We start from the raw sequence: 81,107 nt of genomic DNA, 5'->3' as shown, positions 1-81,107 counted from the left end.
CAAACCCCGCCAGATCATGGTCGTGCCCGAACTCCCCAAAACCCGCTCCGGGAAAATCATGCGCCGCCTCCTGCGCGACGTCGCCGAAAACCGCGCCATCGGCGACGTCACCACCCTCGCCGACTCATCAGTCATGGACCTCATCTCCAGCGGACTCAACTCCGGCAAGAACGAAGAGTGACAGGGAGCTCAACGATGACGACGACCGACAGCAACCGCACCACGGTCACCTCGGGCGGCACGGCCGTGCAGCCCGTCGACCCCACCAAGCACATCGCCGACCCGGGGCCGCTGGGCCTGGCCGGGTTCGCCGCCACCACCTTCGTGCTGAGCGCGGTGAACGCGGGCCTCGTGGCGAAGTCGATCGAGCCGGTCGTACTGCCGCTCGCGCTGTTCTACGGCGGGCTCGCCCAGCTGCTCGCCGGCATGTGGGAGTTCCGCAAGAACAACACGTTCGGCGCCACCGCGTTCGCCACCTACGGGTCGTTCTGGCTCGCGTTCGCCTTCTACGTCTGGCAGTTCTCCGACAAGATCCCGCCGGACCAGGCCGCCAACGCGACCGGGCTGTTCCTGCTCGTGTTCACCATTTTCACCGGGTACATGGCGATCGCGTCGCTGCGCACCAGCGCGGCACTGATCGCGGTCTTCGTGTTGCTGTTCCTGACTTTCCTGTTCCTGACGATCGGGGAGTTCTCCGGCGCCGAAGGGATCGGCAAGTTCGGCGGCTGGCTCGGCCTGATCACCGCGGTGCTGGCCTGGTACGCCTCGTTCGCGTCGGTCATCAACAGCACTTTCAAGCGCACGGTGCTGCCGGTGGTGCCGCTCGCCCGCTGAGCACGCTGGTTCCCCCCGGCCGCGCCCGTGGTGTACCGCCACGGGCGCGGCCCCTTTTTCACGCGTGCCGTTCCAGGAATGCGGCGATCTCGGCCGGATCCTCCAGCGGCAGGGGATAGACCAGCAGCCGGTCGACGCCGAGGCCCTCGTAGTCCTGTTTGCGCCCGGCCGACGGCATCGGCATGAAGGTGATCTCCAGTTTGCCCAGCCGCTCGGGACGGTCCACTTCGGACGCCGCCTTTTCCAGCCCCGCCAAGGACTTCTCCAGATCCCGTGGGGACTCGCCGTTGCCGATCCAGCCGTGCCCGCGCGAGACCGCGCGCCGGAACGCGGCCGGGCTGTGCCCGCCGACGAAGATCCGCGGCTCGCGGACCGGCCGGGGATGGGCGTCGACCCCGGCGAAGGACACGTACTTCCCGGTGAACGCCGGATATTCGTCCAGCCACAGGGAACGCATCGCGTCGAGGTATTCGTCCGTGCGCCCGCCACGTTCGGAGAGCTGGACGCCGGTCGCGTTCAGCTCGGGTTCGAGATACCCCACGCCGACGCCGAGCAGCACGCGGCCGCCCGAGAGCACGTCGAGGCTCGCGACCTGCTTGGCCAGCACCACCGGCTGGCGCTGGGGCAGGATGATGATCCCGGTGCCGAGTTCGATCCGCTCGGTCAGCGCCGCCACGTAGGACAGGTGCACGAGCGGATCGGCGAACGGGTCCGCCGGATCGGCCGGGGTGTCGGGCGTGCGCGGGCTCGGCAGCACCACGTGCTCGCCCGCCCACCACGAGCCGTACCCGAGTTCTTCCGCGAGCCGCGCGAACCGCGCCGTTTCGGCCGGCGTGTGCGTCACCTTGGCGTTGAGCCCGAAAACCCCTGTTTCCATGAGCCCGATCCTGGATCCGCGCACCCCCGGTGTCCAAGACCCGCTGAGATAACCTGTGGTTATGGACGTGCGGGTCCAGGACCTTCGCTACTTCGTCGCGGTCGCCGAGGAACTGAGCTTCACCAGGGCGGCCGCCGCGCTGTTCGTCTCGCAACCGGCGCTGAGCAAGCAGATCCGGCAGCTGGAGGCGGAACTGCGGGTGCGGCTGTTCGAACGCGACCGGCGGACCGTGACGCTGACGCCGGCGGGGGAGACGTTGCTGCCGCGCGCGCGGCGGATCATCGAGGACTGGGCCGACGCGCGCCGGGCGGTCGCGGAAAGCGCGGCGGAAGAGCTGGCCACCCTCACCGTCGGCTTCCAGACCCGCATCGGGCGCGGGCTGATCGGCTCGGTCCGGGAACGGATGCGGGAGCTGATGCCTGGTTGGCGGCTGCTGTTCCGCCAGGTGAGCTGGTCGGATCCGGCAGTAGGCCTGGCCGCGGGCACGACGGACGTGGCGATCGCCTGGCTGCCCGTGCCGCGGGAGTACGCCTCGAAGGTCGTCAGCACCGAGGAACGCTGGGTGGCGCTGCCGGCCGGGCACCGGCTCGCCGGGCGCGCCACCATTCCGTTCGCCGAGCTGGCGGACGAGCCGTTCATCGCGCTGCCCGCTTCGGCAGGCCCGGCGCGTGAGTTCTGGCTGGCCACCCGGGAGCGATCGCACCCCGCGCGTGTCGCCGCCGAGGCCGCGACGGCGGAGGAAGCGTTCGAGGCGGTGGCCGCCGGGGTGGGCGTGGTGCTGGTCGCGGCCGGCAATGCCGAGCTCTACCGGCGAGAAGACGTCGTCTGCCGCCCGGTTTCCGGGATCGGGCCCAGCAGGCTCGCCGTGGTGTGGCGCGCCGGCGACGACCGCAAGGCGGTCGGGCTGTTCGCCGAGGCGTGCGTGCGGTGCCTGTGCGGCTGATGTCCGTCCGGGCGGCAAACCGCACGGTCGGTATGCTGGGCCGATGATCCAGGACGAGGAGCCGGTGCCGCGCCGCCTGCTCGCGGCGGCGACGAAACTGTTCGCCGACAAGGGGTTCGACCGCGCGTCGGTGCAGGAGATCGTGGCCGCGGCCGGGGTCACCAAGGGCGCGATGTACCACTACTTCGGTTCCAAGGACGACCTGCTTTCCGAGATCTACGGCCGGGTGCTGCGGCTGCAGACCGAGCAGCTGGAAAGGGTCGCCGCCACCGGCGCCCCGGTCGGCGACCGGCTCCGGCAGGCCGCGACGGACGTCGTGGTGAGCACCATCGAAAACCTGGACGACACCAAGATCTTCCTGCAGTCGGTGCATCTGCTCGCCCCGGACAAGGGCCGGGCCGTGCGCGCGAGCCGACGGCACTACCACGAACGGTTCCGCGCGCTGATCGAGGAAGGCCAGCGCGAGGGCGTTTTCCGCGCCGACAAACCGGCCGACATCGTGGTGGACTTCTTCTTCGGCTCCGTCCACCACCTCGGCGCGTGGTACCGCGCCGGTGGCAAGCTGTCCGCCCGCGAAGTCGGCGCGCACTACGCCGGCCTTCTCCTGGACGCGCTCCGCCCGTGACCGCGCGCCCGGGCGGGGCACGCGGTCCGCGGCGGATCAGGCGGGCAGGTTCACCAGCTTCGCCAGGTTGGCGCGGTGCCGGCCCGGGGTGCCGAGCGCGATCTCGTCCGCCTTGGCGCGCTTGAGGTACAGGTGCGCCGGGTGCTCCCAGGTCATGCCGATCCCGCCGTGCAGCTGGATCGCCTCCTCCGCGGCGTGCACCGCGACGGTGGAGGCCTGGGCGACCGCGGTCGCCACCGCGACGTCCTCGCCGGTGGCCACCGCGTCGGCGGCGTTGCGTGCCGTGGCGCGTGCCGTCACCAGCTCCAGGTACAGGTCGGCGAGCCGGTGCTTGAGCGCCTGGAACGAGCCGACGGCGCGGCCGAACTGGAAGCGCTGCTTGACGTAGGACACCGTCTCGTCGAGACACCACTGCGCGACCCCGAGCTGTTCGGACGCCAGCAGCGCCGCACCCGCCGTCAACGCCTCCTCCAGCGCCGCCGCGGCCGTGTCCGGCCCCGCCAGCAGCTGCCCTTCGGCACCGTCGAGGGTGATGTCGGCGACGCGGCGGGTCAGGTCCAGCGAGATGGCTTCCTGCGCGGTGAAGTCGTTCACCGCGTACAGCCCCGGCCCGTCCGGACCGGTCGCCGGCACCACCAGCACGTCGGCCACCGAACCGTCGGCCACCACCGGGATCCGTCCACTGAGGACACCCCCGGAAACCGTGACCCCGGCCGGGAATTCCCCGCCGGGCCACGTGCTCAGCGGTACGGCGAGCGCGCCGATCGCCTCACCGGTCGCGAGCTTCCGCAGCAGACCGGCCACAGTGGACGAAGCGCTGTCGCAGGCCAGCAAGGCGGAAGTGGCCAGCACGGCGCTGCCGAGGAACGGCACCGGCGCGACCGAGCGGCCCAGTTCCTCCAGCACCACGGCCAGCTCGCGCGTGGACGCGCCCTGCCCGCCCAGCTCCTCGGGCACGTGCAGCCCCGCGAAGCCCAGCTCCGCGGCCAGCGTGCGCCACAGTTTCAGGTCGTACGGTTCGCCGGTTTCCACGCGGGCCAGCACCTTCGCGGAGTCCGCGCGGTCGGCGAACAGGTCGCGGACACTGGCCCGGAGGTCCTCCTGGACCTCGGAATAGAGCAGATCGGTCACCGGGGCAGATCCTTCCAGGCCACGTCCTTGTCCACTCTGGGTTCGGAGGGCAGCCCGAGCACCCGCTCGGCGATGATGTTGCGCATGACCTCGGACGTGCCGCCCTCGATCGAGTTGCCCTTCGCCCGCAGGTAGCGGTATCCGGCCTCGCGGCCGATCATGTCCACCTTCTCCGGCCGGCGCATCGTCCAGTCGTCGTAACGCAGCCCGTCCTCGCCGGCCAGCTCCACCTCCAGCCCGGAAAGCGCTTGCTGGAGCTTGGCGAACCCGAGCTTCATCGCCGAACCCTCCGGCCCCGGCGCGCCGACGGCCAGCTGCTGCCGCAACCGGGTCCCGGCCAGCCGCAAGGCTTCCGCGTCCACCCACAGCCGCAGCAGCCTGTCCTGCAGATCGGGCGTCCGCAGCTGCGGGCGTTCGCGCCAGGTGTTCGCGACGATGCCGATCAGCCCGCCCTCACGGGGCATCGCGTTGCCGCCGATGGCGACCCGCTCGTTCATCAGCGTGGTCTGCGCGACCTTCCAGCCCTCGCCGACCGCGCCGAGGCGGTTCGCGTCCGGCAGCCGCACGTTGGACAGGAACACCTCGTTGAACTCGGCCTCACCGGTGAGCTGGCGCAGCGGCCGGACCTCGACCCCGGGGTCGGTCATGTCGCACACGAAGTACGTCATGCCCTGGTGCTTGGGCACGTCGGGATTGCTGCGGGTGACCAGGATCGCGAACCGGGCGATATGCGCGACCGAGGTCCACACCTTCTGCCCGTTGATGATCCAGTCGTCCCCGTCGCGCACCGCGCGGGTGCCCAGCGCCGCCAGGTCCGAACCGGCGCCCGGCTCGGAGAACAGCTGGCACCACACCTCTTCGCCGGTCCACAGTGGACGGAGGTAGCGCTGCTTCTGTTCCTCGGTGCCGAACCGCAGGATGGTGGGCGCGGCCATGCCGAGCCCGATGCCGATCCGGCGCGGGTTGTTGTCGGGTGCGCCCGCCGCGGCGAACTCACTGTCCACAACGGACTGGAGCTCGCGTGGCGCGTCCTGCCCGCCGAGACCGGCGGGGTAGTGCACCCACGCCAGCCCGGCGTCGAAGCGGGCTCGCAGGAACTCCAGCCTCTCGGTGGTCTCCGGGTCGTGCGCGGAAAGGAACTCCGCCACCTGCCCGCGCAGATCTTCGGCCGTGGTCACTCGCCCTCCTGTGTTTCGCGGGACACCCGCACCCGATCGGTCCCTCCGGGCGAATGTTCCTTCGTCGCGCCCGCTTCGTGTGCTGCCTCGCGCCACTTCTTGAGCTCACGATGAGCCAGCGAGCGCTTGTGCACCTCGTCCGGGCCGTCGGCGAAGCGCAGCGTGCGGATCCCGGCCCACATCTCGGCGAGCGGGAAGTCCTGCGACAGCCCGCCCGCGCCGTGCGCCTGGATCGCCTTGTCCAGGATCCATTCGACGGTCAGCGGGGTGGCGATCTTGATCGACTGGATCTCGGTGTGCGCGCCGCGGTTGCCCGCGGTGTCCATCAGCCAGGCCGTCTTGAGCACCAGCAGCCGCAGCTGCTCGATGCGCACCCGCGACTCGGCGATCCAGTCCTGCACCACGCCCTGCTCGGCGATCGGCTTGCCGAACGCGGACCGGCTCAGCGTGCGGCGGCACATCATTTCCACGGCCCGCTCGGCGAGCCCGATCGAGCGCATGCAGTGGTGGATGCGGCCGGGCCCGAGCCGGGCCTGTGCGACGGCGAACCCGTCGCCCTCGCCGCCGATGAGGTTCTCCGCCGGCACCCGGACGTCCTCGAAGATCACCTCGGCGTGCCCGCCGTGCGAGCTGTCGTCGTAGCCGAAGACCTTCATCCCGCGCTTGACCGTGAGGCCCGGGGTGTCGCGGGGGACCAGGATCTGGCTCTGCTGCCGGTGCGGCTGCGCCGCCGGGTCGGACTTGCCCATCACGATGAAGATCTTGCAGGCCGGGTTCATCGCGCCGGTGATGTACCACTTGCGCCCGTTGAGCACGTAGTGGTCGCCGTCGCGCCGGATGCTGGTGGAGATGTTGCGCGCGTCGGAGGAGGCGACGTCGGGCTCGGTCATCGCGAACGCGGAGCGGATCTCCCCGTCCAGCAAGGGCTTCAGCCACTGCTTGCGCTGGGCCTCGGTGCCGAACATCGCCAGCACCTCCATGTTCCCGGTGTCCGGCGCCGCGCAGTTGAGCGCGACCGGGGCCAGGTGCGGGCTGCGGCCGGTGATCTCGGCCACCGGCGCGTACTGCAGGTTCGTCAGGCCCGCACCGTGCTCGCCGGGCAGGAAGAAGTTCCACAGCCCGCGCTCGCGCGCCGCCGCCTTGAGGTCCTCGACGACCGGCGGCGAGGACCACGGGTTCTCGCGTTCTTCCAGCTGCTGGGAGAAAACCGGCTCGGCGGGGTAGATGTGCGAGTCCATGAACTCGAGGAGTTTTTCGCGCAGCTCCTCGGTTTTCGCGTCGAAGGTGAAGTCCATCAGCCCTCCTTGAGGGTTTCGTTGCCGAGCGCCACGAGCGGGGTCACGGCCTCGCCGATCCGCTCGAATCCGGCACCGACGGTCTGACCGTGGCTGAAGCGGTAGAAAATGCCTTCCAGGATCACCGCCAGTTTGAAGAAGGCGAACCCGACGTACCAGTCGAGCGCGGACAGGTCCCGCCCGGATCGCCGGGCGTAGCGGGCGATCACCTCTTCGGTGTCCGGGTATCCCGGTGCCGCGCTGACGTTGGACACGACCTCGAGGTTCAGGCTGCCGCGTTCGGCGTAGGCGACCATGAGGGCCAGGTCGGTCAGCGGGTCGCCCAGGGTGGACATCTCCCAGTCCAGCACCGCCGTGATCCGGTCTTCGCCGTCGACGAGGACGTTGTCGAGGCGGTAGTCCCCGTGCACGATCGCGGGCGGCCCGGACCGGGGCAGCGCCCTGGCGAGCCGGTCGTGCAACCAGTCGATGCCGTCGAGGTCGCGGCTGCGGGACGCGTCCAGCTGCTTCTTCCACCGGCGCAGCTGACGCTCCAGGAACCCTTCCGGGCGCCCGAAATCCGCGAGCCCGACCGACGCGGGGCCGACCTCGTGCAGATCGCCGAGCGTGTCGATCAGCGAGTCCGCGATCGCCTTTGTCCGCTGCGGGCCCAGCTCTTCGAGCTCGGCCGCGGCGCGGTAGGGCTTGCCCTCCACGAACTCCATCACGTAGAACGGCGCGCCGAGCACCTTGGTGTCCTGGCACAGCGTGATCGTCTCCGGCACCGGGACCTTCGTCGGCCGCAGCGCGGTGATCACCTTGTGCTCGCGGGCCATGTCGTGCGCGGTGGGCAGCACGTGCCCGAGCGGCGGGCGGCGCACCACCCAGCGCGACGTCCCGTCGCCGACGATGTAGGTGAGATTGGACCGGCCGCCCTCCACCACCCGCGCGGACAGCGGGCCGGCGACCAGGCCGGGGGACTGCTCGTCGAGATGGGCGCGCAGCCGGGACAGGTCCAGGCCCGGCGGGTCTGCTGGGCTCATCGAGGCCTCCTTGACTCGGTACCGACCAGTCGGTATGTCGGGTGACGGGTGGAACGCCCCCGCGGGGGCGTTCCGGAGTTCAGACGAGCATCCGTACCACGAATTCGGCTATGCAGGCCGGTTTCGGCTCGCCGTCGATCTCGACGGTCCACTTCACGACGGCCTGCTTGCCGCCCGGCACGTCGCTGACCTCGGCCAGTTCCGCGGTCGCGCGGACCTTCGCGCCGACCCTGACCGGCTGCGGGAAGCGCACCTTGTTCAGGCCGTAGTTGATGCCCATCTTGAGGCCCTCGACCTGGTAGGTGCTCTTGCCGAGCACCGGCAGCAGCGACAGCGTGAGGAACCCGTGCGCGATCGGGCCGCCGAAGGGCCCCTTGTTGGCCTTCTCGACGTCCACGTGGATCCATTGGTGATCCCCGGTCGCTTCGGCGAAGGTGTTGACCTGCTCCTGGGTGACGGTGTGCCACTCACTCGTGCCGAGCCGCTCGCCCGCCGCGGCCGAGAACTCGTCGAGACTGGAGAAAACGCGCATGATCAGTCCTTCGGCCCGCCGGCGACGTAGATGACCTGCCCGGACACGAACCCGGCGCCCTCGCTGACCAGGAACGACACCGTGTGCGCGATGTCCTCGGGCTGGCCGACGCGCGCGACCGGGATCTGCTGCGCCGCCCCGGCCTTGAAGTCCTCCCAGGACACCCCGACCCGGTCGGCGGTCGCCTTGGTCATCTCGGTGGCGATGAAGCCCGGCGCGATCGCGTTCGCCGTGACGCCGAACTTGCCCAGTTCGATGGCGAGTGTCTTGGTGAAGCCCTGCATACCGGCCTTGGCCGCGGAGTAGTTGACCTGGCCCCGGTTACCCAGCGCGGACGTGGACGACAGGTTGACGATCCGGCCCCACTTCTGGGCGGTCATGTGCTTCTGCACCGCGCGGGTCATCAGGAAGGAGCCGCGCAGGTGCACGCCGAGCACCGAATCCCAGTCCTGCTCGGTCATCTTGAAGATCAGGTTGTCGCGGGTGATCCCGGCGTTGTTGACCAGCACCGTCGGCGGGCCGAGTTCGTCGGCGACCTTCTGCACGGCGGCCTCGACCTGCTCGGCGTTCGAGACGTCCAGTGCCACCCCGACGGCCTTGCCACCGCCGGCGGCGATGTCCTCGGCACCCTGTTTGACGGCGGCCTCGTCCAGATCCAGCAGGCCGACGGCGAACCCGTCGGCGGCCAGCCGCTGGGCGACGGCCGCGCCGATGCCCCGGCCTGCGCCGGTGACGATCGCGACGCGGGAGTGCGGTTCGGTCACGTGCTTCCTCCTCAACGTTGAGCGCGCAAGACTAAGCGAGCGCTTAGCAAGTTACCGTGCACCTTACCGCGTGGGCCGTGATGTGGGCCATGTTACTGATCCGGCCAGCGGCGGGCGGGCACGGTCGGCAGCCGGCATGCTGGTAGAAACCCATTTCCGCCGTGGCTGTGGTCGGCTTGGCGACGAATGGCTCAGTATCCTGGCGAGCGTAGTAGCGGAGCCGCCAGCGTCGCGATCGCGAGCAGTTCGGTCAGCGCCATCAGTCGTTCCACCAGGCCCAGCGGGATCACCTCCCACCAGTGCCCGCCCACGGCCGCCGTCACCACCACGGCCGCGAGGATCACCCCGAACCAGCCGAGCGACACGGCGGCGAGCACCCGGGCCGCCCGCCGCCAGCGCGGTGCCGGGAAGGTGGTGCGGGCGGCGAGCAGCAGTCCGAGCGGCAGGCAGACGAACCCGATCACGCTCGCCACCCGGTGCAGGGTGCCGCCCGCGCTCGGGCCCACGGCCCAGTTCGTCTTCGGGAAGGCGACGATCACCAGCAGGCTGACCGTCCACAATGCTCCGGCCACCAGTGCCGCCGCGGGCAGCGCGCGGCGCAGGAAATGCAGCGCGAACAGCAACGCCGACCCGGCGGCCACGAGCACGACCGCGATGTCGAACAGCCACTTGTTCCCCGTCAGCGCGTACTCGCTGATCGTGCGGCGCAGGGGGCTGATTTCGTTGGTGGGTGGGAGAAACTGCAGCAGGAAGACGAGCACCGCGCCCGCCGCGAGCGCGAGCACCCCGGACGCGGCGAGTGCGGCGGGTGCCCGGGCCGGGGGTGCGGTCATGATCGCGATGTTACCGACGGCCAGGTGAGGCGGGCGTTCTCCTCACGGCCGCTCGGTGGCCTCGATGACGCGGCCGAGCGCGGCGTGCAACGCCTCCAGTTCGGGCAGGTCCATCCCGAGTTCCTCGACGACGCGATACGGGATCTTCTCGGCTTCCTTGCGGAACCCGCGGCCCGCGTCGGTCAGGTCCACCGACAGCGACCGCTCGTCCGCGCGGTTGCGATCGCGCGAGACGTAGCCGAGCGCTTCCAGCCGTTTCAGCAGCGGCGACAGCGTGGCCGGCTCGTGGCGCAACGTCTCGCACAGGTCCTTCACCGTGCGGGGCGCCGAATCCCACAACGCGAGCAGCACCAGGTATTGCGGGTGGGTCAGTCCGAACGGCTTGAGCAGTGGCCGGTAGATCGCGATGACACTGCGCGAAGCCACCGACAGCGCGAAGCACACCTGCCTGTCCAGCGCCAGCGGGTCCTCGCCCAGATCGATCATGCTCGGCTCCTTTGATTAGTGTGCTAACTATTAGTGTACTATGAACCTCGTGAAGACACGTCCGAATCCAGTGCAATGGCTCTGGTACGCGCTCGGCGGGCGGCTGCCCGACCGGTGCCGGGAATGGGTCCTGCACGACACCACCTCCCGTAGCTGGATCTGGCGCCACGCGGCGCGCAGCACGGTGCTCATGGCTCCGCTGATGGCAGTGTGGCTGCTGCTGCCCGCGCCCATTCTGTTGCGCCTGGCGCTGGTCCTGATGGCGGGGCTGGTCGGCTACTTCTACTCGTTCGTCTACATGGAAGAGGCCGCGGAGAACCGGCTCGCCAAGCACGGATATCCGCGCGGCACCGGTAAACGCGTCCGCGCTGAGGCCCACCGCGACGAGGACGAAGCGGCACTGGCGCGCTACATCGCCCAATACCGCCGGCCGGAGCAGAACGAGTCCTGATCCCCGGCCCGTCGCCCCCGCAACGCCAGAACTACCCGAAAAGCTGACTCCCCTCCATTGGCCCGGCACCGCCCGCAGCCCGGCCGTAGCATCCCCGGCTGTAGGCAGGTCAGTGAAGGGATTCCAGGGTGGGCAAGGCCGCGGAGATCCTGGCGGTGTTCACGAAACAGGTCGCGGCGAGCGGCTACGACGGGGCGAACTTCGGTGACATCGCGGAGCGGCTGGGCATCTCCAAGGGCACGATCGTGCACCACTACGGCACGAAGGACCGGTTGCTCGCCGCGCTGCACGAGTCCTACCTGCGGCGGCGCCTGCGGGAGGCCGAGCTGATCATGGCCCGGCTGCACACTCCCGCGCAGCGCCTCGCCGGGTTGTTGTTCGCGTGCATCCTCTACCAGGAGCATGATCGCGACGCGACGGTCGCCTTCCAGCGCGAGGTGATCCGGCTGGCGCGCGAGGAGTCCGGGGTCAAACTCCGGGCCCAGTACGTGGATCTGGTGCGCGGCGTGATCAGTGACGGCGTGGCCAGCGGCCAGTTCCGGCCGGTGGACGTCCCGGTGCAGAGCCTGCTGATCTTCGGCGCCGCGCAGTGGGCCTACACGTGGTACGACCCGGCGGGCAGGCGGAACGTCGCCGAGGTCGGTGCGGCGCTGGTGGATCTGGTGCTGGGCAGCCTGCTCACACGCCGTTCGGCGGTGGCGCGGCTGGCCGATCCGGGCGGTCTGGTGCTGCGCACGGTCCGCCGCTGCCTGGCCGAAGCCGCGTGACGATCACCGATGTTCCTTCTGTGGCAACGGTTGCCGTGGCTCGGTGCGCAGCCCGGGGCACCAGCCGTCCCGGGTGACGCTGCGGCGGCGGCCCCGGGGCGGGACGAGGTGGCCGTGCAGCTCTCCGGTGCGGGACCAGTGCAGCAGCTCCTCTTCCCACGGCCGGTTGAGCAGCTCCTGGCGTTGCGCCAGTTCCGCCTGGGTGGCCAGGAATTCGCGGAAGCGGGTCATGAAGTTTCCGGACATGTCCTGAGGATGCGCCGCGGGCCCCCGTCAGACGAGTGGCAGTTCTGCACTTGATCGGCAAATTACTGCCAATGGGTGAGATTCATGGATGCCGGGACCGGCCCTGGCCGAGCTTCCGGGTGCGGGTGTGTTCCTGGCTCAGAAGTCGTCGCGGCCGGTGATCTGCTCCTCCAGTAGTTCCGCGGCGCCCGTGACCAGTTCCAGCGGGTCGGTGAACTCGTTGATGTCGAGGTTGACCAGTGGCAGGGAATGCCGCAGCACCAGGTAGTCACCCATCACCACGGCGCCGCCGACCACCGTGGTGTGGCCGATCTCCGAGAGCACCGAGATCAGGTCGACCTCGTGCGCGTTGGCGAACGGGGTCGCGATCTGCACCCATTCCTCGCGCTTGTCGAGCACCTCGCGCGCGATCACGACCATCTGGGTGCGCTCTTCCTCGTCCGGGTCCCTGCGGAAGCGCACCCGGATCCGGATCTCCTCGGGCTCGTCCCGGATCACCTTGTACGACTGCCTGATGAACGTCACGAGCTCGCGCCAGCTGGCCACCCGTATACCCTTTCCCGCCGGTGTGCAGACCGTGAGAAGTCAAGCACAACCGAATGGGACGTGACGAGTCCCGCATCGTGGGCCTCCTTGACGGACCGGTCCGCCGCGGTGATCATCAAGGCCATGTCGAACCCCGGGCACCACCTTCCACTCCGGATCGGTGTGGCCGCCCTGCTGCTGCGCCGCGGCCGTCTCGGCTCGCCTCCGTGCTGAGTGCCTAGCCACCGCACACACCTTCCGCAGCAAGGAGTTCGCCCGCATGTCCGTGGATCAGTCGTTCCGTCCTGCCCTGCGCCGGGTCCGGGTGCCCGCCGGCGGCATCTTCGAGGGCCCGCGTGTGCTGCAGCGGCTGCCCGAAGGTGCCCCGTCGCGCCCGTACGATCTGTTCGGCCTGCGCCCGCTGGGCCGCGTGATCGGGGCCGAGATCGACGGCGTCGACCTCGGCAAGCCGCTCACCGGCGAGCTGCGTGCGGAGCTGAACCGGGCGTTGCTGGAGTGGAAGGTGCTGTTCTTCCGCGATCAGGACATCACCGCCGCGCAGCAGCGTGAGTTCGCCCGCAACTGGGGGCCACTGGAGACCAATCCCTTGCTGCCCCAGGGAGATTCCGACGAGGTCAGCCGGTTTTCGCGGAGCGCCGCGATGCCCGGGTTCGAGAACGTCTGGCACGTCGACGTGACCTTCCGGCCGAATCCCGCGCTGGGTTCGGTGCTGCGGCTGGTGCGGGTACCGCCGGTCGGCGGGGACACCATCTGGGCCGACATGGCCGCCGCGTACGACAATCTCCCCGCGGACGTGCAGCGCCGCATCAACGGGCTGCGCGCGGTGCACGACTTCGTCCCGGGCTTTTCGCGGTTCTCCGACCACGAGTTCCTCGCCGCGCGGCAGGACGAGTTCCCGCCGGTGGAGCATCCGGTGGTACGGATCCACCCGGAGACCGGGCGGTGCACGCTGTTCGTCAACCAGTCCTTCACCACGCACATCGTCGGCATGGACCGCGACGAGAGCGACGAGCTGCTGCGGTACCTGTTCGTGCAGGCGCACGTGCCGGAGTTCCAGGTGCGGTTCCACTGGACCGAGAACGCCGTCGCCTTCTGGGACAATCGCGCCACCCAGCACTACGCCGTGAACGACTACGCCCCGGAGGTCCGGATCGCCGAACGCGTCGCGATCGCGGGCGACCGGCCCTTCTGACGGCCGGCGCGCCCGGCCACCCACGCGCTCAGCCGGAGTTCTCCTTGAGCTCCAGGAACACCCAGCGCGCGTCGGGTGCGAGCCCGGCCAGTGAGCGGCCGCAGTTCTGCAGGACCACCGGGCCGGACGTGACGTGCTGGGTGCCGGTGTCGAGGTCGCGCAGGAACCGCTGCAGCTCACCGCGGCGGATCGCCGCCGTGCCCGCCCATTTGTGCACCGCCTGCCCGACGGCCTGCACCGACCAGGTGACGTTGTTGAGCATCAGGCGGGTCAGCGTTTCCTGTCCGGTGCTCAGCAGTCCGCCGCCGTCGAGGGTGGCTTCGTTGTCCGCCCAGACCTCCATCGCCCACGCCCGTGCGGCACGCAGCAGTGCTTCGGCGCGCGCGTACTCGGCGTGGAACTCCGCGGTGTCCACCGTCGCGCCCGGGGTGCCGGTTTTCTTCGCCACCAACGCTTTCAGCTCGTCCAGCAGGCGCCTGCCGACACCGAGGGCCCAGCCGGTATGGCAGACCCCGGCCATGTTGGCCAGCCCCATCCGGTAGACCGCGCCACCGTGCCGGGTGTCCATTGTGGATATTTCGAAGGCGTGCGTCGCCGGGACGAACAGGTCCTGACAGGTGTAGTCGATGCTGCCGGTCGCCCGCAGCCCGAGCACGTCCCAGTTGTCGATCAGCTCGGCCTGGTCCTTGGGGAACGTGAAGATCAGTGCCTGCCCGGTCTCGGCGCAGAACGCGGCGGTGTGGATGTGCGTGGCCATCGCGATGCCGGACGCGAAGGCCCACTGCCCGCTGATCCGGTAGCCCCCGTCGACGCGTACCGCTTGGCCCAGGCGGGTGCCCTGCCCGGCGATCAGCACGTGCCGCCCGGTGGCCGGTTCGGGGTAGAGCTCCCGCACCGCCTCGTCGCCGAGGTAAGCCGCCGTGGTGCCGGTGACCATCTGTACCGCCATGAACGCCCAGCCGGCCGACGCGTCGGCGTATGAAATCCGCGCGATCGTCTCGATGGTCTGGGTGGGGGAGAACTCGTATCCGCCGAGCTCGTGCGGGATGCCGATCCGGAACACGCCGGTGGACAGCAGCGCTTCGGTGGCTTCGCCGGTGAGCCTGCCCAGCGCCTCGCTCTTGTCCGCTTCGTGGCGCAGCACCGGATCGATGTCCGTGATCCGTTCGAGTACCTCGTCGTAGTCGTCGCTGACGTGCAGGTGCGTCATGCCGTTTCACGGTAGCGCGCCCCAGGGTCCCGGGAAATCCCGTGAGCGCGCGGAGATCTGTCGTTTCCGCGCAGCGTGTGGGACTCTGGACGCCGTCGATCGCACAGGCGCGAACCCGTGGAGCGGACGATGACGTCGCCGGGACAGCTGTGGCCCGACGGGCCGAGGGTGACCTTCGGCGGGTGGGCCGAGGCCGTTCGGCGTGCCATGTTCGGGTTCCGGTTCGACTGCGACCGCCCGCGCACGTTCGCCGGGGTGGTGCGCACCCGGTCGCTGGCCGGAGTCAGCTTCATCGACCTGGCGTCCGACAGACATGCGGCGTACCGCGACGAAGCCGCGATCGCGGCCGGGGAAAGCGGTTTCTGCGTGCTCACCCTGCAGCTCGCCGGAGAGCTGCGGATGGCCCAAGACGGGCGGGTGGCGTTGCTGGAACCGGGTTCGTTCGCCCTCTACGACTCGTCGAAACCCGCCGCGCTGACGGTCGGCGACGGTTATCGCTCCACGTGCGTGCGGTTCCCGGTGTCCATGCTCGGCGCCGGTGATCCGCTCACCGGGGTCACCGCGCGCGCCTTCGCCTGCGAGCCGGGGATGACGTCGGCGGTGTGGGAGATGCTGCTGAGCCTGAACCGGAATCTGGAGTCGCTGGGCCCGCACGGCCGCGGCGCGGTGCGCGGCGTGATGGAGGTGGTCGCCGCGATGCTGCGGACCTCACTGGGTGTGCCGGCCGACCGGCGCGGGCTCGTGCTGGAGCGGGTGCGCGGGCACATCGAAGCGAACCTGGGCGACGAGGAGCTGTCCCCGGGCACGATCGCCACGGCCACCGGGATTTCCGTGCGGGCGCTGCACATCCTGTTCGAAGGCACCGGCAGCACGGTCTCGGCCTGGATCCGCGGCCGGCGGCTGGAACACTGCCGCACCGACCTGGCCGACCCGCTGCTGCGGCACCTGCCCGTCTCCGCGATAGCGGCCCGCTGGGGTTTCCGCGGCGCCTCGCATTTCGGCGAGACGTTCAAGCGGGCGACCGGCCGGACACCCGCGCAGTACCGGCGCGAACTGCTCCGCTGAACGGGCTCAATCCCTTGCCTGGTACCAGAACGCGGTGCTGGACACGTCGGCGTGGACCAGCGGCAGGTAGCGGCCGTCGTCCTGCCAGCCCAGCGCCTGGATCGTCACCCGCAGGTCCCCGGCGAAGGAGATCGCATCGCGCAGATGCCAGCGGTAGAGGCCGAAACGCTGGCCCGGCTGGTAGATCTGGTTCGCCGGCAGCACCTGCGCCAGGCCGGTGTAGCGCGTGTTGCAGGTGCCGTACCGGCCGCCGAGGTCGAAATTCCAGGCGCCGCCGAAGTAGTCCTCGGTGCCGGTGCCGCAGATCGTCGGGAACTCCCCGTCGCCGTCGAGGTAGAACTTGATTTCGCCCTCGCCCCACCAGCCGGGCGCGTTCGGCTGGATCGTCAGGTACGTGCCCACGTAGCTGCCGCGGCCGCGCACGCCGTCGAGGATGGTGTGGACCGCCGGATTTCCCAGCGGGTTCGCCCGGCGCCAGGCGGCGTGCAGGTACGCGGCGTCGGCCGGGACGTCCCGCAGCCGGTAGGTGACCTGGTAGTACACCGGGACGTCGGCGCCGCTGTGGTTCTCCAGCGTGATCCGGGCCCGGCCGCGGAAGGGCAGCGGCCAGTAGCTGTTCAGCCCGCCCGCGGGGGCGACCACGATCATGTCGGAGTCGACGAGGGCGAGTTCGCCGCAGCCGTTGCAGAAGAAGTCGCCCAGCGGGGTGTCCACCGACGGGTTTTCCTCGTCGTCCCAGTACATCCGCAGGGTCAGGTCGCGCAGCCTGCCGCGGTCGGTGGTCAGCCAGATGTGCTCGACGATCCCGGGGCCTGCGATGTCGGCCAGGGTGGCGGTCCGGCCGTCGGGCAGCAGGATCGACGGCGAGACCTTCCAGCCCTGGCCGAGTTCCCGCGCCGCCCAGGCGCCGGTGCCTTCGGTGGCCATCCCGCCCGCGCCCTTGGCGCCGGTGAAGTTCTCCGCGCTGATCGACCGGGTCACGCCGTCGCGCAGTCGCCAGATCTCAGTCATGATGCCGCGATTATCGCCCCGCGCGCGCCTTGCCCGCAGCGCGGCGGGTTCCGCCACGCCGCGGGCGAATGTCCTTTTCGGACGGTCAGGCGTCGATGGCGGGAGGCAGGGTGCCCGCCACGGCGCGGTAGGTTTCGGGCCTGCGGTCGCGGATCAGCCGGGCGCCGAAGAGCCCGGCGTTGGCGGCCGCGATCCCGCCCTTGACGTCGACGGTCGCGATCGCCATGCCCGGGGTTCGTTCCCCGGTGGTGGCCACGATGGTGCCGCCGGGGTCGACGATCTGGCTCAGTCCGACGAACTCGGCGCCGCCGAGTTCCCCGCCGTAGTTGGACGACACGAACCAGCGCGAGTTCTCCGCGGCGCGCGCCCGGTCGTAGAGCCGGTACAGCTCGGCGAACGGGTTGGTCTCCGCGTCCTGCTCGCCGAACACCATCGGCCAGGCCGTCGGCATCACCAGGATGTCCGCGCCGCGCAGGGTCAGCTCGCGGGCCGACTCGGGCCACATCTTGTCGTAGCAGATCAGCATCCCGATCCGGCCGAGCGCGGTGTCGAACACCGGCCAGTCGTCGCCGCGCCGCCAGGTGACCTGCTCGGTGATGGCGACGTGCACCTTGCGGTACTTGCCGATGAAGCCGTCCGGGCCGCCGAGCACCGCGGTGTTGTAGACGGCGCCGGTGGCGTCGCCCAGCTCGGTCACCCCGAAGATCACGTGCACCCCGAGTTCGGCGGCGCGGTCCAGCACGGCGCGGACGTTCGGGCCGTCCGGTACCGCTTCGGCCGTGCGCCAGGACTCGGCGATGTTCGCGGGGTCGATGGCGGTGAGGCTGCTCGACGGGTAGCCCTGCAGGCTGACCTCGGGGAACACCACCAGGTCGGCGCCCTGCGCGGCCGCGTCCTCCAGCAGGCTCAGGTGGTTCTTCACGCTCAGTTCGAGGTCGTGGGTTCCTTTGAGGGCGACGGTCGCGATCGTGACGGTGGGCATCAGTACCTCCCGGAATCGGCGGAAAAACAGGCCGCCCGCGACGATGTGCGCCGCTCGTGGTGCCGCGATTGCCCGGCCGTTATCGCCGGGTTACGCCGAGCCTTCTCCGGCGGGCGGGCGCTCGACCGGCGCTTTCGCCGGGATTCCCGGCCGGAAACGCCGTGAACCCGACCGGTCCGCCAACGTCAGTGAACGACTGACTTGCAGGATCGTTCAACAATATCGTACGGTCTGGGCCGAGGAGCGAACGGCAAGGGGGCTGGGTGGACACGCTTTACTTCGCTTTTTGCGCGGCCGACCCGCTGTTCTACGACAAGCCGGACGGCGGCGCGGGGGAGCCTTACGAAGTCCCCGCCGCACCGGAAGGCTGGACCGAACGCGACAGCGGGCCGTGGCGCTCGCTGCGCCCGGACGGCGTCCGGCTGCCCGCGCAGGGCTGGAAGATCCACGTCTCCGCCACCCTCGACAACGCCGAGCGGGTACTGGAAACGGTGCACGCCTACTGCCTGCGGCGGCGGATCGCGTTCGAGCATCTGCGGTCCCGGCGGCTGCTGCTGTGCGCGAACGCCAAGTACGCGCCGCGGGCGGGCAGTGGCAGGTTCGTGACCCTCTATCCCGTCGATGAGGACGAGTTCGCGGCGGTGCTGTCCGGGCTCGCCGGCGAGCTGGCGGGCGAGGAAGGGCCCTACGTACTCGGCGATCTGCGCTACGGCGGCGGCCCGCTCTACGTCCGCTACGGCGCGTTCGCGGAGCGGTGGCCGGAGACCGGCGAGGAGCAGGTGCCGGCCATCGAACGCCCCGACGGCACTCTCGTCCCGGATCGCCGCGAGCCCCGGTTTTCGCTGCCCGATTGGGTTTCCGTGCCCGACTGCCTGGCCCCGGCGCTCGCCGCCCACGACGGCAACGGCGAATTCCCTTACACGATGCGCAAAGCCCTGCGCTATTCCAACGGCGGCGGGGTCTACCTCGCCACCCGGGCCGACGACGGCAGGAACGCCGTGCTCAAGGAGGCGCGGCCGCACGCCGGGCTGGACGGAGACGGCACGGACGCGGTCGGCAGGCTGCACCGGGAGCACGAAATCCTCGGCAGGCTCACCGGGATCGCCGGGGTGCCCGAGGCGTACGAGCTGTTCGCTTTGTGGGAGCACCACTTCCTGGCCACGCGGGAACTGCCCGGCCGTCCGCTGACGGACTGGCTGGCGTCGCGGTACCCGCCGGCGGGTACCGCCGCGCCACCAAGCGCGGTCGCTGCCTACACCAGGGACGCGCTCGCGATCCTCGGCCGGATCAGCGGGATCGTCGAGCAGGTGCACCGGCGGGGCGTGGTGCTCGCCGGCCTGCACCCGGCCGGCATCCTCGTCGACGACGACGGCCGAGTCTCGCTGATCGACTTCGAGGCCGCGTCCGACGTGCGGTCCGAGGACCAGCCCGGGTTCGGCGCACCGGTGGGGCGCCGCGGTTTCGCCATCGACGACCACGCGCTGGCTGTGCTGAAGCTGTGGCTGTTCCTCCCGCTCACGGCGATGCTGGAGCTGGACCCGGGCAAGGTGCCCGGCTGGGTCCGGTTCGTCACGCGGCGATTCCCGGTCCCGGAGGGTTTCGGCGACGGCATCCTGGCCGAACTCTCGTCGCGCCCGCGTGCGGCCGCGCGACGGGAAGAGCCGGAGGTCGCGGTGCGGCCACGGCCGATCGTCGCCGGCATCCTGGCCGCCGCCACCCCGGACCGGCCGGACAGGCTGTTCCCCGGCGACATCGCGCAGTTCGGCCCGGGCGGCGGAGTCGGCTTCGCGCACGGCGCCGCGGGCGTGCTGTATGCGCTCAAGGCCGCGGGCGCGGGCCGGTTCCCCCGCTACGAACGGTGGCTGCTCGACGCGCTGGCGCGGAACCCGTTGTCCCGTCCGGGTTTCTGGCACGGCAGGCACGGGGTGGCCGCGGTGCTCGCGGAGTTCGGCTACCACCAGCGCGCCGCCGAACTGGCCGCGGGCCCGGTCGATCAGGTCACCGGCCACGGCCTGGAGAACGGGCTCGCCGGCGTCGGGCTCGGCCTGCTGGCAGTGCCGGAGTTCCTCGGCCAGGCAACGGAAATCGGGGAGCGACTGGCCGCGACGCCCGCGGGCCGGGCACCCGGTGGGCTGTTGCAGGGCTGGTCCGGGCCCGCGCTGTTGTTCATCCGGCTGTTCGAGCACACCGGGGACGAACGCTGGCTCGCCGAGGCCGACCGCGCCATCGGGCGGGACCTCAACACCTGCGTCCCCGCCGCGGGCGCGTCGCTGCAGGTCCGCGACGACGCGTCCCGCGCGGTGCCCTATGCCGGCACCGGCTCGGCCGGGATCGCGCTCGCCGTCACCGAACTGGCCGCACACGACCCGGATGCGCCGAGTGTGGCGGCACTTCCGTTGCTGCTGCGGGCCTGCCGCATCGAGTTCACCGTCCACTCCGGACTGATGACGGGCCGGGCCGGACTGATTCTCGCGCTGGCGGCCGCCGACGATCCCGCCACCGGACGGCAGCTGTCCCGGCTGGCCTGGCATGCCACGGCTTTCCATGGCGGTACGGCCTTTCCGGGCGACCACCTGCTCCGGCTGTCGACGGACCTGGCCACCGGCAGCGCGGGCGTTTTGCTCGCGCTGCACGCGGCTCGTACCGGCGAGGCGGTGCTGCCGTTCCTGCGCGGACGTGTCGCGGCACCCGAGCCTTGAGTTGTCGACAAAGGACACTGCTGGGCCGGACCGCGCGCGGTCCATTGTGGATGAAGGCCCGCCGGTGCCCCACGAATGGCGCACCGGCGGCCCGGAGTGATACCCAGGGTATCTGTGCAGGTCCTGCCGCGCCCGGTTGCGGCTACCGCCTGCGGAACGCCCCCGGACGGCGGGTACCGGAACTCGATATTGAGATCTATATTTCAGTCCGGGTGCACCGAAACACCTGCTGAAGGGGAACTGATGTCTGAGCGAGACGCGGCGGCGGTGCTCGAAGTAGCCCGTACGGCGGACCGGTGCACCACCGCCGTCCGCGCCGCGGAGCCCGCCCGGTTCGCCGCGCTGCTGCGGGAAAGCCCGTACCGGGGCGAGTTGCTCGAGATCTGGGCGCGGCTGCTGGTCACGGTGGTGCCCGAGGACAGCGCGGCCGGAATGGTCGAACGGTTGTGGCGGGGCGACAACAGCGAATGGCTGATCGGCATCGAGTACTTCCTCGACTACGCGCAGCGCCGCAGCCCCGCCACGCTGGCCCGGTTCGTCGGCGAGGTGCTTTCGTGGCCGTGGCCGGAGCAGTCCGAGTTCTCCCTGGCATTGCTCACCACGATCGCCGAAGCGCTGCCGGACGGGATCCTGCCCTCGCACTACCTGATCGCGCGCGGCCTGGTCATCGACGCGGCCGAGACCGCGGGCTGCCCAGGGCTGACCGGACCGCTCACCGGACTGCTCGCGCTGGGCTGGCGTGACGTGGGCTTTTCCGCGCTGCGGCTGGCTTTCGACCTCGCCCGGCACGTCAGCCGCGAACTGCCCGGCGAGCATTCCCGCCGCTGCGCGGTCGCGGTGCTCGCCGCGCTGCTGGGGGAGGTCCGGGCGGGCGACGAGCGGGTGGTGGTGAGCCTCCGCCGCGGCGCGCGCCTGCTCAGCGACGCCGACGACCCGCAGCTGGAGGTGGACGAGGTCGAGCGGGCCACGGTGGTCGCCACCCGCGTGGTGCGCTTCGCGGGTATCGGCGACTTCGCGCGGCTGCGGGCAGAGCTGGACGAACAGGCCCGCGAGGAGCACGAACTGGTGGCTGTGCTGCTCGCGCTGGCGCTCGCCGCCTCCTCGCACGTGCGGGAACAGGCCCAGCCCTGCCTGCCGTGAAGCGCTTTCCCTGCCTTAGCCGGCCATGGGACAGGTCGTACCGACCTTCGGCGACAGCGGCGAGCGCCGCGGCCTCCTTTTCCGCCAGGGCCCGCGCCCCGGCGATCACGCCCGGGGCTTCGGCCGGGGGAATCGCCAGCACGCCGTCGTCGTCGCCGACCACCAGATTGCCGCGGGAGACGACCATCCCGCCCACCGACACCGGCACGGTGATCTCGCCCGGCCTGTTCTTGTGCGGCCCAGGATGCGTCACCCCGCGCGCGAACACGGGGAAGCTCCGCTCGCGGATCTCCGCCAGGTCGCGGATCGCGCCGTCGAGCACCACGCCCGCGAGGCCGGCGCCTTCCGCGTAGCGCGTCATGACGTCGCCCATCAGGGCGTGGTCGAGCGCGCCGCCGCCGTCGACGACGAGCACGTCGCCGGAGCGGCAGACCGCGAAAGCGCGGTAGATCGCCAGGTTGTCACCCGCGCGTACGCACTGTCACCGCTGTGCCGACCAGCGGCGAACCGTCGTGGTTGGGGGCGAATTCCACCGGTCCCGCTGTTTCGTGCCATGTCGTCGCTGAGCAGCGAAACCGCCAGGCCCCGCACGGAATCGACTAGGCCTGGCGCCTGGGCAGCGGCCGGATTTCGTTGCCAGCCGGGGGAAATCAGTGTCGTTCTCCTTGGTCCAGTTGCCGGGAAAGACGGCCGCAGACGCGTCGGGCATTGTCCTCGGAAACGCGTCTCCGCTCTTTGTCACCGAGCCCGGCGGCGTCGACATAACGGCGGGTGTCGTCGAAATCGTGCCTGGTCTATTCGGGTTGCAGTGGTCCGGACCAGTTCCGCGGCCGGCATCTCGCGGCCGCCATGACGTGCCGCGATACCGGTCAGACGGTGAGGACGAGCTTGCCCCGGAGGTGACCACCGTCGAGCAGCCGGTGCGCGTCGGCGACGCGCTCGAACGGGAACGTCTCCTGCACGTGGACCCGGAGCCTGCCTTGCCCGGCGAGCCCGGCCAGCCCTCGCAGGGCGACCGGATCGGGGTCCACGGCGATGCCGCTGAAGCGCATGCCTGCCGCCTCGTACTTGGCGGCGAGTTCCGTTTCCTCGTCGGCGACCGCCGTCACCAGGTGACCGCCTGGGCGGAGCACTGCCAGCGACCGCTCGACGGCGTCCCCGCCGATCGTGTCGAGCACGACGTCGATGTCACGGACCGCCTCGGTGAAGTCGGCGGTCGTGTAGTCGATCACCTCGTCGGCGCCGAGCCCCTCGGCGAACTCCCGCTTGCCGCCGCTCGCGGTCGCGATCACGTGCGCGCCGAGTGCTTTCGCCAGCTGGATCGCGACGTGGCCGACACCGCCACCCCCGCCGTGGACCAGGACGCGGTCGCCCTCGCTCACTTCGCCCAGGTCGATGAGGCCCTGCCACGCCGTCAGCCCGACGACCGGCAGCGCCGACGCCTCGACGTGCGAGAGCGACGCCGGCTTGCGCGCCAGGTGCAACGCCGGAGCGGACACGAGTTCGGCATATGCGTTGGCCGCCCGGGGAAACAGCGGCATCCCGAACACCTCGTCCCCGGGCTTGAACCGCGAGGTCTGTGCCGCTTCGACCACTCCGCTGATGTCCCAGCCGAGGATGAACGGCGGACGGCCGATGAGCGGGAACTCGCCGGCGCGCAGGCGCGCTTCCAGCGGGTTCAGCCCGATCGCCTTGACCCGGACGAGAACCTCGGTCGGCAGGGGCCGGGGAGCGGGCGCGTGCACGACGGTGAGCACTTCGGGACCGCCGAGCGTCCGCTGGGTGATGATTCGCATGACTCCGAGGCTAGGTATCCGACAGGTACCGCCAGGTACCTTGGGTGCGTGCGCGGTTCCGTTCCCGGTGACCCTTTTCTCGCCGACTGCCCGGCGCGGCTGACGGTCGAACTCATCGCCGACAAGTGGACGGCGGTCGTGCTCTACGGCCTCAGCCAGGGCCCGGTGCGCCATGGCGAGCTGATCGAGCTGATCGGCGGCATCTCCCGCAAGGTGCTCACCCAGACCCTCCGGCGGCTCCAGGCGCACGGGCTCATCCGCCGCCACGCCTACGCCGAGGTGCCGCCCCGCGTCGAGTACGAACTCACGCCACTCGGGGCGACGCTGATAGATCCGATCCACATGCTCACCGAATGGGCGAGGGAAAACGGCGACGCGGTGCTCGATGCGCTCGGCGCGAATCCTGTCGCCCCTGGCGACTGAGGCCGCCGTCCGCTGCTGTATTTCGCGCCGGGGACGCGCGAAGACACAATCCGGGATGGGATGGCCCGGACGGCGTCCCGCGTTTCACGCCGCACCCGGATCCGTCTTCGAACGGGACGAGGCGCTCACCAGCCGCCGCCAGGGCTACCGCCTGCACCTGGACGCCCAGGCGCGCGCGACGCGCTCCGGCGGCTGCTGCTGCCCACGCCGTCGTTCGAGCTGTTCCCGGCCACCGCCGGTGTCCCGGATCCGCGTTTCGTGCTGCTGGACGACCAGCTCGGCGAAATGCTGACCCAGGGCGAGCCCGGCGGGGCCGAACCGGAGCATTCCGCTGTGGACCTGTTGGTGCTCAGGCAGATTCTGCTCGCCGGGGCCGAGGACGTCGCGCGGTTCGAGAAGTACGAGACCGACTCGGTGGGCCGGGTGACGGGGTACTTCGCCGACGGCGTGAAATCCGTGGTGCGCCAGCTCTACGGCACGATTCCGCTGACCGCGCGGACGATACGGCTGTTCGACGAGCACCTGTCCGGCATCTTCACGGCGACCGGCGGCCAGGACGGGACGTTCGCCGGAGTCGCCCGTGCAGTTCCCCGAGCCACAGGAGCAGGCCGCCGCCCGCCTCGTTCCCGGCTTGCGGCTGGTGCCCGTCGCGGACTACTGGCCTGCTCGTGCCTGCGGTCGCCACGGATGGTTCGCCGAGGTGGATCCGGCCTCGGTGTTCGTACTCCACACGGGTCACCCGGCCCGGCGAGGCGATTCACGCGATGAGCCCGGCGGCCGTGGCCGGTGCCGGTACCGCGCTGCGCGACGCCGACCGGCTGACCGCTGCCCTCAGTGCGGGCGGCGGACTTCAGGCGTACGAGTCGGAGATGATCGACGCCGATGGAGAAGATCACAACCGGGAAGACCATCCCGGCCCCGGCCGTTGCACGGTGACGTGAGCCGACTGTTCGAGCCTTATCGCAGCCATGACGTGACGATCCCGAACCGGATCTGGGTTTCGCCGATGTGCCAGTACTCGGCCGGGGACGGGGTGCCGGGGGACTGGCATCTGGTGCACCTCGGCCAGTTCGCGGCGGGTGGCGCCGGGCTGGTCATGACCGAGGCCACCGCGGTGACCCCGGCGGGGCGGATCAGCCCGCAGGACACCGGGATCTGGAACGACGAGCAGGTCGCGGCGTGGCGCCGGATCACGGATTTCCTGCACGGCCAGGGCGCGGTGGCGGGCATGCAGCTCGGGCATGCCGGCCGGAAGGGGTCGACGCACCGCCCCTGGGACGGGGGCGGGACGATTCCGGCCGCCGAGGGTGGCTGGACGGCAGTCGGTCCCTCGGCGGAGCCGTTCGGCGAGTACGCGACGCCGCGTGCGTTGTCCGCGGACGAGGTCGCCGAAGTGCCGGGCGTGTTCGCGGCGGCGGCCCGGCGCGCCGTGAGCGCGGGGTTCGACGTGCTGGAACTGCATTTCGCGCACGGGTACCTGGTGCACCAGTTCTACTCGCCGCTGTCCAACCACCGCACCGACCGCTACGGCGGCGGGTTCGAGGGCCGGGTCCGGCTGCCGCTGGAAATCGTCGACGCGGTGCGCGCCGAGACCGGTCCCGAAGTCCCGCTGTTCGTCCGGCTTTCGGCGACCGACTGGGCCGAGGACGGCTGGAGCGCCGACGACTCCGTGCGTCTGGTCAAGCTGCTCGGCGAGGGCGGCGTCGACCTGATCGACACGTCCACCGGCGGCAACCACCCCCGGCCGTCGATCCCGGTCGGCCCGGGCTACCAGGTGCCGTTCGCGGAACGGATCCGCGGCGAGACGGGTGTCCCGGCCGCCGCGGTCGGCATGATCACCGAACCGCGCCAGGCGGAGGAAATCCTGGCCTCGGGCGCGGCGGACGCGGTGTTCGTCGGCCGGGCGCTGCTGCGTGACCCGCACTGGCCGCTGCGCGCGGCGCACGAGCTGGGCGACGAGGCGCGGTGGCCCGATCAGTACGCCCGCGCCAAGAACTGGCCTTGATCGTACTGACGGGTACTGTCGCGGGCATGGGTGTAGCCGCGGACGAACGCCAGGCACTGAGCGCACTGCTCGACGAACTGGGCCCGGATCAGCCGACTCTGTGTGAAGGCTGGCGCACGCGGGACCTGGCCGCGCATCTCGTGCTGCGCGAGCACCGGCCGGACGCGGCGGCGGGAATCGTCGTGCCCGCGCTCGCCTCGTACACGAAGAAGGTGCAGGACGGGTACGCCGCCAAGCCGTGGGCTGAACTCGTCGCACAGGTCCGCTCCGGGCCGGCCTGGTACTGGCCCACCCGCGTCGGCCCGCTCGACGAGCTCGCCAACGGCGCGGAATTCCTTGTGCACCACGAAGATGTGCGCCGCGGCCAGCCGAACTGGGAGCCGCGCCGGAGCGACCCGGCCCGGGACGCCACGGCGTGGCGGTCGGTGAAGGCGATGGCCAAGCTGAGCTTGCGCCGCTCGCCGGCCGGCGTGGTGCTGCGCACCGACACGGGCGAGGAAGTGACGGCGAAGGCGGGCAACCCCGCCGTCACCGTCGTGGGCGCGCCGGTGGAACTGCTGCTGTTCACCTTCGGCCGCAACGCCGTCCGGGCCGAGTTCGAAGGCGACCCGGACGACGTGGCCAAGCTGGCGGCGCTCAGCCGCGGCCTGTGAGCCCTACTCCGCGAGGACCTTTCCGGTCTCCAGCAAGGACTTGAGGTCGCTGAGGATCCAGGCCCAGCCACCGCCGGCGCCCTCGGCCTCGTGCACCCCGCTGACCATCGTGGCCGTGCGCGGCGCGTTCTCGAGTTCGTGGATGACGGTCAGTCTCGCCCCGCCCGCGGATGGCTCGATCTCGTAGGTGAGCCGGGTGAAGTCCTCGGCCGCCATCTCGGGATCCATCAGCATCCGCCAGGTCAGCACGAGTTTGCGCGGGGGATCGGCTTCCAGCACCTCGCCGTCGATGATGACCTCGGGCAGGTCCACCCCGCCTGCCGCGGCGCCCTTGATCATGGCTTCGCTGGGCTTCGTGCCGAACTTCGCGCCGGGGGTGAGGTCGTAGTCGGTGCGCCCGCCATAGCCGTAGCGGTCGGTCCATTCGGGCTTGGTGATCGCCTCCCAGATCCGCTCCGGGGTGGCCTTGATGTAGATCCGGTAGACCTGGGTGGTCGCCTGGCTGCTGGTCATGGTTCCTGCTCCAGTTCCGCTTTGAGCTCGGTGAGCGCCGACGCCCGGCGCCCGGTGTACTTGTCGATCCACCGGTCGTGGATCGTGCGGATCGGGACCGGGTTGAGGAAGTGCAGCTTTTCCCGGCCGGATCTGCGGGTGACCACGAGGTCGGCGTCTTCGAGCACTTTCAGGTGCTTCATCACGCCGAACCGCGTCATCGCCAGCTCGGACTCCAGCTCGCTCAGCGTGCGGCCGTCACGCGCGAACAGCAGGTCGAGCAGGTAACGGCGGGTCGGGTCGGCCAGTGCCTTGAACACCCGATCGTCGTCGGTCACCCGCTCAGGATAGGTGACCATTTGGTCACATGTCTACCCGACATTTCCCGGCCGCTTGGCGCACCATCGCCGTTCACGTCGTCTTCGCCGGGAAAAGCGACGCTGGGGGTGTGGCACGACTGTTCGGCATCGACACCGGGACCCGCACACTCGCCGAGGCGGACCATCTGGTCCACGATCTGGCGGCGCGGCTGAGACTGCCCGGCGCGGCGGTGGCCTGCACGCACCGGGTCCGCACCGGCGGCCCGCACCTCGCGGTTTCGCTGTGGGTGCCGCCGGGATTCGACGGGCTGTGGAACGAGCTCACCCGGCTCGCCGAGACCGGAAACGCCGGTGTCGCATCGGGTTCCGGCTGTTCGGGCCGCCCGGAGCTGTGCGAGGCGGCGTCCGAAGCGGTGGCCGAGCACGCCGCGCGCCTCGGCGGGCGAGCCGTGGCTTTTCCGGGTGCGGCGGAGCTGACCGGCACGGTCCTGTTCGGCGAGCTGCTCGCCCGGTCGGCGATCGAGCGGGTCGTCGTGGCGGGCGGCGCCGCGGCCCCGGGCGCGGACGACCTGCTGGAGACACGCGACCACGTGCGGCCGGAATGGCGGAATGGGGTGCTGACCCTGGCCGTCGCCCGGGTCGCGAGCGGGCGGTTCGCGCCGTGCGAAGAGCCGGCCCTCGCCGGTCAGCGGTAGATCGCGGCCAGCCAGATCTCCAGCAGCACATCGACCACGTCGGACTCGGCCACCGTCGGGCTTTCCCCGGCGAAGGTCGCGTGCAGCATCCGTTCGTTCATCAGGTTCAGCGCCACCGCCAGCTCGCGTGCCGGCCGTCCGGCCGGGGCGGCGCCGCGGGCGCGCTCGGCCTCGATCACCGTGGTGATCCGGTCCACCCAGCGGTTCATCACCGAGGACCACAGCCGCGCCACTTCGCCGTCGGTCGCCCGCGCGCTCGCGCTGGCGAGGGTGACCGCGCGGTGTGAGCGGAAGGTCTCGTAGAAAACGTTGATGCACGCCCGCCACGCTTCGGCCGGGTCGGCGGGCGGCCGCGCCATCACTTCGAGCGAACGGCTGTCCGCCTCCCCGGCCACGCGCTCCAGCAAGGCGAGCAGCACGGCGTCCTTGGAGCGGAAGTAGAAGTAGAACGTCGGCCGCGAGATGCCGGCGCCGCGGGCCAGATCGTCGATCGAGATCTCGCGCAGCGGCCGCGTTTCCAGGAGTTTCTCCGCGGTGGCCAGGATCGCCTGCTCGCGGTCGTCACCGGTGGGGCGGGTGCTGCGGCCACGCCTGCGCGCGCCCACGGTCTCGGTGGTCATACCGGCACCCTAGCGTCGTCACCCGCGCTGATCAACGCTGCGTCGATGCACTCGACACGGTGTCGAGCAGGATGCTACTGTGCCGTTCGCTGCCAAGCCGGCCACAGCCACGGCGGAAATGGGTCTCTACCACCATGTCGGCTGTGGACCGTATCCGCCTTCTTTTGGGCCGGATGGGCAACCGGCGCTGAAGACCAGCCGAGACCGGGGAGTGTCATGACGCGGGACCATGTCGACGTGCTGATCGTCGGGGCCGGGCTGTCCGGTATCGGCGCGGCCTGCCACCTGCGGCGCGAGCTGCCCGGCCGCACGTTCACGATCCTGGAGGCGCGCGACGCGATCGGCGGCACCTGGGACCTGTTCCGCTATCCCGGCGTCCGGTCCGACTCGGACATGTTCACCCTCGGCTACGGGTTCCGGCCGTGGACCGACGCCCAGGCGATCGCCGACGGCGAGTCGATCCGCACCTACATCCGCGAGACCGCGCGCGAGTTCGGGGTGGACCGGGAGATCCGCTTCGGCCACCGCGTCGTGGCCGCGGACTGGTCCAGCGACCGTGCACAATGGACGGTCCGGGCGGAGGCCGGCGGACAGATCGTGGAGATCACTTGCGGCTTCCTGTTCGTGAACTCCGGCTACTACCGCTACGACGAGGGTTACACCCCGAAGTTCGAGGGCATCGAGAACTTCCGGGGCACGGTGGTGCATCCGCAGCACTGGCCCGGGGATCTGGACTACGCGGGCAAGCAGGTGGTCGTGATCGGCAGCGGCGCGACAGCGGTGACGCTCGTGCCCGCGCTCGCCGGGACGGCCGGGCACGTGACGATGTTGCAGCGCTCGCCGAGTTATGTGATCGCGTTGCCGGGCAAGGACAAGCTCGCCGGGCGGCTGAAGAACCTGGTGCCGGACAAGGTGCTCACGCCGTTCCTGCGCTGGCAGCATGTGCTGCTGGGCACGCTGATGTTCGAGCTGAGCCGCAGCAGGCCGGGGCTGGTGAAGAAGCTCCTGCGCCAGGGGGTGCGGCGGCAGCTGCCCGAGGGCTACGACGTGGACACGCATTTCGCGCCGCGCTACGAACCGTGGGACCAGCGGCTGTGCGTGGTGCCGGACGGCGACCTGTTCCGGGCCGTGCGCAAGGGGCAGGCGTCCATCGTGACCGACGGGATCTCGGAGTTCACCGAGCGCGGCGTCCGGCTGGCTTCGGGCCAGGAGCTCGAGGCCGACATCGTGGTGACGGCGACCGGGCTGAACCTGCTGCCGGTCGGCGGGATGAAGATCAGCCTCGACGGCACCGGCGTCGACCTGGCGAAGACGGTGTCGTACAAGGGAATGATGCTGTCCGGGGTGCCGAACTTCGCGATGACGATCGGCTACACCAACGCCTCCTGGACGCTCAAGGCCGACCTCGTCGCCCGCTACGTCTGCCGGGTGCTGCGGCACATGGCTTCGCGGGGATACCAGGTGGTCACGCCGAACACGCCCGAGGGCCCGCTGCCGGACGTGCCGTTCATCGACCTGCAGGCGGGTTATGTGCTGCGCAGCATCGACAAACTGCCGAAGCAGGGCGCGGCCGCCCCGTGGCGCCTGCATCAGAACTACCCGCGCGACGTCCTCCTGCTCCGCCGCGGCCCCATCGACGACGCGGTCACCTTCAGTCGTGCCGCGAAGCGCTCGTCCGACCCTGCCACGGCTTCGCGGTGAGCAGTGCCAGGTGCAGCGACACGAGGGTGTCCTCCAGCGCGGGCAGCGCCGGGTGTCCATTGTGGACGGCGGCGCGGACCAGCTCGGTGGTGGCGCCGACGGCGGCGTGGAACGCCTCCGGCGGGACAGCGGGCAGGCCCGGGTCCAGCCGCCGGGCGCGCCGGTGCCAGCTCTCGTTCAGCCGGGCGTACGCGGCCTGCGCCTCGACGGCCCGGCCGATCGCGAGCGGGCCCGCGCTGGGCAGCTCCAGGTAGAACACGCGCGCGAACTCCGGCTCCCCGGTCAGGAACGCGAGAAACGCCCGGCAGGCCACCCGCAGTACCTCTTCGGACGGGGTTTCCCTTGGCAGCGCGTGGGTTTCCGCCCGGATGTGGCCGATCAGCAGCTGGCGCCCGTAGAGCGTCGCCTCCAGCAGGCAGTCGACCTTGTCCGCGAAATGCGCGTAGAACGCGGCGCGGGAGACCTTCGCCCTGCTGACGACGTCGGCGATGGTCACGCGGAGGTACCCGTGCTCGGCGGACGCGGCGATGATCGCCCGGATGAGCCGCTCGCGCTGGGCGGCCTTCACCGCGTCGGCGGGCAGGCTCGCGCGGCCCCGGGGCAGGCCGGGGTTGCGTTCGTGCGTCCTTGCCAGCGACCCCTCTTGCTTCATCACACCCCTCGCTTCTAAAGTACCCGCTCGTACCCTTGAACATCGACAAGCGACGGAACAAACGGACAGGACGAGCGTAACCGCAGTTCGCGGGCGGGCCCGGCCCGGCAGTGCACGCACCCAGGGTTCTCAACGAAGCGAGCCGAAGGAGGCGGTCGTCATGGCCGCAGGCGTCACGGACATCGCACCACAGCCGGCGGGCGGAGGGCTGCCACGGCTGCTCTGGCGCCGGCAACTCGAGCACTACCCGGGCACCGCGCGGCGCATGACCTGCCTGGCGATCGCCGTGCTGGCCACGATCGTGCTGTACTACGAGCTGTACGTGCCGGGCGCCGTCTCGCCCGCGATCATGGCGCATTTCGGGATGTCCTTCTCCACCTACGTCTACATCACCGCGGTCGGCAACCTCATCGGCGCGTTCGCGTCGCTCGTCGCCGGGCTCGCGGACCGGTGGGGCCGGGCCAATCTCGTCGTCTACGGGCTCGCCGTCACCGCCCTGCTCGTGCTGTTCGGGCTGCCCAACGCGCCCAACGGCGCGGTCTTCGCGGTGCTGTTCGTCGTGGTCGCCTTCGTCGAGGGCATCATCCTCGTCGCGACGCCCGCGCTCGTACGGGACTTCTCCCCGCAGCTGGGCCGCGCCTCGGCGATGGGCTTCTGGACGCTCGGCCCGGTCGTGGGCTCCCTCGTGCTCGCCGAGGTCTCCAGCCACACCGTGAACTCGCGGCCCGCTTGGCAGAGCCAGTTCGTCATCTGCGGCATCGTCGGGCTCGTCATGTTCGTGGTCGCGCTGTTCGGCCTCAAGGAACTCTCCCCGCGGCTGCGCGACCAGCTCATGGTCAGCATGCGCGACCGCGCGCTCGTCGAGGCCCGCGCCAGGGGCATCGACGCGGAGGAGGGCCTCAAACATCCGTGGCGGCAGATGCTGCACGTGGACATCATCGGCTCGGCCTTCGCGATAGCGGTGTTCCTGATCATCTACTACACCGCGGTCGGGTTCTTCACCATCTACTTCACGACCATCTTCGGGTTCTCGCTGGCCGACGCGAACGGGCTCGGCAACTGGTTCTGGTCCTTCGACGCGCTCGCGCTGATCCTCGTCGGCATCGCCTCCGACGCCCTGCGCGTGCGAAAACCGTTCATGGTCGTCGGCGGGATCGGCGCGATCGTGATGACGATCGTGTTCGCTTCGCGCACGTCGTATCCGCACACGGGCTACTACACGTTCGTCTGGATCATCAGCCTGCTCGCGGTGTTCATGGGGATCGCGTACGCGCCGTGGATGGCGAGCTTCACCGAGACCGTCGAGCGGCGCAATCCGGCGCTGACCGCGACCGGGCTCGCGGTGTGGGGCTGGATCGTGCGCATCGTGGTCGCGCTTTCGGTGGCCGTGCTGCCGTTCGTGGTGAACTCCATGTCGCCACTGGTCGAGCACGGTACCCAGGTCGCCGAGCTGAGCGCGAAGTACGCCCCGCAGCTGCAGACGCTCGCCGCGGTCGACCCCGCGACACAGGCGGCGCTGTCCGCGAACCCGGCGGACCCGGTCGCGGGCGTGCGGGCAGTCGGCGAGATCGCCACGGCGGAGAAGATCACCCCGGCCGAGGCGACCGCCCGGCTGCGGGCCGTGGCCACGGTCCCGCCCGCGGATCTGGCCTACCTCAAGGAGAACGGCCAGACCGTCGTGGACGCGGCCGCCGCGACGCCGGGGCAGTGGCGCACCTGGTGGTGGGTCTGCATCGGTGGCGAACTCGTGTTCCTGCCCTTGATCCTGGTGATGGCGGGACGCTGGAGTCCGCGCCGCGCCAAGGAGGACGTCGACCGGCACGAGGCCGAAGTGCAGCGCGAGCTGGCCGCGCTGCGTGAAGGAGGAGTATGAGTTTCAACCTTGCCGCCATGCTCACCGAGTCGCGGGCGAGCAGTCCGGACAAACCGCTGTGCCATTTCGGCGACCAGGCGTTCGGCTACGCCCAGGTCGACGAGATCTCCGGGCGGGTGGCGGCGAGCCTGCGCGGGCTCGGCCTGGTGCGCGGCGACAAGGTCGCCGTGCACCTGCCGAACCTGCCGCAGTTCCTGTTCACCTACTTCGCGATCCTCAAGGCCGGGCTGGTGATGGTGCCGCTGAACCCGTTGCTGCGGGCCGCGGAGATCGTCTACCACCTGGAGGATTCGGACTCGAAGGTGCTGGTGACCTTCGAGTCGTTCGCCGCCGAGGCCACCACGGCGGCGTCCGAAGTGGACGGTGTGACGACGTTCGTGGTCACCGTGGGCGGCTCGGACCGACGGCCCGAAGGCACCCGGCACTACGACGAGCTGTACGCCGCGGAGAACACAGGTGACGTCGAGCCGACCAACGCCGACGACACGGCCGTGCTGCTTTACACCAGCGGCACGACGGGCCGGCCGAAGGGCGCGGAGCTGACGCATTTCCAGCTGTACATGAACTGTACGGTCAGTGGCGAGCTGTTCGGGTTCCGCGACGACGACATCGGCGTCGCGGTGCTGCCGCTGTTCCACGTCTTCGGGCTCTCCAGCGTGCTCAACGTCTGCGTGCGGTTCGGCGGTACGGTGGTGCTGGTGCCCCGGTTCGACGCCGGGGCCGTGCTGGACGCCATCGAGCACTACCGGTGCACGATCTTCTCCGGTGTCCCCACGATGTATTTCGCGCTGGCGCACCAGGATCTGACCGGGCGCGACGTGTCGAGCCTGCGGGTCGGCACGTCGGGCGGGGCGGCGATCCCGGGCGAGACGATGCGGCTGTTCGAGGAGAAGTTCACCGGGGTGGTGATCCTGGAGGGCTACGGGCTGTCCGAGACGGCGAGCACCACCACCTTCAACATCAGCGCCGAACAGCGCAAGGTGCTCTCCATCGGCAAACCGATCTGGGGCGTGCAGGTGCGCGTGGTCGACGAGCACGACAACCCGCTGCCGCCCGGTCCCGGGCACGTCGGCGAGATCGTGATCCGCGGGCACAACGTGATGAAGGGCTACTACAAACGCCCCGGCGAGACAGCGAAGGCCTTCCGTGGCGGCTGGTTCCACACCGGCGACCTCGCTTACGCCGACGAGGACGGCTACTACTACGTCGTGGACCGCAAGAAGGACCTGATCATCCGCGGCGGCTACAACGTCTACCCGCGCGAGATCGAGGAAGTCCTCTACACCCATCCCGCGATCGGGGAGGCGGCGGTGATCGGCCGTCCCGACGAAAAGCTCGGCGAAGAAGTGGTCGCCGTCGTCAGCCCCGCGCCGGGCGCGGAGGTGGATTGCGCCGCGGTGGTTGACTACTGCCGGGAGCGCCTCGCCTCCTACAAGTACCCGAGGGAGGTGCGGGTCGTCGCCGAACTCCCCAAGGGGCCGACCGGGAAGATCCTCAAGAAGGAGCTGCGATGACCGAAGTGGCCACCGTACGGGGCAAGATCGACAGCGGTGACCTCGGCCGGACCTACATGCACGAGCACATCTTCACGATGACCGCCGACGTGCAGCAGAACCATCCCGGCGAGTGGGGCGAGGAGGAGCCGAGGATCGCCGACGCGGCCGGGAAACTGCGCGCGCTGGCCGCACAGGGCGTACGGACCATTGTGGACCCGACGGTGATCGGGCTCGGCCGCTACATCCCGCGCATCCAGCGGGTGGCCGAGCAGGTGCCGGAGCTCAACATCGTGGTGGCGACCGGGTTGTACACCTACGACTCGGTCCCGTTCTTCTTCCACTACCGCGGCCCCGCGCTGGGCAAGCCGGAGCCGCTGGTGGAGATGTTCGTCCGGGACATCAAGGAAGGGATCACCGGCACCGGCGTGCGGGCCGGGATGCTCAAATGCGCGATCGACGCGCAGGGCCTGACCAACGGCGTCGAACGCGTGATGCGCGCGGTCGCGAAGGCACACCACGAAACCGGCGTGCCCATCACCGTCCACACGCATCCCGGCTCGCGGACGGGCCTCGACGTGAAACGGGTGCTGTGCGACGAGGAGGGCGTGGAGCCGGGACGGGTCGTGCTCGGTCACAGCGGTGACACCACCGACTGCGAGTACCTGAGCCTGCTGGCCGACGCCGGGTTCGTCCTCGGCATGGACCGGTTCGGCATCAACCTGGAGACCACGTTCGAGGCGCGGGCGCAGACACTGATCGAGATGTGCCGCCGCGGTTACGCGGAGCAGATGGTGCTCTCGCAGGACGCTTCGTGCTACATCGACTGGGTGGACCAGGAGCTGCTGCCGGTCGTGCTGCCACAGTGGCACTATCTGCACATCGGTGCCGAGGTGCTCCCGTTCGTCCGCGAGCGCGGGGTGACCGACGCCCAGATCGAGACCATGCTCGTCGACGTGCCACGCCGGTTCTTCGAAACCGCGGGCTGAGGAGGGAAAGCGGGGTGGCGTCGCCCGGGATGCCGAAAATGATCGAGCGGGCCGGTGCGGGTGACGCGGAGGAGATCCTCGGCGTCCACGTCCGCGCGCGGGCTGATTACTATCGCGGTTTCCAGTCCGAAGAGGTTACGGCGGAACAGAACCGTCGCGATCCGGCGACCTATGCCGGGATCATCGCCAACCCGCGGAACACCGTGCTCGTCGCCAGACCCGAGGGCTGCGTCGCGGGATTTGTCATCCTCGGCCCGCCTCATGTGCCCGAGGATGATCCGTCAGTGTCGGCCGAGCTGTACCAGATCCACGTCGATCCACGTTGGCACCGAAGGGGAATCGGCGGGGCGCTGCACACCGGGATGGTGCGGACGTGGACCGCTGCCGGGGTTCGCGCGGCACGCCTGTGGGTATGGGATTTCAACGACCGGGCACGGGCGTTCTACGCGTCGCGCGGCTGGACGCCGGACGGCACGGAGCTGCCCGACGGTGCACGGATCGGCACCCATCGCCAGCTCGGCTACCGCCTGGACCTGGCCTGACACGTCACGCGCAAACCGCCGCCCGGCAATGCGAAGCGAGCCGTCACCACGCCCACGCCCCGCCACCGCGCCGATCCCCAGCGTTGAACACTGCGCGCTCGCCGGAGGGGCCGCCTCCAGGATGACCACCCAACTCGTTTGTGGCGCAACAAAAGGACCCGCCCCCCACCAACGCGGAGAGCGGGCCCGGCAAGGCGAACCCGGCTACGAGGCCTTCGGGGTCAGGTTGACGTCGATCGTGTCGCCCGGCCCGGTGGCCAGTGTGCTGACGAGGTCGTTGAGCGGACCGCAGCCGGTCAGCTTGGCGATCCCGTAGGTCCCGCTCAGGCTGCCACCCGCGAGCGGGTCGAAGCCGGGGCCGGACTTCAGCGCGATGTCCGAGGGGCCGGCGGTCCGGCAGTTCGGCGTCTTGCCGGCCGGGAAGCCGAACACCTTGACCACGGGCAGTTCGACCGTGGTCTCGCTGTCCGAGCTGAGCACGCCGCCTGCCAGGGTGCGGGTGGTCTGTCCCTCCTGAGCGAACGCCACGTTCGCGGTGATCGGGATGAACTTGAACAGCGAGGCCTCGAGCGTGGTCGGGTCGAGCGTCAGGTCTCCGGTGCACGCGCCGGTGGCCACGTCGAGGCCGGCGGCGATGCCACCGGTCAGCGGCAGCTTGGCGCCAAGGGTCTTCAGCGTCGACGAGCCCTTCAGGTTGTACCCGTAGCGATCCCGCCGCCCGGTGACGACGTGGTCGTGGTGGGCTCGGTCGTCGTCGGCTCCGTGGTGGTGCCGCCGCTGATCTGGATGGCTGCCAGGGTGTTGTTCTGCCCGGCGGCCTGGGTGCACGCCGAGTCGAAGGTACCCAGCCCGGTGTCGGTGCCGGCCTGTGTGAAGGTCAGCGACGGCGCCGAACCGGTGGCCGTCACGTCGAACGTGCCGGACGCGGGCACCGGGGTGACCGGGACCGTCGCGGGCACGGTGACCGGGATGGTGCCCTCCGGCGCGGTCAGGGTCGAGCCGGCCTGTGCGCTGCCTTCCACCGTCGCGGCACCGGCTCACCCACCGTGGCCGTGGCCGGGACGTCCGCGCTGATCACTATTTTCAGCTGCTGGGTGCCGATCAGGGGAAACGGGCAACTGTAATCGAGGGTGAGGGAAGCGGGATCCGCGGGACTGGTTCCCGTGCCGAGCAGGATCGCGGTGACCGCGGTTCCGGCCACCACCGCGCCCGAAACGGCCGCGGCGATCCACCTCTTCGTTCTTCTCCGATTTCTCACAGTGCTCCTCCGATGTATCTGCGGTGATACTCGAATCACGTGAGGAATGGGCGCTGATCCTTGGCTACCGGTGAGTAAGCCAATTCCGGGAAAAGTCATTCCGCAAGGCATCGGTGAATCGGCCGGTGAAGTTGTCATCGCGCCCAGCACCCGGCGGGCCGGGACTGGCACCAGGCGGCTGACCCGGCGCCGCCGCGAGCCGCGGCACTCACGAGGGCGACAAAAACGTCCTCGTTTTTGCATCCGGCACGCGGAAAACCCCGTGTGTCGTTGACCATCCGCCAGAAGTCTCCCTAGGTTCGGGAGAATGCCTGACTGCGTCACGTTCGATCTGGACATCGACCACCCCCGGTCGGCCGTCTGGAGGGTCATCGCCGAGCCGGAGCTGTACCCGCGGTTCTTCCGCGGCGTCGGGGCCTGCGACCGGATCAGCGGCAGCGGCCGTGGCGCCCGCTACCGGTTGCGCGCCAATGTCTGCGGCCAGGCGGTCGAGCACGAGCTGCGGGTGCTGCTGAGCCGCCGCGACGAGCAGTTCGTGCTGGACAGCGACCCGGACACGGCGGGCTGTGTATCCGTCCAGCTCGTCGACGCCGGCCGCGACCGCACCACGGTGAAGTGCATCTTCTTCCGTTCCGCCCAGGGTTCCCGGCTGACCGCGAACGAGTTCCGGCACTGGATCGGCGACGGGCTCGCGCGCATCGGCCGGTACCTCTCCGGCGAGCCCGAACCACTCCCGCCCGCGCGCGCGGCCGGGTCCCTGCAGGTGGCGAACACGTTGGTGCAGTCGGGCATCCTGCTCCCGGCACGGCCGGACAAGGTGGTCCGGCAGATGCGGGCGCTGTCTCGCTGGGGTGCGACGCTGGCCGGCGGGTACACCGCCGCGGCCGCGCGTGAACCCAAGGGCGTCGCGGTCATCGACGAGGACGGCGCGCAGTGGACGTTCGCGGAGCTGTCCCGGCGTGCGGACCGGCTCGCGGTGGTGCTGGAGAAACTGGGCGTCGGCGGCGACCGCAAGGTGGCGGTGCTGGCCCGTAACCATTCCCCGCTCGTGCATGTCCTGCTGGCCTGCGGAAAGCTCGGCGTGGACGTGCTGCTGCTCAACACCGGCCTCGCCGAACCGCAGGTCACGGACGCGGTGTACCAGCAGGGCGTGCGGGTGCTGATCGCCGACGAGGAGTTCACCCCGCTGCTGGTCAACCTGCCGGAAACGGCCGCGTGGCTGAACACCGCGACCCTCGACGGGCTGATCGAGGGCGCGCCGGAGGCCCGGTTCGAGCCGCCGGAGAACCCGGGCCGCCTCGTCGTGCTCACCTCGGGCACCACCGGCGCCCCGAAGGGCGCGCGGCGCCCGACGCCGAAGGGGCTCGGCGCGGCCGTGGCGCTGCTGTCAAGGATCCCGCTGCACGTCGGCGACCGGATGCTGCTGTCCACCCCGTTGTTCCACACCTGGGGCCTTTCGGCGCTGCAGGTCGGCATGCCGCTACGCGCGTGCCTGGTGCTGCAGCGCCAGTTCGACGCCGAGGACTGCCTGCGCGCGATCGAGGAACACCGCGTCACCACCATGTTCGTGGTTCCGGTGATGCTGCAGCGGATCATGGCGCTGCCGCCCGAGGTCCGCGAGGAGTACGACACCTCCAGCCTGCGCGTCGTGGTCTCCAGCGGCTCGGCGCTGCCGGCGGCGCTGGTCACCGGGTTCATGGACTCCTTCGGCGACGTGCTCTACAACTTCTACGGCTCCACCGAGGTTTCCGCCGCCGCGGTCGCCACCCCCGAGGACCTGCGCAACGCCCCGGCCACCGCGGGCTATCCGCCGCTGGGCTCCCGGCTGGCGATCCTCGGCCCGGCGGGCGAACCGCTGCCACCGGGCGAGATCGGCTGGATCCACGTGGGCAACGACCTGCTTTTCGACGGCTACACCGACGGTTCCCGCCGCGAGATCCGGCACGGGCTGATGGACACCGGCGACCGCGGCTACCTCGACGCGGACGGGCGGCTGTTCGTCTCCGGCCGCAACGACGACATGATCGTCTCCGGTGGCGAGAACGTGTTCCCGCGCCCGGTGGAGGAGGCGCTGGCCACCCTGCCCGGGGTGCTGGACGCGGCCGTCATCGGCGTGCCCGACGACGAGTTCGGGCAGCGCCTGGTCGCCTTCGTGGTGGCGCATCCGGCCGCGCGCCTCGACGAGGACGTGGTGCGTGACTTCCTCCGTCATCGCGTCGCACGCTTCGCGATCCCGCGCGAGGTGATCTTCATCGACGAACTGCCCCGCACCCAGACCGGCAAGGTGCTCAAGCGCGTGCTCTTCGACGACGGCTGGCTGGCGGGCAACACCCGCTTTTCGTAGCGGCCCGACCTGCGGCGGAGGGTGCCCGGGGCACTCTCCGTCTTCGTCGTGCGCACGGGCTGGACACCTCCTTGCTGCTACCGGCGCGGCACAGGTAAAGCCGTCGGCGCCGCATTCCCAGAGCGCCGGGAAAACCCCTTCCGCAGGTGAGGAAAGCGCTTACCCGAGTGCTGGCGAAACTGCCAAAAACGCACCGGCCGCCGATTTCCGTGACAAGTCCGGAAACGGCAGCGCGCAGTTTCGTGACAAGAATTCCGGCTATTTCACCGGGCCGGGCGACGATCATTATAGGCAATGCTTACGCGCCGGTAACGTCGCCCGGGCCCGTTGTCCTTTCTCTTTCCCGGGATTCCTTTGATGCGATCGGTTTCCGCGTTCCGCGCCGTCGTCGCCGTGGCGGGTCTGGCCGCCGTGGCGGCGCTGCTGCCCGCGGTGCCCGCCGCCGCGGGCCCGGCGTCCAGGGCGGGCACCAGCAGGTGCGGGAGCATCGCGGTGCCGGCGTCGTTCAGCGCGACCTTCCCCGACTCGGTCGCGCCGGGCACGCAGGTGGTGGCCGCCCGGCCGACGGTCACGCTCGTCCTCCCCGCCGGCGCCGTGGGCACACTCCGCGCCGCGGGCCGCACGACCGTCGATGCCTCGGCGGCGGTGGAACTGACCGTGACGCAGGGTGGTGCCGCCATGGCGCTCGAAGCGACCGGACTGTCCACAACGGACACCGCGCTGCCGGCGCCGGGCGAGCTGCGGATCAGCCTCGACGGCCGGGTCCCCGTCTTCGCCGTCACCGCGCGGGCCGATCTCACCCTCACCTCGCTCGCGCCGAAAATCCTTGTGCACCAAGGCGAGCCATTAGTGACCTCGGCCGCACGGCCGATCCTTCGGTCGCGGCAAAGCTGGCCACGATCGCCGTGGGTACCGCGCCCGTGGCCAAGGCACCGGTCACGGCCGCGGCGGACGCGCCACCGCTGCTCACCGCGCACTTCCCGGTCGACACCACCTCGCGGATCGCCAAACCCGGCTCGGAACTCTGGTCGGCCACGGCACCTTCGACGCCGGGCTGTACACCGGGACCGCAGCCGACACCGTGGACACCCTCGGCGACCTGGCACTGCCGCGGAGCACGGGCTACTTCATCGCGTTCCGGTTCATGCCCGTCACCAGCGAGGCCGCGGCCCGCAGCGAGTCGAGGCTGCGGCCCTCGATGAACTCCAGCCTGCCGCGGTTGCGGAACAGCTCCACCCAGTCGCCGTGCGCGATGTTGGGATTTCCGATGCTGTCGATCACGTGCAGCACGGCCGGTTCGATGCTCTCGGTGAAGGACCTGCCGAACTTCCCCGTCAGCGGCCGGGAATAGGCGGGCACCGAGCCCTGGACCTCGTGCACGGTCGCGGCCGCGATCCGCCCGGCGTGCGGACGGAGCTCGACCGCGAGCCAGCGGGGACCCGACGCGAGCAGTTCGGCGTTGCGGTTCTCCAGCAGGGCACGGCCCGCCTTTCACGGCATCGGGAGAGATCAACGATGGTACGGGCCGCACCCGGTCATGCCCAGGAAAACCGGGAAAGCGCGCCCAGGTGCCGTTTCCTGTCACACGATGACGAAGAACAGCACGGTGACCCGGTGCTTTCCCGCGAAACCGGAACGAGGCGGCGGCAGCGGATGCCACGGCCTCGTCCACAGTGGACCGGCTCAGCCCGCCAGCGCCAGCAGCGACTCCAGGGAGTCCGGTTCGCGGAGCCGCGTCAGCGCCTCCGCCTCCAGCTGCCGCACCTGCGCCCGCCGCAGCCCGACGTGCTCGGCCGTCTGCTGCACGCTGCGCTCACGCCCGTCCGCCAGCCCGTACCGCAGCGTGATCACCTTCTTCGCCAGCGGCGGCAGCGTGTCCAGCGTCGCGTCCAGCCCGGCGGCCGCGGCCTCGCGGCCGATCACGTCGCCGACCGGGTCCGCCGGGCCGGTGCCCACCAGGTCGCCGAGCGCCGTTTCCCCGTCGTCGCCGACCGGGGTGTCCAGGCTGACCGTGTCGCGCCCGATCCGCTGCAGTTCCAGCACCCGCTCGACCGTCATCGCGGCCGCCTCGGCCAGCTCGGCCGCCGTCGGGTCGTGCGCCTGGCTGAGCCGCAGCGTGCGGTCCACCCGGTCCAGCTTGGCCAGCTGGTCGTAGGTGTGCTCGGGCAGCCGGATGGTGCGGGCCGCGACGGCGGTGCCGCGCTGCATGGCCTGCCGGATCCACCAGGTCGCGTAGGTGGAGAACTTGTAGCCCTTGGCGTAGTCGAACTTCTCCACGGCCCGGATCAGGCCGAGATTGCCCTCCTGCACCAGATCCAGCAGCGGCAGCGCGCGGTTCCGGCGCTTGGTCGCGATCGAGACGACCAGGCGCAGGTTCGCCCGGATCATGTGCTCCTTCGCGCGCGCCCCGTCCTCGGCCACGGCGGCCAGCTCCCGGCGGGGGTGCGCCGGCTCCTGCTCCCCGGCATCGGCCCGGCGAAGCAGCTCGGCCGCGTACACCCCGGCCTCGATGCGCTTGGCCAGGTCTACTTCTTCGGTCGCGGTCAGCAGCGGCGTGGTGCCGATCGCGTCCAGGTAGAGGCGGACCGAGTCCGGCTCTTCGGAGAACCGTTCGGTGGTGGTCATGTCGGTATCGCCCCCCTTTCGCGGAGATCCGTACGGTTCAACGAACGAACCGGCGACGGAATTCCGCTATTCGAGACCGTCCCGTTCCGCCCACTCGAGCAGGGTGTCCAGCGAAAACGCGGTGTCGTCGATCCCCGCGTGCAGGTCGCCGAATTCGGCGAACCGGCCCGGGACGGTGGCGATCGTGCACTCGCGGGGTTCGACGTCGTCCACCTCGGCCCACGTGATCGGCGTGGACACCGTGGCCTCCGGCCCGCCGCGGACCGAGTAGGCGCTGGCGATCGTGTGGTCGCGGGCGTTCTGGTTGTAGTCGACGAACAGCAGCTCCGGGTCGCGGTCCTTGCGCCACCAGGTGGTGGTCACGTCGCCGGGCGCGCGCCGTTCGACCTCGCGGGCGAAGGCCAGCGCGGCCCGGCGGACCTCGGTGAACCCCCAGCGTGGCTCGATGCGCACGTAGATGTGCAGCCCGTGACCACCGGAGGTCTTCGGCCAGCCCTCCGCGCCGAGCTCGTCGAGGACCTCGTGCGCGACGTGCGCGACCCGGCGCACGCGGTCGAACGGGCACTGTGGCATCGGGTCCAGGTCGATGCGCCATTCGTCGGGTTTCTCGGTGTCGGCGCGGCGGGAGTTCCAGGGGTGGAATTCGACGGTGGACATCTGCACCGCCCAGATGACGCTGGCCAGTTCCGTCACGCACAGCTCGTACGCGTGCCTGTTGTAGCGCGGGAACTCCACACGCACGGTCTCCAGCCACGGCGGCGCCCCGTGCGGGATCCGTTTCTGGTGCACCTTCTCGCCGGTCACCCCGGACGGGTAGCGGTGCAGCATGCACGGCCGCTCGCGCAGCGCGCGCACGATGCCGTCGCCGACGGAGAGGTAGTAGTTCGCCAGGTCGAGCTTGGTTTCGCCGCGCGCCGGGAAATAGACCCGGTCCGGATTCGAGATCCGCACCGTCCGGTCGCCGACCTCCAGTTCCACCGCGGAATCCTTCGCCATGAGCACGAAACTAGCCTGGAACGCTCGAGCGGGCCTGGGATAATCGCCGTCATGACCGAGCGCAAGCCACGCGGGACGAGCGTCGAGTCGTGGGTGGACGAGCAGATCCGGCGGGCGCAGGAGCGCGGGGAGTTCGAGAACCTGCCCGGCGCTGGCAAGCCGCTGCCCGGGCTGCGCGAGCGCGACGAGAACTGGTGGATCAAGCAGAAACTCGACCGGGAGGGCCTTTCGGCGGACGCGTTGCTGCCCGAATCGCTCCGGCTGCGCAAGCAGATCTCTCAGCTGCCCGAGACCGTGCACGCGCTGCGCACCGAGCACTCGGTGCGCGCCGCCGTGGCCGAGCTGAACACCCAGATCGTGGCGTGGCTGCGGGCGCCGAGCGGCCCGAACATCCCCGTGGCGCCTGTGGACGTCGAGAAAGTGGTGGCGCAGTGGCGCGCCACCCGGCCGCCGGAGCCCGAAGTCCAGCAGCCGGAGCCTGAAACGCGTAAGCGGTGGTGGCGCCGTTAACGTTCGACGGCCGCGTCCAGCAACGGCCGCAGCTCGGCCAGCACGGCGTCGAGCGGGGCCGTGTCGCGATGGGCGCGGGCCAGTACGATCGCCCCTTCCAGCGCGCTGATCATCAGCAGCGCCAGCGATTCGCTTCGCGCGGGCGGCACGCCCATTTCCCGCAACGCGGCCACGGCCGGGCGCCGCCAGCCGGTGAACGCCTCGCTCACCGCGTCACGCACGCCTTCGCTGACCGCGGCCGTGTCCACCGCCGCGGCAACCAGCGGGCAGCCCTTGGTGAACTGCTCCGCGGTCAGTTCGTCGCGCCACTGCGCGATCATGGCCGCGAACAGTCCGCCCGGGGTGGGCTCGTCCATCGCGTCGACGGCCCGCCGGATCCGGCGCGCGGCGTACCCGCCCGCCCACGCGACGGCCTCGTTGACCAGTTGTTCCTTACCGCCGGGGAAATAGTGCTGCAGCGACCCGCGGGGCGCCCCGGCGTGGCTGACCACGTCGCGCATCCCGGTGCCGCTGACCCCCTGGGTCCGGATCAGCTGCGCGGCGCTGAAAACGATCCGCTCACGCGGCGGCTTGGGCATGACTCCGCCTCCTTCATGACAAGTGTCATGGTAGTGGGCACGCGCAGCTCGTAGTCGTCCTGCCCGCGCTCGGCGCCTGGTAGTAACCGGAAACCCTGCGCGCGCAGCAAGGCCTTCGCCGCGAGGTTGTCCGAGAGCACGGACGCATGCACCGTCCAGCCGGGCCAGCGCCCGGAACGCCAGAGACCCTGCGTGAGCGCGGTGCCGATGCCCCTGCGCTGCCACGGATCGGCCACCAGCAGGCCCAGATCCGCTTCGCCCGGCGCGCTGACCGCCAGGTTCGCCAGCCCGGCCGGCACGCCGCAGGCCAGCGCGAGCACCGCCGTCCCGGCCGGCGGCCCGGCCAGCAGGTACCGCTGGTAGCGGACCAGGATGTCGGCCGGGTCGGGTTTCCCGCCGAGGAAGAACCGCCTGCTCAGGCTGGCCGGGGAACTGGCGAGCACGACGCGGCCGAGCAGAGCCCGGTCGGCCGTGCTGCCGGTGAGCTCACGGAACTCCATGACAAGCGTCATAGTCCCGTTGTACCGCGCGGAGGGCGCCGCGGCACTATGACAGCCGTCATGAACCGGTTCAGTGTGTCATTCCCGGCCCCGCACGATGGTCGGCTCGAACTCCGCGTCTTCCCAGCGGATCTGCTCGGGCACGGACTCTTCCCGCCACTGTTCTTCCGGCGGGCCCGGATTCCTCGGTTCCACGATGTCCATGATCATTTCCTTACCGCCACCAGGCCTCGGCGGGCGGGATTACCCCGTGACGCGCCGGAAAACACCCCGATCCGGGGACAGGGGTGTCAAGGTGGCGGAAAGTGGTGCGCGGCGCGTGACCGGCCTAGTCCACGGGACAGGGAGTCGTGAAACTAGGCCGGTTCCCACAGCGCTTTGCTTGCACCGGTGGAGGCCTTCGGAACCGCGACCGTCTGGGAACCGGAGGGCCGGGCCACGTCCCGGACCCGGGTGCGAGTCGTGGCTTGAGGAAAAGAGTGGCCCGCGGACGCGGTGGCCAGTAGGGCCGAAAGCCCCTGAATCTTCCGGTGACCCGGAATTGTCGGTACCCGGTGCGAACATATGTTCGTGAACCCCGAAGGCCCGATCCTGCACGCCGATCTCGACGCGTTCTACGCGTCGGTCGAGCAGCGTGACGATCCCGCGCTGCGCGGGCGGCCGGTGATCGTCGGCGGCGGGGTGGTGCTGGCGGCCAGTTACGAGGCCAAGGCGTGTGGGGTGCGCACGGCGATGGGCGGCGGGCTCGCGCGGCGGCTGTGCCCGCGGGCGATCGTGGTGCCGCCGCGGATGTCTGCCTACTCGGCGGCGAGCAAGGCCGTGTTCGGGGTGTTCGAACGCACTTCGCCGCTGGTGGAGGGCATCTCGATCGACGAGGCGTTCCTGGATGTCGGCGGCCTGGCGAAGATCTCGGGCAGCCCGGCGGAGATCGCCGCCCGGCTGCGGCGGGACGTCGCCGAGCAGATCGGGCTGCCGATCACGGTGGGCGTGGCGCGCACGAAGTTCCTGGCGAAGGTGGCCAGCGGGGTCGCCAAACCGGACGGGCTGCTGGTGGTGCCGCACGACGGGGAGCTGGCGTTCCTGCATCCGCTGCCGGTGGAGCGGCTGTGGGGGGTCGGCGAGGTGACGGCGGGAAAGCTGCGTCGCCGCGGCGTGCGCACGGTCGGGGAGGTGGCCGGGCTGGGGGAGGCCACGCTGGTGTCGATGCTCGGCCGCGGCGTGGGCCGCCATCTGCATGCGCTGGCGCACAACCACGACCCGCGCCCGGTGCAACCGGGCAAGCGGCGCCGCTCGATGGGCGCGCAGCGGGCGCTGGGGCGCGGGCGGCGCAGCCTCGAAGAGCTGGACGTGATCCTGGCGGCCCTGGTCGACAAGCTCGCCCGCCGGCTGCGGGGCGCGCACCGGGTCTGCCGTACGGTCACCGTACGGCTGCGCTTCGGGGATTTCACCCGCGCCACCCGCTCCCACACGCTGCGCGGCGCGACGGCCGACACCGCCGCGATCCTCGCCGCGGCAAGGGAACTGCTGCGGACGGCGTGGCCGCTGATCGAGGACGGCGGGCTCACCCTGATCGGCGTCATACTGTCCAATCTGGACAGTAACGGAGCGGTGCAGCTGGCGTTGCCCTTCGACGGCCCCGACACCACGGCACTGGACCAGACGCTGGATTCGGTGCGCGACCGCTTCGGGGCCAAGGCGGTCACGCGCGCGATGCTGCTGCATCACGAGGAGGGGCAGAGCGTGCCACTGTTACCGGACTGAGGACTGTTCTGGGAAGGGGTTTGCGTGGCGGTGCGGGTGGCGGCCTCGCCCGTCGCCACCCTCGATGGGCCCGCCGCGCGAGGCCGGGCACGCTCAGCCGGCCGGCACCGCCGCCCGCGCCCCGCGCCGGGAGGCCGCCCAGATTCCCAGTCCTGCCAAGGGAAGCGCGGCGGCGAACAGGGTCGTGCCGCTCCAGCCGGCGGCGTCGTACAGGCCGCCGCCGATCGCCGAGGCGAGGGCGCCGCCGACAAAGATCGTGGTCATGAAGACGGTGTTGATCCGCGCCCGGGCATCGGCGCGCAGGCCGTAGATCTCCCGCTGGCTGAACACCTGGTGCCCCTGCACGGACAGGTCCAGCAGGACCCCGGCCGCCGCGAGCACCACCAGGCTGTGCGCCCCGAGGTCGGCCAGCACGAGCGCGACCGTCGCCAGCGCGAGAGCCACCCCGCTGCCGAGGCTTCCGTACCCGCGGTCGCCGAGCCGCCCCGCGATGGGCGCCGCCGCCGCGCCTGCCGCACCGACGAGGGCGAAAATCCCGATCCCGGTCTGGGAAAGCCCGTGCTCCCTGGTCAGCTCGAACGCGATCGAGGTCCAGAACGCCGAGAACGCGCCGAACAGCAGTGCCTGGCACGCCGCCCGCCGCCGCAGCGCGGGCTCCTCCCGGACCAGGGTCAGGATCGAGCGCATCAGCTGCGGGTAACCGGCCGTGTGCGTCGGCGCGCGGCTCGGGAGCAGGCGCCGCACGGCGACGGCCACCAGCAGCATGAGCGCCGCCGAAACCAGGTAGATCGTGCGCCAGCCCCAGGCGGCCGCGACGAAACTGGACACCGTCCGGGCGAGCAGGATGCCCAGCAGCAGACCGGTCATGACGGTGCCGACGAACCGGCCCCGCTGATCCTCCGGCGCCAGGTGCGCGGCGAACGGGATCAGGATCTGCGCCACCACCGACGTCAGTCCGATCAGGACGGACGCGGCGAGGAACACCCCGAACACGGGCGAAAGCCCCGCCACCACGAGGGCCAGCGCGGTGAACACCAGCGTCCGCGAAGACAGTTTCCGGTTCTCCAGCAGGTCACCCAGCGGCATCAGCAGGGCCAGCCCCGCCGCATACCCGAGCTGGGTCAGCGTCACCACCAGCGCGGCGCTGCCGCGGCTGACCGAGAACGCCGACGAGATCTCGTCCAGCAGCGGTTGCGGGTAGTACAGGTTCGCCACCGTCGCCCCGCAGGCGAACGCCAGCACGATCATCACCAGCCGCAGACTGCGCGCGTGCGCCATGCCCCTCCCCGTTCCGAACCGACAACGGGCAAGGACGCGAGGTCAGGCTCCGGCATTCCCGGGGGTGGGCGCTGTCACAGCGCGGCTCAGTGATCCGGGGTGACTATGCCGTATTCGTGGATTTTGCGGTAAATCGTCGCGCGCGAAATGCCGAGCAGCTTCGCGGCACGCAGCTTGTTGCCGCCGGCGTCTTCGAGGCCGCGGACGATCGCGTCCCGCTCCACGGCCTCGAACCGGTTCAGCTGCCGGCGGTTGATCGTGTGGTACTCGGCCGGCAGGTCCACCGGATGGATCGTGCCCGTGCGCCGCAGCTTGCTCACCTGCTTGAGCACCCGCTGCAGCTGCGCCACGTTGCCCGGCCAGTTCGCCCGCATCAGCAGGTGCAGCGCGGCGGGGGAGCAGGACAGCCCGGTCGAGATCCGGTTCAGGACCAACGGCACCAGATCGCCGAGGTCCTCCGCGTGCCGCCGCAGCGGTGGCACGGAGACCGTGCGCGGGAAGTACGCGAGCAGTTCCGCCAGCGCGGGGTCGGTGTCCGAGGCCAGGGTCAGCGCCACCCACGGCGCCCTCGTGTCGGCGCGCGCCTCCTCCAGCGTGGAGATCAGCGTGCGCACGTCGGCCGGCGAGAGCTTGTCCACGTGCCGGATCACCACCGAGTCCGGCGGATCCTCGATCAGCTCGCGATGCAGCTCCTCCGCCCAGTCGTCGGCGCGCGTCGCGTCGAGCACGTGCAGCCGGCCGGCCGGGTTGCGCCGCTGGTGCACGCCGCGCGCCAGGGTGTACTTCCCGGTACCTGGCTCGCCCGCCAGCACCACCCATTCCCGCCGCGCGAAACACTGGTCGACGTCGTGCCCGCAGCGCAGCCACAGCGGCGCCGACCCGACCACGCCGGGCAGGAACATCGGCAGCATCGGCAGCGCCGAAGTCCCGGTGTCGGCGTCGGGTTCGAGGAGTTTCACCGAAAGCACCCCGCCCGCGACGTCGCCCTCGCGATGTCCGTCGACACGACGGCAATACAGCCGCACCTTGCCGCCGCTGGACAGGGTGAGCGTCGCCGTCGCGCGGCGGCCCGCCGCCAGTTCCTCCCGCGCGCGGCTGAGCACCACGGACTGGTCGGCGGGGTCGAGCAGCTGCCGGGCGCAGTCGTTCATCATCACGATGTCCTTGTTGAAGGCCATCACGATGCCGGTGGTGCGGCGGCACGCCTGCAGGTATGCCTGGAACAGCACGAGTTCGCGCAGGTTGCTGTGGGTCAGCAGGGCCTGCCGGATCTGCTCGGCCGTCGTCCTGGCCAGCGCCACCAGCAGCCCGCCGGCGTCCTTGCGCCAGCACGTCAGGTCGACCGCGCCGATGGTCTTGCCGGAGATCGGGTGCTGGATCGGCACCCCGGCGCACGCCAGGTTCTCCAGGTGCTCGGCGTAATGCTCGTGCCCGAACACGTACGTGGCCCGGCCGTCCTCCAGCGCGGTGCCGATGCCGTTGGTGCCGACGAACCGTTCGCCGTAGCTGTAGCCGGGCACCAGCTCGACGCTCTCCAGGTGCCGGCGCAGATCGGTGTCCCCGGTGCGCTGGCTGAGCACCACCCCGGTGGGGTCGGTGATGATCAGGCTGATCGGCTGGCCCTCCAGCTGGTCGCCGAGCCGCTCCAGCACCGGTGTCGCGCCGCGCAGCATCGGGGTGTCGAGGTTCTGCTCGGCGAAGTAGGGCAGATCGATGTGGTCGGCGGGTACCTCGAACTCCCGGGACCGCCACCACGAAGCGAGGATCGCGTCGCGCACCTGATCCGGTTCCACCGTTTCGGCCGTGAGGAAACGGACTCTGGTACGGGCCAGCCCCTCGTCGTCGGGGAGGATCGTCTGCTGTCTTGCGATCTCCATCAGGTCGGCCTCCAGCCGCGTCACGTCTTTGTGCCGCCGGTCACAGCGTAGGCCAGATGGTCCAGTGCCCGTGTCTCAAATTGAGACACGCTCCCCGCCCGCGCGGCGGTCTGATGGACCCATGGCCGAGCACGAGACGTACAACCCGTGGACCGTGGTGAACGTGGTGTTCCGGCACCTGGCCGACCAGGGGTTGCATCCGGAATTCGGGGAGGGCGGCCATCCCGGCGAGCCCGCCGCCGAACTGCTGCGCGCCCTGGGCATCACGCCCACCCCGGAAGGGGACAACCGGCTCGGGCAGCAGAAGCGGGCCACCCTCGCGGAGCTGCGCCGCGCGATGTTCGAGGACGAGTGAACCCGATGTCTCATATTGAGACCCGCGTCACGCCCGCCGGGGCTTGTAATCGAAAACGTAGGACGAGCGCCCCACGCATGGACCAACGCGCCGCCGGGTAAGGAGCCGAAATGAGCCGCCAAAGCGTGGCGAAAGCCCACCAGAAGATTCAGGAACTCTCCTGGGAGCCGGCGTACCACGAGCCGGTTTCCCAGTACGGGACGGACTACACGTTCCGCAAGGCCAAGAAGAAGGACCCGCTCAAGCAGGTGCTGCGGTCGTATTTCCCGATGCAGGAAGAAAAAGACCACCGGGTGTACGGCGCCGAGGACGGCGCCATCCGCGGCAACATGTTCCGCCAGGTCCAGGAACGCTGGCTGGAATGGCAGAAGCTGTTCCTTTCGATCATCCCGCTGCCGGAGATCTCCGCGGCCAGGGCGATGCCGCTGCTGTTCCGCACGGTGCCCAACCCGGAGCTGCACAACGGCCAGGCGATCCAGATGATCGACGAGGTCCGGCACTCCACGATCCAGCAGAACCTCAAGCGCCTGTACATGAACAACTACATCGACCCCGCCGGGTTCAACTCGAGCCTGCGCAACTTCCAGAACGACTACTGCGGCACGATCGGCCGCCAGTTCGCGGAGGGGTTCATCACCGGTGACGCGATCACCGCGGCGAGCATCTACCTGACCATCGTCGCCGAAACCGCGTTCACCAACACGTTGTTCGTCGCGATGCCGGCCGAGGCCGCCGCCAACGGCGACTACCTGCTGCCCACGGTGTTCCACTCGGTGCAGTCGGACGAGTCGCGGCACATCTCCAACGGCTACGCCACCCTGCTGATGGCGCTGTCCGACGAGAGCAACCACCAGCTGCTGGCCCGCGACCTGCGCTACGCGTGGTGGAACAACCACGCCGTGGTCGACGCCGCGATCGGCACCTTCATCGAGTACGGCACGAAGGACCGCCGCAAGGACCGTGAGTCCTACGCGGAGATGTGGCGCCGGTGGATCTACGACGACTACTACCGCAGCTACCTGGTGCCGCTGGAGAAGTACGGCCTGGAGATCCCGCACGACCTGATCGAGGAGGCGTGGAACCGGATCTGGAACAAGGGCTACGTGCACGAGGTCGCCCAGTTCTTCGCCACCGGGTGGCTGGCCAACTACTGGCGGATCGACCCGATGACGGACAAGGACTTCGAGTGGTTCGAGTTCAAGTACCCGGGCTGGTACGACAAGTACGGCAAGTGGTGGGAGAACTACGCCCGCCTCGCCACGCCGAACGGGCATCACCCGATCGTCGCCGAGGACGTGGACTACGTGTACCCGCACCGCTGCTGGACCTGCATGGTGCCCTGCCTGATCCGCGAGGACATGGTGACCGACAAGGTCGACGGCCAGTGGCGCACCTACTGCTCGGAGACCTGCCGCTGGACCGACGCCGAGGCGTTCCGGCCCACCTACCAGGGCCGCAACACCCCGAACATGGGCAAGCTGATCGGCGCCCGTGAGTGGGAGACCCTGTACCACGGCTGGAACTGGGCCGACGTGGTGTCCGACATGGGCTTCGTCCGCGACGACGGCAAGACCATGGTCGCCCAGCCACACCTGGACCTGGACCCCAAGAAGATGTGGACGCTGGACCACCTGCGGCGGATGCCGGAGGTGCAGAGCCCCAACGTGCTGCTCAACCAGATGAGTGACGACGAGCGTGCCGCCTTCGTCGCCGACTACAACAGGCAAGGCCCGGCGGGCCGTCCCGCGCCGGCGGCCGGCTGACCGGGCCGGGGAGGGCCCCGGAGCCTGCCGGTGCCCTCCCCATTCCGATTTCCGTAGCTGTTCCAAGCGGCGGAGCCGCTTGCGGTGGGCCCTCAACCGGCTCCGCTACTCGCACCGCCTCGCAAGCCATTCCCGACACTGTACGAACCGGACCGAACACTGTACGAACCGGACCGACGCGATGAGGGAGCCATGGGAGACAAGCACATCGTGCGGTTCGAGCCCGTCGGCATCGAGATCGAGGCCGACGAGGACACGACCATCCTGCGCGCCGCGGCCGAACAGGGCGTGATGCTGATGCACGGCTGCAAGGAGGGCCAGTGTGCCTCCTGCAAGTCGTTCATCCTCGACGGCGACGACGTCGAGCACGACCGGTATTCCACGTTCGCGCTGCCCGACTTCGAGAAGGAGGAGGGGTACACGCTGCTCTGCCGGGCGCACGCGTACGAGGACCTCACGATCGAACTGCTCAACTACGACGAGGAGATGATCCACTCCGGACTGCCGATCCAGCAGGCGGTGGCCGAGGTGGTGGCCAACGACAACGTCACGCACGATCTGCGGCATCTCGTGGTGCGGCTGGTCGAACCGGCCTCGATCAAGTTCTTTCCCGGGCAGTACCTGGATTTCGCGGTGCCGGGCACGGGCGACTCACGCTCGTTCTCGATGGCCAACACCTCCAGCAGGGAGAACGGCAGGCTCGAGTTCGTCATCAAGATCTACCCGGGCGGGCTGTTCTCGGATTTCCTCGACTCCCGCGTACGGGTGGGCGACCGCCTCGACGTGACGGGCCCGTTCGGGGTCTTCACGCTGCGGGACGCGCCGGACAAGGACCTGGTGTTCGTCGGCGGTGGCGCCGGGATGGCCCCCATACTGGCGCTGCTGCGGTCGATGGCCGAACGCGGGATCGAGCGCAAAGCCCGGTTCTACTACGGCGTGCGCCGTAAGCACGACCTCTGTTTCGAAGAGGAACTGCGCACGCTGGAGGGCAAGCTCGCCGATTTCCGTTACATACCGGCACTTTCCGAACCCGACGGGGAGGACTGGGACGGCGAGACCGGGATGGTCACCGACGTGCTGCGCCGCCGTGAGCCGGATCTGGCGCGGGCCGACGCCTACGTGTGCGGGCCACCGCCGATGGTGGAAGCGGCCCTGGAACTGCTGCCGGAACTCGGGGTGGCGGACAAACGCATTTTCTACGACAAGTTCACGACGACGGGCGAAGGGCAGAACTCATGACCACCACACAAGAACGCAGCGTGCCCAAGCCGGTGTTCACCGACGCCGAAGCGGGCGCCAAGGAGTTCCCCGACTCGCATTCGCGGCGGTTCAACTATTTCGACCCCGCCAAGCGCAAGCAGAGCCACTACGAAGACGTCACGGTGGAGGTCCAGCCGGACCCGCGGCACTACCTGGCCCAGGGCTGGCTGTACGGCTTCGCCGACGGCAAGGGCGGCTACCCGCTGGAGTGGACGAAGCTGAAGGCCTGGGGCAGTGACCGCCCGGTGCCCGAACGCGGCCCCGGTTCGGGCGGCAAGGGCTACGACTGGCCGGCGCTGGGCTGGCACGAGTTCCGTGACCCCAACGAAGAATGGGAGCTGACGCTCTACCGCTACAACGCCAACGTGGTGCGCCAGCTCAACCAGAACGTGGACGCCGCGCGGCAGTCGAAGGCCTTCCAGCAGTGGAACCGCAACTGGGTGCAGTTCGTGGCCCAGCACGTCGGCGCCTGGATGCACGTGGATCACGGGCTCGGGCTTTACTTGTACGCCAACGCGAACCGCCGTGCGCCGACGAACATGCACAACAACGCGATCTCGGTGAACAGCATGCACCGTATCCGCGCGGCGCAGGACCTGGCGCTCTACAACCTCACGCTCACCGAGGAGATCGAGGGCTTCGACGGCACGGCGCACCTGAGCACCTGGAACGAAGACCCGGCGTGGCAGGGCGTCCGTGAGCTCGCCGAGCAGCTGACCGGGATCGACGACTGGTGCGAAGCGATCTTCGCCGCGAACATCGTCTTCGAGCCACTGGTCGGGGAACTGTTCCGCAGCAACCTGGTGCAGCAGGCCGCACCCGCCAACGGCGACTTCGTGACCCCGACGCTCATCGGCGCCGAGGAGTTCGACTTCGCCGAGCGGGATCTGCGCTACACCCGCGCGATGTTCCAGCTGCTGGTCGACGACAAGGAGTTCGCCGGGCACAACAAGCAGCTGCTGCAGCAGTGGCTCAGCGACTGGGTGCCCCGCGCCATCGGCGCCGCGCGCACGCTGCAGCCGCTGTGGTCGCAGCCCGACGCGAAACCCCCGCGCTTCGAGGACGGTCTCGACCGTGCGAAGAGCCGCTTCAGCGGCATCCTGTCCGATCTGGGTCTCCAGGCACCGAAGGAGCTGGCGCAGTGACCACGTTCAAGACGTCCGAGAGTCCGTTCAAGTCCGACAACACCGCTTCCGGCATGTGCGGTTTCACCCTGATGAACAACCAGGTCGGCGCGATCGTCGCCGAAGTGGTGAGCAAGCTGGACAACGTCGTCGTCACCCCGCTGCCGTCGATGATCCGGGTCGACGGCAAGGGCCGGTTCGATCTCGTCTACGCCGACGTGGACGAGGCGGCCGGCGAGGAAGAGGGCTGGTTCAACGCCGCGGAGTTCGAGGAGAGCATGTCCACCCACTACGGGCGGATGGTGCACCTCGACGACCGCACGATCATGTTCGCCAACCCCGAAGACGCGGCCGAGTACCTCGACTTCGACCTCAAGCCGATCCGTTAAAGGGGGACACGCCAATGTACGAAAAGGATGGCGAGAAGTACTTCGTCGTCGACGGGCACACGCACTTCTGGGACGCCAGCCCGCAGAACTGGGTGCCCGGCCAGGAGGAGTACGCCAAGGGCTGGATCGAATGCTTCCACGCCTACCAGGGCCTCGGCCCGGCCGAGACGCACTGGCCGATCGACCGGTTCCAGAAGTACTCCGAGGAGCTGATGATGCACGACCTGTTCGAGGTCGGGCACGTGGACAAGGCGATCTTCCAGCCGACGAACCTGCGGCAGTGGTACACCAACGGGTTCAACACCACCGAGACCGACGGCGCGATGGCCGAGCGGCACCCCGGGCGGTTCCTCGTCAACACCACGTTCGACCCGCGTGAAGGCGACGCGGGGATGAAGGCGTTCGAGGAACGCGTCAGGCGCTACGACTGCAAGGGCGTGAAGCTCTACACCGCGGAGTGGCGCGGGGATTCGCGCGGCTGGAGCCTGAAGGACCCGGAAGCCGCGCGGTACCTGGAGAAGTGCGAGGAGCTCGGCGTCAAGAACGTGCACATCCACAAGGGCCCGACGATCTGGCCGCTGGACAAGGACGCCTTCGACGTGTCCGATGTGGACTACGTGGCGACCAACTTCCAGGGCCTGAACTTCATCGTCGAGCACGTGGGCCTGCCGCGGATCGAGGACTTCTGCTTCATGGCGACGCAGGAGCGCAACGTCTACGCGGGCCTCGCGGTGGTCATCGGCGGGCTGATGCACGCCCGGCCGAAGTTCTTCGCGAAGGTGATGGGCGAGCTGATGTTCTGGCTCGGCGAGGACAAGCTGATCTTCGGTGCCGACTACGCGATCTGGGAACCGAAGTGGCAGGTGGAGGGTTTCGTCGACTGGAACATGCCCCCCGACGACGAGCTGTCCGACTTCCCGCCGCTCACGGTGGCGCAGAAGAAGAAGATCCTCGGCCTGAACGCGGCCCGGCTCTACGACATCGAGGTGCCGCCGGAGCTGGACCTCAGGGCACCGGAGGTCGTCGAGCCGGTGGGCGTGCCGCAATCATGACCACGGTGGAGACCGGCCGGACGGCTGCGGCCGTCTGGTCGGCGCTCGGCACGGTACGAGACCCGGAACTGGACGAACCGTTGACAGAGCTGGGTTTCGTGTCGCGGGCGGAGGTGAGCGAGGCCGGCAGAGCCGTGGTGCGGCTGCGGCTGCCGACCTATTTCTGCGCGCCCAACTTCGCGTTCCTGATGGTGGCCGACTCCTACGACGCGGTGTCGGCCGTGCCTGGGGTGGCCGAGACGGACGTGGAGCTGGAGGACCACTTCGCCGCGGACGCGATCAACCGGGGAGTGGCCGCCCGCGCCGGTTTCGTCGCCTCGTTCGAGGGCGAGGCCGTCGGCGAGCTCGACCAGCTGCGCGCCGATTTCGTGCGCAAGGCGGTGCTGGCCGGGACCGACCGAGTCTGCCGCCGGCTGCTGGCGTCCGGGTTCGCCCGCGACCGGCTGGCGTCGCTGGCCCTCGGCGACGTCCCGCCCGGCGGCGACGTCGACCGGCTGCGGGAGCGCCGGCGCGAGATCGGGTTGCCCGCGGGGGATTCCGATCCGCTGCTCGTCGATGCCGTGACCGGTGCGCCCGTCGGGTCCGGTGGGCTCGACCGCCACCTGCGTTTCGCGCGGCTGACCCGGACCAGCCAGGAGGCCAACTCCGGAGTCTGCCGCGGCATGTTGCACGCGCGCTATCCGCACATCGGAGAACAGGAGGGCACGGGATGAAGGCCGTCCGGCTGCACGAGTACCACCGCCAGCCCGTCGTCGAGGAAGTGCCGGAGCCCACCGCGAAGGGGCCTTTCGACGTCGTCGTCAGGATCGGCGGCGCCGGGGTTTGCCGCACCGATCTGCACATCATCGAAGAGCAGTGGGCGGAGAAATCGGGCGTCACCCTGCCTTACACCATCGGGCACGAAAACGCGGGCTGGGTACAGGAAATCGGCTCCGCGGTGTCCAATGTGGAGGTCGGCGACACGGTGATCCTGCACCCCACGCCCACCTGCGGGCTCTGCCATGCGTGCCGGGCAGGGGACGACATGCACTGCGAGCACAGCGCCTTCCCCGGCATCGACTGCGACGGCGGGATGGCGGAGTACCTGCTGACCTCGGCGCGGGCCTGCATCAAACTGGATCCCGCCACGCAGCCCGCCGACGTGGCGGCGCTGGCGGACGCCGGGATCACCGCGTATCACGCCGTGCGCAAGGCGGTTCCGCTGCTGTATCCGGGCACCGTGTGCGTGGTCAACGGCGCGGGCGGGCTCGGGCACATCGGCATCCAGTCGCTGCGTGCGCTCACGGCCACGACCATCGTGGTGGTGGACCGCAACGCCGAAGCCCTCAAACTGGCCGAGCAGCTCGGCGCCGACGAAACGGTGCCGGCCGACGGGAAACAGGTCGAGACGGTGCTGGACCTGACCGGGGGCAACGGCGCCGAGGTGGTGCTCGACTTCGTCGCCGAGCAGGGCGCGCAGCAGGACGCGTTCGCGATGACCCGCCGCGGTGGCTCGCATTTCGTCATCGGGTACGGCAGCAACATCGACATCCCGACGATCGACATCATCTCCACCGAGCGCAACGTGGTGGGCAACCTGGTCGGCACCTACAACGACCTGGTGGAGCTGATGGTGCTCGCGCAGGCGGGCAAAGTCACCCTGCACACCCGGAAATACCCGCTGGACGCCGCGCTCGACGCGCTGGCCGACCTCGACGCCGGCCGGGTCCGCGGCCGCGCGATCCTCACGCCCTAGGGAGCAGCCACGATGGCCAAGGAACTGCGTTTCGGCGCCGACGCCCGCCAACTCCTGCTGTCCGGAGTGGACAAGCTCGCCGAGGCGGTGAAATCCACGCTGGGTCCCAAGGGGCGCAACGTGATCATCGAGAAGATCACCGGTTCGCCCGTGGTGACCAACGACGGGGTCACCATCGCGCGCGAGATCTACCTCAAGGACCAGTTCGAGAACATGGGCGCGCAGCTGGTGAAGGAAGCCGCGATCAAGACAAACGACGTGGTGGGCGACGGCACGACCACCGCGACGGTGCTGGCACAGGCCATCGTGCGCGAGGGGATGCGCGCCATCGGCCAGGGCGGCAACCCGGTGCTGGTCAAGCGCGGCATCGACCACGCCGTCGGCAGGCTCGTCGAGCATCTGGAGAAGGCCGCGCACCCGGTGGTCACCGAACAGGACTACGCCAGGGTGGCCGCGATCTCCGCCAACGACGACGACGCCGTGGGAGCGGTGATCGCCAAGGCGCTGCACACCGTCGGCGACGGTGGCGTGGTGACCGTCGAGGAGTCGCCGCGGCTGGGCATGTCGGTGGATTTCGTGGAGGGCTTCGAGTTCGACAACGGGTACCTCTCGCCCTATCTGGTCACCGATCCCGGCCGGCTGGAGGCGGTGCTGGACGACCCGTACATCCTGATGTGCGCGGAAAAGGTGACCAAGGTCCAGCAGCTGATGCCGGTGCTGGACAAGATCATGCGCGCGCCCCGGCCACTGGTGCTGATCGCCGAGACGGTCGAAGGCCAGGCGCTGAGCATGCTGGTGCACAACCACGTCAACGGGACCTTCCAGTCGGTCGCGGTGCGGGCGCCCGGGTTCGGCGACCGCCGGCTGCACAAACTGGAGGACCTCGCGGCGGTTGTCGGCGGGCAGGTGCTGTCGCGGCATTCCGGGTTCACCATGGAGACCATGACCCTGGAGCACCTCGGCCGGGCACGGCAGGTCCGGGTGAACGAGAACGGCACCACCATCGTCGGCGGCGCCGGTTCGGCCGAGGCGGTGGAGTTCCGGGTGAACCAGCTGCGGGCCGAGCTGGAGCGCGCGCAGTACGGCATCGACGAGGACGTGCTGACCGAACGGATCGGCGCGCTGACCGGGAAAGTGGCGTTGATCAAGGTCGGCGCGGCCACCCCGGCGGAGCTGAAGGAGCTGCAGCACCGGGTCGAGGACGCGCTCTCGGCGACGAGGGCCGCGATGGCCGAGGGCATCGTCGCCGGTGGTGGCGCGGCCCTGCTGCACGCGGAGAAGGTGTTGTCCGGCTTGGGTTTGGAGGGCGACTACGCGACGGGCGCGGAAATCGTCCGGCGCGCGCTGGCCGAGCCGGCTTACCTGATCGCGCTGAACGCCGGATACGCGGCGCACGACGTCGTGGAACGCACCCGCGCGCTGGAGGGCGACGAGGGTTTCGACGCTCTGCTCGAGCGGTACGGGAACATGATCGAGATGGGCATCATCGACCCGCTGCGGGTGTGCCGCTCGGCGCTGCAGAACGGGGCGTCGGTCGCGGGGCTGCTGCTGACCACCAACTCCCTGATCGCGGAGGAGCCGACCCCCTGGGGCGGCAGCCCCGCACTGATGACCGAATACGGCCCGCTCGACGAAGGCCTGCACCAGCCTTCACCGGACGCCAGCACGCCGCAGTCGCTGGGACTCGGTCCTTCGGTCGGATAGGGGCGTTTCCCGGGGAAGGGCGGGGTGCTTCCCCGGGAAAGCGTCGTGCGGCATGATCAACGGGTGACAGCTCGGCGCGCCGGAGGGTTCGGGCGTTCAGGTGTGCTGCTGGCGCTCCTGGCTGTTCCCGCGCTCTTCGCCGGCGTCCGGGCCGTGCTGCGGCGCGGGCCGCGCGCGCCGCAGCAGGTCGTGTTTTCGCCCGATCCGGGCGAGCTGCCCGCACTCGCCGCCGAGATTCCCAGGTTGCGGGTCTTCGCCTGGCGGGCGGTGGGCATCGCGATGCTGTGGCTGATCCCCATCGCCGGCGGGACGATCGGGGCGAGCGGGATTTCCGGTGCGGCGCGGCATCTGCTGGACACCGGCACCCGGGTGACGGGCACCGTGGTCGCGGAGTCCACGCCGTACAAGGGCGCGTGGTCGATCGACGTGCGCTACCCGGTGGCGGGTAGCGAACACACGGCCACCATCACACTCGGCCCGAAACGGGGGTTCACCGCCGGTCAGCTGGTCACCGTCATCGTCGATCCCGCGGATCCCGGCCGCGTGCGCACCGAGGCGGACGGCAACACCAGCGGCGGGCTGATGGCGCTGTGTATCGGGTCGGCGATCGTGGGGTCCGTCGGCGTGCTGGGTTCGTGGGCCGCGGTCGCGCGCTGGCACCGTCGGCACGCGGCGGTCCGGCGTACCGGGTGGCGTTCCGCGTCCGTGTCGGTGACCAGGATGCCGAAGCGCCGCGCGGTCATGACCGTGCGATATCCGGGTGGTGAAAGCTCCAGGCTGTGCGACGTCTTTTCCAGTCACGTGGCCCCGAAGGCTCCCGCGCAGGCGTGGGTCGGCGGCGGCGGTAAGGCGATGGTCGTGCTCTTCGCTCGCCCGGGTAAGCGGCCGCTTGCCGTCCCCGCGATGGTTTGGCCTGCGAAGAACGCCGGACTGGGGTAAGGCAGAGGGCATGGATCCGGTGTGGGCGTTGCGGCAGATCGCGTTCCAGCTCGAACGGAGTGGGGCGCCGACGTACCGGGTGCGCGCCTTCCGCAAGGCCGCGGCCGCGGCGGCGGAGCTGCCCGGCGGTGAGCTGGCCGAGCGTGCCCGGGCCGGAACGCTGAAGAAGCTGCCCGGCATCGGTGAGGCCACCGCGCAAGTGATCGCGCAGGCGGTCGCGGGGGAGGAGCCCGAGTACCTGACGAAGGTGCTGGGCGCCGTCACCGAAGTCGGACAGACCGGGCTGCGGAAGGCGTTGCGCGGGGATTGTCACTCCCATTCCGACTGGTCCGACGGCGGTAGCCCGCCCAGGGAGATGGCCGAGGCGGCGCGGGCGCTGGGGCATGAGTGGCTGGCGCTGACCGACCATTCACCACGCCTGCAGGTCGCGCACGGGCTTTCGGCCGAACGGCTGGAGAAGCAGCTGGCCCTGATCGACGAGCTCAACGAGGAGTTCGCCCCGTTCCGGATCCTGACCGGGATCGAGGTGGACATTCTCGACGACGGCTCGCTCGACCAGCGCCCGGACCTGCTGGAGCGCCTGGACGTCGTGGTGGCGAGCGTGCATTCGAAACTCCGGATGGACGCGGGCCCGATGACCGAACGGATGCTCGCGGCGGTCCGCAACCCGCACACCGACGTGCTCGGCCATTGCACCGGGCGCCTGATCGCCGGGCGCGGCCGGCCGCAGTCGGCGTTCGATGCCGAGGCCGTGTTCACCGCGTGCCGGGAGAGCGGGACGGCGGTCGAGATCAACTGCCGCCCGGAACGCCAGGACCCGCCCGACGATCTCCTGGGCCTGGCCGTGGAGCTGGGCTGCGAGTTCGCCATCGACACCGACGCGCACGCACCCGGCCAGTTGACCTGGCAGAACTCGGGATGCGTGCGCGCCGAGCAGTATGGGATCGGCGCCGAGCGGGTGCGGAACACGCGGACCGCGGAGGATCTTGTGGGTTGAAGCGGGTCGTTTTCTCTTGCGCTGCAAGGGGGTTGCGCTGCGACGGCAACGGGCGGGCGTGGCCGCGCCAAGGTACCCCACCCTCGCCCTGATCCTTCAGTGTTCGCGGTCGCGGCGCCGCGTCAAGGCGGGAAAGATGTCTCGACCCGGCCCCCGCGACCGCAAGTGCGGCTGGGGATGTGGGCGCGGGGTGCTCGCGTTGCGTCGCCGGGGCGCGGGTTCGCTGAAAGTGTCTCAGCTTGTCGGTTCCTTTCTGTTGCGGCGCAGGCGATCCCGGGCTGAGGCGCCGGCGCGCACGAGCTGGCTGCCCCGGGCGGTACCCAGGCCGAAGCCGGGCATGTTCCCGTAAACCGCCTCGTACTCGCCTGCCCGGACGAGGAACGTCTCGTGCCAGATGCCGGCTGCGTAACCGTGCCGGCTGGCGCGTTGCCAATACTGTTTCCGGGCCGGGGCGTGGGAAAGCCCGGGATCACTCGCGTACGCCTCCAAGTGCTCGAAGCTGCGCCAGTACTGCACGATCACCGGGAAGCCGAAGGTGTAGCCGAGCAGTCCGCTGTCCGGGTCGGCCATCGCCTGGTCCAGCATGTGCTTCATCCCGCGCCGGCCACCCAGGTCACGGAACCACGCCACCGGATGGCGCGGACTGGGCAGCGGGCCGATCAGGAATACGACGAAATCGCCGTCGATTTCGGCTGTCCATCTGCCTTTGTGTCGTTCCGCCATGGCTACTCCTGCGTCCTCGGGGTTTCCTGCGTTCGCTCGCGAGCCGGTCGTTATGGCTTGTTTGTCATGGTGGCGCATCAACGGGTGCGGCCACCAGATCCGGCGAACCGGCGGAAAGAAAACCGGGTACCGGCGATTTTCGTTGGTTCCGACCGGAAACCGCGAATCGCCAGGCGAGATCCCCGGGCTGCTCACGTGTCGGTTCCCGCGAGCCCGGGCGCGGTCGAGGTGTGCACGGCGTGCAGGATCTGCCGGGCGATCAGCCGGATCGACGGTTTGATGGTCTGCCAATACCATTCCGCCCAGTGCCGGGCGACCGGGTCGATCACCGTCCAGCGGGTCTCGAAGGTGATGAGGGTGCCGCGTTCGGCCACCGCGTGCAGCTCCAGCGCGATGGCGATCGTGCCGGATCGCGGCCGCGCGTAGGTGGTGAACTCCGCGCGGCTGACCGGATGCCATTGCGGGACCTGGGTCCAGAACCGGCCCGCCACACCCAGTAGAAGTTCCTCGCCGGGGCGCTCGCCGAGCAGGATCCACTCGCCACCGAGCAGGAGTTCCTCGAACGCGGGCACCGCGCCCGGCGGCCGCAGGCGCACCGGCCTGCCGCGCACCCACGCGAGCGTGCCCAGCGGCGCGGCGCGCCAGCCGGAACGCAGTGGTGCCACCGAATCGTAGGTTTCCGCCGGCGGCGCCGGCACCAGGAGATGTTCGGCGAGCGCGAAGTCGTACCAGGGCGTGAAGGCATCGATCAGGGCGCGGTCTTCGGTGGCCACGGCGGGTTCCCCTTTCCTGGCCGGCCTTACGCACCTTTCCGTGCCGGGCGAGGGCCGCCTAGGGCAGAAGGTCACGCACCACGGCGCGGGATGCCCGGGCATTTTCCGGGACCAATGGCCCTTAGATCCGCGGCCGTGACCGACGAGATTGAGGGCCAGGGAGGTGTCGTGATGACCGTTTCCCGCTTCCTGCACCGGATCTGGCCCGCGGGTAATCCGCTGGCGCGCGGCTGGGACAAAACGGAGGCCGCCCTGCTCGTCGTGGCGGTGCTCGTGGTGCTGATGGCGATCCCGGTCGCCCTCACGGCCGGTTCGCGGACGTACGGGGATTTCGCGGCACAGGCGGAACAACAGCGGGAGAACCGCCTGCCCGCGACGGCGCGCCTGCTCGCCGCGGCGCCGGACGCGGTCGGCACGACAGGGGTGCTGTACCAGGTCGACGCCGTGTGGCGGCTGCCCGACGGGAGCGAACGCCGGGGTGCCGTCGGCGCCGACGCGGGCACCCCGGCTGGGGACACCGTCCACATCTGGCTGGACCGCTCGGGGAATCCGGTGCCGCCACCGCTGGCCGCGGGTGACGTCATCTGGATCGCGATCGGCGTCGGGCTCTTCCTGTGGCTCGGGGTGGTTCTGGCCTGCGGCCTGCTGCTCGTGGCGGCGCACTTCCTGTTCGACAGCCGCCGCGCCGCGGCGTGGGCACGGGACTGGGCGAAACTCAGCCGGGAGGTGGAAAAATTCTGAGGACACCCGGTTGAGGGAAAAAGGCCCTGGACTGTTTCGGCGCCTGGCGCCAGGGTAGGTGCCAGCGCATGTGGGCAGGAGCCTCCCGATGACCCGAATCCCCGATTTCACCGCCGCGCTGGAAGCCGCACGCGCGGCGCGGCGCGGGCAGCCGTGGCGCCTGGTCGCCACCGGCGGCCGGATGGACGTACTGCTCGACCCGGATGACGAGTCCCGGCAGGCGCGGCTGACCGGTGGCGCCGCCGTGCTGAGCGGGCAGCTGGTCCTCGCGGCCGCGGGCTACGCCGCGACGGCGGTCTTCCTCCCGGACCGGGAGCGGCCGGAGCTGCTGGCCACGTTGTCGGTCCGCGCGCGGAGCCGGCCGGGCGCGGTGGACAGCGCGCTGGCGCAGGCCCTCGACGGGCGCCGCGCCCACACCCCGCTGCCCTCGGTTTTCGGCGCTGCCGCGCGGGAGGGCGCGGAGCTGATCCCGCTCGGCGTGTCCTGCCTGCCCGGCGAGGAGACGGTCCACAGTGGACAGCTGATGGTGCTGAGCTCGTTCGCCGACAGCCCGCACGCCCAGCTGCGTGCCGGTTGTGCACTGCAACGGGTGCTGCTCACCGCGATCGCCCAGGGCGCGCCCGCGCGGCTGGTGCCCTCGCCGGAGAAGATCGTGGACCTGCAGCACGCGCTGCGGGAACGGCTCGGCGGCTGGCTGAACCCGCAGGCCGTGCTGGAGTTCGAGGCGGCGCCGATGCCTCCGGCGCAACGCCGTCCCGCGAACGTGCGCGGGCGTCAGCCGGTGTAGATGACGAGCGTCTGCTCCGGCGCGTCGGCGAGGTGGAAAGCCGTGTGGGTCAGCGTGATCTGGCCGCGGCTGGGGTGCCGCAGGCGTTTCGTCCCGCCGCGGGTGGTCTGGATGTCGTAGCGCGGCCACCAGTCCCGGACCTCCGGGCTCTGGGCGTGCAACTCCTCGACCAGCCGCGTGAACCGTGGATCCCCGGGGTGGCGGCCCGCGGCCACCCGCAGCCGCGCGAGCAGACCCTGTGCCTCACGTTCCCAGTCGACGAGCACGTACCGCGACCGGTCGTCGGTGAACATCCAGCGCGCCACGTTCGGCACCGGCGCGACGTCCAGCCCGGGGAACAGTTCGTCGGCGGCCTTGTTGCGGGCGAGTACGTCGTAGCTCGCGCCCGTGATGTAGGCCGGGTTCGGCTCGACGAGCGCGGGGATGGCGGCGACCTGCGCGGGCAGCCACTCCGGCGCCAGCTCGGCCTCGCTGTCCGAGGCCAGGGCCAGCAGGTGCTCGCGCTCGGAGTCCGACAGCCGCAGGGCCGTGGCCAGGGAGCCCAGGACCTGGCCCGACGGGCGGATGTCCCGGCCCTGTTCGAGGTAGGTGTACCAGGTGGCGCTGATCCCGGCGAGCAGCGCGAGCTCTTCCCGCCGCAGCCCCGGCGTGCGCCGCCGGCCGGTTCCGGGGAGGCCGACGTCGGCCGGGGTCAGCCGCGCGCGACGGCTGCGCAGGAAGGCGCCCAGCTCGCGCCGCCGCATCGCCGGAGCGGACAAGATGGCACCTCCAGTACCAGAATAACTGCGTTCTGGATACCAGGGTAAAACACGTCGAGACTGGGGTCCATGCGAGCATGGACCATCAGCGAAATCGGCGGCGAACTCCGCTGCACCGACGTCTCCAAACCCGGGCTGCGCGGCGGCGGCGCGCTCCTCGAAGTCCTCGCCGTGCACGTGCCGGCCTACACGCGCGAGGTCGTCTCGGGCAGGCGGAACTACAGCTTCCCGGCGCCGGCGATCCTCGGCCCTGGCTGTCTCGGGCGGGTCGAGGAAGTGGCCGCGGACGTGTTCAACGTGCGGCCGGGTGACCTCGTGCTGAACACGGCGCTGCTGGACGCGGGCCGCGTGGACGATCCCCAGGAGATCCTCGTCGGCTGGACCGGGGTCGGCTGGGACGGCACCCCCAGCGACGAGACCAGGGCCATGCAGGCGGCGTGGCGCGACGGGGCCTGCGCCGAATTCGCCTTGGCGCCCAAGGAATCCCTGGTCACGCTGTCCGGCGCGGAGGAGTACCCGGACCCGGCGAGGCTGGCGTTCCTGGGCTGGCTCTCGGTCGCGGCCGAAGGACTGGTCCGGGCCGGGCAGGGGCCCGGCCACGTCGTCACGATCGTCGGCGCCACCGGGCAGATGGGCACCGCGGCGCTGCTCGTGGCGCTCGCCAGGGGAGCGGCGCGGGTGGTCGCGGCGGGCCGGAACAGGTCCACTTTGGACGAACTCGCCCAGCTGGACCGCAGGGTGGTCCCGGTGGCGCTCACCGGTGACCGGGCGGCCGACGCCGCCGCCATCCTCGGCGCGGGCGGCGGGTCGGACATCGTGCTCGACGCGCTCGGCATGGTGCCCGGCCCGGACGCCACCATGGCCGGGTACGACTCACTGCGCCCGGCGGGGACGATGGTGCTCGTCGGTGGCGTGCGGCACGAGCTTCCCTTGCCCTACGGGCAGATCATGCGCCGCCGCCAGACCATCCTCGGCTCCTGGATGGCAGGGCCGTCCACCGTGCTGACGGTATGGGAACTGGTGCGGGCTGGCCTGATCGACCTCGATGTCCTCGATGTCCGGCGCGTGTCGCTGGACGACCCCGGCGCAGGGCTGCGCACGGCGGCGGAAAGCACGGGCCCGCACTTCGCCGCGCTCGTGCCCTGAGCCGGGGCCGGCTCAGGAGGCCAGCGGGGAGAGCGCTTTCGCCAGCGGCTCCAGCACATCCGGGGTGTGCGGCGGCGGCAGGTAGATGATCGCGAGGTCGAGCCCGCGCTCGCCGAGCGCCTCGACCTCGGCGGCCACCTTGCCGAAGTCGCCGTCCGGGCCGAGCCGGACGTGGCTGGAGATCGTGATCTCCTTCGGGTCCCGCCCGACGTCCGCGCAGTGCGCGTGCAGGACGTCGAGCTTGTGCGCGAGCTCATCCGGCGTGCCGCCGACGAAGTTCCAGTGCTGGGCGTACTTCGCGGTGGTGCGCAGGGTGCGCTTCTCCCCGCTGCCGCCGATGCAGATCGGCGGGTGCGGGCGCTGCACGGCCTTGGGCTCGCAGCGCGCGTCGGCCAGCTGGTAGTGCTCGCCCTGGAACGTGGTCGTCTCCTGGGTGAGCAGACCGACCAGTACCTCGCAGGCCTCCTCGAACCGGTCGCTGCGCTCCTTGACCGTGCCCAGCCGCATCCCGTAGGCGCCGGACTCCTCCTCGTTCCAGCCGGCGCCGATGCCGATCTCCAGCCGTCCGCCCGAGACGATGTCCAGTGTCGCGGCCATGTTCGCGAGCAACGCCGGGTGCCGGTAGTGGATGCCGCTGACCAGGGTGCCCAGCCGCAGCCGCCTGGTCGCCTGCGCGAGCGCGGTGAGCGTGACCCAGCCCTCCAGGCACGGGCCGGTGGGATCGGAGAAGATCGGGTAGAAGTGGTCGAAGGTCCAGCCGGACTCGAACAGCTCGATGTCGTCGGCCGCTTGCCACACCGCGAGCATGTCGGCCCACTCGGTGTCCTGCGGGGATGTCTTGAAGGCGAAACGCATGACCCGATGGTAAACCTGGAGTGCGCTCCAACATCGTGTCACGAACGCGCCCGGCGGGGTGGTCCATGTCATGATCGGGCCCATGGCCAACCCTGCCGGTCCCCATGAGCCGGAGCTCAACAGCGGCATCCTGCCGGGCAACGTGCGCGCGGACGACTGGATCATGTTCGGGCTCGCCGTGGTGTCGGTGGGGCTGCCGGCGTACCTGCTGCTCAGCCCGCCCTCGTACGAGGCCGAGATGTGGATGTTCCGCGCCGACTGCGTGGTGTGCGGGCTCTTCCTGATCGATTTCCTGTGGCGGTGGCGCAAACGAGGCTGGACCCGGAAGTTCCTGGCGCGCAGCTGGTACGAGGTGTTCGCGATGGTCCCGGTCACGCACCCGGTGATGCTGGGGCACCGGTTCGTGCTCGTCCTGCTGCTGCTGGTGCGCATCGGCCGGGCCGCCGACCGCGCGCTGGGCGAGCAGTTCTTCTTCCGGCTGGTGGACAAGATGTCCGAGCCGATCGTGCGGGCGATCAAGAAACCGATCACCATCGCCGTGATGGACGAGGTGGTCAAGGTGCTCGAGACCGGCAACTACCCGGAGAACCTGGCGAAGTCCCTCGACGAGAACAAGGCCGAGCTGCGCGCGATCATCACCGAGAAGCTGTCGCTGGACCCGCAGCTGGGCAAACTCCGCCGGATGCCCTTCCACGGCGAGATCGTCGGCGCGGTGGTGGACACGTCGTTCAGGGTGCTGCTGGAGGTGCTGCTGGACCCGCGGATCGACGACTTCTTCTCCGAGGTGGTGCGGGAGAACCGGGAACAGATCCGGCGCGCGGTGGAACTCGGCCTCAACGAGACCGAGGACGAGACGAGCGAACGCCTGCTCCGCGCCCGCACCCAGCGCGCCGCCGCGCGGGAGTACGGCTTGCGGCACGGGCGCAGCTGAGTCCACTGTGGACCAGGGGGCGTTCGGCGTCAGGTCACCACGGCCACCGCGACGATCACCGCCGCGAGAAAGTACCACGGATCGCCCTGCACTCCGGCGGCCACGATGCCGAAGACGACGACCCCGGCGGCGAGCAGCGGCGAGAGTCCCGGCTGGTCTCGTTGCACGCACCGATTGTGGCGCGGCCGCTGTGGCCCGGCGGTGAGATCGGGCTCGTGTCCAGCAGTGTTTCAATCAGTGATTGAAAAATCCGGTGGAACACGTTCTACTGGTCGGGTGCGCACCGAAACCGTCCCCGGGACACGGGAGCAGCTGCTCGCCGCCGCCGAGCGTTTGCTGGGGGAGTCTCCTTACGACGCGGTCTCCGTGCGCGCGATCAACACCGCCGCGGGGATGAACCCGGCCGCCGTGCACTACCACTTCGGCTCGAAGGACAACCTCGTCGCGGCGCTGCTCGAAGACCGCCTCGCGCCGCGCTGGCGGGCGCAGCTGGAGGACCTGTCGGCGCGCCGGAACGCGGGCTGGACCCCGGCCGTGGCGGAGCTGGTCGATCTCGTGCTGGCCCCGTTCACCGAGCTGGCCGCCGACCCGCTGGGCCGGCTGCACCTGCGCCTGCTGGCCCGGTTCGTGCTGGGCCGCAGGCAGGTGCGGTGGACCGCGCACTGGTTCCGGCTGCGCCCGTGGACGGAGTTGCTGCGCGCCGCCCGGCCCGGGCTTTCCGTGCCGGAGGCGCGGCGCCGCTGGATGCTCGCGTTCGAACTGATCCTGCAGACGGTCGGCGCCCCGCTGGCCGAGGACGCCTGCGCGGGACCGGCGACCGTCGCGGCGCTGCGCGCGTTCGTCACCGCCGGTTTGGAGGCGAAAGCATGACCCCGCCCGATGTTTTCCGGCCCGCCACCCTCGGCCCCGTCCGGCTGCGCAACCGCGTCATCAAGTCGGCCACCTTCGAGGGCGCCACGCCTGACGCGCTGGTGACCGACCGGCTCATCGACTTCCACGTCCGGCACGCCGCGGGCGGGGTGGGCATGACCACGGTCGCCTACTGCGCGGTCGCGCCCGAGGGGCGGACCGACCGGCACCAGATCTGGATGCGGTCCGAAGCCGTGCCCGGCCTGCGCCGGCTCACCGAGGCCGTGCACGCCGAGGGGGCGGCGGTCAGCGCGCAGCTCGGGCACGCGGGCCCGGTGGCCAACGGCGCCTCGAACCGGCTGCCCGCGCTGGCGCCGAGCAGGCTGTTCAGCCCACTGAGCCTGCAGCCGATCAAGGCCGCCACCGCCGCGGACCTGGCCCGGATCACCGCCGCGCACGCCGGCGCCGCCCGGCTCGCCGCCGAGTCCGGCTTCGACGCGGTGGAGCTCCACTTTGGACACAACTATCTGGTGAGTTCCTTTCTCAGTCCCAGATTGAACCGCCGGGACGACGACTACGGTGGCAGCCTGCGCAACCGGGCGAGGCTGGCGCTGGACGTCGCGCGCGCCGTGCGGGACGCCGTCGGCGACCGGATCGCGATCACCGCGAAGCTGAACATGGACGACGGGGTGCCCGGTGGGTTCTGGCTCGACGAGGCGATCCAGGTGGCGCGCTGGCTGGAAGCGGACGGTGGCCTCGACGCGCTGGAGCTGACCGCGGGAAGTTCCCTGCTCAACCCGATGTACCTGTTCACCGGGGATGTCCCGCTGCGCGAGTTCGCCGCGACGTTCCCGGCGCCGCAGCGCTGGGGCGTGCGGCTGGCCGGGCGGGCTTTCCTGCGTGCGTACCGGTTCGAGGAAGCTTTCCTGCTGGAGCGCGCACGCCAGTTCCGCGCGGCGCTGGAGCTGCCGCTGATCCTGCTCGGCGGGATCACCACGAAGGCGACGATGGACCAGGCGATGGCCGAGGGCTTCGGATTCGTGGCGATGGCCCGCGCCCTGCTCCGCGAACCCGACCTGCCGCGCCGCCTGCAGGCCGATCCGCGGACGCGCTCCCTGTGCATCCACTGCAACAAGTGCATGCCCACGATCTACCGGGGCACCCGCTGCGTGCTGGTGCCCTGAGGCGGCCGGACCGGCGTGTCGTGGTCGAAAAGCCCCGTGGGGCAAGGAAAGCGTGTCAGACTCGGCCGCGATGCATACCCCCTCCGATCTCGCCGACCTGCTCGAATGCGAGCACCGGAGCATCCTCCGCCAGGCGCTGGCCGCCGGGCTGCCCGGCGCGCCGCGGCCCGGGTCCGGGGGTGACCAGCTCGCCGTCAAGTACGGGCAGGCGCACGAACAGGCCACGCTCACCCGCCTTCGCGAGCGGCGCCCGGGGCTCGTCGAGATCGACTTCCGTGACCGGGCCGCCGCGGCCGCCGAGACGGAGAAGGCGCTGAGCGCGGGCGCGCCCGTGATCTACCAGGCTGTCTTCGACGACGGCGAGTTCACCGGCCGCGCCGATTTCCTCGTCCGCGACGACGAGGGCCGCTACGAGGTGTACGACACGAAACTCGCCCGGCACGCCCGGCCGTCGGCGGTGATCCAGCTCGCCGCGTACGCCGACGCCCTTCGCCGCGCAGGCTGGCCCGCCGGGCCGGATATGCACCTGCTGCTCGGCGACGGCACCACCCGCACCCTGCGCGTGGACGACTTCCTGCCGCTGCTGCACCGCCTGCGCGCGAAACTGACCGCCCGTACGGCCGCGCTGCCCCGGCAGCTGTGGGCCGACGAGCGCCCCGCCTGCACCGGATGCGGCTTCGCCCGGCATTGCGCCGACGGCCGTGAAGCCGACCGCGATCTCGCCCTCGTCGCCGGGATGCGCACCGATCAGCGGCGCAAGCTCGTCGAGTCCGGCCTGACCACCATCGACGCGCTCGCGGCCGCCGGGCCGGAGCAGTGTCCCCGCGACATGTCGGCCGGCACCTTCACCGCGTTGCGTGCGCAGGCCGCGATCCAGGTCCGGCAGGACGCCACGGGCGAGATCAGTTACGAGATCATCGATCCGGACGTGCTCGCCGCGCTGCCGCCGTCCGCGCCGGGCGACGTCTTCTTCGACATGGAGGGCGACCCGTACGCGCTGGGCGGCGAAGGGCTGGAGTACCTGTTCGGCGCCGTGACCGCGGAGACCGGTCAGCTGTTCACCCCGTTCTGGGCCCACTCCCGCCCCGAAGAGAAGCGGGCGTTCGAGGAGTTCGTCGACTTCGCCACCGCGCGCCTCGCCGGCCACCCCGGTTCGCACGTGTACCACTACGCCCCGTACGAGGTGACGGCGCTCAAAAGGCTTGCCGCGCACCACGGAACGCGCGAGGAGGAGGTCGACAACCTGCTGCGCACCGGCGCGCTCGTCGACCTGTATGCCGTGGTGCGCAAGGCTTTGCGGGTCTCGCAGCGATCCTATTCGATCAAGTACCTGGAACCGCTGTACATGCCCGCCGCGCGCGACGGTGACGTGAAGACGGCCGTGTCGAGCATCGAAGCCTACGAGGATTACCTGACGCTGCACCAGCTCGGCGAGAGTGAGCAGGCCGAGGAGGTGCTGCGCGGGATCAGCGACTACAACGAGTACGACTGCGTCTCCACGTTGCGGTTGTTCGAGTTCCTGCACCAGATCCGCGAAGAGGCCGGGATAGCCCCGCACGCGCCCGCCGGAGAGTCCGAAGTGGACGCTCTGATCCGGGACAGCGCAGAGGATGTGGCCGCCCAGCGCCGCGCCGAACGCGCGGCGTATCTGGAGGGCCTGGTGACCGAGCTGCAGGACGGCACCGAGACCAGGGACCTGCTCGCCGCCTCGGTCGGCTACCACCGGCGCGAGACCAACCCGGCGTGGTGGGAGTTCTTCCGCCAGCTGGCCATGCCGCTGCACGACCTGGAGACCGACACCGCGTGCGCCGTCCCGGTTTCGGTCGAGGCGGGGGAGTGGGTGCCGCCCTCGGGCCGCGCCAAACTCGCCAAGCGGACGCTCGCGCTCAGCTGTGACCCCGAACGCCCCCATCCGTTCGCGCCCGGCGATCAGGTGCGCCTGCGCTACGGCGGCGCGACGAGGGACGCGAAAGTCGTGACCGCGTCGGCGGAGGAACTCACCCTGACCGAAAGCTGTCCGCCCGGCGAGACCACGCACGACCGCCCGGCGGCCGTGCTGCCGGGCAGCCCGGTGCGGCCGGCGCCGAAGGACGAGGCGGTCGCCGAACTGGCCCAGCTGGCCGTCGACAGGCTGCCGGAACTGCCGCGCCAGGCCGGAATCGACCTCTTACGACGCCTCCCGCCCCGGTTGCGGGGCGGGAGGCGCTGCCTGCCCGAGCCGGGCGAGGACCTGGTCCGGACCGTGATCGAGACCGTCGACGCCCTGGACGGCTCGGCACTGGCTGTGCAGGGCCCGCCCGGCGCGGGCAAGACCTACCTGGCGGGCAAGCTCATCGCGCACCTGGTCCGCGCGGGCAAGACGGTGGCGGTCACCTCGACCAGTCACAAGGCAGTGGAGAACGTGTTGTCCGCGGCCGGGAAGAACGCGCCGGAGCTGCCTTGTGCCAAGCGCCCCAAGGGAACTCCGGACCCCAAGGCGCCGTGGGACCAGCCGAAGACCAACGACGCCCTCGTCCGGTGGCGCGCGGAGCACGACACCGGCCACCTCGTCGGCGGCACGGCGTGGACCTTCGCCAACGCCGCGATGCGCGCCGAGCCCTTCGACGTGCTGGTGATCGACGAAGCGGGCCAGTTCGCGCTCGCCGACGCCCTCGCCGTGTCGATGGCTGCGAAGAACCTTGTGCTGCTGGGTGATCCGCAGCAGCTGCCGCAGGTCGTGCAGGGTACCCATCCGGCCGGCGCGGAGGCGTCGGCACTCGGGCACCTGCTCGGCGATTCCGACGTGATCCCGCCGGAGCTGGGCTATTTCCTCGACCAGACCAGGCGGATGCACCCGGGCGTCTGCGAGCCCGTCTCGCGGCTTTCCTACGACGGCAGGCTGCACGCGCATCCGTCCACCTCGCTGCGCGGCATCGACGGCGTGCGATCAGGGCTGCGGCTGGTGGAGGTGGAGCACCGGGGCAACACGACCCGCTCGGCCGAGGAGGCGGCGAAGGTGGTCGAGCTGGTGTCCACAGTGCACGGTCGGCTGTGGACGGACGGCGAGGCGCGGCGGCCGTTGGCGGACAAGGACATTCTCGTGGTCGCGCCGTACAACATGCAGGCCAGGGTCGTGTCCAGGGAGCTGGGGCGCGCCGGGTACCCGGGGGTGCGGGTCGGCACCGTGGACCGGTTCCAGGGGCAGGAGGCGCCGGTGGTGATCGTGACCATGACGTCCTCCTCGGCTGTGGACCTGCCGCGCGGGCTGGATTTCCTGCTCTCCCGTAACCGGCTCAACGTGGCGCTGTCCCGTGCGCAGGCGCTGGCCGTGCTGGTGTGCTCGCCGCGGCTGGTGGAGGCCGACATCCGCACCGTCGCCCAGATGCGGCTGGTGTCGGGCATGATCGGGCTGATGAACAGCGCGGAGCCCTGGACCGTGTGAGACGCTGCCGGAATGAACGACGGCGGGACAGCACAGGCCGGGTACCGGCGGTCGGCCGGTTCGCCGCGGGGCGAAGCGCGCCGGCGGGAGCTGCTGGCGCTGGTGACCGAGGACCTCGCGGTCAACGGGCTCGTGGACTTCTCGCTCCGCCGGGCCGCCCGCGCGGCGGGCACCACGCACAAGGTCATCCTCTACCACTTCGACGGCGCCGAAGACCTGTTGCGCCAGGCCGTGTTCGAGCTGCGCGGCCGCCGGATCGACAACGCGATGGCCGCGGCGCTCGCCCCGGAACACCGCACGCTGGCGGCGCGGGTGCAGGCGGCCTGGGAGGTGCTCCGCGACGAGGACCCGGCGCTGCGGCAGGTGCTGGATCAGGCGATCGGGCTGGCGATGTACGACCCCGGGCGGTACGGCGAGCTCGGGCGCGAGGCTTCGCCGCAGTACCTGCCGTGGCTGGTCGAGCTGTGCCCGAAGCAGTGGCCGCAGGAGCGCAAGGTCGAGGTGGCGCAGATGATCCTCGCGACGCTGCGCGGGTTCGTGGTGGACCGCGTCACCACCGGGGACACCGAGCGCATCGCGGCCGGGGCGCGGGCGCTGATCCGGGCGATGGAGCGGGAGGAGTCGGCGGGCTGATTGCGCGGATGCGAACCACGTGGTTCACTTGGCTCGGCGGGAGCTGAGCTCCAGGAGGCATACGTGCACGAAATCGAACTTTCGGCGGGCCCGGTCGAGTACGAGGACACGGGTACCGGGCCGACGCTGGTGTTCCTGCACGGTCTGCTGATGGACTCCTCGCTCTGGGCCGGGGCGGTCGCCGAGCTGCCCGGATACCGTTGCGTGGTCCCGACCCTGCCGTTCGGCGCGCACCGCAAGCCGGTGCATCCGGGCGCGGACCTGTCGCTGCCCGGCCTCGCGCGCCTCGTCGCGGAGTTCCTGGACAGGCTGGACCTGCGGGATGTCACGCTCGTCGGCAACGACACCGGCGGCGCGCTCGTGCAGTTGCTGATGGCCGAAGGGGTCGGCCGGGCCGGCCGGGCGGTGCTCGTCTCGTGCGACGCGTTCGACAACTTCCCGCCGGGGCTGACCGGGAAAACCCTGATGGCCACCGGGAAACTGCCGCCTGCGCTGTTCGGGATGTTCATGCAGCAGATGCGCCTGCGGTTCGCCCGGCGGCTGCCGATCTCCTTCGGCTGGCTCACCAAGCGTGGCGACGACGCCGTCGCCCGTTGGCTGCAGCCGATCCTGCACCGGCGCGACATCCGCCTGGACACCGTCCGGATGCTGCGCGCGGTCGCCGCGGATCGGGGCATCCTGGTGGCCGCCGCCGGGCGCCTGCCCTCTTTCGACCGGCCCGTGCTGGTGGTGTGGGCGAGCGAGGACAAGGTGATGCCGCCCGGACACGGCCGCCGGCTGGCCGGGCTGCTGCCCCAGGGGCAGCTCGCCGAGATCGCCGACAGCTACACGCTGATCCCGCTCGACCAGCCGCGGGAACTCGCCGTCCTGATCCGCGAGTTCACCCGCGCCCCGGCGACGGCCTGACGAACGCGTTCCAGCGGGATCAGCCCGGCTCGGGCATCTCCGCTTCCAGCATCGCCAGCGCGTAGCGCGCGTGCTGCCCGGCCAGCGCGTCGGCGGAGAGCCGGCCGTCCGGCCGGTACCAGGTGGAGATCGCCGAGCACTGGGCCACGATGTTCCGCGCCGCGTCCGCCGGATGCGGGGTGTGGAAGACGCCCCGCGCCGCGCCTTCGCCCACGAGCTTCTCGAAGATCGCCTGCGTGCTGTCGCGCGCGCGCACGACGCTCGCCCGCTGCTCGTCCTTGAGGTAACGCATCTCGCTGAGCGCCACGAGCGCGGCGGTTTGGTGATCGACGACAAAACCGACATAGGCGCGCACGGCGGCCGCCAACGCCCGCGCCGGGTCGCCGTCCGGGACCGATGCGACGGCTTCGGTGGTACGCCGGAGCAGTTCGTCGTTGGCGCGCCGCAGCAGCTCCGCGAGCAGGTCCGCCTTCGCCGGGAAGTAGTTGTAGAGGTTCGACAGGGCCGTGCCCGCCCGGCGCGCGATGTCCCGCATCGAGGCGCCGTTGAACCCCCTCTCGCCGAAGATGTCCAGCGCGGCGTTGAGGATCACGGATTCGTTGCGCCGTCCGGTCTCCGCGATCAGGGGCCGGACAGAACGTTCGTTCATCCCGGCAGCGTAGAAAGCCCGCCACCGCCGGTCAACGGCGGCACCCTGGAGGGGCTCGGGAAATGGAGCTGCCCAATGCCGCCGGCGTTCCGGCCAACCGTGACCCGCGTCCACTGTGGACGCGGAAAGCCCACCGGAGGGGACGGGTGTCGGCGGCGGCTTTGCCGGGTAGCCCCGGCCGGTAAGCACTGCCGCCGCAGAATCGGAGATGGTCGAACATGACGCAGGCCGCGTCGCACGAGGTCGTGATCGTCGGTGCCGGGTTCGCCGGGCTCAGCGCGGCACGGGGGCTCGCCGCGCGCGGGGTGGACGTGCTGCTGGTGGACAAGAACAACTACCACCAGTTCCAGCCGCTCATCTATCAGGTGGCGACCGCGCAGATCGCCAACCGTGACGTGGCCCGCCCGCTGCGCGCGATCTTCCGCCGGGACCGCCGCGTCCGGGTCACCACCGCGGAGGTCACCGCCGTCGACGCGAAGGCGCGCACCGTCACCACCGCCGACGGGCTGACCTACCAGGGCAAGGTGCTGGTGATCGCCGCCGGGGCGGAGGTCAACTTCTTCGGCATCCCCGGCGCCGCCGAACACGCCTTCCCGCTGTACTCCCTCAACGACGCCGCGCGGCTGCGGTCCCGCTTCCTCGGCGCGCTCGATGCCGCCGACCGCGATCGTCGTTACGTGGACCGGGGCGCGCTGAACGTCGTGGTCGTGGGCGGTGGGCCCACCGGGGTCGAGACGGCCGGGGCGGTCGCGGAGAGCATGGCCCACGTCGTGCCCGCGTACCTGTCGGCGGATCTGGCGCGTTCCGGGAAGGTCTACCTGGTGGACATGCTGCCCGACTTGCTGATGCCGTTCAGCGAGAAGTCCCGCGCCTACGCGGCCGAGCGGCTGCGCGCGGCCGGGGTGGAACTGCGGCTCGGCGTCAGCGTGACGGAGGTGCGCAAGGACGGGGTCAAACTCGAGGACGGTTCGTTCATCCCGTCGCGCACCGTGGTGTGGGCCGGCGGGCTCAAGGGCCGGTCGCTGCTGGAGGGTTCCGGCATCCCGCAGGGCAAGGGCGGCCGTATCGATGTGGAGCCGGAGCTGACTGTGCCGGGGCTCGACGGCGTGTACGCGCTGGGGGACACGGCGAACATCACCGACGGCGCGGGCCGGCGGCTGCCGCAGCTGGGTTCGGTGGCGCAGCAGGCCGGGCAGCACGTGGTGCACAACATCGTGGCGGACCTGCGCGGCGGGCAGCGCAAGCCGTTCGTCTACACCGACAAGGGCATCATGGCGATGATCGGCCGGGGCGCGGCGATCGCCGAACTGGGCAGCAAGCACCGGAGCTTCACCGGGCCGCCGGCGTTCCTGGCCTGGCTCGCGGTGCACGTGGTGCTGCTGTCCGGGATCAGGGAACGGATCGGGGCGGTCGGCAACTGGCTGTGGGACTACTGCACGCGCACCCGTCCGCAGATCGTCGTCGACCGGCCGGACGCGTACGAGATCGACTGGTCCGAGCCGGACGAGAACGATCAGGGCGATCGGCGGGACCGGAAACGCGCCTCCGCCTGATCCTGGTGGCCGGCCTCCCTCGGTCGTGGCGGGTTTGCCCTGGAAATCGATACCCGCAGCACCGCGGACCGACTTTAGTACTGCTCCATTCGGGTGGATCTCGCTGCGGCTGACGGCGCAGGGTCATGACCGTCCGTAGTTGTAGTACTCCGCGTCCGAGTAGTGCCAGGTAGTCGGCCCGGCGCGGGCGCGCGAAAGATCACGGGGGTCGCGAACGGGGTTGATCGCACCGCTACGCTCTCCCGGCATGCCGCCCGGAGCCGCCCACGCGGTGGCGGGGAGCGGATGCTGGGGAAGCCGCCGGATCCATGGAGGAACAAGTGACCTCGGCGCAGCGCCACACCGTAGATTTCAACTGGCTGGTGAACGACTTCGCCGTCCGCGTGCCCGGAGTGGCACACGCCGTCGTCGTGTCCGCCGACGGCCTGTTGCTGGCCGCGTCGGACCGCCTGCCCGTCGAGCGCGCGGACCAGCTGGCCGCCGCGGCGTCCGGGCTGATGAGCCTGACCCAGGGCGCGGCGCGGTGTTTCCAGGCGGGCCGGGTCACCGAGACCGTGGTCGAGATGGAGCTCGGCATCATGATCCTGATGTCGGTCAGCGACGGTTCCTGCCTGGTCGCGCTCGCCGCGTCCACCTGCGACATCGGCCAGGTCGCGTTCGAGATGACCATGCTCGTCGAACGGGTCGGCCAGACGATGACCCCCGAGGTGCGGGCCCAGCTGCAGGGTTCGATGAACCTGCCCGGTGCCGACGCCGTGGAGTGGCCCCGCTGATGTCTCGCAGGTCCCGCCGTGCACGGAAGTCCGCCGGAGACCGGGAAAGCGCTTCCCAGGAGGCGGCAGCCGGCGAGGCCCACGGACGGCATCGACGCGCGGCCGGGGAAGGCGCGCAGCGGCGCCCGCGGCCGTCGCCGGTGCCCCGGATCAAACCCGAGCCGCGCGAGCCCGACCCGTTCGAGGACACCTCGTTCGTCCGGCCCTACGCGCTGACCAGCGGCCGCACCGCGGTGAACTACGTGCTGGAGCTGGAAACCCTGGTCTCCGCGGTGGAGGACTGCCCGCCGCCCCAGACGATGGAGCAGCTGGCGATCCTCGAAGCCTGCCGCAGCCCGCGCTCGATCGCCGAGCTGGCGTCGCGGCTGCGGATGCCGGTCGGCGTGGCGAAGGTGCTCGTCAGCGACGCCGCCGATGCGGCACTGGTCGTGGTGCACCAGACCCTCACCGGCGACGACCAGGCCGACAAGCAGCTGTACGTCATGGAGCGCGTGCTGGCGGGCCTCCGCAAGCTCTAGTGCGTTTTCGCCAGCACTTCGAGGATTTCCGCCGTGGTGCCCGTTTCCGCGAGCCTGGGGAAGATCTTCTCCACGCTGTGCCGGTGCGCGTCGGGGTCCAGGTCGGTCATCGCGTCCGTCGCGATGGTGACGTGGTGGCCGTGCTCGTGCGCCGAACGCGCGGTGGACTCAACGCCGATGCTGGTGGCCACCCCGGTCAGCACGATCTGCGTGACGCCGCGGCGCCGCAGCTGCAGATCCAGATCGGTGCCGTAGAACGCCGACCAGTTCCGTTTGGTCACCAGGATGTCCCCGGGGTTGCCGGACAGCTCGGCGACCACCTCGTCCCAGCCCGGGGGCGGGGTCTGCGCGCGCGGCGGCGTGTCGGTGCGGCCCGGGGTGGCGTCGGCACCGTCCGGTGAGGACGTGACGCGCACCAGCACGACCGGCAGATCCCGCGCGCGGAACGCGTCGGCCAGCTCGACCGTGCGGGCCAGCACGTCCGAAACACTGTGCGGGGCACCGGGAATCCCCATGATCCCCTGCTGCAGATCGATGACGACCAGGGCGGTCTTCGGGTCCAGAGTGGTGATGGCCAAGGGTTTTCCCTTTCAATCGCGGGTTTTCGCACCGCCGGCGCGGCGCAGGGAGCGGTCGGCGAGCGTGACCACGAGGAACAGCGCCGAGACGCCCAGCAACAGGAAAGCCATCCCGTGCAGGCCGCCGGTGGTCGCGCCATGGGGGTAGAAGGCGGCGTTCGCGGCGGAGGCCAGCAGCGCGCCGACGTAGGAGAAAGTTCGCAGCAGCCCGGCCGAGGACCCCATCCGGGCCGGATCCGCTTGCGCGTAAAGGGCATTCTGGTTGGCCAGCCCGACGAGTCCCTGTGCGATCCCGGCGATCGCGCCCGCGAGCGCCAGCAGCCACACCGCGCTTTGCCCGCCCAGCACCAACAACACCACGCAGGCCGCGAGCTGGGCCACCGCGCCGGCGGCCAGTTTTCCCCACACCTGCGCGCGCCGTCCGGTGAGCGCGGTGATGACCAGCGCGGCCAGCGACAGCGGAATGAGCACGAGCCCGGCCGCGGAGGCATTGAGCGAACGGCCTTCCTCCAGCCATTGTGTGTAGCCGTAAAGGAACGCGTAGGCGGTGGTGTAGCCGAGCAGCTGGCGCGCGTAGGTCGCCAGCAGCGGGAGATTGCCACTGAGCACGCGCAGGTCGATGAACGGCAGCTGCGTGCGCAGTTCCCGCCGGACGAAGACCGCACCGGCCGCGACGGCGCCCGGCGCCAGATACCACTGGCCGGGCCTCATCAGAAAGACCATGAACCCGGTGAGCATGACGGCGAACAGCGTCATGCCCGGCAGGTCGACGGTTTCCCGCACCTCGCCCCGTGGCGCTCCCCGCGGCAGCGCGAGCGCGCCGAGAACCAGACAGGCGAGCGACAACGGCACGTTGATCCCGAAGATCAGCTCCCAGCCGCCGAGGCCGATCAGCAGCCCGCCCAGCGTCGGGCCGATCACCGCGATCACCTGGTTGGACACCGAAAGCGCGGCGAGGATCCCGCTCGGATTCCGCATCCCCGTGCGATCCGCTTCCGAGCGCAGCAGGGACATCGACGCCGGATAGGCCGCGGAGGTCCCGAAACCGAGCAGCACCCGCGAAACCACCAGCACCCCCAGGTCCGGCGCGAACACGCCGAGCAGCCCGGCGACACCGACCAGCGCCGTGCCGATCAGGTACAGCGGCCGGGGGCCGAACGTGTCGACGAGCCTGCCGATCACCGGCTGGCCGACCGCGGTGGCCAGGTACAGCGCCGAAACCAGCCACGCGGTCTGCGCGGGCGGCGCGCCGAACGCCTGGCCGATCGGCACCAGCGCCACCGCGAGCATCGAGGAGTTGACCGGATTCAGGACCGTGCCGAGCATCATCGGCGCGATGAGCCGCCGGTCGAAAGCCGTGGAGCGGACCGCGCCGTCCGCCGTCACGAGCCGGCGACCTTGTCCAGCAACGCCATCGCCGTGATGACGGCGCGGATCTCCTCCGCCGAACCGTGTTCCTGCAACGACCGCGCCAGCCACGCTTCGCGGGCACGCAGGTCGCCTTGACGGCGTTCACGGCCCAGTCCGGTGAGCGTGACCACCTGGCGGCGGCCGTCCCCGGGATCGGGATGGCGCTCGACGAAGCCGGCTTGTTCAAGCGCGGCAACGATCTTCGCCATCGACTGCGGGCGAACCTGTTCCGCAGCCGCGAGCTCGCTGGCCGATGCCGGGCCTTGCTTGCCGAGCCGCATCAGCACCGACGCCTGCGCGGGGGAGAGGCCGTCGGCGCTTTCCAGTGCGCGGAGTTTGCGGCGCAGACGGCTCACGACGACCCAGGAGTCACGCGCGGCCTGCGCGGCGGTGGGGGAGATCGACGCGTCGTCCTGCATGTTCTTCACAGTAGATCTTCACCTAAGGCTGTGCAACCAAAACTGAACACCTAAAGCTGTCTATTGGTCGTGACGGCTGCCACTTTGACAGCGGGCTTGCCGACCCTGAGGATTTCTAATTAACCTAACGGTACATAACCAGATGGTTCATGGCCCTGGCGCGAGACGGCCGGGGCCATGGCTGTTCTGCAACGGCGCATGAGCAAGGGAGCACCACGTGGCCGGTCAGCCCGACGGCACTCGAGCAGGACCACGCAAGGCGGCACTGGCCGCCTGGGTCGGCAGCGCGCTCGAGTACTACGACTTCTTCATCTACGGCACCGCGGCGGCGCTGGTGTTCGGCAAGATCTTCTTCCCGTCCTCGGCCCCGGC

At 70.4% G+C, this 81,107-nt stretch carries 85 protein-coding genes and 3 pseudogenes (1 of these 88 only partly in view); 49 read left to right on the top strand and 39 right to left on the bottom strand.

Annotated elements, in window-relative coordinates:
* Window positions 1–181, top strand: a 181-nt coding sequence (locus VHD82_RS01585) for a hypothetical protein (protein WP_325696148.1), incomplete at its 5' end; no start/stop codon positions are given.
* A gap of 14 nt (window positions 182–195) precedes the next feature.
* Complete coding sequence (locus tag VHD82_RS01580; RefSeq protein WP_325696146.1) at window positions 196–834, top strand: acetate uptake transporter; 639 nt, start codon at window positions 196–198, stop codon at window positions 832–834.
* A gap of 58 nt (window positions 835–892) precedes the next feature.
* On the opposite strand, the gene VHD82_RS01575 is transcribed toward VHD82_RS01580, so the two are convergent.
* Entirely contained in the window at window positions 893–1,711 is an 819-nt protein-coding gene (locus VHD82_RS01575) for an LLM class F420-dependent oxidoreductase (protein WP_325696144.1), read from the bottom strand.
* A 61-nt stretch (window positions 1,712–1,772) separates the two neighbouring features.
* Between VHD82_RS01575 and VHD82_RS01570 the strand changes: the two genes are divergently transcribed.
* The gene (locus VHD82_RS01570; protein WP_325696142.1) at window positions 1,773–2,654 is read left to right on the top strand and encodes a LysR family transcriptional regulator; all 882 of its coding nucleotides are present in this window, start codon (window positions 1,773–1,775) and stop codon (window positions 2,652–2,654) included.
* 43 nt (window positions 2,655–2,697) lie between these two features.
* Window positions 2,698–3,279 (top strand): TetR/AcrR family transcriptional regulator, encoded by a 582-nt coding sequence (locus VHD82_RS01565; RefSeq protein ID WP_325696140.1) that lies wholly within the window; start codon window positions 2,698–2,700, stop codon window positions 3,277–3,279.
* Window positions 3,280–3,315: 36 nt separating this feature from the next.
* On the opposite strand, the gene VHD82_RS01560 is transcribed toward VHD82_RS01565, so the two are convergent.
* The 8 genes and pseudogenes from VHD82_RS01560 to VHD82_RS01525 all read right to left on the bottom strand — a co-directional run bounded on the left by VHD82_RS01560 (window position 3,316) and on the right by VHD82_RS01525 (window position 10,520).
* The gene (locus VHD82_RS01560; protein ID WP_325696138.1) at window positions 3,316–4,410 is read right to left on the bottom strand and encodes an acyl-CoA dehydrogenase family protein; all 1,095 of its coding nucleotides are present in this window, start codon (window positions 4,408–4,410) and stop codon (window positions 3,316–3,318) included.
* Window positions 4,407–5,588, bottom strand: a complete 1,182-nt coding sequence (locus tag VHD82_RS01555) for an acyl-CoA dehydrogenase family protein (RefSeq protein ID WP_325696136.1) — start codon at window positions 5,586–5,588, stop codon at window positions 4,407–4,409. The genes VHD82_RS01560 and VHD82_RS01555 overlap by 4 nt, the downstream gene beginning before the upstream one ends.
* Window positions 5,589–5,680: 92 nt before the next feature.
* Window positions 5,681–6,883, bottom strand: a pseudogene (locus tag VHD82_RS01550) (acyl-CoA dehydrogenase family protein); the annotation flags it as partial.
* The gene (locus VHD82_RS01545; RefSeq protein ID WP_325696134.1) at window positions 6,883–7,905 is read right to left on the bottom strand and encodes a phosphotransferase family protein; all 1,023 of its coding nucleotides are present in this window, start codon (window positions 7,903–7,905) and stop codon (window positions 6,883–6,885) included. The pseudogene VHD82_RS01550 and the gene VHD82_RS01545, both read right to left, overlap by 1 nt.
* 79 nt (window positions 7,906–7,984) lie before the next feature.
* A complete protein-coding gene (locus VHD82_RS01540; protein WP_325696132.1) occupies window positions 7,985–8,437 on the bottom strand; it encodes a MaoC family dehydratase in 453 nt (150 codons plus the stop codon).
* Window positions 8,438–8,439: 2 nt separating this feature from the next.
* On the bottom strand, window positions 8,440–9,201 hold the full coding sequence (gene fabG / locus VHD82_RS01535; RefSeq protein WP_325696130.1) for a 3-oxoacyl-ACP reductase FabG: 762 nt from the start codon (window positions 9,199–9,201) through the stop codon (window positions 8,440–8,442).
* Window positions 9,202–9,392: 191 nt separating this feature from the next.
* The gene (locus VHD82_RS01530; RefSeq protein ID WP_325696128.1) at window positions 9,393–10,034 is read right to left on the bottom strand and encodes a DUF998 domain-containing protein; all 642 of its coding nucleotides are present in this window, start codon (window positions 10,032–10,034) and stop codon (window positions 9,393–9,395) included.
* Window positions 10,035–10,076: 42 nt separating this feature from the next.
* A complete protein-coding gene (locus tag VHD82_RS01525) occupies window positions 10,077–10,520 on the bottom strand; it encodes a MarR family transcriptional regulator (RefSeq protein WP_325696127.1) in 444 nt (147 codons plus the stop codon).
* A gap of 40 nt (window positions 10,521–10,560) precedes the next feature.
* Here VHD82_RS01525 and VHD82_RS01520 point away from each other — a divergent pair, with 40 nt between their 5' ends.
* Both VHD82_RS01520 and VHD82_RS01515 read left to right on the top strand, forming a co-directional pair.
* Entirely contained in the window at window positions 10,561–10,971 is a 411-nt protein-coding gene (locus VHD82_RS01520; RefSeq protein ID WP_325696125.1) for a DUF5313 domain-containing protein, read from the top strand.
* Window positions 10,972–11,099: 128 nt separating this feature from the next.
* Window positions 11,100–11,738 (top strand): TetR/AcrR family transcriptional regulator, encoded by a 639-nt coding sequence (locus VHD82_RS01515; protein WP_325696123.1) that lies wholly within the window; start codon window positions 11,100–11,102, stop codon window positions 11,736–11,738.
* A 3-nt stretch (window positions 11,739–11,741) separates the two neighbouring features.
* Here VHD82_RS01515 and VHD82_RS01510 read toward each other — a convergent pair whose 3' ends face one another.
* Together VHD82_RS01510 and VHD82_RS01505 are read right to left on the bottom strand one after the other, a co-directional pair.
* Window positions 11,742–11,984 carry a hypothetical protein gene (locus tag VHD82_RS01510; protein WP_325696121.1) on the bottom strand — a complete coding sequence of 81 codons (243 nt, stop codon included), beginning with the start codon at window positions 11,982–11,984 and terminating at the stop codon, window positions 11,742–11,744.
* 138 nt (window positions 11,985–12,122) lie between these two features.
* The gene (locus VHD82_RS01505) at window positions 12,123–12,530 is read right to left on the bottom strand and encodes a hypothetical protein (RefSeq protein WP_325696120.1); all 408 of its coding nucleotides are present in this window, start codon (window positions 12,528–12,530) and stop codon (window positions 12,123–12,125) included.
* A gap of 259 nt (window positions 12,531–12,789) precedes the next feature.
* On the opposite strand from VHD82_RS01505, the gene VHD82_RS01500 reads away from it, so the two are divergent.
* Window positions 12,790–13,722, top strand: a complete 933-nt coding sequence (locus VHD82_RS01500) for a TauD/TfdA dioxygenase family protein (protein ID WP_325696118.1) — start codon at window positions 12,790–12,792, stop codon at window positions 13,720–13,722.
* 28 nt (window positions 13,723–13,750) lie between these two features.
* Here VHD82_RS01500 and VHD82_RS01495 read toward each other — a convergent pair whose 3' ends face one another.
* Window positions 13,751–14,932 (bottom strand): acyl-CoA dehydrogenase family protein, encoded by a 1,182-nt coding sequence (locus tag VHD82_RS01495; protein WP_325696116.1) that lies wholly within the window; start codon window positions 14,930–14,932, stop codon window positions 13,751–13,753.
* 129 nt (window positions 14,933–15,061) lie between these two features.
* On the opposite strand from VHD82_RS01495, the gene VHD82_RS01490 reads away from it, so the two are divergent.
* The gene (locus VHD82_RS01490) at window positions 15,062–15,997 is read left to right on the top strand and encodes a helix-turn-helix domain-containing protein (RefSeq protein WP_325696114.1); all 936 of its coding nucleotides are present in this window, start codon (window positions 15,062–15,064) and stop codon (window positions 15,995–15,997) included.
* A 6-nt stretch (window positions 15,998–16,003) separates the two neighbouring features.
* Here the strand turns inward: VHD82_RS01490 and VHD82_RS01485 are convergent, their stop codons facing one another.
* The gene (locus tag VHD82_RS01485) at window positions 16,004–17,008 is read right to left on the bottom strand and encodes a glycoside hydrolase family 172 protein (RefSeq protein ID WP_325696112.1); all 1,005 of its coding nucleotides are present in this window, start codon (window positions 17,006–17,008) and stop codon (window positions 16,004–16,006) included.
* Between the two features lie 85 nt (window positions 17,009–17,093).
* Window positions 17,094–17,990, bottom strand: coding sequence for a carbon-nitrogen hydrolase family protein (locus tag VHD82_RS01480; protein ID WP_325696110.1), 897 nt, complete (start codon window positions 17,988–17,990; stop codon window positions 17,094–17,096).
* Window positions 17,991–18,253: 263 nt separating this feature from the next.
* On the opposite strand from VHD82_RS01480, the gene lanKC reads away from it, so the two are divergent.
* On the top strand, window positions 18,254–20,689 hold the full coding sequence (gene lanKC, locus VHD82_RS01475; RefSeq protein ID WP_325696108.1) for a class III lanthionine synthetase LanKC: 2,436 nt from the start codon (window positions 18,254–18,256) through the stop codon (window positions 20,687–20,689).
* 243 nt (window positions 20,690–20,932) lie between these two features.
* Window positions 20,933–21,829 carry a hypothetical protein gene (locus VHD82_RS01470; RefSeq protein WP_325696106.1) on the top strand — a complete coding sequence of 299 codons (897 nt, stop codon included), beginning with the start codon at window positions 20,933–20,935 and terminating at the stop codon, window positions 21,827–21,829.
* A gap of 148 nt (window positions 21,830–21,977) precedes the next feature.
* Here the strand turns inward: VHD82_RS01470 and VHD82_RS36690 are convergent.
* Window positions 21,978–22,289 (bottom strand): annotated as a pseudogene (locus VHD82_RS36690) (transferase); the annotation flags it as partial.
* A gap of 409 nt (window positions 22,290–22,698) precedes the next feature.
* Window positions 22,699–23,625 (bottom strand): NADP-dependent oxidoreductase, encoded by a 927-nt coding sequence (locus VHD82_RS01465; protein WP_325696104.1) that lies wholly within the window; start codon window positions 23,623–23,625, stop codon window positions 22,699–22,701.
* Between the two features lie 48 nt (window positions 23,626–23,673).
* On the opposite strand from VHD82_RS01465, the gene VHD82_RS01460 reads away from it, so the two are divergent.
* The 5 genes from VHD82_RS01460 (at window position 23,674) to VHD82_RS01440 (ending at window position 26,706) form a co-directional block, all read left to right on the top strand.
* Window positions 23,674–24,048, top strand: a complete 375-nt coding sequence (locus VHD82_RS01460; RefSeq protein ID WP_325696102.1) for a helix-turn-helix domain-containing protein — start codon at window positions 23,674–23,676, stop codon at window positions 24,046–24,048.
* Between the two features lie 258 nt (window positions 24,049–24,306).
* Window positions 24,307–24,816, top strand: coding sequence for a hypothetical protein (locus tag VHD82_RS01455; RefSeq protein ID WP_325696100.1), 510 nt, complete (start codon window positions 24,307–24,309; stop codon window positions 24,814–24,816).
* Window positions 24,813–24,989, top strand: coding sequence for a hypothetical protein (locus VHD82_RS01450; RefSeq protein WP_325696098.1), 177 nt, complete (start codon window positions 24,813–24,815; stop codon window positions 24,987–24,989). Before VHD82_RS01455 ends, VHD82_RS01450 begins: the two co-directional genes overlap by 4 nt.
* A complete protein-coding gene (locus VHD82_RS01445; protein WP_325696097.1) occupies window positions 24,986–26,053 on the top strand; it encodes an NADH:flavin oxidoreductase/NADH oxidase in 1,068 nt (355 codons plus the stop codon). The genes VHD82_RS01450 and VHD82_RS01445 overlap by 4 nt, the downstream gene beginning before the upstream one ends.
* Window positions 26,054–26,079: 26 nt before the next feature.
* A complete protein-coding gene (locus tag VHD82_RS01440) occupies window positions 26,080–26,706 on the top strand; it encodes a TIGR03085 family metal-binding protein (protein ID WP_325696095.1) in 627 nt (208 codons plus the stop codon).
* A gap of 3 nt (window positions 26,707–26,709) precedes the next feature.
* Here the strand turns inward: VHD82_RS01440 and VHD82_RS01435 are convergent, their stop codons facing one another.
* Together VHD82_RS01435 and VHD82_RS01430 are read right to left on the bottom strand one after the other, a co-directional pair.
* A complete protein-coding gene (locus VHD82_RS01435) occupies window positions 26,710–27,219 on the bottom strand; it encodes an SRPBCC family protein (protein ID WP_325696093.1) in 510 nt (169 codons plus the stop codon).
* Complete coding sequence (locus tag VHD82_RS01430; protein ID WP_325696091.1) at window positions 27,216–27,557, bottom strand: metalloregulator ArsR/SmtB family transcription factor; 342 nt, start codon at window positions 27,555–27,557, stop codon at window positions 27,216–27,218. Before VHD82_RS01430 ends, VHD82_RS01435 begins: the two co-directional genes overlap by 4 nt.
* An 89-nt stretch (window positions 27,558–27,646) precedes the next feature.
* On the opposite strand from VHD82_RS01430, the gene VHD82_RS01425 reads away from it, so the two are divergent.
* Window positions 27,647–28,213, top strand: coding sequence for a hypothetical protein (locus VHD82_RS01425; protein WP_325696089.1), 567 nt, complete (start codon window positions 27,647–27,649; stop codon window positions 28,211–28,213).
* Here VHD82_RS01425 and VHD82_RS01420 read toward each other — a convergent pair.
* Window positions 28,204–28,833: a TetR/AcrR family transcriptional regulator gene (locus tag VHD82_RS01420; RefSeq protein WP_325696087.1), complete on the bottom strand. Its 630-nt coding sequence runs from the start codon at window positions 28,831–28,833 to the stop codon at window positions 28,204–28,206. The two genes, VHD82_RS01425 and VHD82_RS01420, sit on opposite strands and share 10 nt — an antisense overlap.
* A gap of 216 nt (window positions 28,834–29,049) precedes the next feature.
* Between VHD82_RS01420 and VHD82_RS01415 the strand changes: the two genes are divergently transcribed.
* On the top strand, window positions 29,050–30,534 hold the full coding sequence (locus VHD82_RS01415; RefSeq protein WP_325696086.1) for an NAD(P)/FAD-dependent oxidoreductase: 1,485 nt from the start codon (window positions 29,050–29,052) through the stop codon (window positions 30,532–30,534).
* Here the strand turns inward: VHD82_RS01415 and VHD82_RS01410 are convergent.
* Window positions 30,485–31,186: a helix-turn-helix domain-containing protein gene (locus tag VHD82_RS01410; RefSeq protein WP_325696084.1), complete on the bottom strand. Its 702-nt coding sequence runs from the start codon at window positions 31,184–31,186 to the stop codon at window positions 30,485–30,487. The genes VHD82_RS01415 and VHD82_RS01410 overlap by 50 nt on opposite strands.
* A gap of 160 nt (window positions 31,187–31,346) precedes the next feature.
* Here VHD82_RS01410 and VHD82_RS01405 point away from each other — a divergent pair, with 160 nt between their 5' ends.
* The 4 genes from VHD82_RS01405 to VHD82_RS01390 are packed head-to-tail and all read left to right on the top strand — an operon-like array spanning window position 31,347 to window position 36,083.
* A complete protein-coding gene (locus VHD82_RS01405) occupies window positions 31,347–33,059 on the top strand; it encodes an MFS transporter (RefSeq protein ID WP_325696082.1) in 1,713 nt (570 codons plus the stop codon).
* Complete coding sequence (locus VHD82_RS01400; RefSeq protein WP_325696080.1) at window positions 33,056–34,573, top strand: long-chain fatty acid--CoA ligase; 1,518 nt, start codon at window positions 33,056–33,058, stop codon at window positions 34,571–34,573. Before VHD82_RS01405 ends, VHD82_RS01400 begins: the two co-directional genes overlap by 4 nt.
* Complete coding sequence (locus VHD82_RS01395) at window positions 34,570–35,541, top strand: phosphotriesterase-related protein (protein WP_325696078.1); 972 nt, start codon at window positions 34,570–34,572, stop codon at window positions 35,539–35,541. The genes VHD82_RS01400 and VHD82_RS01395 overlap by 4 nt, the downstream gene beginning before the upstream one ends.
* A 38-nt stretch (window positions 35,542–35,579) precedes the next feature.
* Window positions 35,580–36,083 (top strand): GNAT family N-acetyltransferase, encoded by a 504-nt coding sequence (locus VHD82_RS01390; RefSeq protein WP_325696076.1) that lies wholly within the window; start codon window positions 35,580–35,582, stop codon window positions 36,081–36,083.
* A 204-nt stretch (window positions 36,084–36,287) separates the two neighbouring features.
* Here the strand turns inward: VHD82_RS01390 and VHD82_RS01385 are convergent, their stop codons facing one another.
* Entirely contained in the window at window positions 36,288–36,701 is a 414-nt protein-coding gene (locus tag VHD82_RS01385) for a hypothetical protein (RefSeq protein WP_325696075.1), read from the bottom strand.
* A gap of 71 nt (window positions 36,702–36,772) precedes the next feature.
* Window positions 36,773–37,105 carry a hypothetical protein gene (locus tag VHD82_RS01380; protein ID WP_325696074.1) on the bottom strand — a complete coding sequence of 111 codons (333 nt, stop codon included), beginning with the start codon at window positions 37,103–37,105 and terminating at the stop codon, window positions 36,773–36,775.
* 543 nt (window positions 37,106–37,648) lie between these two features.
* Between VHD82_RS01380 and VHD82_RS01375 the strand changes: the two genes are divergently transcribed.
* Entirely contained in the window at window positions 37,649–39,685 is a 2,037-nt protein-coding gene (locus VHD82_RS01375; protein WP_325696072.1) for an AMP-binding protein, read from the top strand.
* A gap of 357 nt (window positions 39,686–40,042) precedes the next feature.
* Window positions 40,043–40,432, top strand: a pseudogene (locus VHD82_RS36685) (DUF6801 domain-containing protein); the annotation flags it as partial.
* 375 nt (window positions 40,433–40,807) lie between these two features.
* Here VHD82_RS36685 and VHD82_RS01365 read toward each other — a convergent pair.
* The 3 genes from VHD82_RS01365 to ligD all read right to left on the bottom strand — a co-directional run bounded on the left by VHD82_RS01365 (window position 40,808) and on the right by ligD (window position 43,306).
* On the bottom strand, window positions 40,808–41,065 hold the full coding sequence (locus tag VHD82_RS01365) for a hypothetical protein (protein WP_325696068.1): 258 nt from the start codon (window positions 41,063–41,065) through the stop codon (window positions 40,808–40,810).
* 303 nt (window positions 41,066–41,368) lie between these two features.
* Entirely contained in the window at window positions 41,369–42,310 is a 942-nt protein-coding gene (locus tag VHD82_RS01360) for a sigma-70 family RNA polymerase sigma factor (RefSeq protein WP_325696066.1), read from the bottom strand.
* A gap of 66 nt (window positions 42,311–42,376) precedes the next feature.
* Complete coding sequence (ligD, locus tag VHD82_RS01355; RefSeq protein ID WP_325696064.1) at window positions 42,377–43,306, bottom strand: non-homologous end-joining DNA ligase; 930 nt, start codon at window positions 43,304–43,306, stop codon at window positions 42,377–42,379.
* Window positions 43,307–43,357: 51 nt separating this feature from the next.
* Here ligD and VHD82_RS01350 point away from each other — a divergent pair, with 51 nt between their 5' ends.
* Complete coding sequence (locus tag VHD82_RS01350) at window positions 43,358–43,816, top strand: DUF1992 domain-containing protein (RefSeq protein ID WP_325696062.1); 459 nt, start codon at window positions 43,358–43,360, stop codon at window positions 43,814–43,816.
* Here VHD82_RS01350 and VHD82_RS01345 read toward each other — a convergent pair.
* The 3 genes from VHD82_RS01345 to VHD82_RS01335 form a co-directional block, all read right to left on the bottom strand.
* The gene (locus VHD82_RS01345; RefSeq protein WP_325696060.1) at window positions 43,813–44,394 is read right to left on the bottom strand and encodes a TetR/AcrR family transcriptional regulator; all 582 of its coding nucleotides are present in this window, start codon (window positions 44,392–44,394) and stop codon (window positions 43,813–43,815) included. The two genes, VHD82_RS01350 and VHD82_RS01345, sit on opposite strands and share 4 nt — an antisense overlap.
* Window positions 44,346–44,906, bottom strand: coding sequence for a GNAT family N-acetyltransferase (locus VHD82_RS01340; RefSeq protein ID WP_325696058.1), 561 nt, complete (start codon window positions 44,904–44,906; stop codon window positions 44,346–44,348). Before VHD82_RS01340 ends, VHD82_RS01345 begins: the two co-directional genes overlap by 49 nt.
* Before the next feature lie 66 nt (window positions 44,907–44,972).
* On the bottom strand, window positions 44,973–45,098 hold the full coding sequence (locus VHD82_RS01335; protein WP_325696056.1) for a hypothetical protein: 126 nt from the start codon (window positions 45,096–45,098) through the stop codon (window positions 44,973–44,975).
* A gap of 360 nt (window positions 45,099–45,458) precedes the next feature.
* On the opposite strand from VHD82_RS01335, the gene dinB reads away from it, so the two are divergent.
* Complete coding sequence (gene dinB / locus VHD82_RS01330) at window positions 45,459–46,655, top strand: DNA polymerase IV (RefSeq protein ID WP_325696054.1); 1,197 nt, start codon at window positions 45,459–45,461, stop codon at window positions 46,653–46,655.
* Between the two features lie 93 nt (window positions 46,656–46,748).
* Here the strand turns inward: dinB and VHD82_RS01325 are convergent, their stop codons facing one another.
* On the bottom strand, window positions 46,749–47,933 hold the full coding sequence (locus VHD82_RS01325; RefSeq protein ID WP_325696052.1) for an MFS transporter: 1,185 nt from the start codon (window positions 47,931–47,933) through the stop codon (window positions 46,749–46,751).
* 86 nt (window positions 47,934–48,019) lie between these two features.
* Window positions 48,020–49,810, bottom strand: coding sequence for a sigma-54-dependent Fis family transcriptional regulator (locus VHD82_RS01320; protein ID WP_325696050.1), 1,791 nt, complete (start codon window positions 49,808–49,810; stop codon window positions 48,020–48,022).
* A gap of 121 nt (window positions 49,811–49,931) precedes the next feature.
* On the opposite strand from VHD82_RS01320, the gene VHD82_RS01315 reads away from it, so the two are divergent.
* The 11 genes from VHD82_RS01315 to VHD82_RS01265 all read left to right on the top strand — a co-directional run bounded on the left by VHD82_RS01315 (window position 49,932) and on the right by VHD82_RS01265 (window position 61,128).
* Window positions 49,932–50,165 (top strand): hypothetical protein, encoded by a 234-nt coding sequence (locus VHD82_RS01315; RefSeq protein ID WP_325696048.1) that lies wholly within the window; start codon window positions 49,932–49,934, stop codon window positions 50,163–50,165.
* A 110-nt stretch (window positions 50,166–50,275) separates the two neighbouring features.
* Window positions 50,276–51,928, top strand: a complete 1,653-nt coding sequence (locus tag VHD82_RS01310) for a methane monooxygenase (protein ID WP_325696046.1) — start codon at window positions 50,276–50,278, stop codon at window positions 51,926–51,928.
* 192 nt (window positions 51,929–52,120) lie between these two features.
* A complete protein-coding gene (locus tag VHD82_RS01305) occupies window positions 52,121–53,167 on the top strand; it encodes a 2Fe-2S iron-sulfur cluster binding domain-containing protein (RefSeq protein WP_325696044.1) in 1,047 nt (348 codons plus the stop codon).
* Window positions 53,164–54,333, top strand: a complete 1,170-nt coding sequence (locus VHD82_RS01300) for a toluene hydroxylase (protein ID WP_325696043.1) — start codon at window positions 53,164–53,166, stop codon at window positions 54,331–54,333. Before VHD82_RS01305 ends, VHD82_RS01300 begins: the two co-directional genes overlap by 4 nt.
* The gene (gene mimD / locus VHD82_RS01295; protein ID WP_325696041.1) at window positions 54,330–54,701 is read left to right on the top strand and encodes a propane 2-monooxygenase effector subunit MimD; all 372 of its coding nucleotides are present in this window, start codon (window positions 54,330–54,332) and stop codon (window positions 54,699–54,701) included. The genes VHD82_RS01300 and mimD overlap by 4 nt, the downstream gene beginning before the upstream one ends.
* 14 nt (window positions 54,702–54,715) lie before the next feature.
* Window positions 54,716–55,753: an amidohydrolase family protein gene (locus tag VHD82_RS01290; protein ID WP_325696039.1), complete on the top strand. Its 1,038-nt coding sequence runs from the start codon at window positions 54,716–54,718 to the stop codon at window positions 55,751–55,753.
* A complete protein-coding gene (locus tag VHD82_RS01285) occupies window positions 55,750–56,466 on the top strand; it encodes a metal-sulfur cluster assembly factor (RefSeq protein ID WP_325696038.1) in 717 nt (238 codons plus the stop codon). The genes VHD82_RS01290 and VHD82_RS01285 overlap by 4 nt, the downstream gene beginning before the upstream one ends.
* On the top strand, window positions 56,463–57,488 hold the full coding sequence (locus VHD82_RS01280) for an NAD(P)-dependent alcohol dehydrogenase (protein WP_325696037.1): 1,026 nt from the start codon (window positions 56,463–56,465) through the stop codon (window positions 57,486–57,488). The genes VHD82_RS01285 and VHD82_RS01280 overlap by 4 nt, the downstream gene beginning before the upstream one ends.
* 12 nt (window positions 57,489–57,500) lie before the next feature.
* The gene (gene groL, locus VHD82_RS01275) at window positions 57,501–59,192 is read left to right on the top strand and encodes a chaperonin GroEL (RefSeq protein ID WP_325696036.1); all 1,692 of its coding nucleotides are present in this window, start codon (window positions 57,501–57,503) and stop codon (window positions 59,190–59,192) included.
* A 63-nt stretch (window positions 59,193–59,255) separates the two neighbouring features.
* Entirely contained in the window at window positions 59,256–60,131 is an 876-nt protein-coding gene (locus VHD82_RS01270; protein ID WP_325696034.1) for a DUF3592 domain-containing protein, read from the top strand.
* 10 nt (window positions 60,132–60,141) lie between these two features.
* Window positions 60,142–61,128: a PHP domain-containing protein gene (locus tag VHD82_RS01265; RefSeq protein ID WP_325696033.1), complete on the top strand. Its 987-nt coding sequence runs from the start codon at window positions 60,142–60,144 to the stop codon at window positions 61,126–61,128.
* A 234-nt stretch (window positions 61,129–61,362) separates the two neighbouring features.
* Here the strand turns inward: VHD82_RS01265 and VHD82_RS01260 are convergent, their stop codons facing one another.
* Both VHD82_RS01260 and VHD82_RS01255 read right to left on the bottom strand, forming a co-directional pair.
* The gene (locus VHD82_RS01260) at window positions 61,363–61,851 is read right to left on the bottom strand and encodes a monooxygenase family protein (protein WP_325696031.1); all 489 of its coding nucleotides are present in this window, start codon (window positions 61,849–61,851) and stop codon (window positions 61,363–61,365) included.
* A 191-nt stretch (window positions 61,852–62,042) separates the two neighbouring features.
* Window positions 62,043–62,624 carry a hypothetical protein gene (locus VHD82_RS01255; protein WP_325696029.1) on the bottom strand — a complete coding sequence of 194 codons (582 nt, stop codon included), beginning with the start codon at window positions 62,622–62,624 and terminating at the stop codon, window positions 62,043–62,045.
* 135 nt (window positions 62,625–62,759) lie between these two features.
* Here VHD82_RS01255 and VHD82_RS01250 point away from each other — a divergent pair, with 135 nt between their 5' ends.
* Complete coding sequence (locus VHD82_RS01250) at window positions 62,760–63,365, top strand: hypothetical protein (RefSeq protein ID WP_325696027.1); 606 nt, start codon at window positions 62,760–62,762, stop codon at window positions 63,363–63,365.
* An 88-nt stretch (window positions 63,366–63,453) separates the two neighbouring features.
* Window positions 63,454–64,152, top strand: a complete 699-nt coding sequence (locus VHD82_RS01245) for a hypothetical protein (RefSeq protein WP_325696025.1) — start codon at window positions 63,454–63,456, stop codon at window positions 64,150–64,152.
* Here VHD82_RS01245 and VHD82_RS01240 read toward each other — a convergent pair.
* Window positions 64,140–64,910 (bottom strand): helix-turn-helix transcriptional regulator, encoded by a 771-nt coding sequence (locus VHD82_RS01240; protein ID WP_325696023.1) that lies wholly within the window; start codon window positions 64,908–64,910, stop codon window positions 64,140–64,142. The two genes, VHD82_RS01245 and VHD82_RS01240, sit on opposite strands and share 13 nt — an antisense overlap.
* Window positions 64,911–64,979: 69 nt before the next feature.
* Here VHD82_RS01240 and VHD82_RS01235 point away from each other — a divergent pair, with 69 nt between their 5' ends.
* The gene (locus VHD82_RS01235) at window positions 64,980–66,056 is read left to right on the top strand and encodes a zinc-binding dehydrogenase (RefSeq protein ID WP_325696021.1); all 1,077 of its coding nucleotides are present in this window, start codon (window positions 64,980–64,982) and stop codon (window positions 66,054–66,056) included.
* A gap of 12 nt (window positions 66,057–66,068) precedes the next feature.
* Here VHD82_RS01235 and VHD82_RS01230 read toward each other — a convergent pair whose 3' ends face one another.
* The gene (locus VHD82_RS01230; protein WP_325696019.1) at window positions 66,069–66,911 is read right to left on the bottom strand and encodes an LLM class F420-dependent oxidoreductase; all 843 of its coding nucleotides are present in this window, start codon (window positions 66,909–66,911) and stop codon (window positions 66,069–66,071) included.
* 82 nt (window positions 66,912–66,993) lie between these two features.
* Between VHD82_RS01230 and VHD82_RS01225 the strand changes: the two genes are divergently transcribed.
* Window positions 66,994–67,842 (top strand): ion transporter, encoded by an 849-nt coding sequence (locus VHD82_RS01225; protein WP_325696017.1) that lies wholly within the window; start codon window positions 66,994–66,996, stop codon window positions 67,840–67,842.
* A 29-nt stretch (window positions 67,843–67,871) separates the two neighbouring features.
* On the opposite strand, the gene VHD82_RS01220 is transcribed toward VHD82_RS01225, so the two are convergent.
* Window positions 67,872–68,009 carry a hypothetical protein gene (locus VHD82_RS01220; RefSeq protein WP_325696015.1) on the bottom strand — a complete coding sequence of 46 codons (138 nt, stop codon included), beginning with the start codon at window positions 68,007–68,009 and terminating at the stop codon, window positions 67,872–67,874.
* A 109-nt stretch (window positions 68,010–68,118) separates the two neighbouring features.
* Between VHD82_RS01220 and VHD82_RS01215 the strand changes: the two genes are divergently transcribed.
* The 5 genes from VHD82_RS01215 (at window position 68,119) to VHD82_RS01195 (ending at window position 74,835) form a co-directional block, all read left to right on the top strand.
* Complete coding sequence (locus VHD82_RS01215; RefSeq protein ID WP_325696013.1) at window positions 68,119–68,712, top strand: helix-turn-helix domain-containing protein; 594 nt, start codon at window positions 68,119–68,121, stop codon at window positions 68,710–68,712.
* Window positions 68,709–69,875, top strand: a complete 1,167-nt coding sequence (locus tag VHD82_RS01210; protein ID WP_325696011.1) for an NADH:flavin oxidoreductase — start codon at window positions 68,709–68,711, stop codon at window positions 69,873–69,875. Before VHD82_RS01215 ends, VHD82_RS01210 begins: the two co-directional genes overlap by 4 nt.
* Before the next feature lie 70 nt (window positions 69,876–69,945).
* On the top strand, window positions 69,946–73,296 hold the full coding sequence (locus tag VHD82_RS01205) for a TM0106 family RecB-like putative nuclease (protein ID WP_325696009.1): 3,351 nt from the start codon (window positions 69,946–69,948) through the stop codon (window positions 73,294–73,296).
* 12 nt (window positions 73,297–73,308) lie between these two features.
* Complete coding sequence (locus tag VHD82_RS01200) at window positions 73,309–73,929, top strand: TetR/AcrR family transcriptional regulator (protein ID WP_325696007.1); 621 nt, start codon at window positions 73,309–73,311, stop codon at window positions 73,927–73,929.
* A 63-nt stretch (window positions 73,930–73,992) separates the two neighbouring features.
* The gene (locus VHD82_RS01195) at window positions 73,993–74,835 is read left to right on the top strand and encodes an alpha/beta fold hydrolase (protein ID WP_325696005.1); all 843 of its coding nucleotides are present in this window, start codon (window positions 73,993–73,995) and stop codon (window positions 74,833–74,835) included.
* A 19-nt stretch (window positions 74,836–74,854) separates the two neighbouring features.
* Here VHD82_RS01195 and VHD82_RS01190 read toward each other — a convergent pair whose 3' ends face one another.
* Entirely contained in the window at window positions 74,855–75,484 is a 630-nt protein-coding gene (locus tag VHD82_RS01190; RefSeq protein ID WP_325696003.1) for a TetR/AcrR family transcriptional regulator, read from the bottom strand.
* A 218-nt stretch (window positions 75,485–75,702) separates the two neighbouring features.
* Between VHD82_RS01190 and VHD82_RS01185 the strand changes: the two genes are divergently transcribed.
* The 3 genes from VHD82_RS01185 (at window position 75,703) to VHD82_RS01175 (ending at window position 78,328) form a co-directional block, all read left to right on the top strand.
* Entirely contained in the window at window positions 75,703–77,037 is a 1,335-nt protein-coding gene (locus VHD82_RS01185; protein ID WP_325696001.1) for an NAD(P)/FAD-dependent oxidoreductase, read from the top strand.
* Between the two features lie 308 nt (window positions 77,038–77,345).
* Entirely contained in the window at window positions 77,346–77,810 is a 465-nt protein-coding gene (locus tag VHD82_RS01180) for a roadblock/LC7 domain-containing protein (protein ID WP_325695999.1), read from the top strand.
* Window positions 77,810–78,328 (top strand): DUF742 domain-containing protein, encoded by a 519-nt coding sequence (locus VHD82_RS01175; protein ID WP_325695997.1) that lies wholly within the window; start codon window positions 77,810–77,812, stop codon window positions 78,326–78,328. Before VHD82_RS01180 ends, VHD82_RS01175 begins: the two co-directional genes overlap by 1 nt.
* Here VHD82_RS01175 and VHD82_RS01170 read toward each other — a convergent pair.
* The 3 genes from VHD82_RS01170 to VHD82_RS01160 are packed head-to-tail and all read right to left on the bottom strand — an operon-like array spanning window position 78,325 to window position 80,735.
* A complete protein-coding gene (locus VHD82_RS01170) occupies window positions 78,325–78,906 on the bottom strand; it encodes a hydrolase (RefSeq protein WP_325695995.1) in 582 nt (193 codons plus the stop codon). The two genes, VHD82_RS01175 and VHD82_RS01170, sit on opposite strands and share 4 nt — an antisense overlap.
* Window positions 78,907–78,918: 12 nt before the next feature.
* Window positions 78,919–80,292: an MFS transporter gene (locus VHD82_RS01165; protein WP_325695993.1), complete on the bottom strand. Its 1,374-nt coding sequence runs from the start codon at window positions 80,290–80,292 to the stop codon at window positions 78,919–78,921.
* Window positions 80,289–80,735 carry a MarR family winged helix-turn-helix transcriptional regulator gene (locus tag VHD82_RS01160; RefSeq protein ID WP_325695992.1) on the bottom strand — a complete coding sequence of 149 codons (447 nt, stop codon included), beginning with the start codon at window positions 80,733–80,735 and terminating at the stop codon, window positions 80,289–80,291. Before VHD82_RS01160 ends, VHD82_RS01165 begins: the two co-directional genes overlap by 4 nt.
* A gap of 217 nt (window positions 80,736–80,952) precedes the next feature.
* Here VHD82_RS01160 and VHD82_RS01155 point away from each other — a divergent pair, with 217 nt between their 5' ends.
* Window positions 80,953–81,107: the beginning of an MFS transporter gene (locus tag VHD82_RS01155; protein ID WP_325695990.1), read on the top strand. The gene runs 1,186 nt beyond the window's last position; only the first 155 of its 1,341 coding nucleotides appear in the window; its start codon is at window positions 80,953–80,955; its stop codon lies beyond the right edge, outside the window.

Source organism: Amycolatopsis sp. (assembly GCF_035546795.1).
Classification (GTDB): Bacteria; Actinomycetota; Actinomycetes; order Mycobacteriales; family Pseudonocardiaceae; genus Amycolatopsis_E.
The sequence above is the reverse complement of the archived record's forward strand: the minus strand, read 5'-3'. Positions and strand labels throughout refer to the sequence as shown.

Excerpts from the sequence above, each read along its gene's own strand:
- VHD82_RS01580 (WP_325696146.1), top strand. The coding sequence starts at position 196 with ATGACGACGACCGACAGCAACCGCACCACGGTCACCTCGGGCGGCACG.
- VHD82_RS01575 (WP_325696144.1), bottom strand. The coding sequence starts at position 1,711 with ATGGAAACAGGGGTTTTCGGGCTCAACGCCAAGGTGACGCACACGCCG.
- VHD82_RS01570 (WP_325696142.1), top strand. The coding sequence starts at position 1,773 with ATGGACGTGCGGGTCCAGGACCTTCGCTACTTCGTCGCGGTCGCCGAG.
- VHD82_RS01565 (WP_325696140.1), top strand. The coding sequence starts at position 2,698 with ATGATCCAGGACGAGGAGCCGGTGCCGCGCCGCCTGCTCGCGGCGGCG.
- VHD82_RS01545 (WP_325696134.1), bottom strand. The coding sequence starts at position 7,905 with ATGAGCCCAGCAGACCCGCCGGGCCTGGACCTGTCCCGGCTGCGCGCC.
- VHD82_RS01540 (WP_325696132.1), bottom strand. The coding sequence starts at position 8,437 with ATGCGCGTTTTCTCCAGTCTCGACGAGTTCTCGGCCGCGGCGGGCGAG.
- VHD82_RS01530 (WP_325696128.1), bottom strand. The coding sequence starts at position 10,034 with ATGACCGCACCCCCGGCCCGGGCACCCGCCGCACTCGCCGCGTCCGGG.
- VHD82_RS01525 (WP_325696127.1), bottom strand. The coding sequence starts at position 10,520 with ATGATCGATCTGGGCGAGGACCCGCTGGCGCTGGACAGGCAGGTGTGC.
- VHD82_RS01520 (WP_325696125.1), top strand. The coding sequence starts at position 10,561 with ATGAACCTCGTGAAGACACGTCCGAATCCAGTGCAATGGCTCTGGTAC.
- VHD82_RS01510 (WP_325696121.1), bottom strand. The coding sequence starts at position 11,984 with ATGTCCGGAAACTTCATGACCCGCTTCCGCGAATTCCTGGCCACCCAG.
- VHD82_RS01500 (WP_325696118.1), top strand. The coding sequence starts at position 12,790 with ATGTCCGTGGATCAGTCGTTCCGTCCTGCCCTGCGCCGGGTCCGGGTG.
- VHD82_RS01495 (WP_325696116.1), bottom strand. The coding sequence starts at position 14,932 with ATGACGCACCTGCACGTCAGCGACGACTACGACGAGGTACTCGAACGG.
- VHD82_RS01490 (WP_325696114.1), top strand. The coding sequence starts at position 15,062 with ATGACGTCGCCGGGACAGCTGTGGCCCGACGGGCCGAGGGTGACCTTC.
- VHD82_RS01485 (WP_325696112.1), bottom strand. The coding sequence starts at position 17,008 with ATGACTGAGATCTGGCGACTGCGCGACGGCGTGACCCGGTCGATCAGC.
- VHD82_RS01480 (WP_325696110.1), bottom strand. The coding sequence starts at position 17,990 with ATGCCCACCGTCACGATCGCGACCGTCGCCCTCAAAGGAACCCACGAC.
- VHD82_RS01470 (WP_325696106.1), top strand. The coding sequence starts at position 20,933 with ATGTCTGAGCGAGACGCGGCGGCGGTGCTCGAAGTAGCCCGTACGGCG.
- VHD82_RS01465 (WP_325696104.1), bottom strand. The coding sequence starts at position 23,625 with ATGCGAATCATCACCCAGCGGACGCTCGGCGGTCCCGAAGTGCTCACC.
- VHD82_RS01450 (WP_325696098.1), top strand. The coding sequence starts at position 24,813 with ATGAGCCCGGCGGCCGTGGCCGGTGCCGGTACCGCGCTGCGCGACGCC.
- VHD82_RS01440 (WP_325696095.1), top strand. The coding sequence starts at position 26,080 with ATGGGTGTAGCCGCGGACGAACGCCAGGCACTGAGCGCACTGCTCGAC.
- VHD82_RS01435 (WP_325696093.1), bottom strand. The coding sequence starts at position 27,219 with ATGACCAGCAGCCAGGCGACCACCCAGGTCTACCGGATCTACATCAAG.
- VHD82_RS01430 (WP_325696091.1), bottom strand. The coding sequence starts at position 27,557 with ATGGTCACCTATCCTGAGCGGGTGACCGACGACGATCGGGTGTTCAAG.
- VHD82_RS01420 (WP_325696087.1), bottom strand. The coding sequence starts at position 28,833 with ATGACCACCGAGACCGTGGGCGCGCGCAGGCGTGGCCGCAGCACCCGC.
- VHD82_RS01415 (WP_325696086.1), top strand. The coding sequence starts at position 29,050 with ATGACGCGGGACCATGTCGACGTGCTGATCGTCGGGGCCGGGCTGTCC.
- VHD82_RS01410 (WP_325696084.1), bottom strand. The coding sequence starts at position 31,186 with ATGAAGCAAGAGGGGTCGCTGGCAAGGACGCACGAACGCAACCCCGGC.
- VHD82_RS01405 (WP_325696082.1), top strand. The coding sequence starts at position 31,347 with ATGGCCGCAGGCGTCACGGACATCGCACCACAGCCGGCGGGCGGAGGG.
- VHD82_RS01400 (WP_325696080.1), top strand. The coding sequence starts at position 33,056 with ATGAGTTTCAACCTTGCCGCCATGCTCACCGAGTCGCGGGCGAGCAGT.
- VHD82_RS01395 (WP_325696078.1), top strand. The coding sequence starts at position 34,570 with ATGACCGAAGTGGCCACCGTACGGGGCAAGATCGACAGCGGTGACCTC.
- VHD82_RS01390 (WP_325696076.1), top strand. The coding sequence starts at position 35,580 with ATGATCGAGCGGGCCGGTGCGGGTGACGCGGAGGAGATCCTCGGCGTC.
- VHD82_RS01375 (WP_325696072.1), top strand. The coding sequence starts at position 37,649 with ATGCCTGACTGCGTCACGTTCGATCTGGACATCGACCACCCCCGGTCG.
- VHD82_RS01360 (WP_325696066.1), bottom strand. The coding sequence starts at position 42,310 with ATGACCACCACCGAACGGTTCTCCGAAGAGCCGGACTCGGTCCGCCTC.
- ligD (WP_325696064.1), bottom strand. The coding sequence starts at position 43,306 with ATGGCGAAGGATTCCGCGGTGGAACTGGAGGTCGGCGACCGGACGGTG.
- VHD82_RS01350 (WP_325696062.1), top strand. The coding sequence starts at position 43,358 with ATGACCGAGCGCAAGCCACGCGGGACGAGCGTCGAGTCGTGGGTGGAC.
- VHD82_RS01345 (WP_325696060.1), bottom strand. The coding sequence starts at position 44,394 with ATGCCCAAGCCGCCGCGTGAGCGGATCGTTTTCAGCGCCGCGCAGCTG.
- VHD82_RS01340 (WP_325696058.1), bottom strand. The coding sequence starts at position 44,906 with ATGACGCTTGTCATGGAGTTCCGTGAGCTCACCGGCAGCACGGCCGAC.
- VHD82_RS01335 (WP_325696056.1), bottom strand. The coding sequence starts at position 45,098 with ATGGACATCGTGGAACCGAGGAATCCGGGCCCGCCGGAAGAACAGTGG.
- dinB (WP_325696054.1), top strand. The coding sequence starts at position 45,459 with ATGTTCGTGAACCCCGAAGGCCCGATCCTGCACGCCGATCTCGACGCG.
- VHD82_RS01325 (WP_325696052.1), bottom strand. The coding sequence starts at position 47,933 with ATGGCGCACGCGCGCAGTCTGCGGCTGGTGATGATCGTGCTGGCGTTC.
- VHD82_RS01320 (WP_325696050.1), bottom strand. The coding sequence starts at position 49,810 with ATGGAGATCGCAAGACAGCAGACGATCCTCCCCGACGACGAGGGGCTG.
- VHD82_RS01315 (WP_325696048.1), top strand. The coding sequence starts at position 49,932 with ATGGCCGAGCACGAGACGTACAACCCGTGGACCGTGGTGAACGTGGTG.
- VHD82_RS01310 (WP_325696046.1), top strand. The coding sequence starts at position 50,276 with ATGAGCCGCCAAAGCGTGGCGAAAGCCCACCAGAAGATTCAGGAACTC.
- VHD82_RS01305 (WP_325696044.1), top strand. The coding sequence starts at position 52,121 with ATGGGAGACAAGCACATCGTGCGGTTCGAGCCCGTCGGCATCGAGATC.
- VHD82_RS01300 (WP_325696043.1), top strand. The coding sequence starts at position 53,164 with ATGACCACCACACAAGAACGCAGCGTGCCCAAGCCGGTGTTCACCGAC.
- VHD82_RS01290 (WP_325696039.1), top strand. The coding sequence starts at position 54,716 with ATGTACGAAAAGGATGGCGAGAAGTACTTCGTCGTCGACGGGCACACG.
- VHD82_RS01285 (WP_325696038.1), top strand. The coding sequence starts at position 55,750 with ATGACCACGGTGGAGACCGGCCGGACGGCTGCGGCCGTCTGGTCGGCG.
- VHD82_RS01280 (WP_325696037.1), top strand. The coding sequence starts at position 56,463 with ATGAAGGCCGTCCGGCTGCACGAGTACCACCGCCAGCCCGTCGTCGAG.
- groL (WP_325696036.1), top strand. The coding sequence starts at position 57,501 with ATGGCCAAGGAACTGCGTTTCGGCGCCGACGCCCGCCAACTCCTGCTG.
- VHD82_RS01265 (WP_325696033.1), top strand. The coding sequence starts at position 60,142 with ATGGATCCGGTGTGGGCGTTGCGGCAGATCGCGTTCCAGCTCGAACGG.
- VHD82_RS01260 (WP_325696031.1), bottom strand. The coding sequence starts at position 61,851 with ATGGCGGAACGACACAAAGGCAGATGGACAGCCGAAATCGACGGCGAT.
- VHD82_RS01245 (WP_325696025.1), top strand. The coding sequence starts at position 63,454 with ATGACCCGAATCCCCGATTTCACCGCCGCGCTGGAAGCCGCACGCGCG.
- VHD82_RS01235 (WP_325696021.1), top strand. The coding sequence starts at position 64,980 with ATGCGAGCATGGACCATCAGCGAAATCGGCGGCGAACTCCGCTGCACC.
- VHD82_RS01230 (WP_325696019.1), bottom strand. The coding sequence starts at position 66,911 with ATGCGTTTCGCCTTCAAGACATCCCCGCAGGACACCGAGTGGGCCGAC.
- VHD82_RS01225 (WP_325696017.1), top strand. The coding sequence starts at position 66,994 with ATGGCCAACCCTGCCGGTCCCCATGAGCCGGAGCTCAACAGCGGCATC.
- VHD82_RS01210 (WP_325696011.1), top strand. The coding sequence starts at position 68,709 with ATGACCCCGCCCGATGTTTTCCGGCCCGCCACCCTCGGCCCCGTCCGG.
- VHD82_RS01205 (WP_325696009.1), top strand. The coding sequence starts at position 69,946 with ATGCATACCCCCTCCGATCTCGCCGACCTGCTCGAATGCGAGCACCGG.
- VHD82_RS01200 (WP_325696007.1), top strand. The coding sequence starts at position 73,309 with ATGAACGACGGCGGGACAGCACAGGCCGGGTACCGGCGGTCGGCCGGT.
- VHD82_RS01190 (WP_325696003.1), bottom strand. The coding sequence starts at position 75,484 with ATGAACGAACGTTCTGTCCGGCCCCTGATCGCGGAGACCGGACGGCGC.
- VHD82_RS01185 (WP_325696001.1), top strand. The coding sequence starts at position 75,703 with ATGACGCAGGCCGCGTCGCACGAGGTCGTGATCGTCGGTGCCGGGTTC.
- VHD82_RS01180 (WP_325695999.1), top strand. The coding sequence starts at position 77,346 with ATGGAGGAACAAGTGACCTCGGCGCAGCGCCACACCGTAGATTTCAAC.
- VHD82_RS01175 (WP_325695997.1), top strand. The coding sequence starts at position 77,810 with ATGTCTCGCAGGTCCCGCCGTGCACGGAAGTCCGCCGGAGACCGGGAA.
- VHD82_RS01160 (WP_325695992.1), bottom strand. The coding sequence starts at position 80,735 with ATGCAGGACGACGCGTCGATCTCCCCCACCGCCGCGCAGGCCGCGCGT.